The organism is Streptomyces sp. NPDC021562 (assembly GCF_040640875.1).
GTDB lineage: Bacteria > Actinomycetota > Actinomycetes > Streptomycetales > Streptomycetaceae > Streptomyces.
In genome coordinates this window covers 145,145-255,331 of record NZ_JBFACN010000013.1, presented here as the reverse complement: position 1 = coordinate 255,331, position 110,187 = coordinate 145,145, and the positions used below count along the sequence as shown (strand labels likewise).

The 110,187-nt window shown below is 72.2% G+C and carries 107 protein-coding genes and 1 pseudogene (2 of these 108 only partly in view); 50 read left to right on the top strand and 58 right to left on the bottom strand.

Features of this window, described 5'->3' with window-relative positions:
• The 4 genes from AB0G52_RS22245 to AB0G52_RS22230 all read left to right on the top strand — a co-directional run.
• A protein-coding gene (locus AB0G52_RS22245; RefSeq protein WP_132887596.1) for an ABC transporter ATP-binding protein crosses the window boundary here: on the top strand, window positions 1–514 show its 3' portion. The gene continues 404 nt to the left of window position 1, outside the view; 514 of the gene's 918 nt are visible here — the last part of the coding sequence; its start codon lies off the left edge, out of view; its stop codon occupies window positions 512–514.
• Entirely contained in the window at window positions 511–1,467 is a 957-nt protein-coding gene (locus tag AB0G52_RS22240; protein ID WP_132887595.1) for a transporter, read from the top strand. Before AB0G52_RS22245 ends, AB0G52_RS22240 begins: the two co-directional genes overlap by 4 nt.
• Window positions 1,468–1,544: 77 nt before the next feature.
• The gene (locus tag AB0G52_RS22235) at window positions 1,545–2,711 is read left to right on the top strand and encodes an acyltransferase (protein ID WP_132887594.1); all 1,167 of its coding nucleotides are present in this window, start codon (window positions 1,545–1,547) and stop codon (window positions 2,709–2,711) included.
• A 29-nt stretch (window positions 2,712–2,740) separates the two neighbouring features.
• Window positions 2,741–3,514, top strand: a complete 774-nt coding sequence (locus AB0G52_RS22230; protein WP_132887593.1) for a polysaccharide deacetylase family protein — start codon at window positions 2,741–2,743, stop codon at window positions 3,512–3,514.
• Here the strand turns inward: AB0G52_RS22230 and AB0G52_RS22225 are convergent.
• Window positions 3,502–4,464 carry an NAD(P)-dependent oxidoreductase gene (locus AB0G52_RS22225; protein WP_361338073.1) on the bottom strand — a complete coding sequence of 321 codons (963 nt, stop codon included), beginning with the start codon at window positions 4,462–4,464 and terminating at the stop codon, window positions 3,502–3,504. The genes AB0G52_RS22230 and AB0G52_RS22225 overlap by 13 nt on opposite strands.
• A 342-nt stretch (window positions 4,465–4,806) precedes the next feature.
• On the opposite strand from AB0G52_RS22225, the gene AB0G52_RS22220 reads away from it, so the two are divergent.
• From AB0G52_RS22220 to AB0G52_RS22190, 7 genes are all read left to right on the top strand, one after another.
• Complete coding sequence (locus AB0G52_RS22220) at window positions 4,807–5,610, top strand: methyltransferase domain-containing protein (RefSeq protein WP_361338071.1); 804 nt, start codon at window positions 4,807–4,809, stop codon at window positions 5,608–5,610.
• A gap of 133 nt (window positions 5,611–5,743) precedes the next feature.
• Entirely contained in the window at window positions 5,744–6,811 is a 1,068-nt protein-coding gene (locus tag AB0G52_RS22215; RefSeq protein ID WP_132887591.1) for a LacI family DNA-binding transcriptional regulator, read from the top strand.
• Between the two features lie 186 nt (window positions 6,812–6,997).
• Window positions 6,998–7,861: a hypothetical protein gene (locus AB0G52_RS22210; RefSeq protein WP_165939281.1), complete on the top strand. Its 864-nt coding sequence runs from the start codon at window positions 6,998–7,000 to the stop codon at window positions 7,859–7,861.
• Between the two features lie 181 nt (window positions 7,862–8,042).
• Window positions 8,043–10,262: an MMPL family transporter gene (locus tag AB0G52_RS22205; RefSeq protein ID WP_361338068.1), complete on the top strand. Its 2,220-nt coding sequence runs from the start codon at window positions 8,043–8,045 to the stop codon at window positions 10,260–10,262.
• A gap of 53 nt (window positions 10,263–10,315) precedes the next feature.
• Window positions 10,316–11,533 (top strand): sensor histidine kinase, encoded by a 1,218-nt coding sequence (locus AB0G52_RS22200; protein ID WP_361338066.1) that lies wholly within the window; start codon window positions 10,316–10,318, stop codon window positions 11,531–11,533.
• Window positions 11,530–12,207, top strand: coding sequence for a response regulator transcription factor (locus tag AB0G52_RS22195; protein WP_361338064.1), 678 nt, complete (start codon window positions 11,530–11,532; stop codon window positions 12,205–12,207). The genes AB0G52_RS22200 and AB0G52_RS22195 overlap by 4 nt, the downstream gene beginning before the upstream one ends.
• Window positions 12,208–12,286: 79 nt before the next feature.
• Window positions 12,287–12,880 (top strand): YdeI/OmpD-associated family protein, encoded by a 594-nt coding sequence (locus AB0G52_RS22190; protein WP_132887706.1) that lies wholly within the window; start codon window positions 12,287–12,289, stop codon window positions 12,878–12,880.
• Window positions 12,881–12,974: 94 nt separating this feature from the next.
• Here AB0G52_RS22190 and AB0G52_RS22185 read toward each other — a convergent pair whose 3' ends face one another.
• Complete coding sequence (locus AB0G52_RS22185) at window positions 12,975–13,694, bottom strand: tectonin domain-containing protein (RefSeq protein WP_132887585.1); 720 nt, start codon at window positions 13,692–13,694, stop codon at window positions 12,975–12,977.
• 267 nt (window positions 13,695–13,961) lie between these two features.
• Window positions 13,962–15,125 carry an epoxide hydrolase family protein gene (locus AB0G52_RS22180; RefSeq protein ID WP_361338061.1) on the bottom strand — a complete coding sequence of 388 codons (1,164 nt, stop codon included), beginning with the start codon at window positions 15,123–15,125 and terminating at the stop codon, window positions 13,962–13,964.
• A 102-nt stretch (window positions 15,126–15,227) separates the two neighbouring features.
• Between AB0G52_RS22180 and AB0G52_RS22175 the strand changes: the two genes are divergently transcribed.
• Entirely contained in the window at window positions 15,228–15,827 is a 600-nt protein-coding gene (locus AB0G52_RS22175) for a TetR/AcrR family transcriptional regulator (protein ID WP_132887583.1), read from the top strand.
• A 163-nt stretch (window positions 15,828–15,990) separates the two neighbouring features.
• Here the strand turns inward: AB0G52_RS22175 and AB0G52_RS22170 are convergent, their stop codons facing one another.
• Window positions 15,991–16,140: a hypothetical protein gene (locus tag AB0G52_RS22170; RefSeq protein ID WP_207921650.1), complete on the bottom strand. Its 150-nt coding sequence runs from the start codon at window positions 16,138–16,140 to the stop codon at window positions 15,991–15,993.
• 104 nt (window positions 16,141–16,244) lie between these two features.
• Window positions 16,245–17,387, bottom strand: a complete 1,143-nt coding sequence (locus tag AB0G52_RS22165; protein ID WP_132887582.1) for an NAD(P)/FAD-dependent oxidoreductase — start codon at window positions 17,385–17,387, stop codon at window positions 16,245–16,247.
• A 112-nt stretch (window positions 17,388–17,499) separates the two neighbouring features.
• Between AB0G52_RS22165 and AB0G52_RS22160 the strand changes: the two genes are divergently transcribed.
• Entirely contained in the window at window positions 17,500–18,198 is a 699-nt protein-coding gene (locus tag AB0G52_RS22160) for a TetR/AcrR family transcriptional regulator C-terminal domain-containing protein (RefSeq protein ID WP_165939280.1), read from the top strand.
• A gap of 37 nt (window positions 18,199–18,235) precedes the next feature.
• Here the strand turns inward: AB0G52_RS22160 and AB0G52_RS22155 are convergent, their stop codons facing one another.
• The 3 genes from AB0G52_RS22155 to AB0G52_RS22145 form a co-directional block, all read right to left on the bottom strand.
• On the bottom strand, window positions 18,236–18,973 hold the full coding sequence (locus AB0G52_RS22155; protein ID WP_361338058.1) for a phosphotransferase: 738 nt from the start codon (window positions 18,971–18,973) through the stop codon (window positions 18,236–18,238).
• A gap of 237 nt (window positions 18,974–19,210) precedes the next feature.
• On the bottom strand, window positions 19,211–19,405 hold the full coding sequence (locus AB0G52_RS22150; RefSeq protein WP_132887579.1) for a hypothetical protein: 195 nt from the start codon (window positions 19,403–19,405) through the stop codon (window positions 19,211–19,213).
• Between the two features lie 162 nt (window positions 19,406–19,567).
• Window positions 19,568–20,473: a LysR family transcriptional regulator gene (locus AB0G52_RS22145; protein WP_361338056.1), complete on the bottom strand. Its 906-nt coding sequence runs from the start codon at window positions 20,471–20,473 to the stop codon at window positions 19,568–19,570.
• A 138-nt stretch (window positions 20,474–20,611) separates the two neighbouring features.
• On the opposite strand from AB0G52_RS22145, the gene AB0G52_RS22140 reads away from it, so the two are divergent.
• Window positions 20,612–21,430 (top strand): inositol monophosphatase family protein, encoded by an 819-nt coding sequence (locus AB0G52_RS22140; protein WP_361338054.1) that lies wholly within the window; start codon window positions 20,612–20,614, stop codon window positions 21,428–21,430.
• A 41-nt stretch (window positions 21,431–21,471) separates the two neighbouring features.
• The gene (locus tag AB0G52_RS22135; RefSeq protein WP_361338052.1) at window positions 21,472–22,068 is read left to right on the top strand and encodes an NAD(P)-binding domain-containing protein; all 597 of its coding nucleotides are present in this window, start codon (window positions 21,472–21,474) and stop codon (window positions 22,066–22,068) included.
• Between the two features lie 44 nt (window positions 22,069–22,112).
• Here the strand turns inward: AB0G52_RS22135 and AB0G52_RS22130 are convergent, their stop codons facing one another.
• Complete coding sequence (locus AB0G52_RS22130) at window positions 22,113–23,555, bottom strand: aldehyde dehydrogenase (RefSeq protein WP_361338051.1); 1,443 nt, start codon at window positions 23,553–23,555, stop codon at window positions 22,113–22,115.
• A gap of 216 nt (window positions 23,556–23,771) precedes the next feature.
• Between AB0G52_RS22130 and AB0G52_RS22125 the strand changes: the two genes are divergently transcribed.
• Window positions 23,772–24,839 carry an alpha/beta hydrolase gene (locus AB0G52_RS22125; protein ID WP_361338049.1) on the top strand — a complete coding sequence of 356 codons (1,068 nt, stop codon included), beginning with the start codon at window positions 23,772–23,774 and terminating at the stop codon, window positions 24,837–24,839.
• A 276-nt stretch (window positions 24,840–25,115) separates the two neighbouring features.
• Here AB0G52_RS22125 and AB0G52_RS22120 read toward each other — a convergent pair whose 3' ends face one another.
• Together AB0G52_RS22120 and AB0G52_RS22115 are read right to left on the bottom strand one after the other, a co-directional pair.
• On the bottom strand, window positions 25,116–25,463 hold the full coding sequence (locus tag AB0G52_RS22120) for a type II toxin-antitoxin system PemK/MazF family toxin (protein WP_361338047.1): 348 nt from the start codon (window positions 25,461–25,463) through the stop codon (window positions 25,116–25,118).
• Window positions 25,464–25,491: 28 nt separating this feature from the next.
• Window positions 25,492–26,028: a GNAT family N-acetyltransferase gene (locus AB0G52_RS22115; RefSeq protein ID WP_361338045.1), complete on the bottom strand. Its 537-nt coding sequence runs from the start codon at window positions 26,026–26,028 to the stop codon at window positions 25,492–25,494.
• Window positions 26,029–26,463: 435 nt separating this feature from the next.
• Here AB0G52_RS22115 and AB0G52_RS22110 point away from each other — a divergent pair, with 435 nt between their 5' ends.
• The 3 genes from AB0G52_RS22110 (at window position 26,464) to AB0G52_RS22100 (ending at window position 29,064) form a co-directional block, all read left to right on the top strand.
• Window positions 26,464–27,315: an alpha/beta hydrolase gene (locus AB0G52_RS22110; RefSeq protein ID WP_361338043.1), complete on the top strand. Its 852-nt coding sequence runs from the start codon at window positions 26,464–26,466 to the stop codon at window positions 27,313–27,315.
• A 104-nt stretch (window positions 27,316–27,419) separates the two neighbouring features.
• Window positions 27,420–28,298, top strand: coding sequence for a helix-turn-helix domain-containing protein (locus AB0G52_RS22105; protein ID WP_361338041.1), 879 nt, complete (start codon window positions 27,420–27,422; stop codon window positions 28,296–28,298).
• 277 nt (window positions 28,299–28,575) lie between these two features.
• On the top strand, window positions 28,576–29,064 hold the full coding sequence (locus AB0G52_RS22100; protein ID WP_361338095.1) for a TetR/AcrR family transcriptional regulator: 489 nt from the start codon (window positions 28,576–28,578) through the stop codon (window positions 29,062–29,064).
• 26 nt (window positions 29,065–29,090) lie between these two features.
• Here the strand turns inward: AB0G52_RS22100 and AB0G52_RS22095 are convergent, their stop codons facing one another.
• Complete coding sequence (locus tag AB0G52_RS22095; RefSeq protein ID WP_361338039.1) at window positions 29,091–30,098, bottom strand: helix-turn-helix domain-containing protein; 1,008 nt, start codon at window positions 30,096–30,098, stop codon at window positions 29,091–29,093.
• Between the two features lie 56 nt (window positions 30,099–30,154).
• Between AB0G52_RS22095 and AB0G52_RS22090 the strand changes: the two genes are divergently transcribed.
• Entirely contained in the window at window positions 30,155–30,640 is a 486-nt protein-coding gene (locus AB0G52_RS22090) for a hypothetical protein (RefSeq protein ID WP_361338037.1), read from the top strand.
• Window positions 30,637–31,860, top strand: a complete 1,224-nt coding sequence (locus tag AB0G52_RS22085) for an MFS transporter (protein ID WP_361338035.1) — start codon at window positions 30,637–30,639, stop codon at window positions 31,858–31,860. The genes AB0G52_RS22090 and AB0G52_RS22085 overlap by 4 nt, the downstream gene beginning before the upstream one ends.
• A 61-nt stretch (window positions 31,861–31,921) precedes the next feature.
• Here the strand turns inward: AB0G52_RS22085 and AB0G52_RS22080 are convergent, their stop codons facing one another.
• The gene (locus AB0G52_RS22080; protein ID WP_361338033.1) at window positions 31,922–32,395 is read right to left on the bottom strand and encodes a nuclear transport factor 2 family protein; all 474 of its coding nucleotides are present in this window, start codon (window positions 32,393–32,395) and stop codon (window positions 31,922–31,924) included.
• A gap of 195 nt (window positions 32,396–32,590) precedes the next feature.
• Here AB0G52_RS22080 and AB0G52_RS22075 point away from each other — a divergent pair, with 195 nt between their 5' ends.
• Window positions 32,591–33,019: a hypothetical protein gene (locus AB0G52_RS22075; protein WP_361338031.1), complete on the top strand. Its 429-nt coding sequence runs from the start codon at window positions 32,591–32,593 to the stop codon at window positions 33,017–33,019.
• Window positions 33,020–33,067: 48 nt separating this feature from the next.
• On the opposite strand, the gene AB0G52_RS22070 is transcribed toward AB0G52_RS22075, so the two are convergent.
• Window positions 33,068–33,991: an alpha/beta hydrolase gene (locus AB0G52_RS22070; RefSeq protein WP_361338029.1), complete on the bottom strand. Its 924-nt coding sequence runs from the start codon at window positions 33,989–33,991 to the stop codon at window positions 33,068–33,070.
• 297 nt (window positions 33,992–34,288) lie between these two features.
• Window positions 34,289–35,902, bottom strand: a complete 1,614-nt coding sequence (locus tag AB0G52_RS22065) for a tannase/feruloyl esterase family alpha/beta hydrolase (protein ID WP_361338027.1) — start codon at window positions 35,900–35,902, stop codon at window positions 34,289–34,291.
• Window positions 35,903–36,335: 433 nt separating this feature from the next.
• On the opposite strand from AB0G52_RS22065, the gene abc-f reads away from it, so the two are divergent.
• The 6 genes from abc-f (at window position 36,336) to AB0G52_RS22035 (ending at window position 42,757) form a co-directional block, all read left to right on the top strand.
• On the top strand, window positions 36,336–37,970 hold the full coding sequence (abc-f, locus tag AB0G52_RS22060) for a ribosomal protection-like ABC-F family protein (RefSeq protein ID WP_361338025.1): 1,635 nt from the start codon (window positions 36,336–36,338) through the stop codon (window positions 37,968–37,970).
• 102 nt (window positions 37,971–38,072) lie between these two features.
• Entirely contained in the window at window positions 38,073–39,722 is a 1,650-nt protein-coding gene (locus AB0G52_RS22055) for an ABC-F family ATP-binding cassette domain-containing protein (RefSeq protein WP_361338023.1), read from the top strand.
• A 42-nt stretch (window positions 39,723–39,764) separates the two neighbouring features.
• Entirely contained in the window at window positions 39,765–40,325 is a 561-nt protein-coding gene (locus AB0G52_RS22050) for an ABATE domain-containing protein (protein ID WP_132887561.1), read from the top strand.
• A 374-nt stretch (window positions 40,326–40,699) separates the two neighbouring features.
• Window positions 40,700–41,692, top strand: coding sequence for a dihydroxyacetone kinase subunit DhaK (dhaK, locus tag AB0G52_RS22045; protein WP_361338021.1), 993 nt, complete (start codon window positions 40,700–40,702; stop codon window positions 41,690–41,692).
• Window positions 41,693–41,754: 62 nt separating this feature from the next.
• Complete coding sequence (gene dhaL / locus AB0G52_RS22040; RefSeq protein WP_361338019.1) at window positions 41,755–42,354, top strand: dihydroxyacetone kinase subunit DhaL; 600 nt, start codon at window positions 41,755–41,757, stop codon at window positions 42,352–42,354.
• Entirely contained in the window at window positions 42,347–42,757 is a 411-nt protein-coding gene (locus AB0G52_RS22035) for a PTS fructose transporter subunit IIA (RefSeq protein ID WP_132887558.1), read from the top strand. Before dhaL ends, AB0G52_RS22035 begins: the two co-directional genes overlap by 8 nt.
• A gap of 123 nt (window positions 42,758–42,880) precedes the next feature.
• Here AB0G52_RS22035 and AB0G52_RS22030 read toward each other — a convergent pair whose 3' ends face one another.
• Window positions 42,881–43,519, bottom strand: coding sequence for a TetR/AcrR family transcriptional regulator (locus AB0G52_RS22030; RefSeq protein WP_132887557.1), 639 nt, complete (start codon window positions 43,517–43,519; stop codon window positions 42,881–42,883).
• Between the two features lie 161 nt (window positions 43,520–43,680).
• On the opposite strand from AB0G52_RS22030, the gene AB0G52_RS22025 reads away from it, so the two are divergent.
• On the top strand, window positions 43,681–44,442 hold the full coding sequence (locus tag AB0G52_RS22025) for an SDR family NAD(P)-dependent oxidoreductase (RefSeq protein WP_132887556.1): 762 nt from the start codon (window positions 43,681–43,683) through the stop codon (window positions 44,440–44,442).
• 45 nt (window positions 44,443–44,487) lie between these two features.
• Here the strand turns inward: AB0G52_RS22025 and AB0G52_RS22020 are convergent, their stop codons facing one another.
• Window positions 44,488–45,174, bottom strand: coding sequence for a glycoside hydrolase family 75 protein (locus AB0G52_RS22020; protein WP_132887555.1), 687 nt, complete (start codon window positions 45,172–45,174; stop codon window positions 44,488–44,490).
• A 385-nt stretch (window positions 45,175–45,559) separates the two neighbouring features.
• On the opposite strand from AB0G52_RS22020, the gene AB0G52_RS22015 reads away from it, so the two are divergent.
• Window positions 45,560–46,522, top strand: coding sequence for a fibronectin type III domain-containing protein (locus tag AB0G52_RS22015; RefSeq protein WP_361338016.1), 963 nt, complete (start codon window positions 45,560–45,562; stop codon window positions 46,520–46,522).
• Window positions 46,523–46,690: 168 nt separating this feature from the next.
• Window positions 46,691–47,233 (top strand): hypothetical protein, encoded by a 543-nt coding sequence (locus tag AB0G52_RS22010; protein WP_132887554.1) that lies wholly within the window; start codon window positions 46,691–46,693, stop codon window positions 47,231–47,233.
• Window positions 47,234–47,239: 6 nt separating this feature from the next.
• Here AB0G52_RS22010 and AB0G52_RS22005 read toward each other — a convergent pair whose 3' ends face one another.
• The 3 genes from AB0G52_RS22005 to AB0G52_RS21995 form a co-directional block, all read right to left on the bottom strand.
• Entirely contained in the window at window positions 47,240–47,782 is a 543-nt protein-coding gene (locus AB0G52_RS22005; RefSeq protein ID WP_132887553.1) for a PadR family transcriptional regulator, read from the bottom strand.
• Window positions 47,783–47,803: 21 nt separating this feature from the next.
• Entirely contained in the window at window positions 47,804–49,819 is a 2,016-nt protein-coding gene (locus tag AB0G52_RS22000; protein ID WP_132887552.1) for an NADPH-dependent 2,4-dienoyl-CoA reductase, read from the bottom strand.
• Window positions 49,820–49,924: 105 nt separating this feature from the next.
• Window positions 49,925–50,293 (bottom strand): hypothetical protein, encoded by a 369-nt coding sequence (locus AB0G52_RS21995; RefSeq protein ID WP_132887551.1) that lies wholly within the window; start codon window positions 50,291–50,293, stop codon window positions 49,925–49,927.
• Between the two features lie 286 nt (window positions 50,294–50,579).
• Between AB0G52_RS21995 and AB0G52_RS21990 the strand changes: the two genes are divergently transcribed.
• Entirely contained in the window at window positions 50,580–52,658 is a 2,079-nt protein-coding gene (locus AB0G52_RS21990; RefSeq protein WP_132887550.1) for a SpoIIE family protein phosphatase, read from the top strand.
• A gap of 37 nt (window positions 52,659–52,695) precedes the next feature.
• Here the strand turns inward: AB0G52_RS21990 and AB0G52_RS21985 are convergent, their stop codons facing one another.
• Window positions 52,696–53,496, bottom strand: a complete 801-nt coding sequence (locus AB0G52_RS21985) for a putative protein N(5)-glutamine methyltransferase (RefSeq protein ID WP_132887549.1) — start codon at window positions 53,494–53,496, stop codon at window positions 52,696–52,698.
• 85 nt (window positions 53,497–53,581) lie between these two features.
• Here AB0G52_RS21985 and AB0G52_RS21980 point away from each other — a divergent pair, with 85 nt between their 5' ends.
• On the top strand, window positions 53,582–54,025 hold the full coding sequence (locus AB0G52_RS21980) for a MarR family winged helix-turn-helix transcriptional regulator (RefSeq protein WP_132887548.1): 444 nt from the start codon (window positions 53,582–53,584) through the stop codon (window positions 54,023–54,025).
• Here AB0G52_RS21980 and AB0G52_RS21975 read toward each other — a convergent pair.
• The gene (locus AB0G52_RS21975) at window positions 53,986–54,735 is read right to left on the bottom strand and encodes a GNAT family N-acetyltransferase (protein ID WP_132887547.1); all 750 of its coding nucleotides are present in this window, start codon (window positions 54,733–54,735) and stop codon (window positions 53,986–53,988) included. The two genes, AB0G52_RS21980 and AB0G52_RS21975, sit on opposite strands and share 40 nt — an antisense overlap.
• Window positions 54,732–55,652 (bottom strand): NADP-dependent oxidoreductase, encoded by a 921-nt coding sequence (locus AB0G52_RS21970; protein ID WP_361338013.1) that lies wholly within the window; start codon window positions 55,650–55,652, stop codon window positions 54,732–54,734. Before AB0G52_RS21970 ends, AB0G52_RS21975 begins: the two co-directional genes overlap by 4 nt.
• A gap of 381 nt (window positions 55,653–56,033) precedes the next feature.
• On the opposite strand from AB0G52_RS21970, the gene AB0G52_RS21965 reads away from it, so the two are divergent.
• The 4 genes from AB0G52_RS21965 to AB0G52_RS21950 all read left to right on the top strand — a co-directional run bounded on the left by AB0G52_RS21965 (window position 56,034) and on the right by AB0G52_RS21950 (window position 59,995).
• Window positions 56,034–56,621, top strand: a complete 588-nt coding sequence (locus AB0G52_RS21965) for a hypothetical protein (RefSeq protein ID WP_361338011.1) — start codon at window positions 56,034–56,036, stop codon at window positions 56,619–56,621.
• Between the two features lie 168 nt (window positions 56,622–56,789).
• The gene (locus AB0G52_RS21960; RefSeq protein ID WP_361338009.1) at window positions 56,790–57,758 is read left to right on the top strand and encodes an acetylxylan esterase; all 969 of its coding nucleotides are present in this window, start codon (window positions 56,790–56,792) and stop codon (window positions 57,756–57,758) included.
• 122 nt (window positions 57,759–57,880) lie between these two features.
• Window positions 57,881–59,047, top strand: coding sequence for a serine hydrolase domain-containing protein (locus AB0G52_RS21955; RefSeq protein WP_361338007.1), 1,167 nt, complete (start codon window positions 57,881–57,883; stop codon window positions 59,045–59,047).
• A gap of 159 nt (window positions 59,048–59,206) precedes the next feature.
• Window positions 59,207–59,995 (top strand): GntR family transcriptional regulator, encoded by a 789-nt coding sequence (locus AB0G52_RS21950; RefSeq protein WP_361338005.1) that lies wholly within the window; start codon window positions 59,207–59,209, stop codon window positions 59,993–59,995.
• On the opposite strand, the gene AB0G52_RS21945 is transcribed toward AB0G52_RS21950, so the two are convergent.
• Window positions 59,965–60,714, bottom strand: a complete 750-nt coding sequence (locus tag AB0G52_RS21945) for a class I SAM-dependent methyltransferase (protein WP_361338003.1) — start codon at window positions 60,712–60,714, stop codon at window positions 59,965–59,967. The genes AB0G52_RS21950 and AB0G52_RS21945 overlap by 31 nt on opposite strands.
• Before the next feature lie 108 nt (window positions 60,715–60,822).
• Window positions 60,823–61,749 carry a hypothetical protein gene (locus AB0G52_RS21940; protein ID WP_361338001.1) on the bottom strand — a complete coding sequence of 309 codons (927 nt, stop codon included), beginning with the start codon at window positions 61,747–61,749 and terminating at the stop codon, window positions 60,823–60,825.
• A 495-nt stretch (window positions 61,750–62,244) separates the two neighbouring features.
• Between AB0G52_RS21940 and rho the strand changes: the two genes are divergently transcribed.
• Together rho and AB0G52_RS21930 are read left to right on the top strand one after the other, a co-directional pair.
• Window positions 62,245–63,393 (top strand): transcription termination factor Rho, encoded by a 1,149-nt coding sequence (gene rho / locus AB0G52_RS21935; RefSeq protein WP_361338000.1) that lies wholly within the window; start codon window positions 62,245–62,247, stop codon window positions 63,391–63,393.
• Between the two features lie 131 nt (window positions 63,394–63,524).
• Window positions 63,525–64,517 (top strand): annotated as a pseudogene (locus AB0G52_RS21930) (serine hydrolase); the annotation flags it as partial.
• Here the strand turns inward: AB0G52_RS21930 and AB0G52_RS21925 are convergent.
• From AB0G52_RS21925 to AB0G52_RS21855, 15 genes are all read right to left on the bottom strand, one after another.
• A complete protein-coding gene (locus AB0G52_RS21925; RefSeq protein WP_361337998.1) occupies window positions 64,448–65,848 on the bottom strand; it encodes a glycosyltransferase 87 family protein in 1,401 nt (466 codons plus the stop codon). The pseudogene AB0G52_RS21930 and the gene AB0G52_RS21925 sit on opposite strands and share 70 nt — an antisense overlap.
• On the bottom strand, window positions 65,845–67,239 hold the full coding sequence (gene mptB / locus AB0G52_RS21920) for a polyprenol phosphomannose-dependent alpha 1,6 mannosyltransferase MptB (protein WP_132887538.1): 1,395 nt from the start codon (window positions 67,237–67,239) through the stop codon (window positions 65,845–65,847). Before mptB ends, AB0G52_RS21925 begins: the two co-directional genes overlap by 4 nt.
• A gap of 135 nt (window positions 67,240–67,374) precedes the next feature.
• Complete coding sequence (locus tag AB0G52_RS21915) at window positions 67,375–68,313, bottom strand: glutaminase (protein ID WP_132887537.1); 939 nt, start codon at window positions 68,311–68,313, stop codon at window positions 67,375–67,377.
• A gap of 36 nt (window positions 68,314–68,349) precedes the next feature.
• Complete coding sequence (gene aspA / locus AB0G52_RS21910) at window positions 68,350–69,753, bottom strand: aspartate ammonia-lyase (protein WP_132887536.1); 1,404 nt, start codon at window positions 69,751–69,753, stop codon at window positions 68,350–68,352.
• Window positions 69,754–69,890: 137 nt separating this feature from the next.
• Window positions 69,891–70,901, bottom strand: coding sequence for an asparaginase (locus tag AB0G52_RS21905; protein ID WP_361337995.1), 1,011 nt, complete (start codon window positions 70,899–70,901; stop codon window positions 69,891–69,893).
• 43 nt (window positions 70,902–70,944) lie between these two features.
• Window positions 70,945–72,384 (bottom strand): amino acid permease, encoded by a 1,440-nt coding sequence (locus AB0G52_RS21900; RefSeq protein WP_132887534.1) that lies wholly within the window; start codon window positions 72,382–72,384, stop codon window positions 70,945–70,947.
• A complete protein-coding gene (locus AB0G52_RS21895; RefSeq protein WP_361338093.1) occupies window positions 72,381–73,061 on the bottom strand; it encodes a FadR/GntR family transcriptional regulator in 681 nt (226 codons plus the stop codon). The genes AB0G52_RS21900 and AB0G52_RS21895 overlap by 4 nt, the downstream gene beginning before the upstream one ends.
• A gap of 197 nt (window positions 73,062–73,258) precedes the next feature.
• Window positions 73,259–74,095, bottom strand: coding sequence for an undecaprenyl-diphosphate phosphatase (locus AB0G52_RS21890; RefSeq protein WP_132887533.1), 837 nt, complete (start codon window positions 74,093–74,095; stop codon window positions 73,259–73,261).
• 72 nt (window positions 74,096–74,167) lie between these two features.
• Window positions 74,168–74,542, bottom strand: coding sequence for a fluoride efflux transporter CrcB (gene crcB / locus AB0G52_RS21885; RefSeq protein ID WP_132887532.1), 375 nt, complete (start codon window positions 74,540–74,542; stop codon window positions 74,168–74,170).
• Window positions 74,539–74,919: a DUF190 domain-containing protein gene (locus AB0G52_RS21880; RefSeq protein ID WP_132887531.1), complete on the bottom strand. Its 381-nt coding sequence runs from the start codon at window positions 74,917–74,919 to the stop codon at window positions 74,539–74,541. The genes crcB (AB0G52_RS21885) and AB0G52_RS21880 overlap by 4 nt, the downstream gene beginning before the upstream one ends.
• Window positions 74,916–75,377, bottom strand: coding sequence for a fluoride efflux transporter CrcB (gene crcB, locus AB0G52_RS21875; RefSeq protein WP_361337992.1), 462 nt, complete (start codon window positions 75,375–75,377; stop codon window positions 74,916–74,918). Before crcB (AB0G52_RS21875) ends, AB0G52_RS21880 begins: the two co-directional genes overlap by 4 nt.
• A gap of 70 nt (window positions 75,378–75,447) precedes the next feature.
• Entirely contained in the window at window positions 75,448–76,401 is a 954-nt protein-coding gene (locus AB0G52_RS21870) for an SMP-30/gluconolactonase/LRE family protein (RefSeq protein WP_132887529.1), read from the bottom strand.
• A gap of 56 nt (window positions 76,402–76,457) precedes the next feature.
• Window positions 76,458–76,715, bottom strand: a complete 258-nt coding sequence (locus tag AB0G52_RS21865) for an ArsR family transcriptional regulator (protein ID WP_132887702.1) — start codon at window positions 76,713–76,715, stop codon at window positions 76,458–76,460.
• 370 nt (window positions 76,716–77,085) lie between these two features.
• Entirely contained in the window at window positions 77,086–78,645 is a 1,560-nt protein-coding gene (locus tag AB0G52_RS21860) for a glycosyl hydrolase 53 family protein (RefSeq protein ID WP_361338090.1), read from the bottom strand.
• 147 nt (window positions 78,646–78,792) lie between these two features.
• Entirely contained in the window at window positions 78,793–80,814 is a 2,022-nt protein-coding gene (locus tag AB0G52_RS21855) for a beta-galactosidase (protein WP_361337990.1), read from the bottom strand.
• 238 nt (window positions 80,815–81,052) lie between these two features.
• On the opposite strand from AB0G52_RS21855, the gene AB0G52_RS21850 reads away from it, so the two are divergent.
• From AB0G52_RS21850 to AB0G52_RS21825, 6 genes are all read left to right on the top strand, one after another.
• A complete protein-coding gene (locus AB0G52_RS21850; protein WP_132887527.1) occupies window positions 81,053–82,369 on the top strand; it encodes an extracellular solute-binding protein in 1,317 nt (438 codons plus the stop codon).
• Entirely contained in the window at window positions 82,366–83,292 is a 927-nt protein-coding gene (locus AB0G52_RS21845) for a sugar ABC transporter permease (protein ID WP_132887526.1), read from the top strand. Before AB0G52_RS21850 ends, AB0G52_RS21845 begins: the two co-directional genes overlap by 4 nt.
• Entirely contained in the window at window positions 83,289–84,194 is a 906-nt protein-coding gene (locus AB0G52_RS21840; protein WP_132887525.1) for a carbohydrate ABC transporter permease, read from the top strand. Before AB0G52_RS21845 ends, AB0G52_RS21840 begins: the two co-directional genes overlap by 4 nt.
• Window positions 84,191–85,225 (top strand): LacI family DNA-binding transcriptional regulator, encoded by a 1,035-nt coding sequence (locus AB0G52_RS21835; RefSeq protein ID WP_132887524.1) that lies wholly within the window; start codon window positions 84,191–84,193, stop codon window positions 85,223–85,225. The genes AB0G52_RS21840 and AB0G52_RS21835 overlap by 4 nt, the downstream gene beginning before the upstream one ends.
• 223 nt (window positions 85,226–85,448) lie before the next feature.
• Complete coding sequence (locus tag AB0G52_RS21830; RefSeq protein ID WP_132887523.1) at window positions 85,449–85,799, top strand: VOC family protein; 351 nt, start codon at window positions 85,449–85,451, stop codon at window positions 85,797–85,799.
• 70 nt (window positions 85,800–85,869) lie between these two features.
• Window positions 85,870–86,271: a MarR family transcriptional regulator gene (locus AB0G52_RS21825; protein WP_132887522.1), complete on the top strand. Its 402-nt coding sequence runs from the start codon at window positions 85,870–85,872 to the stop codon at window positions 86,269–86,271.
• A 24-nt stretch (window positions 86,272–86,295) separates the two neighbouring features.
• On the opposite strand, the gene AB0G52_RS21820 is transcribed toward AB0G52_RS21825, so the two are convergent.
• The 3 genes from AB0G52_RS21820 to AB0G52_RS21810 all read right to left on the bottom strand — a co-directional run bounded on the left by AB0G52_RS21820 (window position 86,296) and on the right by AB0G52_RS21810 (window position 88,817).
• The gene (locus AB0G52_RS21820; RefSeq protein WP_361337986.1) at window positions 86,296–87,186 is read right to left on the bottom strand and encodes an MBL fold metallo-hydrolase; all 891 of its coding nucleotides are present in this window, start codon (window positions 87,184–87,186) and stop codon (window positions 86,296–86,298) included.
• Between the two features lie 62 nt (window positions 87,187–87,248).
• Entirely contained in the window at window positions 87,249–88,361 is a 1,113-nt protein-coding gene (locus AB0G52_RS21815; RefSeq protein WP_132887520.1) for a hypothetical protein, read from the bottom strand.
• A 54-nt stretch (window positions 88,362–88,415) separates the two neighbouring features.
• Window positions 88,416–88,817, bottom strand: coding sequence for an SseB family protein (locus AB0G52_RS21810; protein ID WP_132887519.1), 402 nt, complete (start codon window positions 88,815–88,817; stop codon window positions 88,416–88,418).
• Between the two features lie 377 nt (window positions 88,818–89,194).
• Here AB0G52_RS21810 and AB0G52_RS21805 point away from each other — a divergent pair, with 377 nt between their 5' ends.
• Window positions 89,195–90,610: a family 2B encapsulin nanocompartment shell protein gene (locus AB0G52_RS21805; RefSeq protein WP_361337983.1), complete on the top strand. Its 1,416-nt coding sequence runs from the start codon at window positions 89,195–89,197 to the stop codon at window positions 90,608–90,610.
• Window positions 90,611–90,729: 119 nt separating this feature from the next.
• Here AB0G52_RS21805 and AB0G52_RS21800 read toward each other — a convergent pair whose 3' ends face one another.
• A complete protein-coding gene (locus tag AB0G52_RS21800) occupies window positions 90,730–91,707 on the bottom strand; it encodes a threo-3-hydroxy-L-aspartate ammonia-lyase (RefSeq protein ID WP_132887517.1) in 978 nt (325 codons plus the stop codon).
• 90 nt (window positions 91,708–91,797) lie between these two features.
• Between AB0G52_RS21800 and AB0G52_RS21795 the strand changes: the two genes are divergently transcribed.
• A complete protein-coding gene (locus AB0G52_RS21795; RefSeq protein WP_132887516.1) occupies window positions 91,798–92,481 on the top strand; it encodes a PAS domain-containing protein in 684 nt (227 codons plus the stop codon).
• 12 nt (window positions 92,482–92,493) lie between these two features.
• Here AB0G52_RS21795 and AB0G52_RS21790 read toward each other — a convergent pair whose 3' ends face one another.
• From AB0G52_RS21790 to AB0G52_RS21775, 4 genes are all read right to left on the bottom strand, one after another.
• Window positions 92,494–93,945, bottom strand: coding sequence for a VWA-like domain-containing protein (locus AB0G52_RS21790; RefSeq protein WP_361337981.1), 1,452 nt, complete (start codon window positions 93,943–93,945; stop codon window positions 92,494–92,496).
• A complete protein-coding gene (locus tag AB0G52_RS21785) occupies window positions 93,942–95,159 on the bottom strand; it encodes a MoxR family ATPase (protein WP_132887515.1) in 1,218 nt (405 codons plus the stop codon). The genes AB0G52_RS21790 and AB0G52_RS21785 overlap by 4 nt, the downstream gene beginning before the upstream one ends.
• A 60-nt stretch (window positions 95,160–95,219) precedes the next feature.
• Entirely contained in the window at window positions 95,220–96,530 is a 1,311-nt protein-coding gene (locus tag AB0G52_RS21780) for a hypothetical protein (RefSeq protein WP_361337979.1), read from the bottom strand.
• A 125-nt stretch (window positions 96,531–96,655) separates the two neighbouring features.
• Window positions 96,656–97,453, bottom strand: coding sequence for an SAM-dependent methyltransferase (locus AB0G52_RS21775; RefSeq protein WP_132887513.1), 798 nt, complete (start codon window positions 97,451–97,453; stop codon window positions 96,656–96,658).
• Window positions 97,454–97,679: 226 nt separating this feature from the next.
• Between AB0G52_RS21775 and AB0G52_RS21770 the strand changes: the two genes are divergently transcribed.
• Window positions 97,680–98,069, top strand: a complete 390-nt coding sequence (locus tag AB0G52_RS21770) for a cold shock domain-containing protein (RefSeq protein ID WP_358973666.1) — start codon at window positions 97,680–97,682, stop codon at window positions 98,067–98,069.
• A gap of 37 nt (window positions 98,070–98,106) precedes the next feature.
• Here the strand turns inward: AB0G52_RS21770 and AB0G52_RS21765 are convergent, their stop codons facing one another.
• From AB0G52_RS21765 to AB0G52_RS21740, 6 genes are all read right to left on the bottom strand, one after another.
• Window positions 98,107–99,249 (bottom strand): LLM class flavin-dependent oxidoreductase, encoded by a 1,143-nt coding sequence (locus tag AB0G52_RS21765; protein WP_361337977.1) that lies wholly within the window; start codon window positions 99,247–99,249, stop codon window positions 98,107–98,109.
• Window positions 99,250–99,275: 26 nt separating this feature from the next.
• Entirely contained in the window at window positions 99,276–100,460 is a 1,185-nt protein-coding gene (locus AB0G52_RS21760) for an SfnB family sulfur acquisition oxidoreductase (protein WP_361337975.1), read from the bottom strand.
• Window positions 100,461–100,463: 3 nt separating this feature from the next.
• Entirely contained in the window at window positions 100,464–101,021 is a 558-nt protein-coding gene (ssuE, locus tag AB0G52_RS21755; RefSeq protein WP_132887509.1) for an NADPH-dependent FMN reductase, read from the bottom strand.
• 61 nt (window positions 101,022–101,082) lie between these two features.
• Entirely contained in the window at window positions 101,083–102,300 is a 1,218-nt protein-coding gene (locus AB0G52_RS21750; protein WP_361337973.1) for an acyl-CoA dehydrogenase family protein, read from the bottom strand.
• A gap of 30 nt (window positions 102,301–102,330) precedes the next feature.
• On the bottom strand, window positions 102,331–103,446 hold the full coding sequence (gene sfnG / locus AB0G52_RS21745) for a dimethylsulfone monooxygenase SfnG (RefSeq protein WP_132887507.1): 1,116 nt from the start codon (window positions 103,444–103,446) through the stop codon (window positions 102,331–102,333).
• A gap of 135 nt (window positions 103,447–103,581) precedes the next feature.
• The gene (locus tag AB0G52_RS21740) at window positions 103,582–103,659 is read right to left on the bottom strand and encodes a putative leader peptide (RefSeq protein WP_350786652.1); all 78 of its coding nucleotides are present in this window, start codon (window positions 103,657–103,659) and stop codon (window positions 103,582–103,584) included.
• Between the two features lie 143 nt (window positions 103,660–103,802).
• Here AB0G52_RS21740 and AB0G52_RS21735 point away from each other — a divergent pair, with 143 nt between their 5' ends.
• Window positions 103,803–104,729, top strand: coding sequence for a LysR family transcriptional regulator (locus AB0G52_RS21735; protein ID WP_361337971.1), 927 nt, complete (start codon window positions 103,803–103,805; stop codon window positions 104,727–104,729).
• Window positions 104,730–105,660: 931 nt separating this feature from the next.
• On the opposite strand, the gene AB0G52_RS21730 is transcribed toward AB0G52_RS21735, so the two are convergent.
• From AB0G52_RS21730 to AB0G52_RS21715, 4 genes are all read right to left on the bottom strand, one after another.
• Window positions 105,661–106,584, bottom strand: coding sequence for an RNA polymerase sigma-70 factor (locus AB0G52_RS21730; protein WP_132887505.1), 924 nt, complete (start codon window positions 106,582–106,584; stop codon window positions 105,661–105,663).
• Window positions 106,585–106,730: 146 nt separating this feature from the next.
• Entirely contained in the window at window positions 106,731–107,204 is a 474-nt protein-coding gene (locus AB0G52_RS21725; RefSeq protein ID WP_132887504.1) for a carboxymuconolactone decarboxylase family protein, read from the bottom strand.
• Between the two features lie 132 nt (window positions 107,205–107,336).
• Window positions 107,337–108,854 carry a glycerol kinase GlpK gene (gene glpK, locus AB0G52_RS21720; RefSeq protein WP_132887502.1) on the bottom strand — a complete coding sequence of 506 codons (1,518 nt, stop codon included), beginning with the start codon at window positions 108,852–108,854 and terminating at the stop codon, window positions 107,337–107,339.
• Window positions 108,855–108,920: 66 nt separating this feature from the next.
• The gene (locus AB0G52_RS21715; RefSeq protein ID WP_361337969.1) at window positions 108,921–109,688 is read right to left on the bottom strand and encodes an IclR family transcriptional regulator; all 768 of its coding nucleotides are present in this window, start codon (window positions 109,686–109,688) and stop codon (window positions 108,921–108,923) included.
• A gap of 190 nt (window positions 109,689–109,878) precedes the next feature.
• On the opposite strand from AB0G52_RS21715, the gene AB0G52_RS21710 reads away from it, so the two are divergent.
• Window positions 109,879–110,187: the 5' portion of an ATP-binding protein gene (locus AB0G52_RS21710; protein ID WP_132887500.1), read on the top strand. Its footprint extends 117 nt past the window's final position; only the first 309 of its 426 coding nucleotides appear in the window; it begins with the start codon at window positions 109,879–109,881; its stop codon lies beyond the right edge, outside the window.

The following is a 110,187-nucleotide window of genomic DNA, read 5'->3' as shown; positions in this document are numbered from 1 at the left end:
ACTGTCCCCCGGCCGTCGCACGCGCGTCGCGCTCGCCCTGGCCCTGGGCAAACGGCCCCGGCTCCTGCTTCTCGACGAGCCGTTGGCCGACCTCGACCCGGTGGCACGCGGCGAGATCATGGCCGAGCTGATGGTCGAGGCCGCCGAGCACGCCACGGACATCGTGCTGTCCTCGCACGTCCTGCCGGAACTGGAGGAGACCTGCGACTGGGTCCTGGTCCTGCGGGACGGTCGCGTCGGGGTGTGCGAGGACGCCGACGCGCTGCGCCACAGCCACGCCGTGCTGACCGGGCCCGCCGGCCAGGCCGACGCCCTGGCCGCACAGCACACCGTCGTGCACAGCCGTACCGCCGGCAGACAACTGACCACCCTGATACGGCAGCACGGACCGGTGCACGGTGACTGGCACGTCGCACGCCCCGCTCTGGCGGACGTCCTGGTCGGCTACCTCCGGTCCGGCGCACCGGGGTTCCCCGCCGCCGCTTCCGCCGCACGGACGGGGGCGGCCGCGTGAAGGGCTCCCTCTGGCTCGCATGGCGCCAGCACCGCGTGCCGGCCGGCATCGGCGCGGCAGCGCTGGTGGTCGCCGCGGCGATCGCCTCGTACTACCGCTCGGGCATGCTGGACGCCCTGCACAGCGGCCTGTTCGACCACTGCCCCACCGGGCCGCTGTACTGCACCCGCTCCGGCACCGGCCTGCCCCTGCTGCTGGACATCGAGCCGCTGCAGTACCTCGGGGCGCTGAACATCGCGCTGCCCGTCGTCATCGGCGTCTTCTGGGGCGCCCCCTTGCTGGGCCGCGACCGGGAACTCGGCACCCACCGCATGATCCTCGCCCAGGGCGTGAGCCGGGGCCAGTGGTTCACCTCCCGGTTCACGCTGGCCGCGGTGACCACGACGGCCCTGTCCGGCCTGCTGGCGGGGGTGTTCGCCTGGTGGTGGCGGCCGGCCGCCGACCGGAGCTACGGACTGTTCTGGTACGACGACACGGCCCTGAGCGGTTCGGGCCCCCGCGTCGTGGCGGCCGCCCTGTTCGGCCTGGCGGCCGGCACCCTGCTCGGCCTGCTGGCCCGCCGGGTACTGGCGGCGATGGGCCTGACCCTGCTGGTGACGGGCGCGACGACGCTCCTGCTGGAGTGGACGCACCGGACCCGGCTGCTGGTCCCGCCGCACACCTACGTCAGCACCGGCAGCGTCCCCAAGGCGCCGATGGGCGAGAAGTGGTCGACCGGCACCTACGGCCTGATCACCGCCTCCGGCCGCCACGACGACGTGCTGAACTGCCCCTATCCGTCGGGCTCCCAGCTCAGGGAGTGCATGGCCGCGCACGGGTACGTCGCCCGCTTCTACGAGGCCAATCCGGCCGGTGACTACTGGGCGTTCCAGTGGACCGACACCGCCGTCCTGGGCGGCCTGGCCGTGCTGCTCACGGTCGCCACCGTGCTGCTCCTGCGCCGCCGCGTCTGACCGCGGCGCCGGCCGGCCGCTTCTTCCCTTCACTTCCCCCCGACGGGGGTCACCTTGCGCACGGAGGTCGCTTCGCCATGCCGTCCGACATACCCGCCGGAGGACCGTCCGCCGAACCGCGGCCGAACGGGCCGGCCCGGCTGGCCGCGGTGGACGGGCTCCGCCTGGTCGCGGCCCTCATGGTGGCCGCGTACCACTTCCTCGGAACGCCCACACCGCGCTTCTGGGGACGCACCGAACTCCGTGACCTCGCTCCGTTCCTGCACGAGATCAGCCGCTACGGCTGGCTCGGGGTCGAGTTCTTCTTCGCCATCAGCGGGTTCGTCATCTGCATGAGCTGCTGGGGACGGACTCCGGGACAGTTCGCCGTCTCCCGCGTGGCACGGCTCTTCCCGGCCTACTGGTGCGCGGTGCTCCTCGTCGTCGGGCTCGTCCTCGTCTCACGGCTGGGTCACTGGCCCGCCGCCACCCGGGTCGACCCCCGCACCGTCGTCGGAAACCTGACGATGGCTCCGGGGCCCCTGGGGCTCGACCTGGTCGACGGGGTCAGCTGGACGCTGTGGGTGGAGGCCCGCTTCTACCTGCTGATGGCCGTGCTGCTCGTCTTCGGGCTCTCGTACCGGCGGGTGGTGGCCTGCTGCGCGGCCTGGCTCATGGCCGGTGTCGTCGCTCTCGAACTGCACTCACCGCTGCTCGACGAATTCGTCCTGCCCCGCTACACCGGCCTGTTCGTCGCCGGAATCGTGCTGTACCTCATGCACAGGTTCGGGCAGAGCCTCCTGCTCTGGCTGCTGCTGGGCTTCGCCTGGGCCTACGAACTCACCGTGCTCGACATCCGGGTGGCCGACCACGCCACCGTGCCCGCGGGTGAGAGCCGCCCCTCCTGGGCCGTGTGCGCGGCCGTGCTCACGGTCTGCCTCGGGCTGCTGGCACTGGCCGGTGTCCAAGGCCCCCTGGCGAGACTGCGATGGCGTCCGCTGGTCACCGCGGGCGGACTCACCTACCCCTTCTACCTCGTCCACCAGAGCATCGGAATTCCCTTGGCCAAAGGCCTGATCCGGGCTTTTCCGAAGCTGGGGCCGCTGCCTTCGATGGCGGTGTCGGTCGTGTGCGTGCTGGGGCTGTCCCTGCTCGTCCACACCGTGGTGGAGCGCCCGCTCGGGCGCCTGCTGAGGCATCGTCTGACGCTCGACGCACGGGTACGGGACCTGGGCGCGCAGCCGGTCCTGACCCGCGCCCGGTAACGCCGCAACTCACCGCGAGAAAGGTTCCCATGCCCGTCACCACCCGCAAGAGACGCATGATCGTCGCCGCCGTGACGGCGGTGGCCACCGCCCTGGCCGTCGCGCTGACCCTGGCCCTCACGGTCACGACCTACGACCACACCTCACCGCGCGCCGCCCGCGACAAGGCGAGGGGAACGGTGCGGGGCGCCGTCGACTGCCGCAAGGCGAAGTGCGTGGCCCTCAGCTTCGACGGCGGTCCCAGCCCGACTACCCCGGGGCTGCTGGACATCCTCGCAAAGGACCACCTGCACGCGACGTTCTTCGTGCAGGGCAGGGGCCACATCGCGAAGTACCCGGGCATCCTGCGCCGGATGGCGGCCGAGGGGCACGAGATCGGCAACCACACCTGGACCCATCCGAGGCTCACGGAGATCACCGAGGCCGACGCCCGCCGGGAGCTGACCCGCACCCAGGACGCCATCCAGCGGATCACCGGCACCAGGCCCGTGCTCATGCGTCCCCCGCAGGGCCGCACCAACCGCAAGGTGGCGAAGGTCTGCCGGGAGCTGGGACTGGCGCAGGTGCTGTGGAGCGTCACGGCCAAGGACTACGAGACGACCGACTCGGCCCTGATCACCAGAAGGGTGCTGGACCAGACCCACCGCGACGGCATCATCCTGCTGCACGACCTGCACAAGGGGACCGTGCCCGCCGTCCCGGGGATCATCGAGGCGCTCGAAGCACGCGGCTACACCATCGTCACGGTGTCACAGCTGCTGGCCCCCGCCGAGCCGCAGCCGGGCATGGTCTACCGGCCCTGAGGAGGACGGGCCGGTGCTCGGCCCGTCCCGTCGGCCGACCGCGCCGCCTCGGCGTCCGTGCGGGCCTCGATCGCGGTGAGCACCGAGGACATGTCGAGGCGGCCGTTGCCCAGCCGTACGCTCTCGCCGTACAGGTCGCTGCTCAGGTCGAGCAGCGGCGTGGCGAGGCCGGCCGCACGGGCGGCGTCGGCGATGAGCCGGGTGCTGGCGTGGGCGTCGGCGGTGGCCGCCTGCACGGTGAAGTCGTGGGCGGCGAGCATCGGCACCTTGACCCGGGTCACCCCGCTGCCCAGCTGGCCTGAGTCGACCACGGACCGGAAGGTCTCCAGGTCCAGGCCCTGCCGCTGGGCGAAGTGCACGGACTCCGCCAGCGCCGCGATCGTCGTGGTCAGGTACAGGTTGACGGCCAGTTTCATCAGCACCCCGGAGCCGGCCGGGCCGCAGTGGACGACCTCCCGGCACATCGGCGCGAGCAGCGGCCGCACCTGCGCCACGGTGTCCGGGTCGCCGCCGAGCATCGCGACCAGTTCGCCCGCCTCGGCGGGCTTGCGCGATCCGGACACCGGCGCCTCGACGAACCGGCCGCCCGCGGCCCGGACGTCGGCGGCGAGGCCGCGCGCGTACTCGGGGGACGTCGATCCCGTCGACACCACGACCCGGTCGGCGACGAGTTTCCCGAACCCCGGTCCGCCCCGGCCCAGAACCGTGTCCGTCACCGCCTCGTCGAGGAGCATGACGATCACGGCATGCGCCCGGGCGAAGACCTCCTCGACGCTCGCCGCGACCAGCGCCCCGGCCGCCCGCAGCGGCTCCGCCCGTTCCGGCGTCCGGTTCCAGACGACGAGCGGGGTTCCGGCCCGGGCGAGGTTGAGCGCCATGGGCTGCCCCATCACCCCGAGCCCGACGAAGCCGTACATCGGGGCGTCGGGGCTGTCGGCGACGTGCGTCATCGTCGTGACTCCTGCTCTCTCGGCGAAAGATGCGGACACGCGGTACGGGAACCCTCCGCACTGTACGGCGCGAGAACGACGGCCCCACCCCGCCCACCGCCACACACGGCCACGGCTCCCCACGCCGCGGTCGCCTCGTCCCTCGACCGTTGCCCCGTTCGGCTCAGGTGCGGCGCGCCTGAGGCGGCTGGGAGGCTGGCGGTGCAGGATCCAGGGAACGGCGGCGGTCCCGGGACGGGCCGCCCGGCACCGCCCCACCGTGTGAAGAGGTCCGGCCATGCAACGCTTCGACGACCCGCTCCTCCCCCTCCCCCACTCCCTCCGTGTCACGCCGGCGGCGGCATGACCGGCGGCCCGGGCGGCGGACGCTACGGCGAGGCGGTCTTCCGGCCCGAGCAGGCGGGTGAGGGCGAGCGCATCGACTTCGGGGCCCTCGCCTACGACGACATCACCATGGCACGGCTGCGAGCGCTCGGGGCCGGCCCCGGGTGGCGCTGCCTCGACGTGGGCGCCGGCACCGGCACGGTCGCCCGCCGGCTGCTCGACGAGGCCGGGGTGGAGAGCGTGCTCGCCGTCGACCGCGACGTGCGGTTCCTTCCCGAGCGGCCCGGGCTCGACGTGCTGGAGACCGACATCACCGCCGCACACGCCGTTCGCGGCCGGTTCCGGCTGGTGCACGCCAGGTTCGTCCTGATGCACCTGGGCGAGCACGAACGTCTGGTCACGACGCTGGCCGAACTGGTCGAGCCCGGCGGCGTACTGGTGCTCAGCGACGCCGTCGACGTGACGAACGACCGGACGCCGGACACGACGTACACCGTCGCGATGCGGGCGATGTGGCAGGGGCTGCGGGCGACCATCGGCACCGACGTCTCGTGGGTGCCGTCGTACCCACGGCTGCTGCGCGGGGCCGGGCTGCTGCCGGTCGCCGCCGAACTGCACGTGCCGCCGCTGCTGCCGGGCAGTCCCCTCAGCCGCTTCTGGGCGGACACCTGGGAGCGGAGCCGGTCGGCGATGGTGGCCACCGGCCTGGTGGACGACGCGGCCGTCGACACGGCGATCCGCTACCTGGCCTCCGACGAGTGCGCCGCGCTCTCCGCAGGCATGCTCACCGCCTGGGGCTGGAAGCGCTCACCCCTGTCGTGACGCGGGGCGTACCAGGCCGCCGCAGGGCGGGCGCCATCGCCGCCGTTCCCGCGGACGGCTGCATGACAGCGCAGTCAGTGGGTGGCCGCCTGTGACATGATTGCCGTCGACCGAGCGCCCACCGGGAGAAGTCATGCCACCAGAGACGGGACGCGGCAGGGGCGGTGCCGCTCCGCGCAGTGTCGACGTGGCCCGGCTCGCCGGTGTCTCGCAGAAGACCGTGTCCCGGGTCTTCAACGACGAGCCGTACGTCTCCGACGACGTACGCCGTCGTGTTCTCCACGCCGCCGGACAACTCGGCTACCGGCGCAACAACGCCGCCCGGGCACTGGCGTCCGGACGCACCCGCTCCATCGGCGTGGTGACGCTCGGCACCGCCCTGTTCGGACCCGCCTCGCTGCTCATGGGCGTCGAGCGGGTCGTCCGCGACACCGGCTACGCGCTGCGCGTGGTCAACACGGTGGAGGGCGACCCGGCGGGCCTCTCCGGCGCCGTGGACTCGCTTCTGGACCAGGGCGTGGACGGCATCGTCATCTCCGAACCCATCGACGAGCGGCGGGACGGCGAGGACACCTCGCTGCGGGTCGACGTCCCGGTGCTCGTGATCGGCGCGCCGCCGCCGGTCACCGCGCCCACCGTGCTGACCGCGGGCGACGGCGCCGACCTGATGGCCCGCACGGCCACCGAACACCTGCTGTCCCTGGGGCACCTGACGGTCCACCACCTCGCCGGTCCGCGGCGCTGGTACGCGGCGCGGTACCGGCTGGAGGGGTGGCGGGCCGCCCTGACCGCACAGGGCAGGACCGTGCCCCCGGTCGTCACGGGCGACTGGTCGGCCGCGTCCGGGTACGCGGCGGGCCGGACGCTCGCCGCGGACGACACCGTCACCGCTGTCTTCGCCGCCAACGACGACATGGCGATCGGCCTGATCCGGGCCCTGGCGGAGGCGGGGCGGCGGGTGCCGGAGGACGTCAGCGTGGTCGGCTTCGACGACATCCCGGTCGCCGCCTATGTGACTCCCCCGCTCACCACGGTGCGTCAGCCCTTCGACGCGGTGGCGCAGGAAGGCCTGAAACGTCTGGTGCACGCCATCGAGAACCCGGCGGCGGACCCCCTGCCGGCGAGCGGGCCACCGGTCGAGCTAGTGGTCCGCGCCTCGACCGCGCCACCGCCGGACGACGCCGCCGTCCCCTCGAACTGAGCTCCCGGCAGGCCGCGAAACGTCTGTGTCCGCACAGTCCGGACGGCATCTGCGCAGAAGCACCACACAGGCTGCACACTGCCTGGCCAAAGGCTCGCTAGCGTTCTGGCCGTTCGATCCCACGTGCGAACGAGACCAGGCCACGGCCCACACGCCGTCGGCGCAGTCGAGTCAGGAAGACCGCGGATGGACTACTGCACCTTGTGCCGTCGGCACCTCAACGGCGCCCTGGTGTGCCCCGGATGCGGCGCGTACGCCCCGGACATCGCTCCCCGCGGCACCGCGGCGGCTCCGGTGGCCGCCGGTACGGCGGCCTGGCAGTCGCGTGCCGAGGACACCTGGCACGACAGCGAGGACACGCACGTCGAGGAGACGACCGAGAGGACGACCGGCGAGACGACGGAGGAACCGTACGACGGTCCGGACGCCGCCTCCTCCGCTGCGAACGCGTCGCTCGGCCGGGCGGCGCGGCGCCGTCAGCGGGCCCGCTGGAAGAAGAACCAGCGCCGGGCCGTGGTGGCCACCGCGGTCGCCCTGGTCGGCGGCGGTCTCACGGTCGCCTCCATGAACGGGCACACCACGAGCCGCGCGCAGGCGGCCACCGCCCCCGACAACTCGCCCATGGGAGCCGTGGACGGCCAGGCCGCCGAGCCCACCGAGCCCCCCGCCGCGACACCGGCCCCGACCGGCAGGCACCGTGCCCCGGACCGCACGACGGACGCCCGTCCGGTCACGGCGAACACACCGCGGGAGCAGACCACGGGCGTGCCGCGGGCCGCGGGAGCACACCGTCAGGACAGCGCCGTCTCAGCGCGGCCCACGACGGCGTCCGCCGCACAGGCGCAGTCCGCCACCACGTCCGGCACATCGGGCACGTCCACCGCGTCCGGCACGTCCACGTCCGGCTCCTCCGCCGCTTCCTCGGCGCCGGCGGCCACCTCGACCCCGGCCGCGCCCGCCGCCGGCAGCACACCGGCGTCGCCGGCGAACCCCGCCCCGGCCGCGACCTCATCCTCACAGCTCTGCCTGCTCGTCCTCTGCGTCGGCTGACGAGAAGGCCGCCGGGGAGGCGGGAAGGGCGTCGCCGGCGCCTGGCGGGCGCCCCTCTCGCGGGCCGACACGTTCCCCGTGTCGGTCTGCTGCGAGCGCAGTAGGCGCAAGTGTCTGCGGTCGGCCGACGACGAGAGTTCCGGGGATTGGGAGCGTGGAGGGGTGCCGGGACGCCCGGCCCGTGAAGCTCCTCGGAAAGGCCCCGTCGATGTCCCCTCTCGCCCGCTGGTGCCACCGGCACCGGCTCGCCGTCGTCCTGGCCTGGGTGGGCCTGCTGTTCGCCCTCGGCCTCGGGGTCGGCATGGCCGGCAGCGCCTTCGGCAACAGCAGCACGTCACAGAACACCGACTCGGCCAGGGCGGCGGCTCTGCTCCAGAAGGCGTCGAACAGCGCGGCCGGCAAGAGCGGCCGGATCGTCTGGCAGACGCGGCAGGGCAAGGTCACCGACGCCGCCGCCGAACGAGCGATGACCGACGCCGTCGAGCGCGTGGCAGCCGCGCCGGGCGTGGCCTCGGTGTCCAGCCCCTACTCCCCGGACGGCGCGCGCCAGATCAGCGCGGACCGCACCACGGCCTTCGCCACCGTCACCTTCGACCAGGACGTCGGCGACTCCCAGATCGACCGCGTGAGGCAACTCGCCACCGGCCCCGGAACGGCGCGGCTGCACATCGCCCTGAACGGGCAGGCGTTCTCGGTCAGCCCCGCGCCGAACGCGGCCGCCGACGCCATGGGGATCGCGCTCGCCTTCGCCGTGCTGCTGTTCGTGTTCCGGGCGGTGTGGGTGGCGGTGCTGCCCATCGTCACGGCGGTCGTCGGTGTCGGCACCTCCGCGGTCGCGGTGATGCTGCTCAGCCATGTCGTCACGCTCTCCAGCACCACGCTGACCCTCGGCTCACTGATCGGACTGGGCGTGGGCATCGACTACGCCCTGCTCATCGTCAATCGGCATCGCACCAACCTCCTTGGAGGCACCGGCATCGCCGAATCAATCGCCAAATCCCTCAACACCTCCGGCCGTGCGGTGATCTTCGCCGGACTGACCGTCGTCATCGCCCTGCTCGGCATGCTCACCCTGAACGTCGGCATCCTCGACGGCATGGCCGTCGGCGCGGCCGTCACCGTCGTCCTGACCGTGCTGGCCGCCGTCACCCTGCTGCCGGCGCTGCTCGGTCTGATCGGCTCCCGGGTCCTCAGCCGCCGGGAGCGCCGCGCCCTGGCCGACGTGGGTCCGCGGAGCACGATCGAGGCGGGCCCCTGGTCGCGGTGGGCCGGACATGTGCAGGCCCGCCCGAAGACCCTGGGTCTGCTCGGCCTCGTCGTGGTGACGGCGCTCGCCCTGCCGACGCTCAGCCTCCGCCTCGGTGCGGCCGACGACGGCAACCTGCCCGCGTCATCCACCAACCGCCAAGCGTACGACATGATCGCGCACGGGTTCGGGCCCGGCGTCAACGGCCCGCTCGTTCTCGCCGTCCAGGCACCCGCCGCCGCCGACAGGGCGGCCGCGGCGAAGCTGGTCACCACCCTTCGGCAGGTGGACGGCGTCGCCAGTGCGAACGCGGCGCCCATGCGGGAGGGCCAGACGGTCGGGGCGATCTCCGTCGTCCCGACGACCTCCCCGCAGTCGGCGGCCACCTCCGACCTGATCGACCACCTGCGCGCCGAGGTCGTCCCGCGCGCGGAACAGGGCACGTCGATGAAGGTCTACGTGGGCGGTGTCACCGCGAGCAACGACGACTTCGCCTCCGTACTGACAGCCAAACTCCCCCTGTTCGTGCTGGTCATCGCCGCGCTCGGCTTCCTGCTGCTGACCGTCGCCTTCCGCAGCCTGCTCATCCCCGCCGTGGGCGCCGTACTGAACATCCTGAGCATCGGGGTGGCCTTCGGCGCGATCGTCGTCGTCTTCCAGTACGGCTTCGGTGCCTCGCTCCTCGGACTCGGTGCCGCCGGACCGATCGAGTCGTTCGTACCCATCCTGGTCGTCGGGATCATGTTCGGCCTCTCCATGGACTACCAGGTCTTCCTGGTCAGCCGGATGCGCGAGGAGTGGGCCCACACCGGGGACAGTCACCGGGCGGTGCGGGTCGGCCAGGCCGAGACGGGCCAGGTGATCGCGGTCGCCGCCACCATCATGTTCTGCGTCTTCGGCTCCTTCGTCTTCGGCGGCCTGCGGGTGATCTCCGAGTTCGGCGTGAGCCTCGCGGTGGCGGTCGCCCTCGACGCGCTGCTGATCCGGATGGTCGTCGTGCCGGCGCTCATGCACCTGTGCGGACGCGCCAACTGGTGGCTGCCCCGCCGCCTGGACCGCGCGCTGCCCCGGTTCTCGGTGGAAGGGCCGTCCGAGGAGCCTGCGTCCCGTCCCGGGCCGGGACGGGAGCCGCAGACCGCGGGTCTGCCGCGCTGACGTCGGCCCACCGGCGGCACGGCCCCGCCGGGGCCGTGCCGCATAGTGAAGGGATGCAGGTGCAAGACGTGTGTCGGCAGTGGTTCGCCCGTCATGAACGCGCGCGGGACGCGCTCCCGGCCGTCCTGGTCGTGCTCGTCGCCGCGGCGGCGAGCGCCGCCGGGGACGGCGGTTCCGGCTGGCACACGCCCCGGGCAGGTCTGGTGGCCTGGACGGCTCTGGCCTGTCTGCCGCTGGTCGTCCGCAGTCGGTGGCCGCTGCCGGTCGTCCTTGTCACCCTGGCCGTCGACCTCACGCACCTGGTCCTGGTCCCGGACTTCTCCATGGCCCCGGCGGCGAGTCTGGTGGCCCTGTACACCTTCGCCACCAGAACCGGCCGGCGTGCCGCCTGGGCCGCCGGCCTGACCGCTTCCCTCGTGATCACGGTGGTCTACGCGCTCGGCCGGTCCGTGTCGCCGCTCGCCGGGGACAGTCTGCTCCGGTTCGATCTCGCCGTCGCGGCCACCGCGCTCGGCGACGCCGTCCGCAGTCGCCGTCTGCGGCTCGCCGAGGCCGAGGCGCGGGCGGAACGCGCCGAACGCACCCGGGAGGCGGAAGCCCGCCGTCGGGTCACCGACGAGCGCGTCCGCATCGCCCGTGAGCTCCATGACGTGGTCGCCCACCACATCACCCTGGTCAACGCCCAGGCGGGGGTGGCGCACCATCTGATGCGCACCGATCCCGACCGGGCCTACCAGGCGCTCGCCCACATCAAGGACAACAGCCGCAGCGCACTCGACGAGCTGCGGGCCACCGTCGGACTGCTGCGCCAGCCCGACGACGCGCCCGACTCCCGGGTCCCGCTCCCCGGCCTCGACGACCTCGACACCCTCGTCGGCGGTCTTCGGGCAGGCGGCATGCCGGTGCGGATCGAACGGACCGGGCTGCCCAGGCCGGTGGCGCCGACCACCGAACTGACGGCCTACCGGATCGTCCAGGAAGCCCTCACCAACACCCACAAGCACGCCGGGGCCGCGCAGGCGCTGGTGGCCCTGGACTACGGGGCCGACACCCTGCGCGTCACCGTCACTGACGACGGGCGCCCCGGCCGGGCCAAGGGGCCGGGCACCGGGCACGGCCTGATGGGCATGCACGAACGGGCCGCCGCCATCGGCGGCAGCGTCACCACCGGGCCCCGGCCCGAGGGCGGCTTCCGGGTCCATGCGGAACTCCCCCTCACCCTCGTCTCCGACCACCGGTCGGAGCCGCTCGTCCCGAAAGGCCCCCGATGACCATCCGCGTCCTGCTCGCCGACGACCAGGCGCTGCTGCGCGGCACCTTCCGGCTGCTCATCGACGCGCAGCCGGACATGGAGGTCGTCGCGGAGGCGTCGAACGGACGCGAGGCGGTGGAGCTGGCCCGGTCCGAGCGGGCCGACGTGGTGGTGATGGACATCCGGATGCCCGAGGTCGACGGCATCGAGGCCACCCGGCGCATCGGCCAGGACGAGGACCTGGCCGGGGTGAAGGTGCTCGTCCTCACCACCTTCGAGGTGGACGAGTTCGTCGTGCAGGCGCTGCGGGCCGGGGCGAGCGGCTTCCTCGGCAAGGGCGTCGAGCCGGCCCAGCTCCTCGACGCCGTCCGCCTCGTCGTGGCCGGTGAGGCCCTGCTCTCTCCGGCGGCGACCAGAGGGCTGATCGCCAAGTTCCTCTCCCAGCCCTCCCCCGGGGCCCTCGCCGACCCGAACCGGCTCGCCGCCCTCACGCCCCGGGAACGCGAGGTCATGACGCTGGTGGCCACGGGCCTGTCCAACGACCAGATCGCCGAACGCCTGTTCGTCGCGCCGGTGACCGTCAAGACCCACGCCAACCGGGCCATGGCCAAACTCGGCGCCCGCGACCGCGCCCAACTCGTCGTCATCGCCTACGAGACCGGCCTGGTCCGCGCCGGGGAGAGCCAGGCCTGAGCAGCCCGGTCACTCCTGCGCGGTCGTGAGGAAACCGAGGGTGCTGCGTTATGTCTTACGGCGAACAACCGCCAGGCAGATGTGGTTCGCTGCTGGGGTGACTCAGGACTTGGAGATCGTCGCGTTCGCATCCGCCGAGGCGTTCCAGGAATGGCTCGGCGAGAACCACGCCGTCTCGCCCGGCGTGTGGCTCAAGCTTCGCAAGAAGGGCCCCGGAATCGTCGCGCTGGACTATGCCCAGGCGCTCGACGTGGCCCTCTGCTACGGCTGGATCGACGGCCAGAAGGCCGGGCTCGACGACCAGTGGTGGCTCCAGCGGTTCACCCCGCGCAAGCCGCGCAGCAAGTGGTCGAAGATCAACCGGGACAAGGCCACCTCCCTGATCGAGCAGGGCCGGATGCGTCCGCCGGGGCAGGCCGAGGTCGACCGCGCCAAGGCGGACGGCCGATGGGAGGCCGCCTACGACGGGGCGAGGACCGCCACGGTGCCGGACGACCTCGCGGCGGCCCTGACCGCCGACCCGGCCGCCGCGGGGTTCTTCGAGACACTCGACCGGCAGAACCGCTACGCGATCCTGTACCGGATCCAGGACGCCAAGAAGGCCGAGACCCGGGCACGCCGGATCGAGACGTACGTGGCGATGCTGGCGAAGGGCGAGAAGCTCCACCCGTAACCGCCCGGCGTGGCCGAGCGCGTCCGCACGAAGCTGTGCCACGCGGCGCCCGAGGGCTTTGCGTGGCACAGCACGTTTCGTCTCAGGAGGCGGGTCAGCCGGGCAGGTCGCCGATGTACCGGTAGATGGCGTTGGCGGCGTTGACGCCCCAGACCGTGCCGTCGGCGCCTACGCCGATGTCGGACAGCGCTCCGGGGATCTGGAGCCAGGGGTTGGCGGGGGTGGTGTCGCTGTAGGTGTAGTGGTAGATCGAGTCGGCGGGGTCGCAGCCCCACACAGCGGTGCGGGAGCCGACGTCGATTGCCTTGAGGGAGCCGCTGAGGCCCTTCCAGTTGTTGGCGTCCCGGTCGCCGGTGTAGCGGTAGATCTGGTTGGCGGCGTTGCAGCCCCAGACGGTGCCGTCGGCGGCCGCGCCGATGTCGGACAGCGTCCCGGGGATGTTGATCCAGGGGTTGGCGGGGTTGGCGTCGCTGTTGCTGTAGCGGTAGACCGCGCCGGCGGGGTCGACGCCCCAGACGTTGGTCCGGGAGCCCACGGTGATCCGCACGAGCGAGCCGTTGATCTTCTTCCAGTTGGTGCTGTCCTGGTCGCCGGTGTAGCGGAAGATCTCGTGTGCTGCGTTGACGCCCCAGACCGTGCCGTCGGCGGCCGCGCCGATGTCGGACAGTGACTCCCCCGGGATGTAGAGCCAGGGGCTTGCGTCGTTGTTGGTGTAGCGGTAGACCGCGCCGGCGGCGTTGACGCCCCAGACGTTGGTCCGGGAGCCCACTGCGATCCGCGCCAATGCCCCGTCGATGTGCTTCCAGTCGGCCATGCTGACGGTCCCTTTCCAGCTCGGGTGCTGTTCGCCTGCACGCTGCCCGAGCCGGAACGATTCACCCTTAAACCATATTTAAAGGCCAATCAGGTGAATTGGCCCGATATGAAGGTTTGCCTGAGAGTTGGCCGCTCCACGCTGGTCTCACCCGGCTGGCCCAACCATCGAGATGACGCGATCGCGGTCACCCGTGCGGCTGCTTGACTTGCCATCATCCCATCGGCGGCCTGCGGCTCGCCACGCCGCCGGGCCTGCGCGTCGGCGTCAGGAACGAAGGGGGCGCAGGCCGGTGCGGATTTCGCCGACCAGGATCTCGGGCTGTTCCAAGGCCGCGAAGTGCCCGCCCTTGTCGGCCTCGCCGTAGTGGATCAGATTGCTGTAGGTGTCTTCGATCCAGCTGCGGGGCACGCGGGGGATGTCCCTCGGGAAGACGGTCACCGCGACCGGAAGCGTCACCTTGGGGCCGGCGAAAGTGAGCGACCTGTTCTCCCAGTAGATGCGGCCGGACGACGCCGCACTGTTGGTGAACCAGTAGAGGGATATCGCGTCGAGCATGTCGTCGATGCCGAGAGCGTCCTCGGCGAGGCCGTGGTTGTCGGTCTTGGACTGGAACTTCTCGTAGATCCAGGCCGCCTGGCCGGCGGGAGAGTCCGCCAGGGCGAATCCGACGGTCTGCGGCTTCGTGCCCTGAAGGTGGTTCGACCCACCGAGATCGCCGGTGTAGAGGGCGAGGGTCTCCACGGCGTAGCGCTGTTCGGGCGACAGGGTGTCGGGTATCTGCGCGGGAAAGGCGTACTGGGTGTTCAGATGAATTCCGAGCAGCCCTTCAGGTTGCATGGCCCCGAGGACGGTGGTGACGACGGCACCCCAGTCGCCGCCCTGCGCGGCCCATCTCGTGTAGCCGAGTCGCTTCATCAGCTCCGCCCATGCGCTTGCGATGCGCGATACGGTCCATCCGGTCTCCGTGGGTTTCTGGGAGAACCCGAACCCGGGGAGCGACGGGACGACGACGTCGAATGAATCGGCGGCGTCTCCTCCGAACGAAGCCGGATCGGTCAGCGGACCGATCAGCTTCAGGAACTCGACGATCGAGCCCGGCCAGCCGTGGGTGAGTATCAGCGGCATCGCGTGGGGGTTCTTGGATTTGACGTGGATGAAGTGGATGTCCAGCCCGTCGATCTCGGTCAGGAACTGCGGGAAGCGGTTGAGCTCGGACTCGAAGCGCCGCCAGTCGTAGCCGCGCTCCCAGTACTCGACCAGAGATCTGGCGTTCTCCACGCGAACCCCTTGCGACCAGTCGCCCGCAGTCTCCGGATCCGGCCATCGAGTTCTGGACAGTCGTTGCTTGAGGTCGTCGATCGCCGAATCCGGGACCGAGACGGTGAACGGGCGGACGGGGGCCGAGGCCTGTGGCGTCGGTGCGGTCATGGCCTTCTTCTCTTCTCGTGAGCTTCGAAGGGCAGCGCAACTCTTCACTGCACACTGCTGTACAGCCAATCTCACTGTACACCGATGTGCAATACTGGCGCCGTGCCCGCCAAGTCCTCCCGTGCGCGCTCGACGATCGAGACGCGCGATCGCATCCTCGACGTCGCCCTCGACGTGCTGGGAGAGAACCCCGACGCCGGGATGGGCGAGATCGCCTCCGTCGCCGGCGTCGTCCGTCGCACGGTCTACGACCATTTCCCCTCGCGCCTCGACCTGATCCGGACACTCACGGAACGGGCCGTCGCCGAGATGACAGCCGTACTCACCGAAGTCAACGCCTCCGAGGCGGACGCGGACGCGACGTGGGTCGCTTTCGTCGCCCGCCTCTGGCCGGTGGCACACCGGTACCGAGTGCTGCTGGCGCTGCGCCGAGGCGAGTACGGCGAGGCGATCCACGGCCTGCTCGGACCAGTCGACGACCTCCTCGCCGACCTCGTGCAACGGGGCCAGGACACCGAGGTGTTCGCAGAGCACCTGCCGGCGGGCATGCTGAGCCAGGTCGCCTACGGCGTCGTGTTCGCCATCGCGGACAGCGACCTGTCGAACGGCACCCTCGGCGCCCGAGCAGCGACGATCACAAGCCTGATGATGCTGGGAGTTCCCGAGACGCGTGCCCTCGCTCTCGTGGGCGACCAGCCCTGACCAGAGCTTGAGCCATCACCTGCGCGAGGCGCTTCGACCCGTTGACATGGGGATGGGCGCGGTCGGGGGCGGCGTACTCGTCTTCGGGTTCGCCGACGTGCAGGGCGTGAACTCGGGCAGATGCAGATCGACGACGATCTCGTCGCCGTGGCTGACGTTCAGGTCAGCTTCGCGCGACCCGGACGGCGCCGTCCCCGAAGACATCGGCCAGCTCCACCCGGACGCGGCTGCCGCCGATGCTCGCGGGCACGGTCATGCGGACGGTGACATCGTCGAAGGGCGGCTCGTCATCCTCGCCGCGGAAGTCGGTCATGGCCTGGATCCACGTCGGCGCCCAGCCCACGCCGTCCTCGGTCCCGTATGTGCTCTAGCTGAGCTCTTCCTCGTCTGCTGCGGGTCGGCTGCCGGGTGTCGATGTCACTCGGCCCGGTCGGCGGCGGTGAAGAGGTCGAGGAATCCGGACGGCGCGTTGTCGCCGATCATGAGGTTCAGGATGTCGTGCGCCTCGGCGTAGAAGGGTTCGGTTCGGGGGAACAGCGCCTCCTCGTAGGCGGTGAGAGCCGCCTCGACGTCGTCGGGGTGAGCGGCGATCGCCTTGCCGAGTTCGGCGCCGTCGAACATCGCCAGGTTTGCGCCGTCCCCGGACGGCGGCATCAGGTGTGCGGCATCGCCGAGCAGGGTCACTCCGGGCATGCGCTCCCACCGGTGCCCGTCCGGGAGTGCGTGAATCGGGCGGGCGACGGGAGCGGTCTCGCCGTCGGTGATCAGCGCGGTGAGCTCCGGGGCCCAGCCGTCGAACTCGGCCGCGATCCGGGCGGTCGCGGCGGCGGCGTCGGTGAAGTCGACGGCGGCGATCCACTCGGCGGAGCGGTTCAGCTCGACGTACGTGTGCAGGATGTTCCCCGCCTCGCGGTGCGCGATGATCCCCTTGCCCGGGGAGAGTGCGTACATCGCACCGGCACCGACGGCCTCGGCCGCCGCGGGGTGCCGCTCGTCGGCGTCGTGCAGGTAGATGTCGATGAATGTCGTGCCGGTGTACCGGGGTTCGGCGTCGGAGAGCAGTGGGCGGACCTTCGACCAGGCGCCGTCGGCGCCGACGAGGAGACCGGTGGTCACGGCCGTACCGTCGGTGAAGGTCAGCTCGTGTCGGCCGTCGCCGAGGGGCCGGACGCCGGTGACCTTGTGTCCCCACCGGACCGTCCCGTCGGGCAGGGAGTCGAGCAGGATCCGGCGCAGGTCTCCGCGGAGCACCTCGGGACGCCGGCCCGTGCCGTCGTCGGGAGCGTCGAACAGCAGCTTGCCGTCCTGGTCGAGCACGCGCGACGCCTCGGCGCCCTCGTGGATGATCGCGCGGAACTCGTCCGTGAGGCCGGCCTCGGCGAGCGCGCGCTGCCCGTCGGACTCGTGGATGTCGAGCTGGCCGCCCTGCGTGCGGGACCTCTCCGAGGGATCGGCCTCGTAGACCGTCGCCGGGATGCCGTGGACGTGCAGGACCCGGGCGAGGGTCAGGCCGCCGAGGCCGGCGCCGACGATGGCGATCGGATGGTGGCTGGTGTTCATGGGCTTCCTCGTTTCCGCAGGGCGCAGCGTCGGGCACGTGTCCGACATCTATTTGGACCGGCGTTCCATTAGGAATATGGAACACCGGTCCAGCGTGTGTCAAAATGAGGTCATGCAGCGGACGCGAGGAAGAGCACCCACCGGGGGTCGGGCCGGCGCCCTCTCACAAGAGCTGATCGTCGGCGCGGCCGTCTCACTGCTGGACGAGCTGGGCGAGCGGGGGCTCACCTTCAGGCTGCTGGCCAAAGAGCTGAACACCGGGCCCGGCGCGCTGTACTGGCACGTGTCGAACAAGGACGAGCTGGTCGCCCTGGCCGCCGATCAGGTGCTCGGCCTCGCCTTCGCCGGGCACCCGGGTCCCGAGGAAGAGGCCGGCTCCGGGCTGCGCTCGCTTGCCGTCGCCGTCTTCGACGCCCTTGACCGGCACCCCTGGGCGGCGTCCCACGTCTCCGCACCGCCCACGCTGGCGAACGCACTGCGCCTGCTCGACCGCATCGGCACCCTGGTCGCACGCACCGGGCTGCCGGCCGAACGGCATTTCGCGGTCTCCACCGCGATCTCCTACTACATCACCGGCGTCAGCGCCCAGATCATCACCCCGCGCATCACCCACGACCCGGCCGTCAGCCGCGACGACTTCCTCGCCCGGACCGCCCAACGCTGGGAAGCACTCGACCCGGCCGACTATCCCTTCCTGACGCGCACCACCCAGCACCTGCGCGACCATGCCGATCGTGACCAGTTCATCGCCGGCCTCGACATGCTCCTGAAGGGCTTGAACACGACCGCGGACCCGCGACCGCCCGCATGACGCCGCGGCCGACCGACTGCGGCCCTTGCCCGCGCGCTCACCGCACGGAGCGCTCCAAAACAGCCCGGTGGTCGGAAACCCACCGACCGGCCGCCTGAACGTGCCGCACCGCCCCCGCGTCACGGAGCCGGGCCATGGCGACGTCACCCGCGTCGGCCTGCCTCTCGATGCCCCGCCAGCACCGGTCCTGCCACCACAAGATCGTGGACACGAGACGGTGCCGGTCCGGCAACGCGTAGCTGTCGGCGATCAGCCTCATGCGCCGGGCCGCCTCGCCGACGTCGGTGACCGAAGGGCCCAGATCGAGGTACTGCCAGCAGACGTGAGCGACGTCGTGGATCCGCGCGCCAGGCGCAGCAAGGTCCCAGTCGATGAACGCCGTGGGGCGAAGCTCGCCCCTGGACGGGCGGTAGACGGTGTTCCTGGGCGACAGGTCGTTGTGACACACGACCTCTTGGTCGCCGGCCAGCGGGGTGCCGGCCGTCAGGTCGTGGAACTCACGCACGAGGCGGGCGACCGTCACCAGACTCTCGTCGGATGTCACAGCGGCGGGTTGTTGCGGCTCCCACGCCACATGGCCATCGAGGTAGCCGAGGACTTCACGGCCCTCGTCATCCACACCGAGATACCGCGGGGCACCACTCCAGCCATTGGCTTCGAGCAACCTCAGCAGATCACCCACGAACGTCGTGCGGGCCGAGGCCGGACGGCGCACCGTCTCCCCGACACGAACGACCGCATTGACGAAACCCCCGGGCAAGGACGACTCAGTCATCCGTCCACCCTGCCTGATCACCCGCACCTGACGACCTGCCATCGCAGTCGGCGTCGAGTCGGGTCCGCAGGGCACAGAGCTTCGGCGAGCGCGGCGGCGGATCAAGGTGCTGGAGCAGGCGAGCGAGGTCCAGCGGCGGGCCGCGGCCTGTCTGCCGCGGCGCATCCAGCGCGCGAGGCGCACCCGTCATACGGACAGCGCATCGCCGTTCGCCGGTTCAGCGGCCGACCCGGGAGGCTACAGGCCCAGGTCGAGGGCCAGGCACGAGTAGTGCTTCCAGCTGCCTTCGGGGGTGTACGAGTCCTTGGGGCCGCCGGGGGTGACCTCCACCTCCTCGGTCATCTGGTCGAAGCGGATGCGCTCGGGGAGCCGGCCGAACCGGGCGTGACGCAGCTCCGCCGCGGCGGCGTCCGTGGTGAGTTCCTTCTTCATGACCATTCTCCACTTCGTGGATCGCGTCCCTGCTCGTCGCCTGGACGGCTATCAGCATGCCCCTCCCTGCGTCACCAGTCAAGGCGGTGACGTAAGCGTGAGGCCCGGCCCCACGGGCGTCTGGCCGACTCCACGGCCAGCACAGCGGCCGGACGGCGCCGATTACGGCGCTCCGCACGTGGCCAGCGCGGTTCGCGCCAGCCCGCGCAGCCAGGCGTGGGCGCGGTCCGTGTCGTAACGCTGATGCCACGACAGGTACACCGGTGCCGACGGCAGTTCGAGCGGGAGAGGGAGCACGACCAGGCCGAGGTCGGCGACCGCTGACCTCGTGGTGGCCTCCGGGACGCTGATCAGGAGGTCGGAGCCGCGCGCGAACTCCAGCGCGGCCGCTTCCGTGGGCGCGGTCGCCACCACGCGGCGGGCGAGGCCGAGCCGCTCGAGGGCGTCGTCGATGGCATTGGCGAGGTTTCCACGACGCGAGACGGTGACGTGCTCGGCGGCGGCGTACCGCTGTGCGGTGACGCTCCTGACGCGGGTGAGGGGGTGCCCCTGCCTCACGACGATGACGAGGTGGGTCTCACCCACGTGCTCGGCACGGATGTCCGGTGCGCTCGGGCGGTTGGCGTTCGCCTCCAGGTCGACCTCGCCGCGCCGCAACTCGGGGGTGTCGATGCTCGATTCCGCGACGAAGCGCAATCGCACGCCCGGGGCCTGTCCGCGCACGGCCGCGAGCAGTGCGGGACCGCTCATGGCGACCAGGGAATCGTGCCAGCGGAGTGTGAAGGTGCGCTCCAGCGTTGCCAGATCGAGTTCACGGCTCGGTGCCAGCACCCCCTGGACCTGGTGCAGCAGCTCATGCACCTGTTCCCGGACGGCGATCGCGTACGGCGTCGGGGTCATCGTGCGACCGGTGCGCACCAGGATCTGATCCCCGGTCGTGCGCCGGATTCGGCCCAGACTCCGGCTCATCGCGGGGGCGGTGACGTGCAGGCGCGCGGCCGCTCCGGCCACACTGCCCTCCTCCAGCAGCGCGTCGAGTGCGGCCAGCAGATTCAAATCCAATTGCATGTGAGTAATCCTAGCCTTGCCTGACATGCATTTGAAGTTAATCGTAGGGCTGCATACCGTGAGGCGAAAGCTCAAGCAGCAACGTGCAGTTCGGCCCTCGACCGGCCTCAGCACCCCTCCTCTGACGGGAATACCCCCATGTTCGAAACGCTTCAGACCACCGACGTCGTCGCCTCCGACGCCGACCTGCTCGTCCAGACCGCGATCGCCGTGCGGGAGGCGGGTTCGGCACTGCGCGACCGCTTCGGCGATGTGGTCCGTCACCAGACCCGCGAAGAGCTCATGCGGGCGCTCGCCGCCAACGACGCCACGGCCCTCGATCTCCTGCGCCCCCGCCTCACGCGCCTGCGCCCGGACGCCGGCTGGGTGGCGGACGAACTGGACGGCGGGGCGCTGCCGCCCGGCGAATGGTGGGTCGTGGATCCGGCCGAAGGCAACGTCAACCACCTGCACGCCCTGCCGGAGTGGGCGGTGACCGCCACCCTCGTGCGTGAGAACCAGCCGGTGCTCACCGCGGTCCACCTGCCGTTGACCGGCGAGACCTACACCGCGCTCACCGGCGCCGGCGCCCACCTCGACGGCCGGCCGCTGCACGTCTCCGGGACCGCGGACCTCGGCCTGAGCATCGTGGCCACCAGCCAGGCCCGGCCGGACGAGGAGGAAAAGGTCGTGCGGCGCGTCGGCTCCTCGATCACCGCGATGCTCTTCGACGCGCTCGTCGTCCGCGCCGCCGTGCCCGCGACCCTGCACCTGCTGAACGTGGCCGCCGGCCGGATCGACGTCTTCTGGCAGTTCGCCGGTGCCCGCGCGGACCTGCTTCCGGGAGCGCTGCTCGTCACCGAGGCCGGCGGACGGATCTCCGACGCCGAGGGCCGCCCCTGGACCCCACAGAGCCTGAGCTTCCTGGCTGCCGCGCCCGGCGTCCACGCCGAGGCCGTAGCCACACTCTCGCGCTGACCGCGCACCACGACCCGCACGCACGGAAGGACGGGATCATCATGACCACGATCGCAGTTCTCGGAAACGGCCGCGTCGGCGGCAACCTGGCCGCGGCCCTCGCCCGGGCAGGACACGAAGTGACCGTGGCGGACCGCACGCCGGGCGTCGCCGCCGACGCCGCCAGGACTGCCCGGATCGTCATCAACGCCACCCCGGGTGCCGGCTCGCTGGACCGGCTGGCCGCTCTGCGCGAGGAACTCCGGGACAAGATCCTCGTCGACGTCTCCAACGCCACGACCGACGGACCGGACGGACTGCCCGCCGATCTGCTCTACCCCGGCTCGAGCCTCGCCGAACGACTCCAGGAAGCGCTCCCGGGAACGCGCGTCGTCAAGACCCTCAACACCATGCTTTTCCCGGTGATGGCCTCGCCGGCAACGCTCTCCCGGACGCCGACCGCGTTCCTCTCCGGCGAGGACCCGCAGGCCAAGGGGGCCGTCCGCGAACTGCTCACCGACCTCGGCTGGCAGAAGGAATGGATCACCGACCTCGGCGGGATCCGAACCGCCCGCGCCACGGAGGCCGCGGTCCTGTTCGTACCGCACATCATCCGGTCCGCCGGATTCACACCCTTCGCGATCTCCATCGCCCGCTGACTGTCGGGCCGCGCGGGCACGGCCGGCTGCGCCGCCCGGCGGGTTCAGACGGTGATGGTCTTGTACTCGGTGTAGGTGCCGAGGCCGACCGCACCGTACTCGCGGCCCACGCCGCTGGCCTTGAAGCCGCCGAAGGGACCGTCGAAGGCGACGGAGGCGCCGTTGACCGTGACGGTGCCGGTGCGGACGCGGCGGGCGACGGCCAGGGCGTGTTCCTCGTCGGCGGACCAGACGCCGCCGGAAAGGCCGTACTCGGAGTCGTTGGCGATGCGGACGGCGTCGTCCTCGTCGTCGTACGCGATGACGACCAGGACCGGGCCGAAGATCTCCTCCTGGGCGATCCGCATGGAGTTGTCGACGTCGGCGAAGACGGTGGGCGTGACGTAGTTGCCCTTCTCCAGCCCCTCGGGGACCTGCGGGCCGCCGGTGACGAGGCGGGCGCCCTCGTCGATGCCGAGCCGGATGTAGTCGCGTACGCGCTGCTGCTGGTCGGGGCGGATCATCGGGCCGATGAAGGTGTCGGGGTCGTTCGGGTCGCCCACCTTCAGCGACTCGACCAGCTCCTTCAGCGCCGTCACCACCTCCTCGTACCGCTCGCGCGGGGCCAGGATGCGGGTCTGCGCGATGCAGGACTCGCCGTTGTTGAGCAGGGAGCCGAACTTCAGGCCCGTGACCGCCTTCTCGATGTCGGCGTCCGGCAGGATGATCGCCGCGGACTTGCCGCCCAGCTCCAGACTGACCCGCTTCAGCTGCTCGCCCGCGATGGCGGCGATACGGCGGCCGGCCCGCGTCGACCCGGTGAAGGCGATCTTGTCGACCTGTGGGTGCGAGATCAGGTGCTCGCTGGTCTCCCGGTCGGCGGGCAGCACGCTGATCACCCCCTCGGGCAGGCCGACCCGCTCCAGCAGCTCGGCCAGGAAGCCCATGCTCAGCGAATTCTCCGGGGACACCTTGAGGACCACGGAGTTGCCCGCGACCAGGGCGGGGATGATCTTCGAGGTGGCGGAGGAGAACGGCGAGTTCCACGGGATCACCGCGGCCACGACGCCGATCGCCTCCCGGCGCACCACGCTGCGCACCGGGGACGCCGGGTCAGAGGGCGCCAGGGTCTCCTCCCAGCCGAACTCCTCCGCCGCCTTGAGATAGGCGTTGGCCTGCCGGGTCAGGCCGGGCTGTCCGGCGCGGGTGAACCAGCAGGCCGAGCCGTTCTCCAGGGAGATCAGGTGCGCGATCTTCTCGGCGTTCTCCTCACGGAGCGCGTTGAACCCGCGCAGGGCCGCGATCCGCTGTGCGGGCGGGGTGAGACGCCACTCACCGGCCTCGAAAGAGGCCCGTGCCGCGGCCACCGCGCGGTCGATGTCCGCGGGCCGGGCCTGGGCGGCGCGGCCGACCACCGACCTGTCGTGCGGCGAGGTGATGTCGAGCAGTTGTGGAGCGCTCGGCTGGACCCAGGAGCCTCCGATGAAAAGCCGGTCGTAGATGGTCACGTGCGTTCCTCTTCATTCCTGCAGGCAAAGTGTCACTTCAATGTAGCATTTATATATGCTAGAGGCACACAATCGAAGCACTACAACACCCATGAGCCTCACCGAGGCTTGGGCCCTCGTGCGGCCGTCGCCGTCACCGGTTTGACAGGTGACGAACGTTGTGCGAAGGTCGTCACATCATTGAGCCGCGCGGTGAAACGCACGAGAGGGATCCACATGATCAACAGGCGCACCTTCAGCAAGGCTGTCGGCCTGAGCACCGGCGCCACCGCGGTCTCGCTGTCCGGCCTCCAGAGCAGCGCGTCGGCCGCGGCCCCGAAGCCCACGGCGGGCGGTCCTCCCGCTCCCACGGTGCCCACCATCCCGCCCGGCACCCACACGGAGTTCAGCTCGCTCAAGCACGTGAAGGCGGGCGTCCTGGACATCGGGTACGCCGAGGCGGGCCCCGCGCACGGTCCGGTGGTCCTCCTGCTGCACGGCTGGCCCTATGACATCCACAGCTTCGTCGACGTCGCCCCACTCCTCGCCGACCAGGGCTACCGCGTTGTCGTCCCGTACCTGCGCGGCCACGGCAGCACCCGCTTCCTGTCCGGGCACACCCCGCGCAACGCCGAGCAGTCGGCCATCGCGCTGGACATCATCGCCTTCATGGACGCCCTCAAGATCCACCAGGCGGTCCTCGCCGGCTTCGACTGGGGCTCGCGCACCGCGGACATCATCGCCGCCCTGTGGCCGGAGCGGGTCAAGGCGCTCGTCTCCACCAGCGGCTACCTGATCACCAATGTGAAGGCCCAGCTGGAACCCGCCGCCCCGGCCGTGGAGCACAACTGGTGGTACCAGTGGTACTTCGCCAGCGACCGCGGCAAGAAGGCGATGGAGAACGAGGACCAGCGCATCGCGCTGTGCCGCTACGTGTGGACGCTCGTCTCGCCGAACTGGAACTTCGACGACGCCACCTTCGCGCGCACCGCCCAGGCCTTCAAGAACCCCGACTACGCCGCCATCGTCCTCTACAACTACCGCTGGCGCATCGGCCTGATCGAGGGCGACCGCCGCTACGACCGCTACGAGAAGCAGCTCGCGGCCCAGCCCCCGATCCACGTCCCCACGGTCACCCTCGACGCGGCCCTCGACCCCTTCACCCCGCCCGGCGACGGCGCCGCCTACCGCGACCACTTCACCGGCCCGTACCAGCACCGGACCATCGCGAACATCGGCCACAACCTGCCGCAGGAGGCACCCACCACCTTCGCCCAGGCCGTGGTCGACGCCGACCGTCTCTGAGTCCCGGTGGAGATCCGGTGGGGCGAAGTCACGTGGTGGAGTCGGCCGACAACGGCGGAACCGTGCACCCTGGCATGCGACGCGGTGGTGCTGCTGCCCGCCGGGGCCACCTGGCTCCGTAACCGAGAGCCGACGCCGTTGGCCGCACTGCGCGGCTCTTGCCAATACTCCAGCCGTAGATCGTGATCCTGCTCGTGTGGACGCCGCGGAAATGGCCGGCGTTGATCATCTGGACGAGATCGCCCACACCATCCGCGGCATCCGTCCCTTGCCCGCTTACTCCGGTCCCCCGAGGCGGAGGGCGTCCTCAATCTCCCTGAGCTTCTCAGAGGACAGCACGCCTGCCCGCTCGACCAGGTCGTCCCGGGACACGATGGTCAGCCACGTGCAAGGGGTGAAGCCTGGACGCGGGAGCGCGAACCGCAGCACGCCTTCAAAGGGCAGTCCCTCCGTGGCGCCCACCGTCACTTCGACGCCCAGACCGCTGATGTCGACGCCCGCCGGAGGGACGACCTGCATCGCCCGGAACCCGGACGCCTCGTCTCCCGGCAGCGGCACGACCGGCCGTCGCTCATCAAACTCGACCCACCAGACTTCGAAAACTGGTGCACCACCGTTGGTCATCGGGTGGCTGGAGTTCCGAAGGGGCCCGTCACATAGGGAGTGAGAACAGCCGTACTGACCCTGAGGGCCACCGGGCATCGTCGCGCAGGGGCGTCACCATGGTCCGCAGCGGCATGGTGACCAGGCGGCCTTCGGGTTGTTCGACGAGTACGTCCTTGTCGAGCGGGTGCCAGCCGAGGCGCTGGTAGAGCGACACGAGGGGAGGCCGGCAGAAGAGGAGTGCGTGGTGAGGACCCATCGTTCGGGCGTGTTCCAGGGCAGCCGTGACGACGAGGCGAGCGAGGCCCTGACCTTGCATGGCGGGTGAGACGGCCACCCCGCCGACGCCCACCACCTCTGTCTCGGCGTCGCCGATCGCAACAAGTAGTCGCAGCAGGCCGGTGTGTGCCACGAGGCGGCCATCGTGCCGGATGCCGAAGTGCTCCTCTTTCGGCAGCCAGGTCAGACCGGTCCAGGCGACACCGAAGGGGTCATCGCCGGTGCCAAGGATCTCCTCCTGGTCCGCCTTCGTGTACTGGGCGAGCCGCACCACAGTCGGTGCCACAGTGGATCGGTTCTCGGACATTTCCACATGATGATCTCTCCGCCGAGCACTGGCCAAGCGATTCCCCAGCCGATCTGCGCCGTCCAAAGCAGGTGGGCCGGGCGCCGTTCGGTCAGGAACGTCACACTCGCCCTTCCAGGGCGACCGCGTCCGCGGTCACGGCCCCTGCCCGGAGGGCGGCGGCGAGCCCGGTCACCGGTCGAACCGGGAAAGGCGCCGGGCTTGCGGACCAGGGCCTCCAGGTAGTGGACCAGTTGGGCAGCGGCTGCGGCAACGGGCGTTCGGGGCACACGTGACTCCGGCTCCACGGCATGCGGCCGGGAGGGCGCCGTCCCTCCCGGCCGCGTCGGCGTTCGGCTCACGCCACCACCTTTCGTCACCACCTTGACAGGTGACGAGAGGCATGACAGGTTGATCACCTGCCAGGACGGTGACGCAACAGTGAGGGGTTTGGTCATGGCCAGCATCAAGAGTGGGCGCAAGCGCCTGGTGACGGGCGCGGTCGCCACGGTCGCCGCGGGTCTGGCCCTGGGCGCGTTCGCCGTCGGCGGGAGCGCCAGCGGCGCGACGAACAACGCCCGGGCGAACAGCCACACCAAGCCCACGATCGTCCTGGAGCACGGCGCCTTCGCCGACGGCTCCAGCTGGAACGGCGTCATCACCGCGCTGCGCGCCGACGGATTCCCGGTCGTCGCCGCGGCCAACCCGCTGCGCGGCCCGTCCTCCGACGCCGCGGCCCTGCGCACGGTCCTCGACCACGTCAAGGGCCCGAAGATCCTCGTCGGCCACTCCTACGGCGGCAACGTCATCACCGAGGCCGCCACCGGCGACCCCGACGTCAAGGCCCTGGTCTACGTCGCGGCCTTCCTGCCGGCCCCCGGGGAAAGCGCCCTGGAACTCACCGGCAAGTACCCCGGCTCCACCCTCCCGGACGCCCTCGACCCGGTCACCTATCGGCAGGCCGACGGCTCCACCGCCACCGACCTGTACATTCAGCAGGACAAGTTCCGCCACCAGTTCGCCGCCGACGTGCCCGCCGACCAGGCCGCGCTGATGGCCGCCGAGCAGCGGCCCATCGCCCAGTCCGCCCTGGCGGAGAAGGCCACCAGCGCCGCCTGGAAGACCATCCCCAGCTGGGACATCGTCACCACCCGCGACCTCAACATCCCCGCGGCCGTGCAGCGTTTCATGGCCAAGCGGGCCCACGCCCACACCACCGAGGTCGCCGCGTCCCACTCGGTCGCCGTCTCCCACCCCCGCCTGGTGGCCGGTGTGATCGAGCGGGCCGCCCACGCCACCGTGCGCTGACCCACCCGGAGGGCGGCGGGGCGGACGCCCCGCCGCCCCGGGAGCTGCCACGGACACCGCACGGCACACCTCACGGGTGCGCGGAGCACGGGAGAATGGACGCCATGACCTCACACACCGACCCCCGTGCGCTCGGGAAGTTCCTCAAGGCGCGCCGGGCTCAACTGGATCCCGAGGACTGCGGTCTGCCCGAGGCGGACGCCCCGCGCCGGGTCGCCGGTCTGCGCCGCGAGGAGGTCGCCCAGCTCGCCGCGATCAGCGTGGACTACTACATCCGGCTCGAACAGGGCCGGGTACGCGCCTCCGCGCCCGTGCTCGCCACCCTGGTCCGCGCCCTGCGCCTCGACGGCGACCAGCAGAGCTACCTCTACGAACTCGCGGGACGCACAGACGACCGCCCGCGCCGCCGCCCGCCCGTCCAGCAGGTGCGGCCCGCCATGCGCCGCCTGCTCGACCAGCTCGACGGGACGCCCGCGCTGGTCCTCGGCCGGCGCCTGGACATCCTGGCCTGGAACCAGGCCGCCGCCGCCCTCTACACCGACTTCGCCGGGATCCCGGCCGACCGGCGCAACTACCTGCGCCTGATGTTCACCGACCCGGAGATCCGGAAGATGCACCGGGAGTGGAGCCACGACGCCCGGGACGCCGTCGCCGCCCTGCGCATGGCGGCCGCCGCCGACCCGGACGACCCGGAGCTGGACGGCCTGGTCGCCGAACTGTCCGCGCGGGACGCGGACTTCCGCACCTGGTGGGCCGAGCACCGCGTCAACAGCGCGACCTACGGGACCAAGCAGTACCGGCACCCCTTGGTCGGCGACCTCACCCTCGACTGCGACACCTGGAACGGTGCCGACGGTTCCGGACAGCGGCTGATGGTCCTCACCGCCGAGACCGGCACCCCCTCCCACGACGCCCTGCGCATCCTCACCTCCTGGACCCCCGATCGGGCGGAACCGCACCGGGCACGCGCGCCGCGCGGCTGAACCCGCGCTCCGGCATATCCCCCTGCCGCCCCCTGCCGAAGCGGCGACGGAAGCGCTCGCCCTTCCCGGCGACACCTCGCTCACGTCACGGCCGCCATCGCCTCACCCGGTTGACCATGTCGGCTGCAACTGTCACTTCGATGTAGTAGTTGATTCCTCGTATTGCACCTCGAAGAGGCACTATCTGTCTCAGGTTGCACATCCGGCCATTACAATCGGGCCGGTGAGAGCCGACGCAGCACGCAATCTGCAAGCCGTCCTGACCACCGGGGCGCGCATGCTCGCAGCCGACCCGGGCGCGAGCATCGCGAGCATCGCCGCCGAGGCGGGAGTGGACCGGCGCACGGTCTACCGGCGCTTCGCCTCCCGCGAGGACCTCCTCGCCGCGATCTACGAAGCCAGGCTGAAGGCGGTCGAGGACGCCGTCGAGGACGCCCGGCTGCGGGAGGCGCCCGTGGCCGTCGCACTGCACCGCTACGTGGAGAACGTCATCGGCGTGAACCGCACCTGGCCGGTCGACCTGAGCCGGATGCTCGCCGACGACACCGTCCGCGCCCGCCGTGACGCCTCGGTGCGCGAGGTCGACTCCTTCCTCGAACGGGCCACCGACGAAGACCTGTTGCGCCGGGATCTGCCGCGGGGATGGGCGAGCGCGCTGCTGCCGCAGCTGATGCACCTGGTGAACCGCCAACTGCCGGAGCTGACCCCCGGGCAGGCCGCGGACGTCGTCGTCGACACCCTGCTGAACGGCCTCGGGACCCCCTGACACACCGCGCGGCGGACTGCTGATGCTCAGCCGTCGCGGGTTCGCGGACTGGCGGCGGTGCTCGTGAGTCGGTCGCCGAGCGCGCTTCTCCGGTACAGCACGTGCCGTCCGTCGCGTGTCCGGGTGACCAGTCCTGTGGAGTGCAGGACACGCAGATGTTGCGAGACGGCGCTTGGGGTGACCTTGAGCCGCCGGGCGAGCTCCACGGTGGGCAGCGGCTCCTCCAGGAGGCCGAGCAGTCTCGCTCGGGGTGAACCGAGCAGAGACACCAGGGCGGTTGTATCGACGGTCGGCATCTCCGAGCCCCACAGCGTGGCCACCCCCCGGCTGGGATAGACGAGGCTCGGCGGCTCGTCCGGGCTGACGGGGGGCGCGGGCTGGTGCGCGAACACGGACGGCAGGAGCAACAGCCCCCGGCCGGATGCCACGACCCGGTGCCTGCTGATCATCTTGTGGATGTACAGCTCGCCGCTTTGCCAGCGCAGGTTCGGGTGCATGTCGGCGAACAGCAGTCGGGCGCCCCCCAGAGCGAGCTGGCGGGCGCGGTAGGTCATGTCGGCTTCCAGCACCAGTCGCATCTGCGGCCACATCGGCTCGATGGCCACCTCCCAGTACTGCCGCAGGAGATCGCAGATGGCATCGCGGAGTCTGGTGACAGGTGCGTCCTCGGCGGCGGTGGCGTCGCGGAGCGCTTCGGGAACAGGGTCCGGCGCGTGCGCAAGCAGCAGGTCGTGCCGGACCCGAGCGCAGGACGCCTGACGGACGACGGAGAGTTCTTCTTCGAAGGCCGGTGCGAAGCTCGTGGGATTCGGGGTCAGGAAGTCGGGGAGGGTGCGCCGCTGGGCGACCAGGGACATCAGTAGACCGGTGTCGAGCCTGCCGAGTCGTCCGAGTACGGACCTGCGCCAGGGCAGATGCAGCGCCGACAGGCCCGGATCCTGCAGCACGCGCAGGCTGAACAAGGTTTCGTTCAGGGGTGAGAGGGCGAAGCGGGTGTCCGCGAGGTCGTCGACCCCGAGCACGAAGCTGATCATTAAGCTCTACGCTACATCGATTGGCGGCGCCGCGTCGATGCCGTGGACTTCCTCTCATGACAGACACAACTCAGGTGCAGCGCACGGCGGTTGTCACCGGCGCGGCACGGGGAGTCGGCACCGCTGCGGCCAGGCGTCCGGCCGGCGGCGGCCTGACGGTCGGCGTGATCGACCTGGTCGAGCCGGACTGCGCCGAGACTGTGGAGGCCGTCACCGGTATCGGCGGAGCAGCTCTGGCTGTCGCCGCTGACGCGGGCATCGCCGGGGCCGGACCTCGCGCCGACCCCGCGAAGGCGGGTCCGATCGCATCCACCCCGTCGCCCGCTCTCCGGCTCCGACCGTATGGCATGACGGCGAACGCCATCGCGCCGGGATCCGTCGTGAGCGGCATGAGCAGGGCCTCGGCCCGGCGGCTCGGCCTGCGCTTCGAGGAGTTCCGGCGCGGGGCGGCGCAGTCCCTCCCGGTCGGCCGGGTGGGACTGCGTGAGTTGGTCTCCGGCCGGGTCATCTGCGTCGCGGCGGCCCGGCGGGCTGAAGGATGAGCCGCCGGACGGTCCTGATCCTGGCTGTCACCTGCGCCGTGGCAGTGGGCAACATCTACTTTCCGCAGGCCGTCGGTCCACTGGTCGCCGCCGGACTGCATGTGCCGCCCGATTCGGCCGCCGCGGTGGTGACCGCCACTCAGGCCGGCTACACGGCCGGGACGGTCTTGCTGGTGCCGCTCGGCGACCGGCTCCCGCACCGCTCGTTCCTCGTCGTCCTCCTCGCCCTGACCGGCCTGGCTCTGCTCGCAGGGGGTTGCGCACCGACTCTGCCGGCCCTCATCGCCGCCAGCACCCTTGTCGGCCTGACCACCGTGGGCGCGCAGATCGTAGGCCCCCTGGCGGCCGGTCTCGTGGCCGCCGACCGCCAAGGAGCGGTGATCGGCACCCTGCTGAGCGGATCGACCGGCGGCATGCTGCTGGCTCGGACCTTCAGCGGCACGCTCGGAGAGTGGCTGGGCTGGCGGGCCCCCTATCTGGTCGCCGCGGTCCTGGCCCTGCTCCTCGCCACCGTCCTGGCGTTCGCGGTGCCGACCACAACACCGTCCTCCCGCCAGCCGTACACAGCGCTCCTGGCCGAGCCGCTGCGCCTGCTGCGCACCGAGCCGGACCTGCGCCGCTCGTGCCTCTACCAGGCAACCGTCTTCGCCGGGTTCTCCGCGGTCTGGACCTGCCTGGCTCTCCTGCTCAACGGACCGGCCTACGGGCTGGGTGCCCAGGCGGCAGGAATGATCGCCCTGGTCGGCGCGGCGACCATGGTCTGCACCCCGCTCGCCGGCCGTCTGACGGACCGCTACGGCCCCGATCCGGTGAACCTGGTCTGCCTGCTCGGCGTCCTCGTCTCCGCCGTGATTCTCACTGCCGGCGCCCGTGGCGGCACGCTGGGCCTGACCTTCCTGACAGTCGGCACACTGCTGCTCGACACCTCGATGCAGTCCGGCATGGTCGCCAATCAGGTCCGCGTCCACGCCCTGCGCGTCGACGCGCGCAGCAGGCTCAACACCGCCTACATGACCTGCGCCTACGTCGGCGGCAGCGCAGGTTCCTGGCTCGGGATACGCGTCTGGAGCCGGGCCGGCTGGTGGGGCGTGTGCGTGCTCGTCGCGCTGCTTGCCGCACTGGCCCTGGCCCGCCACCTACTGGCGCTGTACAAGTTCGGGGAAGACCCGACCGGGGACCGCGCGGCGCACGCGGACGGCCGCAGCCGCCTGTCCCGGTGAGGAGGTACGCCGGGACGGGAAGCAGCACGGGCGCGGGGTGTCCGCTCGCTCCACCGTTGTTCTACTCCGGCCCGGCCGCCTGGCGAAGGTGCCTGCTCACGTCGCCGACCAGGTTGATGCGAACCCGGCGCTGCACGAACCGCCACCGACCGTCCCGGCGCTCGAAGCGGTCGTGGTACCGGCCGCCGGCGATGGCTTGAAGGGGCAGGCCGGGCAGGGCCTGAAGCACGGTGACGTACGAGCGGGCCGCCGCCGTGTCCGCTTCCTCGTCGACCTCTACGGCGACGTTGGTGGTGACGTGCTGGGTCCGCGGGGTGCCGTCGGGGTAGACGATCACGGTGTCGCGGAACATCTTCGCGATCGCGTCGCGTCCGCTCACCGGCTCGCCGCTGCCCGTGAAGACCGCGTCGGCGAGGAGTTCGCCGACTCCGTCGAAGTCCCCGTCGTCCACCAGTTCGGCGTACCGGGCGATCAGGTTCTCGACGGCGCGGTGGCTCGGTGTCCGGTCTGCGGGCGTACGGGGGGATGCGGACATGGTCGCCTCCAGGCGGGACGGGCCGGGGGTACGCGCGCCGCCTCTGGCCCCGGAGCTGCGGGGCGGCCGGTCGAGTCACACCCCCGGCGGGTGACTGAACATCCTTCAGGAGTAACCGTCTTGACGGGTGACGGAAGCGCATGCAAGCCTTTCGTTACCGGTCAGACCGGTTACTTCTCAGTGAGGACACATCCCATGGCAGTCGTACGCTTCCACCTCGTCTCCACGCTCGCCCCCAAGGACGTGCTGGGGGTGCTGACCGACTTCGGCCCCTCCCGCCCCGAGACCTGGCCCACCATCGACGCGGACCACTTCGAGGTCCACGACCTCGGCGACACCTGGGCCGAGGTCACCGAGGGCACCGCCGCCGCCTGGGAGCGGGCCCGCTACGCATGGCGGCCCGGCGGCGACACCGTCACCGTCAGCACCCTCGACTCCAAGCTCTTCGGCGCCGGCGGCGGCTGGGTGTTCAGGTTGACCCCCGAGGGCGACGGCACCCGCGTCGACGTCGAGCTCACCCGGCAGCCGGCCACCCTCAAGGGCAAGGTGCTCGCCTCCCTGCTCCCCCTCGCCGCCCCCGGCTCCCTGCGCAAGTCCTTCGCGGGCCCCCTCCAGGCCAAGTGACCCCGGCACGAAGGGGCCGGCCCCTTCGTCATGCCTTCGTGGGCGGGGTCACTTTCCGGCACCGAGGCCCGCGGTGAAGAAATCAGTGAGCTCCGCGACGGCCGGGTCGACGTACTCCTTCTTGTCATAGAGGTCGACGTGGCTCGCGCCCCCGATCCAGTGCAGTTCCTTCGGGCCGGTGGCACGCTGGTGGACGTCGACGGCCATCCACGAGGTGACGGCACGGGTGCCGACGATCTGCAACAGCGGACGGTCGCCGAGCAGCGGTACGGCCTGGAAGGCGTCGAAGGCGGCCATCTTGTCTACGCTCTCCCAGACGAAGAACTTCGCGGACCGCTCGTGCGCCCCGCGGGGCGTGCAGTAGTAGTCGAAGCCGTCGGCACCGTGCTCACCGGCGAGCGCGGCCTGTTCGGCCGTCTCCGGGAAGATCGGCAGGACCGCCGGCTCCGCGCCGCGGGCGGCAGCGGTACGGGCCTGGGCGGCGGCGTCCAGCATGCCCTGGAAGACGGCGGGGTCCTGGGTGCCGTCGGCACCGAGGCGGAACTGGCGGGCGATGTCGACACCGCTGACGGTGGCCACCGCCTTGATCCGGTGGTCGCCTCCGGTGGCGGTGAGCACGTAGCCGCCGGAGGCGCAGATGCCCAGGGCGCCGATGCGGTCGGCGTCGACCTCGTCGCGTGTGGTGAGGAAGGAGACGGCGGCCTTGAGGTCCTCGACCCGGTGGGCGGGGTCCTCCAGACCGCGCGGCAGACCGCCGGACTCTCCCTGGAAGGCGGAGTCGAAGGCGAGCGCGACGAAGCCCTGTTCGGCCAGCCGGCCGGCGTACAGACCGGCCGTCTGCTCCTTGACCCCGCTGCCGGGGTGACCGACCACGATCGCGGGCCGTGGGCCCCGTGCCGCGGTGTCAGGGATGTAGAGGTGACCGAGGATCTCGATCCCGGCGCTGTCGAAGGTGACACGGGTCCTGGGCATGGGGGAACTCTCCTTAGGGTGACGCTGAAGTCCGGGGGCCGCCGCACCGGTCGGTCGGCTCGGTGTCCGCACCGTCCGGGCCGGGCACACACCCACCATGCGTCCGGCCGGCCCCGGCCGGGAGAGCCAGGTTTCTGCCTGGGAAGGATCCTGCCCCCTCACCCCTGCGTCGCGCCGAGGTCGCCCGGCTGGACCAGCTCGGCCACACCGTCACCGTCAACCCGGTCGAAGGCGTGGCCCGACCGGTCAGGGACCAAGTGCCCGGCGGACCGGACGACCACCGGGCACCCAGTTCGGTCAGTGCGGGGACGGGGAGGCGCACCGGAAGCTGGACGCGAGGGTCGGGTCTCCGTGGCCCTTGTAGCGGGACACCGCGGGGTAGCTGCACAGGTCGTGCTCGACCTGCCTGCCGTCGGCGTTGATCAGCGTGGCGGGCAGCGTCCGGGGCGCCTTGCCGTGCTCGACCCAGGAGGTCAGCGCGGCCAGGCCGTCGGTCGAACCGTCAGCGCCGTCGAGGCCGCAGTGGGCGGTGCTCGGCGCGATGAACAGACGGTAGAAGTCGGCGGTCTTCCTGGCGCTCCCGATCTCCCGCACGACCTGGTCGCGGTACCGCACCGTGCCGTCGGCGGGGATGAACTGGTCGGCGCCCCCGTGCCAGGTGAGCAGCTTGCCACCGGACTTGCGGAAGGCGGACAGGTCCGGGTCGTCGGTGCCGATGACCTTGTCGTACTCGGTCTCGGACTGCCTGAACAGCCGGGTGAAGTCGCTGTAGGTGATCTTCGAGACGTCGAAGGACGGGTCCTTCTTCAGGAACAGCTGGACCCAGAGGGCGGGCACCGGGAAGGGCACGCCCTTGACCGTGCCGTCGGTGTCGGTCGTGCTGCCGGCCAGGCCGCTCAGGTCGGCGCCCACCGGGACGCCGGCCCACAGCTTCTTGCCCGAGGCGGTGCGCGGGCCGTCCCAGATCTTGCGGACCACGTTCGCGTCGGCCGCCGTGATGGTCAGCTCCTTGCCGTCGCACACGACCTTGGTGCCGATCAGCCGGCGGGGGTCGAAGTCGCAGCGGGACGCGTCGTCGACCAGGCCGTCCTGGACACCGTCGAGCTTGTCGCAGGCCTTTACGGCGGCCTTGGTGAAGGCCTTGAACTCGCAGTCGGTCGGGAAGGTCCTCTCGTTGTTCATGACCACCTGCGGCCACAGGGTGGCGACCTCGAACTCGTCCCAGCTGACTGCGGGCGCGTCCGCGAGGATGCCGTCGTAGTCGTCGGGGTAGCGCTGGGCCTCCATGTAGCCCTCGCGTCCGCCGGTGGAACAGCCGGTGAAGTAGGAGAAGGCGGCGCGCTTGCCGTACACCCCGTGCACGACCTCCTTGCCGACGACCGCGGCCTCGTGCTGGGAGCGGGAGGCGAAGTTCTCCAACAGCGCGGCGTTCACCCGGCCCTTGCTCTTCAGCACCCAGCCGGTGTCGAGGACGTCGCCGATGCCCGCGTCCGTGGTGGTGGCCGCGTAGCCGTTCTTCACGGCGGTGGCCAGTCCGACGCCGTTGTCACCGGCGCTGTAGGCGCTGCCGCCGATGGCCTGGAAACGGCCGTTCCACATGGTCAGGGGCAGCCAGGTCTGCACCTTGGCGTGGTCGTCGTCCCCCGGGTGGGTGAGGGTGACCGTCACCTGGCAGAAGGCGGGGACGCCGGAGACGTCCCCGCCGAGCAGGCCGGTGCCGTGGATGGTGCCACCGGCCTGGCGGACCGCCGTCACGGACTCCACCTTCGTGCCGGACGGGGTCTGCACCGACGGCGCCGTACAGGCCGGGGCCGTGGAGAGTGAGGTCAGGGGCTCCGCCGAGGCGGTCGGCAGGTACACCGCCGCAGCCAGCGGCACGCCGGCCGCGAGGACAGTGAGAGCTTTCTTCATGGCTTTCCCATCAGAGAAGTAGGTGTGCACCCGGCTGCGGCGACACATGTGCGCGACATATCGAGAGCGACAGTGGGCGGGCCGCGGGACTCACCGCGGACGGCGTCCGCGGGTCACCGGAACAGGCTCGGGCTCGCCGAAACCGAGCCAGACGCTATCACCGGTTAAGGCGGTGACGAAAGAGTGTGCGTCGAAGCGAGGGGCGGGTTGTCACGCGCACCGGCTGCTAGGCTTCAGCGGACTTGGACCATGTATCGAGGAGTCGCAGTCGTGGTGGGTGAAGACGACATCTCCGGGTGAGACCCGGTCCTGACGGTCACCGGCAGGCGCACAGGAGCGCCGCCGACGTGGCCCGTCTCGTCGTACCCCTGATCCCACGTCTGCCCTGGGCAGAGGCCTCTTCCCTGCCCTCACGCCCTTCGAGGTCATCACCATGTCCGGCGCTTCCGTCGTCTGCTCGAACCTGTCCTTCGCCTGGCCCGACGACACCCCCGTCTTCCACGACCTGTCGTTCACCGTGTCCCCCGGCCGCACGGGCCTGGTCGCCCCCAACGGCTCCGGCAAGAGCACCCTGCTCAAGCTGATCGCCGGTGAACTCAAGCCCGCCACCGGCTCGGTGTCGGTCGGCGGCACCCTCGGCCACCTCCCGCAGAGCCTCCCGCTGACCGGCAACCTCACCGTCGCCGAGGTACTCGGCGTCGACGCGGTGATCCGCGCCATCGACGCCGTGGAGTCCGGCGACGTCGACGAGGAGCACTTCACCACCATCGGCGACGACTGGGACATCGAGGAGCGCACCCGCGCCCAGCTCGACCGCCTCGGGCTCACCGACCTCACCCTGGACCGCAGCCTGCGCACCCTCAGCGGCGGCCAGGTTGTCTCCCTCGGCCTCGCCGCCCAGCTGCTGAGGCGTCCCGACGTCCTGCTGCTCGACGAACCCACCAACAACCTCGACGTCGAGGCCCGGCACAGGCTCTACGACGTGCTCTCCGACTTCTCCGGCTGCCTGCTGCTGGTCAGCCACGACCGCGCGCTGCTCGACCGCATGGAGCGCATCGCCGAACTCGGCAGCGACGAACTGCGCCTGTACGGGGGCAACTTCACGGAGTACGAGGAGGCGGTGCGCGCCGAGCAGGAGGTCGCCGAGAAGAACGTCCGCAACGCCGAGGCGGACCTCAAGCGCGAGAAGCGGGAGATGCAGCAGGCCCGCGAACGCGCCGAACGCCGCGCGAGCAACGCTGCCAGGAACCTCAAGAACGCCGGCCTGCCCAAGATCTTCGCCGGCACCATGAAGCGCGGCGCGCAGGAGGCCGCGGGCAGGTCCGGCACGATGCACGCCTCCCGGGTCAGCGACGCCAAGTCCCGCCTCGACGAGGCCGGACGCGCGCTGCGCGACGAGCAGCGCCTCACCCTGGAACTGCCCGACACCCGGGTACCGGCCGGGCGCAACCTCTTCCTCGGCGAGGGCATGCAGGTCCGCCTCGGAGACCGGCTCATGTTCTCGGCGGGCGGGGTCGACCTGACCGTCCGCGGCCCGGAGCGGATCGCGCTCACCGGTCCCAACGGCGCGGGCAAGACCACCCTGATGCGACTGATCACCGGCGAACTCGCCCCGGACAGCGGGGAGATCAAGCGCAACGACGGCCGGATCGCCTGTCTCTCACAACGGCTGGACCTGCTGGACCCGGACCGCACCGTGGCGGAGAACTTCGCCGCGTTCGCACCCGAGCGGCCCGAGGCGGAACGGATGAACCTGCTCGCCCGCTTCCTCTTCCGGGGCGCACGGGCGCACCTGCCGGTCAGGGTGCTCTCCGGCGGGGAGCGGCTGCGCGCCACCCTGGCGTGCGTGCTCTGTGCCGAACCCGCCCCGCACCTGCTGTTGCTCGACGAGCCCACCAACAACCTCGACCTGGTCAGCGTGGGCCAGCTGGAGAGCGCGCTCAACTCCTACCAGGGCGCCTTCCTGGTGGTCAGCCACGACGAGCGGTTCCTCGCGGAGATCGGCGTGAACCGCTGGCTGCGGCTGGCCGACGGGGCGCTCAAGGAGACGGGGGCTCCCACCGTGTGAGCCCCCGGTGTGTGACGCGGCCCGCGTCCGAGGCCTTGTGCCCGGCGGGCCGCCCACCCCTCACCGCCGACCACCCCTCACCGATCACATGGGACGGTTCCCGTGCCTCAGCCCGCTCTGCTCGCCCGCGACCTCGTCCGCAGTCTGGGCGGCCGTCGTGTCCTCGACGGCGTCTCCCTGACCGCCTCCCCCGGCCGGCGCATCGGCCTGATCGGGGAGAACGGCGTCGGCAAGTCCACCCTGCTGCGGGTACTCGCCGGCGTCGACGAACCCGACGAGGGCCGTGTCACCCGCCCCGCCGACCTCGGTTTCCTGCACCAGGAGATGCGGTTCGACGCCTCGTCGACCATCGCCGCGGTGCTGGCCGAGGCCCTGCGGGAGGCCCGCGAGGACCTCGCCGAGCTGGACCGGCTCGGCGAACGGCTGGCGCTCGTCCCGCAGGACGGCCCCGGTCACCGGGAACTCCTCGACGCCTACGGGCGCCGCCTGGAGCTGGCCCAGGACCGGGAGTCCTGGGACGCCGACCGCCGCGCCGCCCTGGTCCTGGACGGCCTGGGCCTCGGCGCCTTCGGGCACGACCGCTCACTCGGCTCACTCTCCGGCGGCCAGCGCGGCCGTCTCGCCCTGGCCGCACTGCTGGTACGGCGCCCGTCCGCACTGCTCCTGGACGAACCGACCAACCACCTGGACGACGAGGCGGCCGCCTTCCTGGAGGAGCAGGTCCGCGGCCTGCCCGGCGCCGTGGTGATCGCCAGTCACGACCGGGCGTTCCTCGATGCGGTCTGCACCGACCTGGTCGACCTCGACCCGGCGGTGGACGGCCCGGTCCACCACGGCGGCAACTACAGCGCCTACCTGTCCGAGAAGCAGGCGGAGCGGGAGCGCTGGGAGCGGCGGTACGCCGAGGAGCAGGAGGAACTGCGGGCGCTTCGGGAGTCGGCGGGCGTGACCGCGCACCGGGTGGCGCCGGACCGAGGTCGTACCGACAACGAGAAGATGGGCTACGGCCACCGGGCGGGCCGCGTGCAGAGCTCGGTGTCCCGACGGGTGCGCAATGCCACGCGGCGGCTGGCGGAACTGGAGCGGAACCGGGTCGCCGAACCGCCGAGGCCGCTGCGCTTCACCGGCGGCGAACTCGCGGCACGTGCCGCGGAGGGCCCCGAGCCGCTGACGGCGCTGCACGGGGTGCGGGTGCCCGGCCGGCTGGCGCTGGACGCGCTGGAGGTGTCACCGACCGACCGGCTGCTGGTCACAGGCGGCAACGGAGCGGGCAAGTCGACGCTGCTCGCCGTGCTCGCCGGGCGGCTCACCGCCGAGGGCGAGGTCCACCGGCGGCGCGGGCTGACGGTGGGGCTGCTCAGCCAGGACACCGTTTTCGGACGGCCCGACCGTACGGTCAGGGACACCTACGAGTTGTCCCTGGGAGCGCAGCGGGCAGAAAAGGTGCCGTTGAACTCCCTCGGTCTGCTGCACGACGCGGACCTCGGCAAGCCGGTCGGGCAGCTGTCGGTGGGGCAGCGCAGGCGCCTGGCGCTGGCCCTGCTGGTGGCCCGGCCGCCCCAGCTGCTCCTGCTCGACGAGCCCACCAACCACCTCTCCCCCGCCCTGTGCGACGAACTGGAGGCCGCGCTGGGTCCCGGCCCCGGCGCGATCGTCGTGGCGAGCCACGACCGCTGGCTGCGCCGACGACGGCAGGGCCGCGAACTGCGGCTGGCGCCTCTGCAAGACCCCGCGCACCACCTGGAGCGGTGACGAACGCTTGCCTGGACTGGAGTCACCTGTCAAGATGGTGATGTGAATCTCAACCATGTGTTCGTCTGCGGCCACCCTGCGCTCGACTTCGCCGCCACGCTCCGCGCCCGGCGCTCGACCCGGTTCGAGATGTTCGTGACCCCGGAGCGGCTGAACGCCTGGTACCTGGAGTCCGGGCTGGTCGACACGATCACGCCCGCCGAGGGGGACGACGTCCGGGAGGCGACCGCCGTACGCGAGGCGGTCTACCGGCTCGTCACCGACCGCCGCCTCGGCGAGGGCTTCGATCCCGAGGCGCTCGAGACGGTCAACGCCGCCGCCCGCAAGAGCCCGGTGACGCCCCAGCTCACCGAGAACGGCCGGCTCACCGAGGCGACCCCGGAGCAGGCGCTGGCGACCGTCGCCCGGCAGGCCGTCGAACTGCTCAGCGGCCCGGACGTCCCCCTGATGAAGGAGTGCGGCAACCCCGAGTGCACGCGCGTCTACATCGACCGCTCCCGCGGAATGCGGCGCCAGTGGTGCGGCATGGAGTCCTGCGGCAACAAGATCAAGGCCGCCGCCTACCGCGCCCGCAAGAAGACCGAGCCCGCCGCCGGGCACTGACCGTCCGGGTCCCCGCCGCGCCGCGAACCCGCCGGCCCCTGAGGCTGACGGGTCCCGCATCCGCCTCAAGATCACTCGCGGTGCCGACCCCGGGCTGCGACCGGTCGACGACCTCGGAAGTCATTCGCGGGCCATCCGCTCCACTCGGCGTGACCTTCGCTGCCGCAAGGTCGATACTGCCCACAGCAGGATTTTGACCGCGCCGCCACCGATCACCAACGTATACCCGACACCCCACCAGGGCAGTCAGCACCAGGACCGCCAGGACCCGCTTCCAGCCGCGCTGGACCGCGGGGTCGAAAATCGGCTGCACCCGTCCTGACCAGCAAGGACTTACACCAGAGGGCCACTGTCAACATCGCCGGGAGGAACCCGTGAAGATGCTCATCAACGTTCCGGAGACCGTGGTGGCGGACGCGCTGCGGGGTATCGCGGCGGCACATCCCGATCTCGCCGTGGACGTGGAGAACCGGGTGATCGTGCGGCGGGACGCGCCCGTCGCCGGGCAGGTGGCGCTGGTGTCGGGCGGGGGATCCGGGCACGAGCCCCTGCACGGTGGGTTCGTCGGTCCCGGCATGCTGTCGGCGGCCTGCCCCGGTGAGGTGTTCACGTCCCCGGTCCCGGACCAGATGGCCCGGGCCGCCGCGGCCGTGGACAGCGGGGCCGGGGTGCTGTTCATCGTGAAGAACTACACGGGTGACGTGCTCAACTTCGACATGGCCGCCGAGCTCGCCGAGGACGAGGGCATCCAGGTCGCGAAGGTGCTCGTCAACGACGACGTGGCGGTCACCGACAGCCTCTACACCGCCGGCCGGCGGGGCACCGGCGCGACCCTGTTCGTGGAGAAGATCGCCGGTGCCGCCGCCGCCGAGGGACAGCCGCTGGAGCGGGTGGAGTCCATCGCGCGCCAGGTGAACGAGAACTCCCGCAGTTTCGGCGTCGCGCTGAGCGCCTGCACCACCCCGGCCAAGGGCACCCCGACCTTCGACCTGCCGCCGGGCGAGCTGGAGTTGGGCATCGGCATCCACGGCGAACCGGGCCGGGAGCGGCGGGCCATGATGACCTCGGGCGAGATCGCCGACTTCGCGGTCAACGCCATCCTGGAGGACATGACCCCGCGCCGGCCGGTGCTCGTACTGGTCAACGGCATGGGCGCCACCCCGCTCCTGGAGCTGTACGGGTTCAACGCCGAGGTGCAGCGGGTGCTCGCCGAGCGCGGTGTGAGCGTGGCGCACACCCTCGTCGGCAACTACGTCACCTCCCTGGACATGGCCGGTGCGTCGATCACCCTCTGCCAGGTCGACGAGGACCTGCTGCGCCTGTGGGAGGCGCCGGTGCGCACGCCGGCCCTGCGCTGGGGGATGTGAGCGAGCACCGGAACCGACCCCGCACCCGTATCGCACGCACGTACCGCACGCAAGGAGATCCCGTGCTCGACGCCGATTTCTTCCGCCACTGGATGGCGGCGACCGCCACGTCCGTCGACCGTGAGGCCGAGCGGCTCACCGCCCTCGACTCGCCGATCGGGGACGCCGACCACGGCAGCAACCTCCAGCGCGGGTTCAGGGCGGTGGTGGCCGCGCTGGAGAAGGACTCGCCCGGCACTCCGGGTGCCGTGCTCACGCTCGCCGGGCGGCAGCTGATCTCGACGGTGGGCGGCGCGTCCGGACCGCTGTACGGCACGCTGCTGCGCAGCACCGGCAAGGCGCTCGGCGACGCGGCCGAGGTCAGTGAGGCGCAGTTCGGCGATGCCCTGCGGGCGGGGGTGGACAAGGTGATGGCGCTGGGCGGGGCCGCTCCCGGGGACAAGACGATGATCGACGCCCTGGTCCCGGCCGTCGACGCGCTCGCGGACGGCTTCGGTGCGGCGCGGGCCGCGGCCGAGGAGGGTGCGGTGGCGACGACTCCGCTGCAGGCGCGCAAGGGCCGGGCCAGTTATCTCGGGGAGCGCAGCATCGGTCACCAGGACCCGGGTGCCACCTCGTCGGCACTGCTCGTCGCCGCGCTCGAGGAGGCGTCCGGTGAGTGACGGCAGGCTGGTGGGGATCGTGCTGGTGTCGCACAGCGCCGAGGTGGCGGCTTCCGTGGCGGAACTGGCCAAGGGGCTGGCGGGCGGTGCCGTCGAGGTGCCGGTCGCCGCGGCCGGTGGCACCGAGGGCGGCGGGCTCGGCACCAGTGCCGAGCTGATCGCGGCCTCCGCCCTGTCGGTGGACAGAGGTGCGGGGGTGGCCGTCCTGACCGATCTGGGCAGCGCGGTGCTGACCGTGAAGGCGCTGCTCGCCGAGGGCGACGAACTCCCGGACGGCGCCCGCCTGGTGGACGCCCCGTTCGTGGAGGGCGCGGTCGCCGCGGTCGTCACGGCGGCCACCGGGGCCGACCTCGACGCCGTGGAGGCCGCGGCCGCCGAGGCGTACACCTACCGCAAGGTCTGAGCACCCCGCGAAGGCGGGCGGGCCGCCCGCGGCTTGCGCAGCCGGCCCCAGCGCCCTGCTGCCGGGCGGCACGACGCCGCGGAGGTCCACCAGAAGGGCCCGCGGGGGTCCGCCAGAAGGGGTCTAGGACAGGCCGTCCGCCACGACGGCGAGGGCCGAGCGCATGGTCTCCATGAGTTCGGCCTCCGCCGTGGCCGGGTCGGCCGTCCCGTCGGCCGCGCGCCACGCGTGGTGTTCGACGGCCGCGCGCAGGGCCGCGTTGAACATGGCGGCCTGGATGGCGGGCCGCAGATCGTCGGCGGGCAGCCCGGCGCGCGCGGCGAGGGCCCGGGCGAACGCCGGTTCGGCCTCGTCGTAGGTCTGGAGCCATTCCGCGCGCAGGCCCGGCTCGGTCCGGGTCAGCCGGACCAGGGCGCCGACGGTGGCGCGGTCGGGGCCCCGCACCAGCCGGTTGTCGCCGCCCACGGCGCTCTCGAAGGCCTCCGTCAGCGGGCGGCCGGGCCGCCAGGCGCGCAGGCCGTCGGCGACCACCTCGATACCGGCCGCGAACAGCGGTCGTACGCAGGCCTCCTTGCTCGGGAAGTAGCGCCACACCGTGCGCGCCGAGACCCCGACCGCCTGACCGATCTGCTCGCCCGTGGTCGCGGTCACGCCCTGGGCGACGAACAGGTCCACCGCGGCGCGGGCGATCTCCAGCCGGATCTCGGCCTTGCGCTCCTCGGTCAGGGGCGGCCGTCCCGTGCGTCCCCCTGCTGTGGTCATCTGCCCCTCCGGTTCCGGTGCCTGGTCCCCGGAATTCTCTCCGAGGAACGGGAGCGGCGGAAATTCTCGGCCATGATTTTATGTCACTGGACGACATTAAGTCGTAGGGTGGTGCGGCACCGGGCGCCGAGCGCCCTTGACACAGCTGAGAGGGGCATCACATGGCCGACGGACTCGACGGGCGCTGCGTCGTCGTCACCGGCGCGGGATCGGGGATCGGCCGGGCCACCGCCCTGGCCTTCGCGAGGGAGGGCGCCCGGGTCCTGGTCGCCGACCTGAACGCCGAGGGCGCGTTCGCGGCGGTCCGGGAGATCGAGGAGGCGGGCGGCACGGCGGTGGCCGTCACCGGCGACCTCAGCGAGCAGTCCGTGGTGGACGAGGTGGTCACGACCGCCGTGGCGCGCTTCGGCGGCGTGGACGTGCTGGTGAACAACGCCGGGATCATGGACCGCATGTCGGCCCTGGCGGACGTCGGCGACGCCGAGTGGGAGCGGGTGATACGGGTCAACCTCACCGCACCCTTCCTGCTCACCCGGGCCGTGCTGCCGCACATGCTGGCGGCGGGCCGGGGTGCGATCGTCAACACCGCCTCCGAGGCCGGCCTGCGGGGCAGCGCGGCGGGCGCCGCCTACACGGCCTCGAAGCACGGCGTCGTCGGTCTCACCAAGAACCTGGCCGTCATGTACCGCAACCAGGGCATCCGGGCCAACGCGATCGCGCCGGGCGGCACCAGGACCGGGATCCGGCTGGACTTGGAGGAGGGCGCCCACGGTCCGGCCGCCCTCGGGCCCTACTTCGGCAACGTGGGCGACGTCTCCGAGCCCGAGGAGCAGGCGGCGGCGATCGTCTTCCTCGCTTCGGACGCGGCGAGCAGCATCAACGGCGCGATCCTGCCGGTGGACAACGGCTGGGCGGCCGTCTGACCCCGGCACCTGAGCACCGGGCGGGAGGCGCCGGCGCCCGGCGGCTCAGCCGCCGTCGGTGAACTGAGCGGCCAGGCGCTCCCCCTCCGCCTCCGCCGTCTCGCGGTTCTCGATGGGGCTGATCTCCGAGTCCCGGAAGACGATGTACGTCACGCCGGAGGAGACCCCGCCGGACCGCGGGTCGGCGTCCATGTCCAGCCCCTTGGCGGTGGCGTACGACGCCTCACCGATGATGTCACGCGGTCCCGTGTCGCCGACGACGGCGTACTGCACCCGTCCCTTGTAGATGACCGCCGCGACCGCCCCGCCCCGGATGCCGTACGCCCGGGGGTCCCAGCGGCGGCTGGGGCCGGGCACGACGACATAGGGGAGTTTCTCCGCGTTCAGATGGCGGCCGTCGGACTGCTGGAAGGCGGTGGCGGCGGAGAACGCGGGATCGGCGGCACGGTTGCAGTGGGCGGTGACCCGGCCGTCGCAGTCGATGTCCAGATCGGCCTTCCAGAAGACGGCCCGGTCGGTGCCGCACACGGGGACGGTGGCGGCGGTACCGGCGTCGGTGCGGTAGCGGCCCCTGGACACCTGGGTGCAGTCGCGCACCCGGGCCAGCAGATCGGTGGCGGTGATCCGGTGCCGGTCGCCGTGGGCGGCGAGCGAGGCGGCGGGGGTGGGCAGCGTGGTCGGGGTGAGCAGGGCGGCGCCGGCCGCGGCCAGCGTCAGCGTCTGGACACGCACGATGAGGGACCCTCTCCGTGGGGGACATGGAGTCAACCGGTCCAATCTGAGGGGGTCCCGGCGCCCGGGCCAGCAGGTGCGGGCCTTACAGGGCCGTACGGAGCAACGAACTGACACCCCGTGAGAATCCGTCAGGGGCCGGGGCCGCCTGAACCGGTGTCGGCCCAGGCGGCCCCGGCCACCCGCGTCGGCGCGGCATCAGCGACGACAGCGTTCCGCGCCAGGGGCGCGAACTCACCTGCTCACGCGGGAAGTTCGGCCGCAGTGTGTTCAGCATACGTAACCCCTCCCGCCCGTGGGCCATGCGGGCCCCTTGCCGACGGCGTCCCGGGCGGGCCATATTGGTCCGGACCATTGCCGTGCTGCCGTCCTGGGAGGCGGAACCGTGCGCCGTGTCGTCGTCGTGGTCTGCGCCATGCTGTGGATGACGTCCTGCGGCCGGGGCGGGGCCGCCGACGGGGACAGCGGCAGGCTGCCCGGCGCCCCGGGCGGGGTGACGGCGGTGGCCGGGAGCGCCACCAGCGTGCACGTCATGTGGAACGCGCTCCCGGACGGTTCGGGGGTCCGCGCCTACCGGGTGTACCGCGGCACCACCGAGGTGGCGGAGGTACCGGGGTCGCAGCACATGGTGGACGTCACCAGGCTCAGGCCGTCCACCGGGTACGCGTTCACCGTGCGGGCCCGGGGCGCCGACGGCAGCCTCGGCCCGCGCAGCCGCGAGGTGCGGGCGACCACTCCGGCGTCGGTCGCGGCGGACCGCTCGGCGCCGACCCGCCCGGTGCGGCCGGGCGGACGCGCCGTGGGCAGCCGAGCGGCGCAGCTGTCCTGGGGCGCCTCGACGGACGACCGGAGGGTGTCGTCGTACGACGTCTACCAGGGCGATGCGAAGATCCACAGCGTGGGCGGGAACCAGACCGCGACCGTGGTCACGGGACTGCGTCCGGGCACCCGCTATGTGTTCACGGTCCGGGCCCGGGACGCGGCCGACAACGTCTCGCCCGCGAGCGCCGCGGTGCGCCTGACCATGCCGGGCGGCGACGACGGCCGGGACACCGCGCCGACCGGGTTCACCGCCGGGACACACGAGGAGGGCGGGGCGTACTACCTCGATCTGGCCTGGGACCCGCCGCAGGTCGGCGGGGTGGTCACGGAGTACCAGGTACTTCTCGACGCGGGGACGACCACCTCGCTGGTGTGGGGCGGGACCCCGCCGAAGGGCCGCTCGGCCTACAGTTTCTGCGTGGGACGGGAGCGCGGGGCCGGGCACCGGGTGCGGTTGCGGGCGCGGCTCCCGGACGGCACCTGGGGCGGCTGGTCGGCGGTGCGGTCGGTGACGACGGGGGCCTGACCCGCATTCCGGCCTGGGCCGGTCGGATGAAGAGATCACCTGACCGGGCGTCTGCGCGTGCGGGGCGGACCGGGGCGGCTTTCGCTGAGTCCGAGGCAGCACGGGAGTTCCCCGACCCTCGGCGGCGCACAGGGACGTTCCGCCAACCGTGCCGCCGGAGGGCAGCCCATGCGCACTACCCGACTTCTCCTCCGTTCCGGCCTGACCCTGGCGGCCGCCGCCGCGCTCCCGGCCTGGCTCGCGGGGCCGTCCGCCGCCGTCTCGGGCATCTCGGTGAGCACCAGCGGCACCACGGTCTCGGTGGTCACCAGCGCCTGTACCCAGAACAACGGCAGCTGGGGCAACGCCTCGCTGCTCAACAGCAGCCAGAGTTCGTTCGCCCAGGGTCGCCAGGTGGCCCTGGCGGGGACCACGGTGAGCCAGTCGGCCGCCTGGTCCGGCGTGTCGCCGGGCACCTACACGGTGGTCGTCGTCTGCTCCAACGGCGGTACGGCGGGCAACCAGTCGGTGATCGTGTCGGCCCCCGCCGCGCCCACGACCTCCTCCACCACCAGGTCGGCCGCGCCCCCGCGGGGCGTGATGGGCGGTCTGGGCGGCGCGGCGCGCGACTACGGCCCGCTGACGCTGGGCGTCGGAGCGGCACTGGTCGGCTCGGGGGTCATCGCCACGGGCTGGTACCTGCGCAAGCGCTCGAAGCCGTACCGGCTCTGACGCGGCTCAGCGGTCGGGGAGTTCGGCGAACTCCCCGACCGCGCGGGTGAGCCACTGCGTCCAGAAGGTCTCCAGGTCGATGCCGGCCCGCAGCACCAGGTGCCGCAGCCGGTCCTCCGGACTGTCCTTGCCCGGCGGGAAGTCGCGCCGCTCGATCTTCTGGTACTCCGCCAACTGCCGCTGATGCAGGGCCAGATGACGACGCAGGTCGGTTTCGAGGCCGGCCGTGCCGACCACCGCCGCCGCGCGCAGGCGCAGCAGCATGACGTCCCGGACCGGCTTGGGGTCCTGGGCCGCGGCGGTCCACCGGGCCAGTTCGGCGCGGCCCGCGGGCAGGACCTCGTAGCTCTTCTTCTGCCCGCGGGCCGGCTGCTCGGCCGGCAGGGTGCGGATGTGACCCTCGGCCTCCAGTCTTCCCAGTTCGCGATAGATCTGCTGGTGCGTGGCCGACCAGAAGTACCCGATCGACTTGTCGAACCTGCGGGTCAGCTCAAGCCCCGACGACGGCTTTTCGAGCAGGGCGGTGAGGATCGCGTGCGGGAGTGACATGAGCTCATCCTAGGGACGGGGCTACAGAGCGGCCGCCAGCTCGGTGCCCTGCTTGACGGCCCGCTTGGCGTCCAGTTCGGCGGCGACGTCGGCACCGCCGACAAGGTGCGCCCGGACGCCCGCGGCGACCAGCTCCTCGTAGAGGTCGCGGCGTGGTTCCTGCCCGGTGCAGAGCACGACGGTGTCGACCTCCAGGACGGTGCGCTCCCCGGCGACGGTGACATGCAGCCCGGCGTCGTCGATCAGGTCGTACTGCACGCCCGGGACCATGGTGACGCCCCGGTGCCTGAGTTCGGTGCGGTGGATCCAGCCGGTGGTCTTGCCGAGGCCCGCGCCGACCTTGTCGGCCTTGCGCTGGAGCAGGTGGACGGTGCGCGGCGGCGCGGGCCGCTCGGGCACGGCGAGACCGCCGGGCTCCCGGTACTCCATGTCGACGCCCCAGAGCCTGAAGTACGTCGCCGGGTCCTCGCTCGCCTTGTCGCCGCCGTCGGTCAGGTACTCGGCGACGTCGAAGCCGATGCCGCCGGCGCCGAGGATCGCGACCCGGTCGCCGACGGGGGCGCCGTCGCGCAGCACGTCGAGGTAGCCGACGACGCTGGGGTGGTCGACGCCGGGGATGTCGGGGGTGCGCGGGCGGACGCCGGTGGCGACCACGACCTCGTCGTAGCCGGTGACGTCCTCGGGTGCGACGGTGGTGTTCAGGCGTACGTCGACGCCGTGGGCGTCGAGCTGGTGGCGGAAGTAGCGCAGGGTCTCGTCGAACTCCTGCTTGCCCGGGACCTTGCGGGCCACGTTCAGCTGGCCGCCGATCTCCGCGGCCGCGTCGAACAGGGTGACCCGGTGGCCGCGTTCGGCGGCGGACACGGCGCAGGCGAGTCCCGCCGGGCCGGCGCCGACCACCGCGACCCGCTTCTTCGTCCGGGTGGGGGCGAGCACCAGCTCGGTCTCGTGGCAGGCGCGCGGGTTCACCAGGCAGGAGGTGATCTTCCCGCTGAAGGTGTGGTCGAGGCAGGCCTGGTTGCAGCCGATGCAGGTGTTGATGGCCTCCGGGGTGCCGGCGGCGGCCTTGGCGACGAAGTCGGGGTCGGCGAGCATCGGGCGGGCCATGGAGACCATGTCCGCGCAGCCCCCGGCGAGCAGCTCCTCGGCGACCTCCGGGGTGTTGATGCGGTTCGTGGTCACCAACGGGACGGACACCTCGCCCATCAGCTTCTTGGTGACCCAGGTGTAGGCGCCGCGCGGCACCGAGGTGGCGATGGTGGGGATGCGGGCCTCGTGCCAGCCGATGCCGGTGTTGATGATGGTCGCGCCGGCCGCCTCGACCGCCCTGGCGAGGGTGATCACCTCGTCGAGGGAGGAGCCGCCGGGCACCAGGTCCAGCATCGAGAGCCGGTAGATGACGATGAAGTCGTCGCCGACCGCCTCGCGCACCCGGCGGACGATCTCGACGGGGAACCGCATCCGGTTCTCGTACGAGCCGCCCCAGCGGTCGGTGCGCCGGTTGGTCCGGGCGGCGATGAACTCGTTGATGAGGTAGCCCTCGGAGCCCATGATCTCGACGCCGTCGTAGCCGGCCCACCGGGCGAGGCGGGCGGCGCGGGCGTAGTCGTCGATGGTCCGCTCGACGTCCTCGTCGGTCAGCTCGCGGGGCGGGAAGGGGCTGATCGGCGCCTGCAGCGGGCTGGGGGCGACCAGGTCCGGGTGGTAGGCGTAGCGGCCGAAGTGCAGGATCTGCATCGCGATCCGGCCGCCCTCGCGGTGTACGGCCTCGGTGACGGTGCGGTGCTGCTCGGCCTCCGCCTCGGTGGTGAGCCTGGCGCCGCCCTCGCCCGGGCGCCCCTCGTCGTTGGGGGCGATGCCGCCGGTGACGATCAGCCCCACTCCCCCGCGGGCCCGGGCCGCGTAGAACGCCGCCATCCGCTCGAAGCCGCGCTCGGCCTCCTCCAGGCCCACGTGCATGGAGCCCATGAGCACGCGGTTGGGCAGGGTGGTGAATCCCAGGTCGAGGGGTTCCAGCAGATGGGGGTAACGGCTCATCGGGCCCTCCGTGCACGGTGTCGTCCCCGTAGTTCTAGAGGACCGCACACGGTTTATGCAACTAGTTGCACAAAGGCTCCGGGGTGACGTGTCTCAGATCACCGGTCACCTGCTTTCGAGCAGGACGTGCAGCTCCCGCTCCTGGTCGCCCGAGGCGGTGGAGAGGTCGCGCACCGCGAACAGGGAGTCGAGGGTGGCGCGGAGCCGGTCGATCGCCCAGTAGCCGCCCTGCGCGTCCGCCTCGACCGAGGCGGAGAGCCGCGGCGGCGGGGTGCACCCGTGGGCGTCGGTGACCTCGAACGTGCCGAGCCACACCATCGGGCGGCTCTCGTGCAACTGCTGCGGCACGTCCTCGGCGTCCCGGTCGGACTCGAAGCACTGGCACAGCGCGTCGAAGACGATCCGGGCGTCCTCCTTGCTGCATCCGCTGATCTCAAGGGAGACGGCTTCCTCGTGCAGTCGCTCAGGGCCCATCGTGAACGCTCCTCTCATGACAATGGCGCGGTGTCACGGGTTCCCCCGCGAACCGCGCCATGCCAACAGAAAAGCACCGATTTTCGGGGACCGCACCATCCGCCGCATCCGCTGAACGCGCGGCCCTGTCGCCCCGGTGGTCACCTCGCCGTGACGTCGACGGGATGTCGGGAGAAGGTGGAAGAGTCGGTGGTGACGTCGGGGAGTCGGGTGTGAGCGGGACAGAACAGGGGGAGTCGGCACGGGGGACTACGTACCGTGCGAAGGTGCGAAGGCGGTGCGTGCGATGAGTCCAGCCGAAGCCCCGGCTGCCGGGGGCGCGGAGTCCGCGCGCGGTCCCGTGCGGCCGGGCGGGCTCCTGGACGTCCTGGGCGTGGCCTCGGTGGTGCTGGACGCCACGGGCCGCATCGTGCTGTGGAGCCCGCAGGCGGAGGAGCTGTTCGGCTATCCGGCCGCCGAGGCGCTCGGGCAGTACGCGGCCCGCCTGATGGTGCACGAGCGTCACATCGAACTGGTCGGCAAGCTGTTCGCCGAAGTGATGCGCACCGGGCAGAGCTGGGCCGGCGGCTTCCCCATCCGGCACAAGGACGGCACCACCCATGTGGTGGAGTTCCGCAACATGCGTCTCATGGACGACCACGGAGACGTCTTCGCGCTGGGGCTGGCCGCCGACCAGTCGACGGTGCGCCGGCTGGAGCAGGACGTCGCGCTGTCCGAACGGATCGTGAAGCAGTCGCCGATCGGGCTGGCCGTCCTCGACACGAACCTGCGGTTCGTGTCGGTCAACCCGGCGATGGAACGGATGAACGGCGTCCCGGCCGGGGACCACGTGGGGCGGTCGATCCGCGAGGTGCTGCCCTCCCTGGACGCCGACGAGCTGGAGGCGGCCTACCTGCGGGTGCTGCGGACCGGCGACCCGGTCGTCGACGAAGCGACGGTCGGGCGCACTCCGGCCGACCCCGACGAGGAGCACATCTGGTCGGTCTCGGTCTACCGGCTGGACGACGCGCTGGGCAACGTGCTGGGCGTGGCGACGTCGGTGGTGGACATCACCCAGCCGTACCGGGCCGGGGTGGAGGCCGAGAACGCGCGCCGGCGGCTGGCCGTGATCGCGGACGCCTCGGCCCGCATCGGCACCACCCTGGACCTCGAGCGCACCGCGCGGGAACTGGCCGACGTGGCCGTGCCGGAGCTGGCCGACGTGGCGGCGGTGGATCTGCTGGACATGGTCGTCGAGGGGCGGCGCAGCACGCTCGGCCCCGCCGAGCCCGCGGTGCTCCGCTCGCTCGCCGTGCGCGCGGAGCGGGAGACCGAGGCGGTACGGGCCACCGAGACGCCGGGCACCGTCGCCCGGTACGCGCCGGACCGGCTGATCACCGAATGCGTACGGACCGGGGAGGCCGTGGTCGTGCCGCGGGTCGGGGACGAGGACCTGCCGCGGATCGCCCGCTCCGCCGAGGCGGCCGACCTGCTGCGCCGGGCCGGGGTGCACTCGTACCTGGCGGTGCCGCTGATCGCCCGGGGCGAGGTGCTGGGCGCCCTCGACCTGCGGCGGACCCGCAATCCGGCGCCCTTCGACGACGACGACCTGCTGCTGGCCCGGGAGCTGGCGGCGCGGGCGGCGGTGCAGATCGACAACGCCCGCTGGTACCAGAACGCCCGCACCACCGCGCTGACCCTCCAGCGCAGCCTGCTGCCCACCCATCCCCGGGTCACCACCGGCCTGGAGGTCGCCTCCCGCTACCAGCCGGCCGGCGAGACCGTCGAGGTGGGCGGCGACTGGTTCGACGTGATCCCGCTGGAGGGCGGCCGGACGGCGCTCGTGGTGGGGGACGTCATGGGCAGCGGCATCAACGCGGCCGCGACCATGGGCCGGCTGCGTACCGCGACCACCACCCTGGCCTCGCTCGGCCTGGATCCGGCGGTGCTCCTGGAGCACCTGGACAAGACCACCTCGGGCCTGGACCACTCCATCGCGACCTGCGTGTACGCCGTGCACGACCCCCGGCGGCGGCAGGTCCGCATCGCCAACGCCGGTCACCTGCCCCCCGCCCGGGTCCGCCCCGGCCGGCCACCGGAACTGCTGGACCTGCCCACCGGGGTTCCGCTGGGCGTGGGCGGGATCCCCTTCGCCGCCACCACCGTGGACTTCGAGCCCGGCGACGAGCTGGTGCTCTACACCGACGGCCTGGTGGAGACCCGCAGCCATGCGCTGGACGAACGGCTGGACGCGCTGCTCGCCCTGCTGGACGATCCCGGCCGCCCACTGGAGGAGGCCTGCGACCTGCTGCTGCGGGAGCTGCACCACCAGGACAACCACGACGACGTGGCGCTCCTCATCGCACGGGCGCAGGAGCTGGGGTAGGCGCCGAGCAGCCGCCGGGACATGCTCGCGCCCCGCGTCACCGCGCGTTCTGCCGGGGCTGGTCGCGGACGCCGATCACGACGTTGGCGTACAGCTCCTCCGACACCGCGAGGCGGGTGGTCAGGCCGGCGCGGGTGAAGGCGTCGACAGCGGTGCCGGCCTGGCGTTCGCTCGTCTCGACGAGGACGCAGCCGCCCGGCGCCAGCCACTCGGCGGCCCCCGCGACGACCCTGCGCAGCACGTCGAGGCCGTCGTCGCCGCCGTCGAGGGCGACCAGCGGCTCGTGGTCGCGGGCCTCGGCGGGCAGCAGCCCGACCTCCGCGCTGGGGACGTAGGGCACGTTGGCCGCGAGGATGCCGATCCGGCCGCGCAGGCCGGTGGGCAGGGCGTCGTACAGGTCACCGGGGTGGGCGTGGCCGCCGTAGGGGGCGATGTTGCGGCGGGCGCAGCGGACCGCGGCCGGGTCGATGTCGGCGGCGTGCAGTTCGACGTCGCCGAGGGCGGCGGCGAGGGCCGCGCCGACGGCGCCGGAGCCACAGCACAGATCCACCACGACGGTGGCGCCGGGGGCCTGTGCCAGGGCCTGGTCGACCAGGAACTCGGTACGGCGGCGGGGCACGAACACGCCCGGCTCCACCTGGACGCGCAGTCCGTGGAACCCGGCCCAGCCGAGGACGTGTTCGAGCGGCTCTCCGGCGGCCCGCCGCGCCACCATCGCGGCGAGCTCCTGCGGGGTGCGGGCGGTGGCGAGGATCAGGTCCGCCTCGTCCTCGGCGAAGACACAGCCGGCGGCGCGCAGCGTGGCGGCCACGGTGGTCGGGTCGGTGAGTGAAGTCATCGCCGCGAGCCTATCGGGAGACCGCGGCGGTACTCCCCGGCCATCAAGTTGTATTGTGCAACTAGACCGGTGAGGAGGTATTCCCATGACAGCGGCGGAGACGGCCGTCGAGACCATCCAGCGCGAGATGACCGCCTTCGCGCGCCGGGCGCGGGCCTCGGCCGGGCGGATGCACCCCGAGTTGTCGCTGGTGTCGTACACCCTCCTCGGGCACCTGGAGGAGAGCGGCGGCTGCCGGGCGACCGATCTGGCCGCGCACTACGCGCTGGACAAGTCGACCGTCAGCCGGCAGGTGGCGGCGCTGGAACGGACCGGGCTGATCGAGCGCCGCCTGGACCCGGAGGACCACCGGGTCCAGGTGCTGCACCTCACGCGGGCCGGGCAGGACATCCTCGCCCAGGTCACGCACAGCCGCCGGACCGCGTTCCGGGAGCGGCTGGCGGACTGGCCCGAGGAGGACCTGGTCAGGTTCGCCGGGTACCTGGAGCGCTACAACGCGGGCGCGTCCGCGGGCACCGGCGCCGGCTGACCCAGCGTCTCGGGCACCCGGACGGCGATGAAGGCGGTACGGCGGCGCAGGCGGAAGCCCAGCGACTCGTACAGCCGCACGGCCGTGGTGTTCTCGGCGCCGGTGTGCAGGAAGGGGGTCTCGCCGCGCTCCCTGATGCCGTGCGCGACGGCACGGATCAGCCGGGTCGCGAGACCCTCGCCGCGGTGGGCGGGGTCGGTGCAGACCGCGCTGATCTCCGTCCAGCCCGGCGGGTGCAGCCGCTCCCCCGCCATGGCTATCAGCCGGCCCTCGCGGCGGATGCCCAGGTAGGTGCCCATCTCTATGGTGCGGGGCAGGAACGGACCGGGCCGGGTGCGGGCGATCAGGTCGAGTATCTCCGGCACGTCGGCGGGGCCGAGGCGGACGGCCGCCGGCTCCGGGGCGGTCTCCATCCCCTCGTCCACCAGCTGCACTCCGGCGATGTTCATGGTCAGCTCCCAGCCGTCCGGCAGTTCGCCGCGGTAGCCGGGCACACCGACCTCCGCGCCGGGACCGGCGAGGGCGGCGAGATCGGCCCAGTCGGCGGCCTCGGGCCGGTCGGGCAGCGCCAGCCACGGGGAGACGTCGACCGGGTAGCGCAGGACGCGGCCGCGCCGTTCGGCGAAGTGCGCGTGCGGGCCGGTGAGCGAGGCGAGGGCGGGGTTGTCGAGGACGTGCGGGGCGTTGTCGCGGGGGCCGGGGACGCTCATCGGGCGACCTCGATCACGATCTTGCCGCGGACGTGCCCGTCCTCGACGGCGCGCAGCGCCCGGTCGGCCTGGTCCAGCGGGAAGGCCGCCGACACGTGCGGGTCGAGTTCCCCGCCCACGACGAGTTCGGCCACCTCGTCCAGGACGGCGGCGGTACGGGCGCGTTCGACGCGGGCGCCGCCCAGGGCGGCGACGGTCTCGGGCGCGGCGGCGGTGATCAGTTTGGTGCGGTCGGCGAGCAGGCGGGCCGCCTCGGCGAACACCTCGCCGCCGACCAGGTCGTAGACGCCGTCCACGCCGTCGGGTGCGGCGGCCCGCACCCGCTCGACCAGGCCGGGCCCCGAGGGCACGTGCACGGCACCCAGCGACTCGACGAACTCCTTCTTCGCCTCGCTCGCCAGGCCCACGACCCGCAGACCCCACGCGCGGGCGATCTGCACGGCCGCCGCGCCGACCCCGCCGCCCGCCCCGGTGACCAGCAGGGTGGCGCCCTCGGGCAGGCCGAGCTGGCGCACACCGTCGTAGGCAGTGGCCGCGGCGACCGGAAGGGTGGCGGCGTCGGTGAACGACAGGGCGGCGGGCTTGCGGGCGGTCACGGCCGCCGGCAGCAGGGCGTGCTCGGCGAACGCGCCGCCGACCGTGTTGCCGAAGACCTCGTCGCCGACGGCGAACCCGGTCACGCCCTCGCCGAGTTCCTCGACCACACCGGCGGCCTCGCTCCCGAAGACGGCCGGGAACACGGGCTCGGCGGCGCCGGGCCGTCGCAGACCTTCACGCAGCTTCCAGTCGACGGGGTTCACCCCCGCCGCGCGCACCGCGATCAGCAGCTCGCCGGGGCCGGGGCCGGGCCGGTCCACGTCGGCGAAGGCCTCGGTCTCGGGGCCGCCGTGCCTGGTGTAGACGTACGCCTTGGGCATCGTGTTTCCTCGCTCTCTGGTGCAGTCACCGGTGTCCCGGTAGCGGCACTCGCGCCAAGGATGTGCGCGGGGCGGCTATTCCCGCGCGCGAGGATCGTTCATACGGCCGCAATGAATCGGGGGGATGACCTGGGCCGCAGCGGCGCGGAAGGGCCTTCGGCCACGCGGTCGCCCGCCGCGGCGCGGTGGCGTGGCGAACGGCAGCGGCGCGCGCCCGCGGGCGTGCTCCGGCCCGGTTCCGCCTCCGTGGCTGCGCGGGGTGCGCGGCGTGTGCCGTACGGGGTACCAGGCCCCTGTGGACGCTCACGGGCGGGCGGGGCACGCTGGGAGCTGCGGACCGGTGGTGAGGCCCGTCGGCTCCTGTGGCGCGAGGAGGTCGGCATGCGTACCCGGGTGCACGGCTGGTGTTGGCGGCAGAACCCGCTGCGGCGCAGGTCGGACAGGGTGGAGGCGTGGATAGCGCTGGTCGTCGCGGTCCTGCTGTGCGCGGGCGCGCCCCTCGCGGGAGCGGTGGCGGGACTGTGGGCGCACGGCCAGGCGCGAGCGGTGGCGCTGGCGGAGCGCGCCGAGCGGCACCGGGTCCGCGCGGTGGTGGTCGGCAACGTCCCCGAGCAGCTGCCCTCGGCGCAGGGCGGCGACGCGGACCACGCCTACCAGGCGGACGTCCGCTGGACCGTGCCCGGGAAGGGCGCCCGTACCGCCCTGGCCCGGGTGCCCGCCGGGGCCAGGGGCGGCGACGTGGTGGACGTCTGGTTCGACCGGCGGGGGCACGGGGTCGCCCCGCCGCCGAGTGAGGTCGCCGTCTGGCAGCACACGGTGACGGTGGGCCTGTGCGGGGCGGGCGGCGCGGCGGCCGTGGTGCTGCTCGGTCACGGCATCGTCCGCCGGGTGGCGCTGCGGCACCGCCTCGCCGAGTGGGAGCAGGAGTGGGCACGCACCGGCCCGGACTGGACCCGCGGGCGCGCCTGACCCGCGCGCCGTCCCTCGGATCTCCTCGCCGCCGTGCGCGACGCGCGCCGCGGGCCCTCGACCGGCGGGTCGGCCGCGGCCCGTGGCGTACCCGCGCTCTGGCGAGCCCTCGGACCGCCCACGTACGGTGTGATCACCCGCATCTTCCCTTCCCCAAGGCGGTTGTTGATGGCCCTGTTCGACCTTCCTCTCGACGAGTTGCGCGACCACCGCAGTGCGTCGGTGGCACCCGACGACTTCGACGCCTTCTGGTCCAAGACGCTCCAGGAGGCCCGTGAGCACGATCTCGACGCCCGCTTCGAGCCGGTCGACACCGGGCTGTCCACGGTCGACGTCTACGACGTGACGTTCGCCGGGTTCGGCGGTCACCCGGTCAAGGGCTGGCTGCGGCTGCCGGCCGGTGCCGGCGAACCGCTGCCGCTGGTCGTGGAGTTCATCGGCTACGGCGGCGGACGCGGGCTGCCGCACGAGAACCTGCTGTGGGCCTCGACCGGCCGGGCGCACTTCGTGATGGACACCCGGGGCCAGGGCAGCGCCTGGGGCGGCGGGGGCGGCACCGCCGACCCGGTGGGCGGTGCGCCCGCGTACCCGGGGTTCATGACCCGTGGTGTCGACGCGCCCGAGAACTACTACTACCGGCGGGTGTACACGGACGCCGTCCGGGCGGTGGAGGCGGCGCGCTCGCACCCGCTGACCGACGCGACGCGGACCGTGGCGCTCGGCGCGAGCCAGGGCGGCGGGATCACCATCGCGGTCGGCGGTCTGGTCCCGGACCTCGCCGCAGTCGCCCCGGACGTGCCGTTCCTGTGCGACTTCCCGCGGGCCACCACACTGACGGACCGTCACCCGTACCGGGAGATCGGCCTGTTCCTGAAGACCCACCGCGGCCGCTCGGCCGACGTCCAGCGGACCCTCTCCTACTTCGACGGTGTGCACTTCGCGGCGCGCGGCCGGGCCCCGGCGCTGTTCTCGGCGGCCCTGGAGGACCAGACCTGCCCGCCGTCCACGGTCTTCGCGGCGTTCAACGCGTGGGCGCACGAGGACAAGGCCATCGAGGTGTACGACTTCAACGACCACGAGGGCGGCGGCCCGTACCACGAGGCGGCGAAGGTGCGCTGGCTCCGTTCGTACGCCTGAACGCCAGGACCGGGAGGGCCTGGCCCGCCCTCGGTCTTCCCTCCGGTCCGACCAGTCGGTACGTTCTGGTCGCCCGGGCCGCAGGGTCGCGGCCCGGGGTCACGGCGTACGACGGAGGGCGCATGTCCGAGCACGAGACACAGGTCCAGGGTCACTGCGCACCGCGCTTCACGGCGGTGCGCAAGGCGTTCGAGGAGAACTTCCGGGACCGGGAGGAGCTGGGCGCCGCCGTCGCGGTGACGGTCGGTGGCGAGACGGTGGTGGACCTGTGGGGCGGCTGGGCCGATCCGGCGCGCACCCGGCCGTGGGAGCGGGACACCCTGGTCAACGTCTGGTCCACGACCAAGGGGCCGGTGGCCCTGTGCGCGCACATCCTGGTCGACCGGGGGCTGCTGGACCTCGACGCGCCGGTGGCCGCGTACTGGCCCGAGTTCGCGGCGGCGGGCAAGGAGCGGATCCTCGTCCGCCATCTGCTGTCACACCGCGCCGGCCTGTCCGGCCTGCGCGAGCCGCACTCCCTCCAGCAGCTCTACGACTGGGAGTTGACGACCGCGCGGCTGGCGGCGACGGAGCCCTGGTGGGAGCCGGGGACCAGGTCCGGGTACCACGCGCTGACCTACGGCTTCCTGGTCGGCGAGGTGGTGCGGCGGGTGTCGGGGCTGCTGCCGGGGGCGTTCCTGGCGCGGGAGGTGACCGGGCCGCTGGGGATCGACTTCACCGTCGGGCTGCCGGAGACGGAGTCCGGGCGGGCGGCCGAGCTGACCCATCCACGGGTCGTTTCGGACAGTGAACAGGCCGCTGTCTTCAGCCAGTTGGCACCCGCCGCGGTGGCGGCCCTCGCCAACCCGGGGGTGGGGGCGTCGGCGGCGAACACCCCCGAGTGGCGGGCGGCCGAGATCCCGGCGGCCAACGGGCACGGCACCGCACGGGCGGTCGCCGCGCTGTACGGCGTGTTCGCGGGCCGGGGCGAGTACGGCGGTCTGCGCCTGCTGTCGCCCGAGGCCGCCGAACGGGTGCGTGAGGGGCAGGGCAGCTGCCGCGACCTGGTGCTCGGAGCCGGTTTCGAGCACGAGACCGAGGTCGCGCTCGGGCTGTGGCTGAGCGGTGCGAACGGCTCGTACGGGCCGAACCCGCGGGCCGTCGGACACGACGGCTTCGGCGGCTCCTGCGGGCTGGCCGACCCGGAGGCGGGTGTCTCGCTCGGGTACGTCATGAACCGCATGGGGCCGCGGATCGCGGACGACCCGCGCAAGACGGCCCTGGTGGCCGCCGTGTACGCGAGCCTGTGAGGCCGGTGCTCGGCGAGGCCGCGCCCGGCACTCGGCGAGGTCGCGCGGTTTCGGCCGAATCCGGTGGGAGGCCCTTCCCTGATGGTTTAGACCAATGCTAGATGTGGTCGCGCACCGAATCCGCACGGCTACGTCTTGTCATCCACAGGAGGCCGCGGCATGGCCCGCACCGGCGTGACCCGCACCATCCCGCACGACCGTCCCGAGATCGACCCCGGTGGCGACCCCAGCAGCGAAGGACAGCCCCTGTACTGGCGGATCGCGACACGGCTCCTCGGCGAACTGCACGACGGCACCGTCCCCCCGGGCGAACGGCTGCCGTCGGAGCGGGAGTTGGCCCGGCACTTCGGAGTCAGCCGGGAGACCGTGCGGCAGGCGCTGGAGGTACTGCGGCGCAGCGGACTGGTCGCCACCGACCGGCGGGGCAGTCACGCCACGCTGCCCGGGCGTCCGGTGGAGAGGCCGGTGTGCCTGGCCTTCCCGGTGGGCGCCGGGACCGTCGACCACGGCGCGGTGGACCGGACCACCGTGACCTGGGAGGAGCCGCCGCCCGAGCACGCGGCGGCGCTCGGGCTGGCCCCGCACCGGCCGACCCTGGTGCACCGCTACGAGTCCGCGGCACCCGACGGCCGGTCCCTGCGCACCGCCGTCACCTCCTTCTCGGCGGTGGCCCTCACCGAGGTCGAGGAGCTGGGCCGGTACCGGGACCGGGCCGACGGCACCTCCGCCACCACCGCGCAACTGCGCCGCGCCTACGACTGGATGCGCAAGGCGGGCCTGGCCCTGCACCACCGGGACTCGATCACCCAGGTCGCCGACGCGGCCACGGTCCGGGTGACCCGCCGGGTGCACGACCAGTACGCCCGCCCGCTGGAGATCACCGACCTGGTGGTGGACGCCCAGCAGGACATGCTGGTCTACGAGTTCACGGTGCCCGCCCTGGACTGACCCCGGCGGCCCACGACCAGCCGGGCGCGCGGGCTGCCGTCGTCGCGGGCGCCCAACCCGGGCAGCGCGTACAGGTCGGTCTCGAACCCCGCCCGCGCCAGCTCGCCCAGCACGTCGCCGAGCCGGAAGGCCCGGTAGTACATGACGAACGGCGGCCGCCACAGGGCGTTGCGCACCCGCATCACGGCGTCGAAGCCGAGCAGCGTCCAGAACGCGGGGCTGCCGGGGCGGGGCGGCGCCACCACCGGGAAGGCGAAGGTGCCGCCCGGTCGCAGCACCGAGTGGACCTGGCCGAAGAGGCCGGGCAGCTCCCGGGGCAGGAAGTGCCCGAACGCCCCGAAGCTGACGACCAGGTCGAAGGCCGGCCCGAACGGCAGGGCCCGGGCGTCGGCCTGCACCCAGGTGACGTCGGGACCGTCGGGCGGGGGCAGCCGCCGGGCGACGTCGAGCATGCCGGCGCTGAAGTCGACGCCCGTGACACTCCTGCGGCACACCTGGGCCAGCACGTCCAGACCGGCGCCGGTGCCGCAGCACAGGTCGAGACCGTCCGCGAACGGACCGAGCGGGGTGAGCACCTGCGCGACCGACTCCAGGACCGTGTCCGGCGTCCGGAAGGGGGTGTGGTCGAACTTCGAGGCCAGCAGGTCGTAGCCGTGCTCGACCGAGGACAGTGCCTGCACGGCGAGTTCTCGGAGACTCGGTCCCTCGGGGCTGAACATCCGGCCAGCCTACGGGAGCGCGGTCACCGCGGCGTCGCCGACGAGGTGGCCCCGCCGGTCGTTCACCTCCTGTCCGACGGAGCGACGTACATCGACCAGGTCTGCGCGTCAGCCCTTGAGCTGTTCCAGCGTGGACTTGGTGTCGGTCTTCAGCCAGCCCGTCACGTCGCCCAGCGCCGGCGGGTTCTTGTCGCTCTCGTACGACGAGAGGTACACGCTGTAGCTCATCGTGTACGTCATCCAGCCGTCCCGCACCGCGAGGGTCGCGTACCGCGAGCCGCTGGTGGTGGAGCCGCTGCTGGTGTCCTGGGTCACCAGGTACGCCTCGTCGCCCATACCCCGCACCGGCGTCACGTCGTAATCGGTGTGGCTGTCGCCGTAGTTCTTCCAGGTTGCGGTGAACTCCGGTCCCGGGTCGGTCTTCTTGTGCAGGTCGACCTGCATGGACAGATAGGCGTCCGCGTACGTGGACCCGGTCTTCTTCAGACTGAGACTGCAGGAACTCTCGTCCAGGGCCGGGTCCTTCAGCGTGTTCTTGGTCGGGGCCGAGTCGTCGACCGGGTACTCGTCCTTGAACGACGAGTAGTCCGCGCCCGAGCACAGGTTCGCGGGCGCCTGGTAGCCGCGCAGGTCGGCGGCGGTCCCGAAGCCGCCGGTCAGGAAGAGGCCGCCCGCCCAGGCGGCGGAGGCGGCCACCGCGCCCACGACGGCCCACAGCACCGCTCTCCCGGCGGCGCCGCCCCGGCCGGACGGCGGTGCGGCCGGCGGCGGGTAGCCGTAACCGGGCGGTCCCGCATAGGGGTTGGCCGGTGTCGGCTGGGCGGGCTGGTTGACGAGGGTCGGCTGAGCGTAGGGGTTCGGCGGGGGCGGCGACTGCGGGTTCGGATACGGGTAGGCGGTCGGCTGCGGTGGCGCCACGGGCGGCTGGGGGGCAGCGGAGTCGGACTGCTGCGGAGCGGCGGACCCGGGTTGCTGCGGGGCGGCGGGTTCGGGCTGCTGAGGTGAGGCAGGCGGCTGTTGCGGTGGCGTGGACATGTCGTGAAGATAAGGCATAACCCGACATCAAGTCCCGTGCGCAGCAGAACTGTTGTCGCATCATGACCGCGGGCCCGCCGCACGGACCGCGCGGCGGACGCCGCGCCCACGGCTGCCAGTGAGCGCGTCACTCCGCCGGCGTCGTTGTCGCGGCCGAACACGGTGGCACCCTCTGCCGCGAGCACCTGCGCCGCGGCCCGGCCGGGAATATCGGTGCCCGGCATCATGTTGACGCTGCCGGAACCGTGGGTATAGTGCGATCAGCACGTACGGTCGCCCGGCATCGGGCGCCGCGTGCGGTTCCCCCTTCCTCCGGACGTGCCGTCCGTCGCTCAGCGACCGGCCGCCGGCTTCTCCGCACCACCTCGTGACCAGGGCTCCCATGCCGTTCCCGAGGTGCCGTTCCCGCCGCACGGAGGCCTGCGTGTACGCCCTCCCGCTCGCGGCCCACTCCCCCTTCCTGCCCTGTCCTCCGTCCTCGAAAGGACCCCTCTCATGACCACCACACTCGAACCTCCCGTACAGCAGCAGGCGCAGCCCGCCACCCGTCCCGTCACCGGTGTCCTCGACATCGACGCGGCCGGCAAGGGGCAGCTGCGGGCCCCGAGCTGCCTGCCCTCCCCCGGCGACCCGCAGGTCTCCCCCGCGCTGATCCGCCGTCACGGCCTGCGCCGGGGCGACCTCGTCGAGGGCGTCCGGGGTGACCGGCGCACGCTGACCGAGGTCACGCGCGTCAACGGCCGTACCCCTGGGGAACTGCGCGACCGGCGCCACTTCCGCGACCTGACCCCGCTGCACCCGAACGAGCGAATCCGCCTGGAGCACCCGGCGGCCGGGCTCGCCGGACGGGTCGCCGACCTGTTCACGCCCGTCGGCAAGGGGCAGCGCGGGCTGATCGTGGCCCCTCCGAAGACCGGCAAGACCGTGCTGCTCCAGCAGTTCGCGGCCGCCGTCGCCGGCAACCACCCCGAGGCCCATCTGATGGTGCTGCTGCTCGACGAGCGCCCCGAGGAAGTCACCGACATGCGGCGCTCGGTGCGCGGCGAGGTGTACGCCTCCACCTTCGACCGGCCCGCGAAGGAGCACATCGCCCTCGCCGAACTCGTCGTCGAGCGCGCCAAGCGGCTCGTCGAGGACGGCAGGGACGTCGTCATCCTGCTCGACTCGCTGACGCGGCTGTGCCGGGCCCACAACAACGCGGCCGCCTCCCACGGCCGTACGCTCAGCGGCGGTGTCGACGCCGGTGCGCTGCTCGGCCCCAAGCGGTTCTTCGGCGCCGCCCGCAAGGCCGAGGAGGGCGGCTCGCTGACCATCCTCGCCACCGTCCTGGTGGACACCGGCTCCCGGGCCGACGGCTACTTCTTCGAGGAGCTGAAGAGCACCGGCAACATGGAGCTGCGCCTGGACCGCGAGCTTGCCTCCCGGCGGGTCTTCCCCGCCGTGGACATCGCCCCCTCCGGTACCCGCCGCGAGGAACTCCTCCTCGCTCCGGCCGAGTTGGCCGTCGTCCAGGGACTGCGCCGGGCGTTGCAGAGCCGGGAGAGCACGCCGGGCGGCCCGGAGACGCTCCTGCAGCGGATGCGGGAGACCCCGGACAACGCCGCCTTCCTGCGCCGGGTCCAGCCGACCCTGCCGACGGGCTGACGCCTCGCGCCGGGCCGACGCCTCGCGCGGGACCGACGCGGGACGCCCCGTGTGCGGCATCCGGGTTGCTCAGCGCGTCCATCCGGCCCTGGCCACGCGCCGTAGGACGCGACCCTTCCTACGTTGATCGTATGACGATCGGATTGACTGACCGATTTCCGCGCCGGGCGACGGTGTCCACCTGCGCCCTCTGCCTGGCCGGGCTGCTGGCACTGGCACCCGCCACGGCCGCCGCGGAGGCCACCGCGCCCGCCCCGGCGTCGGCGGTGCCCGGGCCGGCGCTGCTCTACCGCTCCGGCGTCCAGGTCCGGCCGCACGCCGGGGCGCCCGCGGTCCCGGACGTCTCCGCGCTCTCCTGGCTGGTGGCCGACGCGGACAGCGGCCAGGTGCTGGCGGCGCACGAGGCACACCGCAGGCTGCCGCCGGCCAGCACGCTGAAGACCCTGTTCGCGCTCACCGTGCTGCCGGTGCTGCCCGCCGGCCTGGAGCACCGGGTGACCTCCGCGGAACTCGCGGACGTCGAGGAGGGCAGCAGCCTGGTCGGCGTCGAGGAGGGGCACACCTACCGGGTGGCGGACCTGTGGCGGGGCGTCTTCCTCAGCTCGGGCAACGACGCCGTGCACGTCCTGGCCGCGCTCGACGGCGGCTGGGACCGCACCGTCACCCTGATGCAGAGCAAGGCCCGCTCCCTGGGCGCCCTGGACACGCAGGTGGAGTCCCCCGACGGCTACGACGCACCGGGCCAGGTCTCCTCGGCCTACGACCTGGCGGTGTTCGGCCGGGCCGGGCTGCGCAATCCCGACTTCGCCCGCTACTGCTCCACCGCCGAGGCCCGGTTCCCGGCCGGCCGCGGCTGGTCGTTCGGCATCGAGAACACCAACCGGCTGCTGACCGGTGAGGACGGCGTCGAGCGGTACCCCGGCATGATCGGGATCAAGAACGGCTACACCAGCAACGCCGGCAACACCCTGGTCGCCGCCGCCCGACGGGGCGGCCGGACCCTGGTGGTGACCGTGCTGAACCCCCAGGACGGCGGGGTGTACGACGAGGCCCGTCAGCTGCTCGACTGGGGCTTCGGCGCGGCCGGACGGGTCGATCCGGTGGGCTCGCTGGACGCGCTGCGCCCCGCCCCGCGGCCGGGTCCGAGCACCGTGCCGATGGCGGCGGACACGGCATCGGGGAACGGCTCCGGCTGGCCGGACACGGCCGTCGTCCTGGCGTGCGCGGCACTCGGCGCGGGGGCGGTGACCCTGGCGACGCGGCTCAGGGGCGACCGCGCCGGCCGGTCCGAGGGCACCGGTGGGTCCGAGGGCTCCGGCCGGACCGAGGGCTCCGGTCCGGCCGGCCGCGGCTGACCCGTCGGCAGGCCGCACAGCAGGCCCAGCGTGACCCACGTGTAGAGGTTGCTGCCGAGCAAGCCGTCGATGCCGGACGCGTCGTCGACCCACAGCCACACCACGCTGGTGCACATCACGGCGTACAGGGCGCCCGCGATCCGCGGGTACCCGGCGCGGGCCAGGACCACGAACGACGGCAGCACCCACACCAGGTGGTGCACCCAGGTGATGGGGCTGACCAGGCAGGCGGCGAGACCGGTGAGCGCGAAGGCCGCCGTCCAGTCTCCGGCGGCCACCGCCCTGCGGGTCCGCCACCCCCACACGGCCAGCGTCAGCAGGACGACGGTCGCCCACAGCGGCTTGTCCGGATGACCGAGCCGGGCCAGCACCCCCTGGAGCGACTGGTTGGACACGTAGTCGAGCCGGCCGACCCGGCCGGTGTCCCACAGCGCCCGCGTCCAGTAGAAGCGGGACGCCCCCGGGTCGGCCCAGGCGGCGAGCCCGGTGGCCGCGAGCGTCACGGCCGTGGCCGTCGCCGCCGCCCGCCATCTGCGGGCGAGCAGCAGCATGCCGATGAACAGCGCGGGCGTCAGCTTGACCGCGGCGGCGAGCCCGATCCCGGCACCCGCCCAGCGGCCCCGGCCGCTGCGCAGCAGACAGCAGTCGGCGAGGACCAGGGCGAGCAGCACCAGGTTCACCTGGCCGAAGCTGAAGGTGTCCCGCAGCGGCTCGAACAGCGCCAGCGCGCACAGCGCCAGCGCCCAGCGGTACCAGCCCAGGCGCCGCCAGCCGGGCCCGGCCAGGACGCGCAGCACGAACGCCAGCGCGGCCAGGTTGAGCAGCAGCGAGGCCGCGATGGCCAGCCGCAGCCCGACCAGTGCCATGGGCAGCATGCCGAGCGCGGCGAACGGCGGATAGGTGAAGCCGTACTCCGTGCCGGGCACCCGGTAGTCGTAGATCCGGCCGCCGTGGTGCACCCAGGTGTGCACGGTGCCGTAGTAGACGCGCAGGTCGAACCAGTCGCGCAGCAGCGGCACGGTGGCCGTGAACACGGTCACGGCGGCGACGAGCACCACGACCAGGAGCAGCCTGCCCCGCTCGGTCCCCGGCCCCCTCATGCCGTACGTCCCAGGGCCGGGGCCTGCGCCGCCTGGTGGGCCTGCCAGAGCACGACCACGCCGAGCACCCCGCCCAGGACGGCGAGGACCAGCTGGCCGGCGTCGGCGGGACCGCCGCTGGGCAGGACGGCGAGGGCGAGCACGCCGGTGACGGCGGCGACCCGGTGCCGTACCGAGGTGGTGGGTGCCGCCGCGGCTATGAGGAAGAGGCCCCACAGGGCGTACCAGGGGCGGATCGCAGGGCCGAAGGCCGCGACCGCGGCGAGGCTGAGGCCGAGGGCGTAGACCGGGCGGGGCCGCAGGCGGACCCAGATCAGCAGGACGGTCAGCGCGGTCAGCGCCAGCCCGAGCAGGTGCCAGGCCGGCACGGCCAGCGGCGCCAGGGAGCTGCCGAAGTGCGCGAGGACCCGGCCCGTGGCCCGGCCGAGCAGGCTGCTGAGTGCCCAGTTGTGCGGGGAGACAGGGGTGTCGAGGGCCCTGATCCAGCCGTAGCCCGTCCCGGCGACGGCGGTCGCGACCACGGTCGTGGCCCCGGAGGCGGCGGCCGTCAGCAGGGTGGCCCGTGCCGGGCTGCGGCCCCTGCGGGCCTGTACGACGACGATCGCGAGCAGCCCCAGCGCGGCGGGCGCCTTGACCAGCGCCGCGAGCGTGACCAGCACGGCTCCCAGGACCGGCCACCGGCCGAGCGCCGCGACCAGGCCGAGGCCGAGCAGACCGAGCATGATCGCGTCGTTGTGGGCGCCCGCCACCAGGTGCAGCAGCACCAGCGGGTTGAGGGCGCCGAGCCAGAGGGCGGCGGCCGGGTCGGCGCCGCTGTGCCGGGCGAGCCGGGGCAGGGCGGCCGCCATCAGTCCGACGCCGAGCAGCGCCACCAGCCGCATCCCGAAGAGCCCGGCGGGAAGCTGGCCGCGGGTCAGTCCGGACAGCAGCGAGGCCACGCCCATGAACGCGGGGCCGTACGGGGCGGCGGTGTTCTGCCACACCGGGGCGACCTCGTCGGCGAGGGGGCCGCCGAGCTGCGCGGGGCCCGAGGTGTAGACGTCCATGTGGGCGTCGACCATCGCGCCCTGGGCGAGGTAGCTGTACACGTCCCGGCTGAAGAGCGGCGGTGCGAGCAGCAGGGGGGTCGCCCAGACGGCGAGCACCAGCAGCAGCCGGCGCGGAGTGGGCGGGTCGGCGCTGCGCACCAGGCGGCCGAGGAGCAGCCAGGCCGCGATCAGCAGGACGACGCCGAAGTAGACGCCGACCAGGCCGAACGCCGCCTGTACGGAGCCCGGTGCGAGCAGGTCCGCCACGGGCAGGGCGCCGGCCGTCTCACCTCCCAGGGCGAGGAAGGCGGTGCCGGCCAGGCCGAGTACCTGGCAGCGGCGGAGATCGACGGGGAAAGCCATGGCCAACACTGGGTCAGCGTGGCAAGGGTGGGTGGCCGTGGGGCGACGGCATGTTTGCCTGGGGGCGGCCCCGCTGTTACCGGTGGGTGGTGCGTCGTCGGGGCGCTCCGCAGCAGGGCGACGAAAGTTCTGGCTTCAGAACACCGACAGGCCCGTGAGTGTCGTGAATCTGTCCAGCGCCGCCACTCCCGCCACCGAGTTGCCGCGTTCGTCCAGACCGGGGCTCCACACGCACAGCGTGCAGCGGCCCGGCACCACCGCGATGATCCCGCCCCCGACCCCGCTCTTGCCGGGCAGCCCGACCCGGTAGGCGAAGTCGCCGGCCGCGTCGTACGTGCCGCAGGTCAGCATCACCGCGTTGACCTGCTTGGCCTGGCTCCTGGTGAGGAGGCGGGTGCCGTCGGCGCGGATGCCGTGGCGGGCCAGGAAGGTGGTGGCCAGCGCGAGGTCGGCGCAGGACGCGGCGACGGAACACTGCCGGAAGTACTGGTCGAGGAGGACCGGGATCTCGTTGTCGATGTTGCCGTAGGAGGCCATGAAGTGGGCGAGTGCGGCGTTGCGGTCGCCGTGCTGGGACTCGGAGGCGGCGACCTCCTTGTCGAAGTCCAGCGAGGGGTTGCCGCTCTCCGCCCGCAGGAAGCCCAGGAGCTCGCCGGCCGCGTCGCCGGTACGGGTCTGGAGGCGGTCGGTGACGACCAGGGCGCCCGCGTTGATGAAGGGGTTGCGCGGGATGCCGTTCTCGTACTCCAGCTGGACCAGGGAGTTGAAGGGGTTGCCGGAGGGTTCGCGGCCGACGTGTTCCCAGAGTTCGTCGCCCTCGCGGGCCAGGTCGAGGGCGAGGGTGAAGACCTTGGTGATGGACTGCGTGGAGAACGGCTGCCGCCAGTCGCCCACGCCGTAGACCGTGCCGTCCAGCTCGGCCACGGCCATGCCGAAGCTGCGGGGGTCGCAGGCCGCGAGCGCCGGGATGTAGTCGGCGGTACGGCCGCGCCCCGGGGTGCGGCCTATGTCCTCGGCTATGCGCTCCAGGACCGGCAGGAAGGCGGGGGACGACGTCGTTGTCATGATCACCATTGTGCCTCCGGGCCGGTCCTGGTGCGTACGCGCAGGTCAGGCGAGCGGCGACCCGGTGCCGGCGACGACCTCGGGCCGCAGCAGGTCGGCAAGCCGCTCGGCCGGCAACAGGCCCTTCTCCAGTACCAGTTCGGCGACACCGCGGCCGGTGGCGAGGGCCTCCTTGGCGATGTCGGTGGCCGCCGTGTATCCGATGTGCGGGTTGAGGGCGGTGACCAGGCCGATGGAGTTCTCGACGGTCGCGCGCAGCACCTCGGTGTTGGCGGTGATGCCGTCGACGCAGCGTTCGGCCAGCGTGAGGCAGGCGTTGCGCAGGTGCGTGATGCTCTCCGACAGGGAGTGCAGGATGATCGGCTCGAACGCGTTGAGCTGGAGCTGCCCCGCCTCGGCGGCCATGGTGATGGCCACGTCGTTGCCGATGACCTCGAAGGCGACCTGGTTGACGACCTCCGGGATCACCGGGTTGACCTTGCCGGGCATGATCGACGAGCCGGCCTGCACCGGCGGCAGGTTGATCTCCCCGAGTCCGGCCCGCGGCCCGGAGGACAGCAGCCGCAGGTCGTTGCAGCCCTTGCTGAGCTTGACCGCGATCCGCTTGAGCACGCCGGACATCTGGACGAAGGCACCGCAGTCCTGGGTCGCCTCGACCAGGTTGGCGGCGGTGACCAGGGGCAGTCCGGTGATCTCGGCGAGGTGACGGCGGGCCGACTCGGCGTATCCGGGGGGCGCGTTCAGCCCCGTGCCGATGGCGGTGGCGCCGAGGTTGATCTCATGAATGAGCTCGACGGCCTCGGCGAGCCGGCTGCGGTCCTCGTCGAGCATCACGGCGAAGGTGGAGAACTCCTGCCCGAGCGTCATGGGCACCGCGTCCTGCAACTGCGTACGGCCCATCTTCAGCACGTCACGGAACTCGACGGCCTTGCGTCCGAAGGAGTCCTGCAGCACGGCCATCGCCCGCAGCAGCCCACGCACCGCGAACACGGTCGCTATCTTGACGGCGGTCGGGTAGACGTCGTTGGTCGACTGCCCCAGGTTGACGTCCTCGTTGGGGTGCAGGTACCGGTACTCCCCCTTCTGATGCCCCATCAACTCCAGTGCCCGGTTGGCGACGACCTCGTTGGCATTCATGTTCGTCGACGTACCGGCACCGCCCTGGATGACGTCGACGACGAACTGGTCGTGCAGCTTGCCGCCGCGGATCTCCCGGCAGGCGGCGACGATGGCGGCCGCCTTCTCGGGCGCCAGCAGCCCCAGTTCCTCGTTGGCGAGGGCGGCGGCCTCCTTGACGGCGGCGAGGGCGTCGATCAGGTGCGGGTAGGCGGAGATCGGCGTACCGGTGATCGGGAAGTTCTCGGTCGCCCGCAGGGTGTGCACACCCCAGTACGCGTCGACGGGCACATCCCGGTCACCGAGCAGATCGTGTTCGCTGCGACTGGTCATGGGTTCCTGTTCCAAAAGAGTGAGGGTAAAGCGCCCCGTAAGGGGCGCGGGGCGTTATTGATATGCGGCTGCCGCCGCGCGGGCGCGACCAGCCACACCCGGCCCGCAGCCGCAGAACGACAAGTCCACGCAGACGACTAGGCGCAAACCGCAACCGGCTCCAGCGAACGCACGGGCCGCACACACCCGACCGGCCGCCCACCGCCGAGGAGCGCCTCCCCGGCGAACTCCGTGAGCAGCGACGGGTCCACCCCGGCCCTGGCCAGAGCGGCCGCAGCCACCGGCACCCGCGCCCGGTCCGCCCCGTCGGCGATCTTCACGGCCACCGCACGGCCGTCCGCCAGCGCGGCGACCTGCACGCCCTCGAAGCCGTCCTTGGCGAGCAGCCCCGGCACGGCCGCCATCAGCGCGGCCACGTCACGCCCGGCGCCGGACGCCATCTCGGCGTGCTCCCGCATCGCGTCGGCGACCTTCGCCTCGGGCGTGCCCGGCGCGGCGGCGGCGATCCGCGACACCGCGCGGGCCAGCCCGTGCAGGGAGATGGAGAACAGCGGCGCCCCGCAACCGTCCACGGTCGTCGCCGCCACCCGCTGCCCGGTCAGGTCCTCGACGATCTCGGCGATCGCCTGCTGGAGCGGGTGCGCCGGATCCAGGTAGTCGTCCAGCGACCAGCCGTTCAGCTTCGCGGTCCACAGCATCGCCGCGTGCTTGCCGGAGCAGTTCTGCGCGAGCCGCGAGGGCTGCCGGCCCTCGCGGATCCAGGTCTCCCGGACGGCGGCGCCGTACGGCATGTCGGGGACGTTGCGCAGGTCGTCCTCGGTCAGACCGGCGAGGCCGAGGATGCGCCGGGTCCCGGCGAGGTGGCGTTCCTCGCCGGAGTGGCTGGCGGCGGCCAGCGAGAGCAGGTCGCCGTCGAGGGGCAGCCCGGCCCGCAGCATCGCCACGGCCTGCACCGGCTTGAGGGCCGAGCGCGGGTAGAACGCGGCCTCGATGTCGCCGAGCTGGAACTGGACCCTGCCGTCGGCGTCCAGGACGACGACGGATCCGTAGTGGATGCCCTCGACGACCCCGCCGCGGATGAGGTGGGCGACGGGGGCGTGGAGGGGTTCACGGACGATGGGTGCGGCCGCGGGGGAACTGCTGTGCATCACTGCCTGGTCTCGGGTGAGGTGGGACGGACCGGTGCGCGGTTCACGCGTCGGATCCGGCGGACGAGCGCGCGAGACGGCCGCGGATGGCGTACCAGCCGGCGACCAGCGCGGCGACGATCAGCGGCAGGCACAGCACGGTGGTGCGTCCGGCGCCGCCGTCGGCGTACATGAGGACCAGGACGGAGGCGAGGAACGCCAGCGTCACGATCTCGGTCCAGGGGGAGCCCGGCAGTCGGTAGCCGGGGCGGGTGAGTTCGCCGCTCTGGGTCTTACGCCAGAAGAGCAGGTGACAGAGCATGATCATGCCCCAGGTGGCGAGGATGCCGATGGCCGCGAAGTTGAGGACGATCTCGAAGGCGTCGGCGGGGACCACGAAGTTGAGGCCCACACCGAGGACACAGATACCGCTGGTGAGCAGGATGCCGCCGTACGGGACCTGGCTGCGGCTCATCTTCGCGGTGAACTTGGGGGCGGAGCCGTTGACGGCCATGGAGCGCAGGATGCGGCCGGTCGAGTAGAGGCCGGAGTTGAGCGAGGACATGGCCGCGGTGAGGACGACGAGGTTCATCACGCCGCCGGCCGCCGGGACGCCGATGTGGGAGAGCACGGTGACGAAGGGGCTCTGGCCCGCCGAGTACTTGTTCCAGGGCAGCAGCATCGACAGCAGGACCACCGAGCCGACGTAGAACAGGCCGACCCGCCACATGATCGAGTTGATCGCCTTCGGCATGATCTGCTCGGGGTTCTCGGTCTCGCCGGCGGCGACGCCGACCAGTTCCACCGAGGCGTAGGCGAAGACGACGCCCTGGATGATCAGCAGCATCGGGAGCAGGCCGTTGGGGAAGACGCCGCCGTTGTCGGTGATCAGGGACGGGCCGGGGGTCGCGCCGTCCACGGGGTGCCGGGTGACCAGCAGGAAGATGCCGATGACCATGAAGACGACCAGGGCGCTGACCTTGACGATGGCGAACCAGAACTCCAGTTCGCCGAAGATCTTCACCGAGATCAGGTTCACGGTGAGGACCACGGCCAGGGCTATCAGGGCGATCACCCACTGCGGGATGTCGGAGAACATGCCCCAGTAGTGGGTGTAGGTGGCGACCGCGGTGATGTCGGCGATACCGGTGGTGGCCCAGTTCAGGAAGTACATCCAGCCGGCCGTGTAGGCGCCCTTCTCGCCCAGGAACTCCCGGGCGTACGACACGAAGGCGCCGGAGGACGGGCGGTACAGGACGAGTTCGCCGAGGGCGCGTACGACGAGGAAGGCGAAGACTCCGCAGACCGCGTACGCGACGAAGAGGGAGGGGCCCGCGTCGGCGAGGCGGCCGCCGGCGCCGAGGAAGAGGCCGGTGCCGATGGCGCCGCCGATGGCGATCATGTTGACGTGCCGGTGCTTCAGCGACTTGCTGTAGCCGTGGTCCCCGGCGTCGACGTGACGGGACGAGGGGCGCGTCTCGTCTTTGAGGTGCTGTTCGCTCACGCCTCGGTTCCGCCTTCCTTGTGCTGGACCGTGCGCGCGGGGCGCACGATGTGGGTGAGGGTGGTCTCGACGCGGTCCAGGTGGTGGCTCATGGCGTCCACGGCGTCGGGTTCGGAACCGTCCATCAGCGCTTCGACGATGGCCCGGTGCTCCCGGTTGGACTGCTCGCGGCGGAATCCGCCCAGTTCGTTGAGGAAGGCCGACTGACGCGCCAGTGCGTCCCGGATCTCCTCGATGACCCGGCGGAACACCGGGTTCTGGGCGGCCTCCGCCACGGCCAGGTGGAAGAGGGTGTCCATCGCGACCCACGCGGTGGTGTCCGTCTCCCGTTCCATGCGGTCGAGCAGATGGGTCAGGTGGTCCAGGTTCTCCGGGGTGCGGCGCAGCGCCGCGTACCCGGCGACCGGGATCTCGATGTGCCGGCGCACCTCCAGCAGGTCGCTGGCCGCGTAGTCGCCGAAGGTGGGGTCCTCGACGGCGTTCGCGACGACGAAGGTGCCCTTGCCGGTCTTGGAGACGGTCAGGCCCATCGTCTGCAGGGCCCGCAGGGCCTCGCGCAGGACGGGCCTGCTGATCTCCAGGGTGCGGCAGAGCTCCGCCTCCGAGGGGAGCTTGTCGCCGATGGCGTACTCGCCGCGCTCGATGGCGCCGCGCAGATGCCCCAGCACCGCCTCCATGGCGCTGATCCGCCGCGGAGGCTGCTGTCCGGCTGTCCGGCTGTCTGACAGGTTCACGGGTGAGATGTTCCGGGTTGCGGGACGAGGCTGTCAAGGTGTCGCGAAAGGAAACATTCACGGGGTGCGACACCTGAATGCGCAGGCGTCACACCCCGTGGCGGAGCGGTGACCGGGCGGGCGCCGGGGCGCCCGGCCGGTCAGGCGTTGACGGTCCCGGTGGCGAGCAGGCCGAAGACCACCAGGCCGATGACGATCCGGTAGATCACGAACGCGTTGAAGGAGTGCTTGGCGACGAACTTCAGCAGCCAGGCGATGGAGCCGTAGGCGACCACGAAGGAGACGATCGTGCCGACGGCCAGCGGTGCGGCGCCGACACCCGCGCCGAGGGCGTCCTTGAGCTCGTAGATGCCGGCGCCGGTCAGGGCCGGGATGCCGAGGAAGAAGGAGAGCCGGGTGGCGGCGACGCGGTCCAGGTCCAGGACGAGCGCGGTGGACATGGTGGCGCCGGACCGGGAGAAGCCGGGGAAGAGCAGGGCGAGGATCTGCGAGCAGCCGACCAGCATCGCGTCCTTGAAGGAGGTGTCGTCCTCACCGCGCTTGTGGCGGCCCATCTGGTCCGCGCACCACATCACACCGGACCCGACGATGAGCGAGCCGCCGACCACCCAGAGGGACCCGAGCGCACCGTCGATCAGCGGCTTGGCGGCGAGGCCCACCAGGACGATCGGGATGGTCGCGTAGATGACCCACCAGGCGAACTTGTAGTCGTGGTGGTAACGCTCCTGCTTGTTGGTCAGACCACGGAACCAGGCGGAGACGATCCGCTTGATGTCCTTGAAGAAGTAGACCAGCACGGCGGCGATGGCACCCACCTGGATGACGGCGGAGAACCCGACGACGGACTTGTCGTCGACGGGGATGTTCATGAGCCCCTCGGTGATCTTGAGGTGACCGGTGGAGGACACCGGGAGGAACTCCGTCACCCCCTCGACGACACCGAGGACGACGGCTTGACCGACGGAGATGGCGCTCATGGGATCCAGTTCTGCAGAGTTTGGTCGACAGTGCTGTAGACAGTCCTACAGCGCGCGGGTGTGAAGCAAGTTCTACGCCCACAGGGCCTGGGCGATCGCCGCCCCGGCGAAGGCCGCCCCGAGCCCGGCGACGAGACTCGCGACGACGTTGGCCGCAGCGTAGAGCCCCGCGCCGGTCTCGGTCAGCCGCAGTGTCTCGTAAGAGAACGTCGAGTACGTGGTCAGCGCCCCGCACAGGCCGGTGCCCAGCAGGAGCTGGAGGTGCGGGCTCGCGGCGCCCGCCGCGGCCGCGCCGGTCAGGAGGCCCAGGATCAGGCAGCCGGCGACGTTCACGACGAACGTACCCCAGGGGAAGACGGAGTCGTGCCGGGTCTGGACGGCACGGTCGGTGAGGTAGCGGAGCGGGGCACCGGCGGCGGCACCGAGGACGACCAGCAGCCAGTTCACAACGAGTTCTTACCTTCCGCGTCCGGTTCGCCCGGGTTGTCCGTCCGGCCGACATACCTGATGACCTCGCAGTCGTCCAAGGTCACCAGGCCTTCGGTCACCAGTTCGTCGAGCTGCGGCAGGAACGCCCGGATCCGCTCCTCGGTGTCCACGACCACCACCGCCACCGGCAGGTCCTCGCTGAGCGACAGCAGCCGGGAGGTGTGGATGCGGGAGGAGGCGCCGAAGCCCTCGACCCCCCGGAAGACGCTGGCGCCCGCGAGGCCGGCCGTGTGGGCGCGGTGCACGATCTCGCTGTAGAGGGGCCTGTGGTGCCAGGTGTCGTCCTCGCCGACGTAGACGGTCAGGCGCAGGGCGCGGCCGGTCAGTCTCGTCATCGCTGCCTCCGGGTGAGGACACGGCGGGTCGCGGTGGCCGCGCACCACACCGCCGCGAGGGCCGCGCACAGGGTCGCGGCGAGATAGGCGAGGCCGGTGGCGGGCCTGCCGTGGTCGACCAGCTTCTGGACGTCGACGGCGTAGGTGGAGAAGGTGGTGAAGCCGCCGAGGACACCGGTGCCGAAGAAGGGCCGGACCAGGCGGTGCGCGGGCAGTGCCTCGGTGATCAGGACCAGGAAGGCGCCGATCACCGCGCAGCCGGTGACGTTCGTCCAGAAGGTCGCCCAGGGGAACCCGCCCGTAGCGGTCGGCAGGGCCAGGGCGAGGGCGTAACGGGCCACCGCGCCGATCGCGCCGCCCGCCGCGACCACCGCGACGACCGGGGCCTGGGTACGCCATTCGGACCGACGCCGGGGCGTCGGCCGGGCATGGAGGCTCTCGGCTTCCGGGGCTGTCATGGGTCGTACGTCTCCTGTTCGGGCACCGCCCCGACGGGTGCAACAGGTTACCGCCGGGCGTACCCGCAGGTCACTTCGCGGTGGGCGCCGTGCAGACGGCGACACCGGGCTCCCAGACGCTGCCGAGGACCAGGAGGCGGCCGGTCACGCAGACACTGGTGGCCATCCGGAAGCCGGAGCGCTGCCGGGCGAGGTGGTGGACGACGCGGCCGTCGTCGTCGAGGGCCATGACGGCGATGGTTCCCACCGGGCGGTAGGGGGCGTGCACGGCGGCACGGGCGGCCGCCCGTCGCACGGCGGACGGGGTGCGGTGCAGGAGGTCGAGCGGGGGGTTGCGCGGCCCGGCGAGGGCCACCCAGGTGAGATCGCCGTCCCGCCACATGTTGTCGGGCATGCCGGGCAGTTCGGCGAAGAACTCGGCGCGGCCGGCGCGCGGGCCGGTGAGCCAGTACCGGGTCAGCCGGTACGCGCCGGTCTCGGCGACGATCAGAAAGGTGCCGTCGCCGCTCACCGCCAGCCCGTTGGCGAACTGCAACCCCTCGCAGACCACTTCGGGGGCCCGGGCGCCGGGGGCGAGGCGCAGCAGACGGCCGGTGCCGCTGTGCTCGACGATGTCGCCGACCCACTGGTGCAGGGGGAAGCGGCGGCTGGCGACCGTGAAGTACGCGGTGCCGTCGGGCAGGGCGACCACGTTGCTCGCGAACCGCAGCGGCTCCCCCTCGACCGCGTCGGCGAGGACGCGCACCACGCCGTCGGCGAGTCCGACGCGCAGCAGGCCGCGCTCCGCGTCGCACACCAGCAGGTCGCCGTCCGGGAGGAGTTCGAGTCCCAGGGGGCGGCCGCCGGTCTCCGCCAGCACCCGCACCCGGACGGTGTCCGGGTCGCCGAGGCCGTCCAGGCGCAGGATGCGGCCGTCCTCGACGCCGGTCAGGACCCGCCCGTCCGGATCCGTGACCACGTCCTCCGGTCCTCGGCCGCCGACGGCGACGTAGTGGAGGGGGACGAGGCGCGTGGGTCGGTCCATGGGCCCCATGGTGGCAGCCGGCGGCGCTGCCCGGCGACCCGCGAACCGGCCCCGTTTCACCAGCCCTTCTCGAACAGCCGGGCCACCTCGGCGATCCGGATGTCGTCACGCCGGTAGTAGACCCGGTGCCGGATGCGCTTGGTGCGCAGCAGGCCCAGCCGGGTCAGCAGGTCCAGATGGGCGCCGGCGACCCGGCGGGAGACGCCGAGCTTCGCGGCGACGGCCCGGACACTGACGCCGTCCTCGGCGAGGTCCGCGTGGCGCTGGGGAGGGAAGTGGGCCGCCGGGTCCTTGAGCCAGTCCAGAATGTCCAGGCGGCCAGGGCGTGTTGCGAAAGTCCCGCCTGCCTCGCGACGCCATGCACGCCCTCTCGCCGCACCGGGCGAAAGCCGAAGTACATCCAGTACGAAGGCTTCCGCCCGGCGCGCCGAGAGCACGCACCTGACGCCGCGAGGGCCGCCCTTCGGGCGAACGACGGGACTTTCGCAACACGCCCTGGTGCTCTTGGCGTTCCTCAGCATCCGACCGGCCTCCGTCCCTGCCTCCCCGTAGTTCGTGATGCCCACCTTCGCGCAGCCGAAGCCACCACGTCCGGGGCTCGGTGCGCGATGTCCGAGAAGGGACGTCCGGACAGGGCGGAGGGGCCCGGCCGTCCCCTTACGGCCGGGCCCCGTCAGTGGTGGTTCAGCGGTGGCCGAACCACGCCATGGAGGACAGCGCCCTGTCGTCGTAGCCGAACAGGGCCTGGTTCTCCCAGCCGTTGCCCGAGGTGGCGTCGGTCGGGTCCCAGCCGTTGCCGGTGACGGCGGTCCAGGTCGCCTCCCAGTAGAAGACGCCGAGTCCGCGGCCGTTCGGGACGGCCTCCACGATGTTCGCGACGGCGTTCATCCAGGCCAGCTGACCGGCCGCGCTGGCCGGGTAGCCGGTGACCAGTTCGCCGCTGGTGTCTATCTGGTTCTCCAGCGAGTCGTCCTGGGCGAGGGTGAACGGGTAGGCGGTCTCGGCGATGAACACCGGCTTGGCGTAGCGGGAGGCCACGCCGTCCAGGGTGGCCTGGGCGGCGGCCAGCGAGCCGTGCCAGTAGCCGTAGTACGACAGCCCGATCACGTCGTAGTTGATGCCGTAGGTCTTGGCGTTGTCGAACCACCAGCGGACCGTGGCGTCGTCGCCCGCGTTGGCCAGGTGCAGGGCGACCCGGGTGGCGGAGGAGACCGCCTTGGCGGCGCTGTAGCCGGAGTTGATGAGGCCGGCGAGCTGGGACCAGTTGTCGGTGGAGCCCTCGGACCAGAGCATGCCGCCGTTGATCTCGTTGCCGATCTGCACCATGTCGGCGGTGGTGCCCTGCGCCTTCAGCGCGCCCAGGACGTCGTACGTGTGGTTGTACACGTCGGTCTTCAGCTGGCTGTAGGAGTGCCCGGACCAGGCGGCGGGCTTGGTCTGCTTGCCCGGGTCGGCCCAGGTGTCCGAGTAGTGGAAGTCGACCAGCAGCTTCATGCCGGCCGCCTTGACGCGCTTGGCCATCGCCAGCACGTGCGCCTTGTCGTTGTAGCCGTCGGCCGGGTTGACCCAGACCTTCAGGCGGGCGTAGTTCATGCCGGCGTTCCTGAGGATGGTGACCGCGTCCCCGGTGGTGCCGGAACCGGTCTTGTAGACCCCGCCCTTGGCCTCGCTCTTGGCCAGTGACGAGATGTCGGCGCCCTTGACGGCCAGGCCCGTCGAGCCGGCGGCGAACGTCACGTCGTCGACGTTGATCCAGTTGCCCGCGTTGGCGTCGGAGAAGAAGCTGATCGTGCACTGGTTGTCGGTGACCGCGATCGAGGTGACGATCCGGACCCAGCCGGCGGTGGAGACCGGCAGGTCGGTCCGCTGCTCCGCACTGCCGCAGTTCTTCAGGGACATGTAGGCGGCGTTCTGCCCGCCGCTGGAGCGGACCCAGGCGGTGAGCGTGTAGTTCCCGTCGGTCAGCCCCGACAGGTACTGGTACGTCTCCACCTTGTAGGCGGAGGCCGAGTACTGGCTCAGGCGGTAACCGCCGCTGTGGCCGCCGGACTCGGTGTACGAGGCGCCCGTGTCGCCGTACTCCGACCAGCCGGTGGGCGTGGCCACGCCCGTACCGTCGGATTCGAAGCCGCCGTTGGTGAGGGTGGCGGCCGCCTGCGCGGTTCCGGCGGGAAGGGCGGTGAGGGCGAGCCCGGCCAGGAGCGGCAGCAGCAGGGCCCTGATGGTGCGTCTGGGATGGAACATCATCGTCCGTCGTCCCTTCGACGTGACTGGGGAGGGGGTGTCCTCCGGCGGACCGGAGGAGGGCCCCTCCGCCCGCGGCTCTCGTGGCACACGCGGACGGAGGGGAGTCTCGGCGGACCGGGCGCGGCGGCCCGGTCCGCGGCCGGGTCAGCCGTCGAGCCGTACGACCCTGACGCCGCCCGCGGGGACCGCGAGCCGGCCCGCGGCGCGTTCGCCCGTGAGCAGTTCGGTGCCGTGCGCCTCCAGGGGCACCTTGGCGTCGGTGTCGGTGTGGTTGATCGCGAACACGAAGGTGCCGGACTCGCCGGTGCGGCGGACCACCTCGACGTCGCGGGGCAGTTCGGCCCGGGGAGTGATCCGGGCGTCCTCGGCGGCCCAGCCGAGCAGCGCGTCCAGGCCGTGTGCGTCCAGGCGGGTCGACACGTACCAGGCGACGCCCTCCCCCAGCCGGTGCCGGGTGACCGCCGGCCGGCCGGCGGTGAGACCGTCGGTGTAGGTCCAGACGGTCTCGGCACCGCGCGGGACGACGAACTCGGTCCACACGTCGCCGGTGAGCTCGGAGCCTTCGGGGCCGGCCAGCCGTACCCGCTGGGCCTTCAGCAGCGGGGAGAACTCCTCCACGGTGAGGCCCAGGGTCTCGCGCAGGGCGCCCGGGTAGGCGCCTTCGTGGACGGCGTCGTGCTCGTCGACGATCCCGGAGAAGTACGAGACGACGAGGGTGCCGCCGTTCTCGACGTACTCCCTGAGGTTGTTCCCGGCCGCCTCCGTCATGAGGTACAGGGCCGGTACGACGACAAGGGGATAGGCCGACAAGTCGCTTTCCGGGTGGGCGAAGTCGACGGTGAGGTGACGGTCGTAGAGGGCCTCGTAGAAGGCGTCGGCGCGCTCGCGGGGGTCGTGGTCCTCGCTGGGGCGCCACTGGAGGTTCTGCGCCCACCAGGACTGCCAGTCCCACAGGACCGCCACGTCGGCCCGGGTGCGGGTGCCCTTGATCGGGGTCAGGGAGTCGAGGGACGCGCCGAGTTCGACCACCTCACGCCAGACCCGGGTCTCGGTGCCGCCGTGCGGGAGCATCGCGGAGTGGAACTTCTCGGCTCCGCGCCGGGACTGCCGCCACTGGAAGAACATCGCGCCGTCCGAGCCGCGGGCCACGTGGGCCAGGGAGTTGCGGGCCATCTGGCCGGGCGCCTTGGCCGGATTGCGCGGCTGCCAGTTGACGCCCGACGTGGAGTGCTCCAGGAGCAGCCAGGGGGCGCCGGCGGCGACGGACCGGGTGAGGTCGGCGGCCATGGCGAGGTTGACGTGGGTACGGCGGCCGTCGGTGATCAGGTAGTGGTCGTTGGTGACCAGGTCGACCTCGCGGCCCCAGGCCCAGTAGTCCATGGAGTCGCACTGGCTCAGGGCGGTCATGAAGTTGGTGGTCACCGGGACGCCGGGCGAGAGGCGGTGCAGGATGTCCCGCTCCATCCGGAAGTTCTCGCGGATGGTGGCGTCGGCGAACCGCTTGTAGTCGAGGGCCTGGCCCGGGTTGCCGACGGTCGGGGTGGCGCGCGGGGGGTTGATCTGCCCGAGGTCCGTGTAGTGCTGGCCCCAGAAGGCCGTGCCCCAGGCCGCGTTGACCGCGTCGACCGTGCCGTAGGTGTCCGCGAGCCAGCGGCGGAAGTGCGCGGCGCAGGAGTCGCAGTAGCAGGCCGAGACGGGGACGCCGTACTCGTTGTGGACGTGCCAGAGCGCGAGGGCCGGGTGGTCGCCGTAGCGCTCGGCGAGCTTCGTGGTGATGGCGGCGGCGGCCGTGCGGTAGTGGGCGTTGGAGTGGCAGACGGCGCCGCGGGAGCCGAACTCGTGGCGCATGCCCTCGGCGGTGACCGGCAGGGCCTCGGGGTGCGCCCGGTAGAACCAGGCGGGCGGCACCACGGTGGGGGTGCCGAGGTCGACGCGGATGCCGCTCTCGTGCAGCAGGCCGAGGACCCGGTCGAGCCACGCGAAGTCGTACTCCCCCGGCGCCGGCTCCAGCAGGGCCCAGGAGAAGATCCCGACGCTCACCATCGTGACCCCGGCCTCGCGCATCAGCCGGACGTCCTCCTGCCAGACGCTTTCCGGCCACTGCTCGGGGTTGTAGTCCCCACCGAAGGCGAGCCTGGTGAGGCCCCTGGGGCTGGTGTCCGGCATGGATCTCTCCCGTTTAATCGATCATTTGGGAACGTGCACACACATCGTCGGCGGCGTGGGCCCAACATAACCGCACAGCAACAACCATTGACAAGTGTCCGGGATGTTTCTCTACTGTGAACGCTCACAGAGCAGGGCACGGACTCGCGAGGGGCGCGGATCCGGGTCCGAGAACGCTCACAGCATCTGCAGGGCAGGTTCCCGCGACGGGCGGGGACCCAGGTCAGGGGAGAGATCCATGCCGCACACGAAGCGCCGCCGCCTCGTGACAACCGCCGTCGCCGTCTCGCTCGGCGCCACCGCCCTCGCCGCCTGCGGCTCGTCCGACGACAGCAAGGCCGACTCGGGACCGGTCTCGCTGACGTACTGGGCCTGGGCGCCCGGTATGGACAAGGTCGTCGACCTCTGGAACAAGGGCGAGGGCAAGAAGGACCAGATCACCGTCACGGTGAAGAAGCAGGCGTCCGGCGACACCCTGGTCACCAAGATCCTCACCGCGCACAAGGCGAAGAACGGCCCCGACCTGGTGCAGGCCGAGTACCAGGCGCTGCCGACGCTGGTCAGCAACAACGCGGTCGCCGACATATCCAAGTCGGTCGGGGACGCCAAGTCGAAGTTCGCCGACGGCGTCTGGCAGCAGGTCACGCTGGGTACGGACGCGGTGTACGCGGTGCCGCAGGACATCGGCCCGATGATGTTCTACTACCGCGCGGACCTCTTCAAGAAGTACGGCCTGAAGGTCCCCACCACCTGGGACGAGTTCGCCCGGACCGCCCGCGCCCTGAAGAAGAAGGCGCCGGACGTCGACCTCACCACCTTCTCCGCCAACGACTCCGGTCTCTTCGCGGGCCTCGCCCAGCAGGCCGGCGCCAAGTGGTGGACCACCTCCGGTGACAAGTGGAAGGTCGCCATCAACGACGCGGCCACCCAGAAGGTCGCGAAGTTCTGGGGCGGCCTGGTCAAGGAGGGCGCGATCGACAACCAGCCGATGTACACCCCGGCCTGGAACAAGGCGCTGGACACCGGCAAGCAGATCGCCTGGGTCTCCGCGGTGTGGGCACCGGGCACGCTGACCACGGCCGCGCCGGACACCAAGGGGAAGTGGGCGATGGCCCCGCTCCCCCAGTGGTCCGCGGACCAGGACGTCACCGGCAGCTGGGGCGGCTCCTCCACCGCCGTCACCACCGACTCCCGGCACCAGGAGGCCGCCGCCAAGTTCGCCGCCTGGCTGAACACGAACGGCGACGCGCTCAACGCGCTGGCCAAGGAGAGCGGCATCTACCCGGCGTCCAGCTCGGCCCAGCTCAGCGGCGCCTTCTCGAACCCGCCGGAGTACTTCTCGAACCAGGCCGACTTCTACACCGAGGCCGCCAAGATCGCAGGGACCACGGCTCCCTCCGCCTGGGGCCCGAACGTGAACGTCGCCTACACGACCTTCAACGACGCGTTCGGCGCCGCCGCCAAGAACAAGTCGGACTTCGTGACCGCCCTGAACACCATGCAGGACGCCACGGTCGCCGACATGAAGAAGCAGGGCTTCGAGGTCTCTCAGTGACCAGCGCCACCAGCCGGAGGTCTTACGGGGCCAAGGGGGCCCCGTACGCCTTCCTCATCCCCGCGACGGTCCTGTTCGCCCTCTTCTTCGCGCTGCCCATCGGGTACGCGGTCTGGCTCAGCTTCCGCAAGGTGCACGTCTCCGGCCTCGGCCTGGGCGCGGGCGCCCGCAGCGAGGTCTGGGCCGGCCTGGAGAACTACCGCGACGCCCTCACCGACAACGAGTTCTACGCGGGCGCCCTGCGCGTCCTCGGCTACGGCTGCATCGTCGTCCCGGTGATGCTGGGCCTCGCCCTCCTGTTCGCCCTGATGCTCGACTCCGAGCGGGTCCGCCTCGCCCCCTTCACCCGGCTCGCGATCTTCCTGCCCTACGCCATCCCCGGTGTGGTGGCCGCGCTGCTGTGGGGCTTCCTCTACCTGCCGGACGTCAGCCCCTTCTACTACGTCCTCGGCAAGCTGCACCTGCCACAGCCCGGCCTGCTGGACGGCGGCCCGCTGTTCCTGGCCCTGTCCAACATCGCGGTCTGGGGCGGCACCGGCTTCAACATGATCGTCATCTACACCTCGCTCAGGTCCATTCCGGTCGAGGTGTACGAGGCGGCGAAGCTGGACGGCGCCACGCCGCGGCAGATCGCCCTGCGGATCAAGATCCCGATGGTGGCGCCCTCGCTGGTGCTGACCTTCTTCTTCTCGATCATCGCCACGCTGCAGGTGTTCAACGAGCCGATGACCCTCAAGCCCCTGACCAACTCGGTCAGCACGACCTGGAGCCCGCTGATGAAGGTGTACACCGACGCATTCGGCAAGGGGGACATCTACTCGGCGGCGGCCGAGGCGACCCTGATCGCCCTCGCCACGCTGGCCCTGTCCTTCGGGTTCCTGCGGGCCGCGAACCGCCGCAACAAGCAGGAGGCAGCACCGTGAGTTCTCTTGCCGTCCGCAAGGCCGCACCGGCGGCCGGCACGACGCCCGGCACCGCCCAGGGACCGCCGCTGCGCCGCCGCGTCGCCCTGATCCCGACGGCGGTCCTGCTGCTGGGCGCGGTCTACACGCTGCTGCCGGTCGCCTGGGTGGTGATCGCGTCCACCAAGTCCGGCAGCGAGCTGTTCTCCACGTTCACGTTCCTGCCCGGCAGCGGCTTCGCCCAGAACCTCAAGGACCTGGACGGCTACCGGGACGGCATCTACTGGCAGTGGATGGCCAACTCCGCCCTGTACGCCGGTCTCGGTGCCGTGGTCTCGACGTGCGTGTCGGCGGTCAGCGGCTACGCCCTCGCCGTCTACCGGTTCCGGGGCCGCGAGACGATCTTCAACGTGCTGCTCGCGGGCGTCCTGATGCCCCCGGTCATCCTCGCCGTCCCGCAGTACCTGCTGCTGGCCAAGGTGAACCTCACGGACTCCTACCTTTCCGTGCTGCTCCCCCAGATCCTCGCCCCGTACGGGGTCTACCTCGCGCGGATCTACGCCGCTGCGGCCGTCCCCGCCGACGTGGTGGAGGCCGGACGGATGGACGGCGCCGGCGAGTGGCGGATCTTCACCCGGATCGCGCTGCCGATGATGATCCCGGGCATGGTGACGGTGTTCCTGTTCCAGTTCGTGGCCATCTGGAACAACTTCCTGCTGCCGTACATCATGCTGAGCAACGACGAGCGGTTCCCGCTCACGCTCGGGCTGTACACGCTCCTGATGCAGGGCGCGAACACCCCGGCCCTGTACACCCTGGTGATCACCGGCGCGTTCCTGGCCGTGCTGCCGCTGATCGCGCTCTTCCTCGTCATTCAGCGGTTCTGGAGCCTTGACCTGCTGTCCGGGGCCGTAAAGTCATGACCATGAGCAGTAGTGCGGGGGGCCGCCGCAGACCGCCGACGATCCACGACGTGGCCCGTGAGGCCGGTGTCTCACGGGGCACGGTCTCGCGGGTGCTCAACGGCGGGCACTACGTCAGTCCCGCCGCGCAGGAGGCGGTCAACGACGCCATCCGCAGGACGGGTTACGTCGTGAACCGGCACGCCCGTTCGCTGATCACCGGGCGGTCGGACTCGGTGGGCTTCCTGCTGACCGAACCCCAGGAACGGTTCTTCGAGGACCCCAACTTCAATGTGCTGCTGAGCGGTTGCACGAAGGCGCTGGCCGGGCACGACATCCCGTTGCTGCTCATGCTGGCGGGCACGAAGGACGAACGGCGGCGGATCACGCGGTACATCACGGCCGGGCACGTCGACGGGGTGCTGCTGGTCTCCAGCCACTCCGGCGATCCGGTCGCGGAGGAACTGCGCCAGGCGGGGGTGCCGCTGGTCGCCTGCGGCAAGCCGATCGGGCTCGGCTCGAAGGTCGGTTACGTGGCCGCCGACGACCGGGACGGCGCCCGGGACATGGTCCGGCACCTGCTGGCCGTGGGCCGCCGCAGGATCGGCATGATCACCGGCCCGCTGGACACCCCCGGCGGTGTCGAGCGGCTCGCCGGGTACCAGGAGGTCCTCACCGAGGCGGGCGTCGGGATCGACGAGGCGCTCGTCGTGTCCGGGGACTACAGCCGGGCCAGCGGTGCGGCCGGGGCCGAGCGGCTGCTCGCCCGGGCACCGGACCTGGACGCGGTGTTCGTGGCCTCCGACCTGATGGCGCAGGGCGTGCTGACGGTGCTGGAGCGGGCCGGGAAGCGGGTGCCGGACGACATCGCCGTCGGCGGCTTCGACGACTCTCCGGTGGCGACCGAGGTGAGCCCGGCGCTCACCACGATCCGGCAGCCCTGGGACCGGATCAGCACCGAGATGGTGCGGGTGCTGCTCGCGCAGATCGGCGGGGAGGACCCGGCGGCGGTGATCCTGCCGACGGAGCTGGTGGTGCGCGACTCCGCGTGAGCCGGGTCGGTCGGGCGTCGCAAGGGGGTGCCGGGAAAGGCCGTCGGGCGTCTGCCGCGCCGTCGTGGCCGGTCGCGCAGTTCCCCGCGCCCCTGACGGGGCGCGTCGCCGGGGGCCGACAACCGGTCAGGATCGGACAAGCCGCCATGGGCGTCGCCCGCTTAGCGTGGTCCCACCGGCCGAGAACGCGTCGGGACTCGCAGCGCGACAAGGAGAAGGTCTCATGACCGCAGGCATCCAGACGATCGTCTACCCGGTGAAGGACACGGAGCGTGCCAAGGCCGTGTTCGGTGCGCTGCTGGGCGTCGAGCCGTACGCCGACACGCCGTACTACATCGGGTACAAGGCCGCCGGGCAGGACGTCGGCCTCGACCCCAACGGGCACGCCCAGGGGCTCACCGGGCCCACGCCGTTCTGGCACGTCACCGACCTGCGCGAGCGGCTCGCGGCGCTGCTGGCGGCGGGGGCCGAGCTGGTGCAGGACGCTCGGGACGTCGGCAACGGGCGGCTGATCGCCTCGGTGAAGGACGCCGACGGCAACATGGTGGGGCTGCTCCAGGACCCGGTCGCCTGAGCGCAGGACCGTATGCGCCCGCACTAGTTGCACACTCAACGATTGGCTGGATCAGTGCTACCGTGCGGGTATGGCAGTCAAGACGGCGGAGGCCCGGCTCGAAGACCGGTGGCGGGACATCCTGTCGGTGCACGCGCGCACGATGTGCGAGATCGACCGGGTGCTGCATCCGCACGGGCTGGGCGCGAGCGACTTCGAGGTGCTCGACCTGCTGGCCACCGAGACGCCCGCCGAGGGTGACCACTGCCGGGTGCAGAACCTGGTCGGGCGGGTGCATCTGAGCCAGAGCGCGCTGTCCCGGCTGATCGGACGGCTGGAGAAGGACGGCCTGGTGGAGCGGTCGGTCTGTGTCGAGGACCGGCGGGGCGTGTGGGTCGCGCTCACCGCCAGGGGCCGCGCCCTGCACGCGGAGGTACGGCCGTTGCAGCGGGCGGTGCTGGAGCGGATGCTGGAGCCCCCCGCGGACCAGTAGTGCCGCGTCGGACGCTGTCGCTCTTCAGAGGGCGAACTCGATTCCGTCCGGGAGGACTTCGACGCCTTCCGCAGCCACCTGGGCGCGGGCCCCGGAGGCCGGGTCGAGCAGCGGGTTCGTGTCGTCGAGGTGGGTGTAGATCCGGCGGGCGCGCGGGTGGCGGGCCAGGGCGGCGAGGCTGCCGTGCCGGCCGGAGACGGGCAGATGGTCCCTGGCCGCCCGCCGGGGGCCGGAGCGGGCCTTGGCGCCCGCCTCGCCCGCGCTGAAGAAGGTGCCGTCCAGCAGGACGCAGTCCGCCTCCGCGCACAGTTCGTCGGGGCTCTCGCTCCAGGCACCGACGCGGGGCGCGTAGAGCAGCACTCCCCCGGTGGCCAGGTCCTCGATCCGGTACGCCGTGACCCAGCGTCCGTCGCCCTCGGCGAGGCCGGGCGGCACGTACGTCGGGGCCCCGGCGCCCATCGGGTGGGCGGTGACCACCAGCCCGCCGGCCAGCACGAACCCGCCGTCGGCCAGGCTGTCGGCCCACTCCCAGGGGGCGTGGCGGTCGAGGGCGGCACGGGCGGGAGCCAGCACCGTGCGTACCGGCGGGGCCGCGTACACCTTCAGGTCCGGCGCGCCGCGCAGCGCGCTCAGCCCGGTGACGTGGTCGGCCTCCGCGTCGGTGAGCAGCACCCCGCGCACCGGGGTGTCCCGGGCGCCGGGTCCCGGCCACAGCGCGGTGGTGGCGGTGAGCTGGGCGCGGATGTCCGGGGAGGCGTTGAGCAGCCACCAGTCCCGGCCGTTGCCGGTCAGGGCGGCGCACTCCTGGGTGCGGGAGGGCAGCTTGCCGTCCCGGGCGGCGGCGCACAGCGCGCAGGCGCAGTTCCACCGCGGGAACCCGCCGTCGGCCGCGGTGCCCAGCAGGACGACCCTCACGACGATCCGCCCCTCTCGCTCTCCCCGGCCCCTGGTGGGATCTTCCCTCGGGACGGGCCCCGCTACCCGTGGGCGGGGGGAACTTCCGGCCGACCTTCACCGGGCCGCCGGTCCACCGGGCGGCGGGGCGGGATCGGCTCCGACGGGAAGTCGCGCGGGCCGGTCCACAGGGCGGGTACGGCGTCGCAGCGGCGGCACAGCTCGTAGGCGACGGCCTCGTAGTTGACCCGCCAGCCGTGGAAGTGCGGCCAGGCCTCCGCGGTGGAGCGCTCGGCCCGGAAGCCGGTCCTCTCCAGCATGGCCACGGCCGCCTCGAACTCCGCGTAGGTCAGGTGGATGGGGGCGTCCGGGGCCGGGTCGGCCTCGAAGGTCGCCCGCACCGAGGCGGCGATGTCCCGCAGCGCGGTGAAACCGGCGCGCAGCACCAGACGGGCCGCCGGCGGCGCGCTGCCGGGAGCGAGGGCGAGCTGCATGGCCGCCGCGTCCATGACGGCGATCAGGCCGACCAGCCAGCTGCGATAGGGGCGGGGCGAGCGGAACGCCAGCAGGACCGGATAGGTGGCGTGGCTCTCCCCCATGTCCGCTGCCAGCCGCTCCCAGGCCCGGTACAGCTCGGGCAGCGCGGTCTCGGTGTCGACCAGCCACTGCCGGGCGAGGATCTCCGGGCCCCAGGCGGGCTCGCCGGCCCGGGACTGGAGCAGGGTGACCTCCAGTTCGCGGCGGTTGTAGGCCGCGTACAGCGTGGGGAGGTAGGCGATCTGCAGGGCGATGACGACGGGGCCGGTGGCGGCGGCGACGAAGTCCAGCGCGGACAGCCGCAGCCGGGCGCCGCTGGCGAACCCGAGGGTGAACAGGCTGGAGCCCGCCTCCCGGAACGCGGTGCTCCAGGACAGCGGGGAGAACGCGTACAGCAGCATCCCGAAGCCGAGGAACGCCCCGCCCAGCCAGGCGGCGAGCATGCCGACCAGCATCAGGGGGGCGAGCCAGGTCTGGGCGCGGTCGATGGCGCGGTAGCCGCCCCGGTGGGCGAGGAGGCACAGCACCCGCCGCAGGGTCGACCAGAGCCGGTACACCAGCACGGAGTACAGGCCTCTGGGGACCACGAGCGTGCGCAGGATGCTGCGCAGGACCAGGACGAGTACCAGGCCCCCGGCCACCCCGGAGATCCATTCCATGGCGCCATTCTGGCCCGCACGGCGGCCTCCCGGTGACCGGGGCCCTGCGTCGGGTCAGCCCGCCAAGGGGGCGAGCAGGGTCCGCACTCCCTCCGAGGTGAGGGTCAGGGCGTGCGCGGAGCTGCCGTCGATCGCGAGCGAGAGGTTGTCCTCCGGCCACTGCGAGGCGAGCGCGCCCAGCGGCACCACGCGGTAGCGGGAGACGGTCGGCAGCAGACCGGTCAGTTCTCCTTCCGAGGTGAACACGGGGACGACAGGGTCGCCGTCGGGACGTTCCAGGACCGGCAGCGCGATCACCGCGGGGTCGGCCGCCTCACCGGCGTCGTCCGGCACCGGGACGAGCACGTCGCTGTGGGCGAGCGTGTCCAGGGCGGTGCGGTCCTCGGCGTTCGCGGCCAGCGTGTCGAGCGCCCGCTGGGCCGGCGTCGGGAAGTCGTCGTGTGCGGGTGTCTCCATGGCAGATCCCCAGATAGGTGGTGGTACCGGCCGTCTCCGGCAGGTCGCCGGGCGGCCACGGCTCGCGTACCCGATCGACGCCGGGGCATGCGCCCGTGGTCCCGTGCGCCGGGACCGGCGGCGCTGCCGCGCACGCGACGCGTCCGTCCTGCGGGTCCTGGGCCGTCCTGCGGGTCCTGGGCCGTGCGGGGCGGAAACCACCGTCCGGGGTGGCAGGGGCGGAACGGGGGGTGGTGCGGAGGCAGTTCCCGGGGGCACGTGCCTCGCGCTCCCTCACCTGGCATCACTCACCGCCGGTGAGCAGGGGTAGGGCTAGCCGCGGAAGGTGACGCTCCGCATGCGGGCCGTCACTGCCGCGACAGGAGGGAAGGAACGTCATGTCGGTGGAGACCGGTACGGTGCCCGGGGCGGGCGCCGATGGGCGGGAGCAGCAGAGCCTCGGTACCGCGGCGGCACGGAACCTCACGACGACGACCAAGTCCGCACCGCAGATGCAGGAGATCAGCTCGCGGTGGCTGACCCGGACGCTGCCGTGGGTGGAGGTGCCCGGCGGGACGTACCGTGTCAACCGCCGGCTGTCCTACCGGGTCGGGGACGGCCGGGTGGCCTTCGTGCAGACCGGCTCCCGGGTCGCCGTGATCCCCGACGGGCTGGCGGAACTGCCGCTGCTGCGCGGCTTCGGGGACGGCACCGCGCTCCAGGCCCTGGCGGCGCGGTTCGAGCAGCGGGACTACGCGCCGGGACAGGTGATCGTGACGGCGGGGCGGCCCTCCGACCACGTCTACCTGATCGCGCACGGCAAGGTGGAACGGATCACCGAGGGCCCCTACGGCGAGGAGGCGGTCGTCGGGCTGCTGACGGACGGTGACCACTTCGGCGGCCGGGTGCTCGCCGGTCCGGACGGCGCCTGGGAGTTCACGGCCCGCGCCGCGACCTCGACCACCGTGCTGAAACTGCCGTACCGGGCGTACGCGGAGGTGACGGACCAGCACGCCGGCCTGCGGGCGCACGTGGAGTTGGCGAGACACGACGGGCACCGGGACACCAACGCCTTCGGCGAGGCCGCGGTCGCGCTCAGCGCGGGCCATGTCGGCGAGCCGGACATCCCGCACACCTTCGTCGACTACGAGCCTGCGCCGCGCGAGTACGAACTGAGCGTCGCCCAGACGGTGCTGCGCGTCCACTCCCGGGTGGCCGACCTCTACAACCAGCCGATGAACCAGACGGAGCAGCAGCTCAGGCTCACCGTGCAGGTGTTGCGGGAGCGTCAGGAGCACGAGCTGGTCAACAACCGGGACTTCGGCCTGCTCCACAACGCCGACCACGGGCAGCGGATCTCCACCCACGCGGGCCCGCCGACCCCGGACGACCTCGACGAGCTGCTCGGCATGCGGCGCGAGACGACCCACCTGTTCGCACACCCCAGGGCGATCGCCGCGTTCGGCCGCGAGTGCAACAAACGAGGCCTGTACTTCGGCAGTGTCGAGGTGGGCGGCCACCAGCTGCCGGCCTGGCGCGGTGTCCCGCTGCTTCCCTGCGGCAAGATCCCGGTCTCACAGTCCCGCACCTCCTCCATCATCGCGATGCGCGTCGGCGAACAGAACCAGGGTGTGGTCGGCCTCTTCCAGACCGGCCTCCCCGACGAGGTGGAACCGGGCCTGAACGTCCGCTTCATGGGCATCAACGAACAGGCCGTCGCCTCCTACCTGGTCAGCACCTACTACTCGGCCGCCGTCCTGGTCCCCGACGCCCTAGGCGTCCTGGAGAACGTGGAGGTGTCGCGCCGGGACTGAGGCGTCCGTTCGTCGTCGCCGTACGGGTACGACCTGATCGCCGAGCTCTCCGCCGACTGCGTGGCGGGCGGCGGCCGGTCCAGGAGCCGTGGCGACGCGTGCTCCCGGGCCCGGGCCGGCTACTCGGGCCGGGCGGTGAAGAGTTCGGCGAACCGCTCCGCGCCCACGTTGCCGCCGGAGAGGATGACGCCGATCCGACGCGGCAGCGGCGCCACCCGGTGGGCCAGCAGCGCGGCGAGACCGCTGGCACCGCTCGGCTCCACGACGGTCTTCAGCCGCTCGAAGGCGAACCGCATCGCGTCCCGGATCTGATCGTCGCTCACCAGCGAGATGTCGTCCACCAGACGCCGGTTGACGGAGAACGTGAGCTCGCCGGGGATGTCCGCGGCCTGGCCGTCGGCGATGGTCCTGGGCACCGGGACGGAGACCCGCCGGCCCGCCTCCAGGGACCGCTTGGTGTCGTCCCCGGCCTCCGGCTCGACCCCGACGATCCGGATCGCGGGCAGCAGCCCCTTGGCCGCCGTGGCGCTGCCGGCGATCAGCCCGCCGCCCCCGACCGGCACCACCAGGGCGTCCAGCTCGCCTACCTCCTCGATGAGTTCGAGGGCGGCCGTGCCCTGCCCCGCGATCACGTGCGGATGCTCGTACGGCGGGACCAGGGCGAGCCCGCGGTCGGCGGCCAGGGCTTCGCCGATCGCGACCCGGTCGCCGGTGTAGCGGTCGTAGGTCACGATCTCCGCGCCGTATCCGGCCGTCGCCGCCAGCTTCGCGCGCGGGGTGTCCTCGGGCATCACGATGACGGCGGTGGTGCCGAGTTCGCGGGCGGCGAGGGCGACGGCCTGGGCGTGGTTGCCGGAGGAGTAGGCGGCGACCCCCTTGGCCAGCTGTCCGGCGGACAGCCGTGACACCGCGTTGTAGGCACCCCGGAACTTGAACGCGCCGATGCGCTGGAGGTTCTCGCACTTCAGGAAGACCTCGGCGCCGACCAGCTCGTCCAGGGTGCGCGAGCGCAGCACGGGGGTGCGGTGCGCGACCCCCTCGATCCGCGCGGCCGCGTCGCGCACGTCCCGGAGGGTCACGGGCGGGGTGTCGGGCATGTTCGTCCTCCGTTCGACGCCGGTCGTCGTCTAGAATTATTGTCTATCATTTGGACGTAAAGTCCAGACCCGACCGGAGCGGGGGCACCGATGCCACACGGATCGGCACGAGAGGCGGGCGACGAGGCCGGGGCGCGGGCCGAGCAGGACGCGATCATCGCGGCGCTGGCCCCGGTCGTCGACGGCATCGCGGCGACCTTCGGAACCTTCTGCGAGGCCGTCGTCCACGACTTCCGCCGCCCGGAGCGGTCCGTCGTCGCCATCGCCGGGTCGGTCACCGGCCGGGGGGTCGGCGGGTCGATGAGCGAGATCGGCATGAAGCTGCTGGCCGCCGGGGACGAGGCGGCCGACGAGCTGAACTACCTGACCCGTACCCGGGACGGAAAGCTGGTCAAGTCCTCCACGATGGTGCTGCGCGACTCGGCCGGCACCGTGTTCGGGGCACTGTGCGTCAACCTCGACGTCACGGTCGTCAACCAGATGCACGCCCTGGTCGGCGGCCTCGCCGGGGTCTCCCCCGAGCCCGGGACGGCGCCGACCACCACGTTCGGCGACGACATCACCGCCGTACTGGACTCCGTCGTCGACGCCCGCCAGCTCCACCGGAACAAGCCGTGGCACCAGCTCAGCCGGGCGGAACGGATCGAGCTGTTCCAGGACCTGGACCGGCAGGGCGTCTTCGCGGTGCGCGGCGCGGTGCGGCAGGTCGCGACGCGGCTCGGCATCTCCCGGGCCTCCGCCTACAACTACCTGGCCGCGGCCCGCTCCGGCTGAGCTGCCGTCCGGTCACCCGATCTCGACCACGCGTGCCCAGCCGGGCGGTTCGTCCGGTATGTAGCCGTCCTCGCTCCAGGTCCTGCCGTACCGCCTCGGGAACAGGCCCACCACCGTCCGGCACGGCGGCTGCGCCTCGGGCCAGGGCGTCTGCCCGTCGGTCAGGGCCACCACGACGTCCGGCGCCGGGCGGGACCGCAGCGCTCTGGCGAAGCCGGCGCGCAGGTCCGTACCGCCGCCGCCCACCAGGGGGATGCCCTCCGCCCGGCACAGCGGGTGCGCGGTCCGGGCGGCCGCGTCGCAGGACACCACGGACACCAGGTCGCGGCGGCCGCCGACGGCACGGGAGATGGCGGCCACCTCCAGCAGGGCACCGCCCAGTTCGGCGTCGCTGACCGAAGCGGAGGTGTCGATGACGACGCAGACCCGGGGCGGCCGGCGGCGCAGGGCGGGCAGCACCACCCCGGGCAGGGCGGCCGAGCGGCGCGCGGGGCGTCCGAAGCTGTAGTCGTCGCCGGCCCCCGCGGCCGAGACCGCCGAGCGGACCGCCGCTCCCAGCAGCTCCCGCCAGGGCTGCGGTGGGTGGAAGGCCTCCTCCGCCCAGCGCCGCCAGCCGTCGGGGGTGGTGCCGGGGCGGCCGGTGATGGCCTGCGCGACCCGGAACCGGACCCCGTCCCGCTCCTGCTCGCTGAGACCGTGCGCGCCGTCGGGCCCCAGGTCCCACTCCCGCTCCCGGCCGTCGGCGCCGCTGCCGCAGTCCAGCCAGGTCAGGTCCTGGGTCAGCGGTCCCAGCCGGAACTGCCGCAGGTACTCCTCCATCAGCAGGCCCTCGTCCAGCCTCAGCGTCCGCGGCCGGACCGCGCCCCGGGGACGGGCCAGGCCGTCGCCGTAGGCGTCGTCGTTGATCTCCAGGTCCGCCGCGATGTTCATCCGCAGCCGCTCACCCGGCCCGGTCAGCCCGCGCTCCCGCGCGACCCGGTCACTGCGGGTGTGGTGGTCGCGCAGCAGGTGGGACACCTCGTGCACCCATACCCCGGCCAGGTCCTCCACCGGCATCCGGGCCACGAACGCGGGCGAGACGTAACAGCGCCAGTGCCGGTCGACGGCCATGGTCGGCACCCGCCGGGAGACCACGACGTGCAGGGCGAACAGGGCGGTGGCGAGGTACGGACGAGCCCGTACGGCCTGCAACCGGGCCGCGTACAACTTGTCCAGGTCCAGGTCCAGGTCCGGGGCCACGTCCCGGTCCGGGGCCGGGTCCGGGGCCACGTCCGGGTCCGGGGCCCGGGCCGGGGCCACGTCCCGGTCCGGGACCGGGTCCGGGTCCGGGACCGGGACCGGGGTCGGGGTCGGGGTCGGGGCTGGGGCCGGGGCTGGGGCCACGTCCCGGGCCGGGATCGGGGTCGGGGCCACGTCCCGGGTCGGGGTCGGGGTCGGGGTGTCGGGTGTTGTGGGTGGGGTCATCGGGTCGCCTGGGCCGCGACGCGGGCGGCGGCCCGGTCGGCTCGCCGGGAGACGCTCACCGCTCCGGCGAGCCGCTCGACGGCCGCCGGTACGTCCCAGTCGTCCCGGCGCAGTGAGGCGAGGGTGGTGGCCGGGACCACCACCAGGTCGGGGGCGCCGGTGTCCAGGGCCCGCACCAGCAACGCCCAGGCGGCGTCCCAGCGGGCCCGGTCCGGTCGCTCGCGGACCGCGGCGACCACCCCGTCCAGCACGGCCTGGCGCAGGTCACCGCGTTCGGGCAGGTCGGCGGCGGCCGGGTCGGCGAGCAGCAGCTCGGGGTCGGGGAGCTCCAACCGGTCGACGGTCGCCAGCAGTTCGAGCCCGGGACCGTCCCCGACCGTCCCCCTGACCAGCAGGGAGAGCACATCCCGTGAGGAGCCGGCGGCGTACGCGAACGCGACCAGACGCAGTGTCATGTCCCAGCTCCGGGGCGACGGCCAGGCACCGCCACGCCGCACCTCTCCGCTGGGCAGGCGGTGGACGAGCGTGGGGCGGGTGGCGAGCAGCCCGCACACCGCGCGGCGCGCGAAGTCCACGGCGGCGGGCAGCCGGCCGGGGTCGAGCCGGGGCAGGGTCGCCCGCGGCCAGGTGCCGCCGAGGCCGCGTACGACGACCTCGTGGTCGTGGGCCCACTGGAGGTGCACGAACCGGTTGGCCAGCGGCGGGCTGAGCTCCCAGCCGTCGGCCGCCGAGGACCGGGGGTTGGCGGCGGCCACGATCCGTACGCCGGGCGGGAGCCGCAGGGCGCCGACGCGACGCTCCAGGACCAGCCGCAGGAGGGCGGCCTGCACGGCGGGCGGCGCGGTGGACAGTTCGTCGAGGAACAGCAGGCCGCGGCCCGCCGCCACCAGTCGTACGGCCCAGTCCGGCGGAGCCATGGGGACGCCCTGGACGGCGGGATCATCCCCCACGACGGGCAGCCCGGAGAAGTCGGACGGCTCGTGCACGCTGGCGATCACCGTGGTCAGGGGCAGGTCGAGGGCGGCGGCCAGCTGGTGGAGGGCGGCGGTCTTGCCGATGCCGGGCTCGCCCCACAGCAGGACGGGCAGATCCGCGGCGACGGCGAGGGTGAGCGCCTCCAGCTGGGTGTCCGGGCGGGGTTCGGTGGTGAAGGTGCCGAGCAGGTTCAACAGGTGGTCGGCGGTGTCGAGTTGGTCGGATACGTGGGTGGGCATGTCTGAATCACCTCGGGGTGTGGGAGGGCAAGGGGCAGGGTTCGGCCCCCGGACGGCGTTTCAGCGCCAGGCGGCGGGGCGTGGGCCGAGGCGCGGATCGTGCGGGGACCGGTGGCGCCGGGTGCGGACCGGTGCGGGGCGGGATCCGGTGAGACCCGCCCGGTAGAGGCCGTACGCGATCCGGCGGCGCGCCGCCGACTCCAGGGCCTCCTTCAACGGGCCGTCGCGCAGGGCGGCTTCGGGTCCCAGCAGCCCTTCGACGACGGCGAGCGCACCGGCGATGTCCCCGTGGTCGAGGCGGTCACGCACACCGGTGAGGCAGTCGGGGCGGCGGTGCGCCTCGTCGATGGCCCGCAGACAGGGCAGCGGCGGTCCGCCGAGTGCCACCAGCAGTTCCTCGCGCCGCAGTTCGTCCGGGGAGTGGTCCAGCGCGGACAGCACCCCGTCGACCAGCCCGATCCGGTGCCGGACGCCCCGGCACTCCACGAGACGCGGCTGCCCGCCCGGTTCCCGCTCCGGGGTCCGGACGGCCGGCACCTGACCGGGTACGAGCGCGGTGGCGACCAGCGGATGCAGCCGTCCGGCGTCGATCAGCCCGGCGCGCAGCAGCTCCAGGTCCGGGAGCAGCCGGGTGGCCGCGTCCGGCAGCACGGCGACCGCGCCGCCGCCGGTGCCCGGGCCGGTGGTCACCGTCCCGTCGGGCGCGAGGTGCAGTGCGAGCCACCGCCGGCCGCCCGGGCGCACCGCCACGGTGCCGCTGTCCTGCCCCTCGGCACGCAGTACGACCCTCGCCTCGTCCGGCCAGCGGTGCGCGGCGCACAGCGTGAGCCGGTCGGCGCCCGCGCGGGTGCGCAGTTCGCCGGCGACGCCGGCGTCCCACAGGTGGCGGTGCAGATCGAACCGGTACCGACGGCTGGGACGCGGATGGGGGTGCCCGCGGGCCGCGGGCTCGCCGAGCCTGCCGTCCCAGACCGCGAGGCTGACGCGTTGCCCGGCATCGGCCCAGGCGGGCGGTGTCCGCACCACCAGGTGCAGGGGCCTTCGTCCGGTGTCGTAGCGGGCGAGCGGCATGGTCAGCCCGGGGCGCAGCAGGCCTTGGGGGGCGATCCTCGGCAGGTGCCAGCGCAGCAGGTCGGGGGCGAGCCGGCGCAGGTCGGCGCGGATCCGGTCGCGGACGTCCCGGCCCCGGTCGCGGGCCAGGGTGCGGAGGTCGAGGTCGATGTCGAAACCGGCGGCGGCGCAGGCCCCGGCCCAGTCGCCGGTCTCCCGGCGGGCGGTCGCGGTCTCGATCATGGCGGGCGGCACGGCGAACTCTCGCACGCGCCGCCAGAGGGTGAGGCGGGTGTTCCCGTCCGTGAGGTGAGTGGCCATCAGCACTCACCTTGCGTGGACGGGACCCCCAATCTGTCAACAGAGTGAGTGGTCATCGCCGGGAGCATACGACGAGCCGATCCCGGCGGGCCAGACATTTACGCGACCGCCGTCCTGGCGGCTGCTCAGTCCTTCTTGACCGCCACCCCGCCGTAGAAGCCGATCTGTTCCGAGCCGGCCGGCGGAGTGGTCTCCGGTCGCCAGAACGGGACCTGCGCGACGCCGGGCTCGACCAGGTCGAAGCCCTCGAAGAACCGCTCGACCCGGTCCCGGGGGCGCAGGGTCATGGTGGCGGTGGCGTTGTTGTAGACGGCCTGGGCGTCACTGCGGTCGGCGAAGTCGGCCGTGGCGTGCGAGAGGACCAGGAAGCTGCCGGGCGGGAGGGCGTCGCGCAGGGTGGCGACGATCCGCTCGGGCTCCTCGTCGTCGCGCACGAAGTGCAGGATGGCGACGAGGAAGAGGGCCACCGGCCGGCCGAAGTCGATGACGCGCCGGACCTCGGGGTGGTCCACGACGGACCGCGGGTCGCGCAGGTCGGCGAGGACGATACTGGTGGAGCCGGAACGGCTGAGCAGTGCGTCGCCGTGCGCCTTCACGATCGGGTCGTTGTCGACGTAGGCCACGCGCACGTCCGGCGCCAGTTGCTGGGCGACCTCGTGGATGTTCGGCGAGGTGGGCAGCCCGGTGCCGACGTCGAGGATCTGGCGGACGCCGCTGTCGACGACGTGGCGGACCGCCCGCTGGAGGAACGCCCGGTTGGCCCGCACCCCGATGAAGACCTCGGGCGCGACGGCGGCGAGCCGGTCGGCGGCCTGGCGGTCCACGTCGTAGTTGTCCTTGCCGCCCAGCAGGTAGTCGTAGATCCGCGCGGGATGCGGTTTGCTGGTGTCGATCTCCACGGGCCGTATGCCGTCCTGCGTCACGTGCGCTCCTCTCGACGGCCGCCGGGCCCCCCTTGGCACACCGACGGCAGGCGACAGCTTTCCACACCAACTCCACTGCTCGCGCACCGAGTTCCGCAGCCCCACAGGTCACAGGGGGCACAACCGTCGCTCCGACCGGTGGGCGGAGTCGCCCGAGCCGGACCGACCTGACTACCATCGGGTCCAGGTGTCCGGGCAGGTGTCCCGGTTTGGTTGGGGGTTTCGTATGGTTACCGGTCGTGTGGTGCGGTTCGACAGCTCGCGCGGATACGGGTTCATCGCTCCGGACGGCGGCGGCGAGGACGTCTTCCTGCACGTGAACGACATGCAGATGCCGGAGTCCTACGTCCGCCCGGGGGTGGCCGTGGAGTTCGAGATCGAGAGCGGCGAGCGCGGGCCGAAGGCGTCCGGCGTCCGGCTCGCCCGGGGAGCCGACGTCAGGACGCTCGGCCCGGACGACGACTCACTGTGCGACCTGCTCAGCGCCGAGGAGTTCACCCGCGAGGTGACCGAGACGCTGCTGGCGTCGGCGCCCACCCTGACCGCCGAGGAGATCGTACGGGTCCGCGGCGCCCTGGCCCAGTTCGCGAAGAACCACGGCTGGATCGAGGGCTGACCCGCCCGGGCGGCTCCGGGGAGGAAGCGGGTCGCGGTCAGGACGCGAACGGTACCTGGGGCTTCGGGGTCTCGGTGCGTCCGGCGGGGTGCCGCCACAGACCGTCCGCGGCCAGCCGGGGCAGTACCCCCTCCCCGAACCAGTACGCCTCCTCCAGGTGCGGATAGCCGGACAGCACGAACTCCTCGATCCCCAGCGCCGCGTACTCCCTGATCCGCGTGGCGACCTCGTCGTGCGAGCCGACCAGCGCGGTGCCGGCGCCACCGCGGACCAGCCCGATGCCCGCCCAGAGGTTGGGGTGGATCTCCAGTGCGTCCCGGCGGCCTCCGTGCAGGGCCAGCATCCGCTGCTGGCCCTCGGACTCGCTGCGGGCGAGCCCGGTCTGCACCGACCGCACCGTCTCCGCGTCGAACCCGGCCAGCAGCCGGTCGGCCTCCGCCCAGGCCTGCGCGGACGTGTCCCGGGTGATGACGTGCAGCCGGATTCCGAAGCGCAGCCTGCGCCCCCGGCGCTCCGCGAGCCCCCGGATCCAGGCGATCTTCTCGGCGACCTGGGCCGGTGGCTCGCCCCAGGTCAGATACACGTCGACGTGGCGGGCCGCGACCTCGCCCGCGAGCGGCGAGGACCCGCCGAAGTACACCTCCGGCACCGGATCGGGCACCCGGGCCAGCCTCGCGTCCTCGACCCGGAGGTGCTCCCCCGCCAGATCGACCGTCTTGCCCTCCCACAGCCCCCGTACGATCTCCAGGAACTCCCCGGTGCGGCGGTACCGGTCGTCCTTGCCGAGGAAGTCGCCGTAGGCCCGCTGCTCATGGCTCTCGCCGCCGGTGACCACGTTGAGCAGCAGGCGTCCGCCGGTCCCCCGTTGGAAGGTGGCGGCCATCTGCGCGGCCAGCGTCGGCGAGACGAAGCCCGGCCGGAAGGCGACCAGGAACTTCAGCCGCTCGGTGTGCCGGCTGACCATCGCCGTGGTCAGCCAGGCGTCCTCGCACCAGGCGCCGGTGGGGGTGAGCGCGCCCACGAAGCCGAGGTCCTCCGCGGCCTGGGCGATCTGGCTCAGGTAGGCGACCGTCGGCGGCCGGTCCCGGCCGGACGCCGTCGCCGGGGTGCCGTGGCCGCCGCCGACGACATGGCGGCTGTCACCGTTGGTGGGCAGGAACCAGTGGAAGGTGAGGGACACGGGAGGTCTCCGTTCGTCGGTGGCCGTCAGAGCAGGCCGTGGCGGGGCGGCGGCGTGCCGTTCAGCACGTACCGGCCGATGTGCTGGATCTTCCAGCGGGCCGGATCGTGCAGCGTGTGGGTGCGCGCGTCGCGCCAGTGCCGGTGCAGGTTGAGGGAGTCGAGGGCGGAGCGGGTGCCGGACACCTCGAACAGCGCTCCGGCGACCTCGACGGCGGCACCGGCCGCCGTGACCTTCGCGGCGGCCACGGCGATGGACGCCTCGGCGGCCGAGGCGTCGGTGAGGTCGGCGCCGGCCGCGTCGACCGCGCGGGCGGCCTCCCGGAGCAGTGCCTCGGACGCCCTTACCCGTACGGCGAGTTCGCCGAACCGCTGGATCAGCAGCGGGTCCTCGGCGGCGGTCTCCACTCCGCTCTCGAACCAGGGCCGGCTCCTGGTGCGGACGAACTCGACGGCCTCGGCCAGGGCTCCCCCGGCGATCCCCACGTCGATGGCGGCATGCAGCAACTGAGCAACCGCGCCGTGGAGTTGCGGACCCCGGAAGGTCAGGTGGTGGGGCAGTACCCGGTCCCCCGGCACGGCGATGCCGTCCAGCCGGACCGTCCCGCTGGCGGTCGTGCGCTGCCCCATGCCGTCCCAGTCGTCGACGACGGTGACACCGGGAGCGTCCCGGGGGACGTAGGCCACGTGCAGGTCGTCGTCCTCGGCACGGGCCAGGACGGGGATCCAGTCGGCGAAGAGCGCGCCGGTGGAGTAGTGCTTGACTCCGGTGAGCAGGTAGGAGCCGTCGCCGCGGGGCTCCAGCCGGGTCCGGATGTCCTGGACGTGTTGCGTACCGGCCTCGGACTGGGCGTTGCCTAGGCGACTGCCCGCCAGCAGCTCGGCGAAGAAGAACTTCCGCTGCTCCTCGGTGCCCTGACGGCGGATCACGTTGACGTAGACGAAGTGGCTCTGCGGGATCTGGGCGAGGCTGGCATCGGCCGACGCGAGGATCCGGAAGATCTCCGCGAGGGTGCCGGCCCCGACGTCGGCGCCGCCGTGCTCGGCAGGCACCGTCACCCCGAGCAGGCCGGAGGCGGAGAGCCGGTCCAACTCGGCGCGTGGCAGCTGGCGTTCGGCGTCCCGCTGGGCGGCCCCGGCGCGGAACTCCGCGGCCAGGGCCGTCGCGACGGCGAGCGCCTCCGTGTCGTCGGCGATGATGTGCGCGGTCACCGGTCAGCCCGCCACGGCGAGGACGGGCGTCCGTCCGGCGAGCGCGGTGGAGAACTGGTCGACGACCGGCGTGAGGGCCGCGGCGGCGGCCGGCGCGAGGGCGAGGGTGCCGTCCTCGCGGACGGTGATGTCCTTGTCGAGGGTGAACCAGCCCTGCACGATGTGGGCGGCGCCCATCGAGTTCAGGACCGGGCGCAGCGCGTAGTCGATGGCGAGGACGTGCGCGACCGAGCCACCGGTGGCCAGCGGCAGCACGGTCTTGCCGGTGAGCGCGTACTGCGGGAGCAGGTCGAGCAGCGCCTTGAGGACACCGGAGTAGGACGCCTTGTAGACGGGGGTGCCGACCACGACCCCGTCGGCGCGGGCGAACAGTTCGGTCGCCTCGACGATCGCGGGGTGCCGGAAGTCGGCGCCGAGCAGCGCCTCGGCGGGGATGGTGCGGACGTCGAGCGGGATCACCTCGTGGCCCTGGGCGGTGAGCCGCTGGTCGAGGTGGCGCAGCAGCCGTCCGGTGCGGGAGGAGGCGGAGGGACTGCCGGAGACGGACAGGACGGTGGCCATGGAGCTGCCTCTTTCTGGTGGTCCGGGCGCCCGTGCGAGGCGGGCGCCCGGCGGGGAAGGGTCAGGAGTACCAGGTGGGTTCGGGCAGTTCGCCTTCGAGGACCCAGCGGCCCACCTCGCGCCGCTTGTAGGCGACCGGGTCGTGCAGGGTGTGGGTGCGGACGTTGCGCCAGAAGCGGTCCAGGCCCTCGGCGGTGGCCGTGGCACGGGCGCCGGTGACCTCGAAGATCCGGTTGCCGATCTCCAGGGCGACGTCGGTGGCGCGGGCCTTGATCGCGGCGACCCGGACCTCGAAGGCGCCCCGCGCCTCGGGGGTGACGGCGTCCGGGTCGTCGTGCAGCTGCCGGCCCTCGGCGGCGACGGCGTCGGCGAGGGCCTCGGCCGCCCAGAGCTTCGCGGTCAGGTCGCCGTACGTGTCGATGACGTACGGCTCGTCGACGGCGCGTTCGTAGCCGCCGTGCAGCCAGGCGCGGGACCTGGTACGGGTGTAGGTGGCGGCGGTCTCCAGGGCGCCGGCCGCGATACCGAGGTAGAAGTTGACGAACACCAACTGGATGGTGGGGACGTTGAGGGTGTTGTAGACCCGCGGCCGGAACTCCTTGCCGACGTATCCGGCGGCCGACGACCAGGGGGCGCGTACGCCGTCGAGGGTGACGCCGCCGCTCTCGGTGAGCCGCTGGCCGATGTTGTCCCAGTCGTCGTGGAAGGTCAGGCCCTCGCTGTCGGAGGGGACGATGGCGAAGACGTGCTTGTCGGTGCCTTCGAAGACGCCTTCGAGGACGGTGACGTCGGAGACCCTGCTGCCGGTGGAGAAGGACTTGCGGCCGGTGAAGACCAGGTCGTCGCCGTCCTCGGTGACGACCACGTCCTGGTCGCGGGGGTTGACGGCGCCGCCGAAGAACCAGCGGTTGCGGGCGGCCTCGGCCTCGACGTGCTCCCACTGCTCGCGGGTGCCGACCAGCCGGGCGGCCCAGTTCCAGAGGTAGTGGTAGCCGAGGAGCTGGCCGATGGAGCCGTCGGCCTTGGCGACCTCGCGCACGACCCGGTAGGCGGTGGTCCAGTCCTGGCCCGCGCCGCCGTGCTCGACGGGGCCCAGCAGGGTGACCAGGCCGGAGTCCTTGAGGAGCCGGACCTCGGCGTGCGGGGTGGCGCCGGCCCGGTCGCGGGCGGCGGCGTCGGTGGCGAGGACGGCGGCGACCTCGGCGGCGCGGGCGATCCACTCGTCGGCGGTGGCGGGGGTCGGGCGGGTCTCCCAGTCGACGGGCGTGACAGTGCTCATGGGGTTTCCTCTTTCGCGGCGTGGGGGGGGTCAGACGTGGGCGGGCTCGGACTGTGGGTCCGCGAGAGCGGCTTCACGTTCGCGTACGAGGGGCAGCACCCGCTTGCCGAAGTACTCGACCTCCTCGTGGTAGTGCAGGAAGCCGAGCAGGAAGAGGTCGACGCCGAGCCGCTTGTAGGCCACGATCCGTTCGGCGATCTGCTCGGGGGTGCCGATCAGTCCGGTGCGGAAGCCGTCGTTGTACTGGACGAGGTCCTCGAAGGTGGAGTCCTGCCACATGCCCTTGCCGTCGGCGGCGGACTGCCCGGCCTGCTTGACGGCCGCGCCGAACCCCGCGACGGCCTCGCGGTCGGCCTTGGCGATGATCTCGCGGAGGGTGTCGCGGGCCTCGGCCTCGGTGTCACGGGCGATGAGGAAGCCGTTGAGGCCGAACTTCGGTGCCGTGCGGCCCGCTTCGGCCGCGGCCTTGCGGACGTCGTTGATCTGCTCGGTCACCCCGTCGAAGTCCTTGCCGTTGGAGAAGTACCAGTCGGAGACCCGCCCGGCCATCGCGCGGGCGGCGGTGGAGTTGCCGCCCTGGAAGATCTCCGGATGCGGGCGCTCGGGGGTGTTGAGCGGCTTGGGCTTCAGGGAGAAGTCCCGCAGCCGGTAGAAGTCGCCGGCGAGTTCGGTGTGGTCCTCGGTCCAGATCTGGCGCAGCGCCCGGATGAACTCCTCGGCACGGCGGTAGCGTTCGTCGTGCTCCAGCCAGGGTTCGCCGAGCGCGGTGAACTCGCCCTTGAACCAGCCGGAGACGACGTTGACCGCGAAGCGGCCGTTCGAGAGGTGGTCGGCGGTGGCGCCGAACTTGGCGAGGACACCCGGATGCCAGAGGCCGGGGTGGACGGCGGCGATCACCTTCAGGCGTTCGGTGGCGAGCAGCAGCGCGAGGCTGAAGCCGGTCGACTCGTGCTGGTACTCGGCGCCGTAACTGGCCATGTAGCGGACTTGGCTGAGCGCGTACTCGAAGCCGTTGTTCTCGGCGAGGACGGCGAGTTCGCGGTTGTAGTCGTAACCCCAGTCGGTGCGTTGCTCGATGGTGCTGGTGACGAGTCCTCCGCTGACGTTGGGGACCCAGTAGGCGAATTTCAGGGGCGCGGCGGCCATGCGGAACTCCTGTTGCGGGTTTTCGGGCACGCCGGAATTCGGGCGGTGCACGGCGCGGAGAGGTGCTGGGCGCGGTGCGGTGAATTCGGGCGGGAAAAGGTGATGCGGAGAGCGCGGCGGATCTTGGTGGGTCGATCAGGCCGCGGCGCAACAGGAGGCGCTGGAGACGCGCGCGAGGTCGACGTGGCGTCGCCGCGTGAGGTCCAGTCGCATCTTCATGTCGTCGATGGTCGCAGTGGCCGCCGAGACCAGTCAAGGAAAACCCGACCGTTCTCGTATCGCGGACCATTGAATTTCACGAACGTGTGACAGGGAAACCCTTGAACCCGTCCCGGCCGGCCGCGCATTCTGCCGGTATGCGGACCGAACAGCTGGAATACATAGCGGCCGTGACCCGGCTCGGCTCGCTGCGCCGGGCGGCCGACGAACTGCGCCTTTCCCAGCCCGCGTTGAGCGAGACGGTGCGGAACCTGGAGCGGGAACTGGGCGTCGATCTGCTGGAGCGCAAGCGCACCGGGGCGACGATGAGCGCGGCGGGGCAGGAGCTGCTGCCCCGGATCGTCGATGTGCTGGAGGCGGTGGACCGGCTGCGGCTGGCGGCGGGCGAGCAGCACCGCATCAGCCGGATGGTGCGCGTGGGCACGGTCAACGCGGCGACCGTGCCGTTGCTCATCCCGGTGCTGCGGGACTTCCGCACCACGCATCCGGTGACCCAGGTCGAGGTGGTGGGCGCCCAGCAGACGGAGATCCACCGCGGCCTCGCCGAGGGCGGGTTCGACCTGGGTCTCGTGAACCACCTGGACGGTGACGACGTGCCGGCCGGTTTCGAGGTCACCGAACTGCTGCGCGGGCGACCGGTGGTGTGCGTACGGCCGGACAGTCCGCTGGCCGGCCGGCCCGAGTTGACGGCCGACGAGTTGCTCTCCGTGCCGTTGATCGCCATGCGCACCGGTTATGTGATGCACCGTTACGTGCACCGGCTGCTGGCGGGCCGCGCGCCCGCGTTCTCCTACTCGACCGACGGGGCGGAGATGGGCAAGCTGATGGTCGCGGAGGGGCTCGGCGCCACCGTGCTGCCGGACTTCAGCGTGGTCGGGGACCCGCTGGAGCGCGAGGGGACGATCGTGTGCCGGCCGCTGGCCGGGGACGCCACCCGGGTGCTGCTGACACTGCGGCGCCGGCGGGCCGACTCGGTGCCGCGGGCGGCGCGGGACCTGCACGAGACGTTCGTGCGCCGGGCGGCCGAACTGGGCGGGACGGTGGCCCCGCGGCACCGTCCCTGACGGCACGTGGACGTGCGGCGCGACACCCCCGATCGTGTGGTGCGGGGATGTTCCACCGTCTTCGCCGGTGGTGTCGGCCGCTCCCTGGAGATCGTCGCGGGCTCGCAGGACCCCTTCGCCGAGCCCGTGGCCGCGCCGGTCACGGTGACCGAGGACGCCGGGCACCGCCCCCAGCTCAGCCATCCGGTGCCAGTCGCCCGCGTACTGACGGCATGCCGCGACCGGGTCGGCGTCCGCCGGTACCCGTTCGATCCCGTCCCGGCTGGGCCGGGACACCCCGGACCTGGCCCGACAGCAGCGCTGCCCAGCGGGGTGGTCGTGCCGAGGCCGGTCACCAGGACCTCACTGGTCGCGCTCGGCATGACGGATTCCTTCCGCGCGGTGTTCCGGTCCCTGGTCGTGGGCGGCGGGTGCGGGGCTCGGCGTCCACCCGGTTCCCCAGGGGGACCCCGGGGACACCAGCGCCATGATGGCGATCAGTAATTCCCTGGTGGTGAGAACTTCTTCGGTCCTTTCCATGCCCTTCCCGGTATCTCGAACATCGACCGACTGCTGCGAGCAATCTACGCGCAGGAAAGGGCTCGGCGCGGCACCCTTTTTCACGACATCCGGGCGGCTCCCACCGACCACACGAAGGACTACTAGCACTATTAACAGTGAGTCAGCAGTCCTATTTTCCGCAGATAGTCAGGCATGAACCTCCTCAATACGCCCGTTGCAGCGAGCGAAACCCGCAGCGCCCTTCATTGGCCGGTAGAGGTGCAGGAACTGGAGCCGTTGCGGAACGAGCGACTCACGGCTCCCAGCCGATCATGTGCTCGGCGGACGCCCGGACATTGTGGAACACCAGTTCGCCGCCAAGGCACGCGCGTACCCTGCCTGCCGCTGACGTGACTGCTGGTGAACAACCCGGTCTTCACCACGGTGGAGGTCAGTTCATCTGCCGACGGACCTGTTTCACCTCGTGGTCGATGGCCCAGGCGTCGGCGACCGGGCCCAAGTGGCCCAGCTTGTCAGGGTTGATGACCGAGCGGATGGTCTGGATCTGCCCGTCGAGCACGTCGAGGGCCAGGATGTGGAGGACCTTGCCGTCCCGGTCGCGGAAGACCGCGCCCGGCTGGCCGTTGACTTCGTGCGGCTCGAACGTCACGTCGATCCGGGCCATCAGCGGGTAGACGGCGGCGAGCAGTCGGGCCACGTTCTCGGCACCCACGACGGCCCTGGCCAGCTGCGGGGCCTTGCCACCGCCGTCCCCGACCATGTGCACGTCGGCGGCCAGCAGATTCTGTAGCCCGCCCACGTCGCCGCCCTTCAGCGCGTCGAAGAACCGCGCCGCGAGCTCCTGCCGCTCCTTACGGTCCGCCTCAAAGCGTGGCCGCCCGGCCTGCATGTGCCGCCGCGCCCGAACCAACAGCTGCCGGCACGCCGCCTCCGACCGCCCCACCGCCGCGGCGATCTCGTCGAAGCCGAAGGCGAACACCTCCCGCAGCACGAACACCGACCGCTCCAGCGGGCTGAGCCGCTCCAACAGCAACAGCGCAGCCATCGAGACCGAGTCGGCCAGCTCCGCCGAGCGTTCCGGGTCCTGGTACGGGTCGCTGAGCAGCGGCTCCGGGAGCCACGGTCCGACGTACTCCTCCCGCCGCACCCGTGCGGAGCGCAGCACGTCGATCGAAATCCGTGTCACCGTGGCCGACAGAAACGCCTTGGGCGACGCGACCCGGGTCGTCGAGGCATCGAAGCGGAGCCACGTCTCCTGCACCGCGTCCTCAGCCTCGCCCACACTGCCCAGAATCCGATAGGCGATCGAGAACAGCAGCGGCCGCAGCTCCTCGAACTCCTCGACCTTGCTCACGCCCACTCCCCCTTGAAATCCTCTTCGACCCGGCCGTACTGGCCGACTCGGGCGTCTTCAGATGATCATCCGGTCAAGCGGCGGACCGGGGCAACGTCCCGTTTCCGGGTCCGGGGCCCGTCCCGGGCCCCGGAACGTACCGCCGCTCAGTGGAACTGCCCGACCACGTAGTCGCCGGCCGGCTGCTGGGTGATGATATTGAGCCGGTTCACCGTGTTCATGAAGGACACCAGCATCACCAGGGCGGTGAGCTGCTCCTCGTCGTAGTGCTTGGCGGCCCGGGCCCACACCTCGTCGCTGACCCCGTCGGCCGCGTCCGCGACCCGGGTCCCCTGCTCCGCCAGCTCCAGCGCAGCACGCTCGGCCTCGGTGAACACCGTGGCCTCCCGCCACGCCGCGACCAGGTGCAGCCGCAGCGAGGTCTCGCCGGCAGCGGCGGCCTCCTTGGTGTGCATGTCGATGCAGACGGCGCAGCCGTTGATCTGGCTCACGCGCAGCGCCACCAGCTCCTGCGTCACGGCCGGCAGCGGCGAGTCCTTGAGCGCCTTGCCCGCCGACATGAAGTGCTTCAGGGCCTTGCCGGCGGTCGGGCTGGCGAAGTAGTTCAGTCGCGCGTCCATGGTGTGCTCCTCTGTGGTCGCCAGTGGGTACACCCCCTGGGACGAGGTAGCCCGACACCCTGTGACATGGACGAATGTGACCCGCGTCACCGGGGTTCATGCCGAGGCAGGCCGCTTCATGGAAGCGCGAGGCTAGGGTCGCGGCCGTCTGATCCAGCCCAGCGACCGTTCGACGGCGCGCTGCCAGTTCTCGTACTCCGCGTCCCGGTGGCCGGGGTCCATCGCGGGCAGCCAGCGGGCGGCCGGGTGCCAGTTGCGGCGCAGCACCTCCAGGTCCGGCCAGTAGCCGGCGGCGAGCCCGGCGGCGTAGGCGGCTCCCAGGGAGACCGTCTCGGAGACCATGGGCCGTACCACGGGCACGTCGAGGACGTCGGCGACGAACTGCATGAGCAGGTTGTCCGCCGTCATGCCACCGTCCACCTTCAGCTCCTTCAGCCGCACCGAGGAGTCGGCGTTCATGGCGTCGACGACCTCCCGCGTCTGCCAGCCGGTGGCCTCCAGGACCGCCCGGGCCAGGTGCCCGCTGGTGATGTAGGAGGTGAGGCCGACGATCACCCCGCGCGCGTCACTGCGCCAGCGCGGTGCGAACAGGCCAGAGAAGGCGGGGACGATGTAGCAGCCGCCGTTGTCCTCGACGGTCCTCGCGAGCGTCTCGATCTCCGGGGCGCTGTTGATGAGTCCCAGCCGGTCACGGAACCACTGGACCAGGGAACCGGTGACGGCGATCGACCCTTCCAGTGCGTACACGGGCGGCCGGTCCCCGATCCGGTAGGCGACCGTGGTGAGCAGTCCGTGCCGGGACCGTACGACGTCGGTGCCGGTGTTGAGCAGCAGGAAGCTCCCCGTTCCGTAGGTGCACTTGGCTTCGCCCGGGGAGAAGCAGGTCTGGCCGAACAGGGCCGCCTGCTGGTCGCCGAGCGCGGCCGCGATGGGCACGCCGTCGATCGGCGGGCCGGCCTCGCCGTAGATCTCCGCGGAGGGCCTGATCTCGGGGAGCATCGCGCGGGGGACGCCGAAGAACGCCAGGAGTTCCTCGTCCCAGGTCAGCGAGTGGATGTTCATCAGCATGGTGCGGCTGGCGTTGGTGGCGTCGGTGATGTGCAGGCCGCCGTCGGCGCCGCCGGTCAGGTTCCAGATCAGCCAGCTCTCGATCGTGCCGAACAGCACCTCGCCGTCCTCGGCACGCTGTTCCAGGCCCTTGACGTTGTCGAACAGCCAGCGCAGCCGCAGCGCCGAGAAGTAGGTGGAGGGCGGCAGCCCGCACCGGTCGAGGAAGAACTCCTCTCCGGGGTGGCGGGCCAGGTCCTCGACCAGGGGCGCGGTGCGGGTGTCCTGCCAGACGATCGCGCGCCCCACCGGGGTGCCCGTGCGCCGGTCCCAGACCACCGTCGTCTCCCGCTGGTTGGCCAGGCCGACGGCGGCGATCTGTCCGGTGTCGACGGCCGCCCCTGCCCCGGACAGGGCCTCGGACATCACACGGCGCAGGTTGTGCCAGATCTCGGCGGCGTCGTGCTCGACCCAGCCGGGCTTCGGGAAGTGCTGCTGGTGCTCCCTCTGCGCGACGGACACCAGCCGCCCGCCCCGGTCGAAGAGGATGCATCGGGTGGAGTTGGTGCCCTGATCGATGGACATCACATACCGTTCCACCATGATCGGGACCTCCTTCCGATGGTCGCGGGGGGAGCGCCGGGGGCGCCGGGGCAGGGGCCGAGGTGTTCACCAGCGGGCGGCGCCCAGGTCCCGGGAGACCGCGCGGGCGGCCTCGCGGATCAGCGTGATCAGGTGGGGCCGGGGCCGGGCCTGACTGTCACAGATCCTCTCGACGGGCCCGGAGAGCCCGATGGCGCCGACGACGAGACCGCCGTGGCCGCGGATCGGCACGGCCAGCCCGGCCTCGCCCATGCTCATCTCCTGTGTCTCGGCGGCCCAGCCCACCTCCCTGACCTCGGCGAGGGCCCGGGTGAGCTGTTCCTGGGTGACCAGGGTGTGCCGGGTGTACGGCTCCAGGCCCGATTCCACGGCCGCGTCGAGGGGCGCCGCCCCGTAGGCCAAAAGGACCTTGCCGAGCGAGGAGGCGTGCAGGGGGAGCAGCGCGCCCACGTCCAGGGTCTGGAGTGTGTCGTCCGGCCGGAACACGTGGTGGACGACGAGGACCCTGCCCTCCAGGGGGGTGCCCAGGCGTACCGCCTCCCCGCTGCGGGCGGCCAGGGCATCGGCCCAGTTGATGGAACGCGACCGCAGTTCGTTGACGTCGAGATAACTCGTGCCGAGGTGCAGCAAGGCAGCTCCGAGCTGGTACTTTCCGGTCGCCGCGTCCTGCTCGACGAAATCCACGTGCTGGAGTGTGCGCAGGATGCCGTGGGCGGTTCCCTTGGCAAGCCCCAGGGAGGCCGCCACCTCGCCGAGCCCCAGCCGGCGAGGCCCGGCGGCGAGCAGGCGCAGAATCGCGGCCGCCCGTTCGATCGACTGGACCGGACCGGCCATGAAGCGAGCTTATTACCGCCACGGCAGGTCTGCCGTGCGGGCGACGGCCGGGGCACCGCGGCACCGTTCGGTAATGCCGACCGACGTTCATTGACCGACGCGAGCCGGCTCCTTAGCGTGCTACGAGGTTCGGCACATGCGCCGAGGCGTGTGAGGCGGGACCCGATGACCTCACCTCTGGAGACACAAGATGGCGGTACAGCTCAATACCCTGGTGCGGGAGGCAAGCGAACACGTTTTCCCGACGCCTCCCGTTCCCGGTGCCGTCTCCGACGTGCGCCGACGGGCCGGTGCGGTCCTGACCGCCTGGAAGGTGTCCCCGGACGTCATCGAGGACGCGCTGCTGGTGGTGTCGGAACTGCTCACCAACGCACTCGTCCACGCACTGCCCCCGGCGGTGCTGCGGCTTTCCTGGAACCGCGACGCCGGACTGGGGACCCTGCACATCGAAGTGACCGACGCGGGCCCGTGCCGGGCGGAGGGACAGCCGCCCGCGGGG

What these genes read in the sequence shown, in the direction of transcription:
- AB0G52_RS22025 (WP_132887556.1), top strand. Translation starts at nt 43,681, where the DNA reads ATGGCCGACGGACTCGACGGGCGCTGCGTCGTCGTCACCGGCGCGGGA.
- AB0G52_RS21945 (WP_361338003.1), bottom strand. Translation starts at nt 60,714, where the DNA reads ATGTTCAGCCCCGAGGGACCGAGTCTCCGAGAACTCGCCGTGCAGGCA.
- AB0G52_RS22220 (WP_361338071.1), top strand. Translation starts at nt 4,807, where the DNA reads ATGACCGGCGGCCCGGGCGGCGGACGCTACGGCGAGGCGGTCTTCCGG.
- AB0G52_RS22105 (WP_361338041.1), top strand. Translation starts at nt 27,420, where the DNA reads ATGACCTCACACACCGACCCCCGTGCGCTCGGGAAGTTCCTCAAGGCG.
- AB0G52_RS21990 (WP_132887550.1), top strand. Translation starts at nt 50,580, where the DNA reads ATGAGTCCAGCCGAAGCCCCGGCTGCCGGGGGCGCGGAGTCCGCGCGC.
- AB0G52_RS22005 (WP_132887553.1), bottom strand. Translation starts at nt 47,782, where the DNA reads ATGTCACTCCCGCACGCGATCCTCACCGCCCTGCTCGAAAAGCCGTCG.
- AB0G52_RS22000 (WP_132887552.1), bottom strand. Translation starts at nt 49,819, where the DNA reads ATGAGCCGTTACCCCCATCTGCTGGAACCCCTCGACCTGGGATTCACC.
- AB0G52_RS22150 (WP_132887579.1), bottom strand. Translation starts at nt 19,405, where the DNA reads ATGAAGAAGGAACTCACCACGGACGCCGCCGCGGCGGAGCTGCGTCAC.
- aspA (WP_132887536.1), bottom strand. Translation starts at nt 69,753, where the DNA reads ATGACCAGTCGCAGCGAACACGATCTGCTCGGTGACCGGGATGTGCCC.
- AB0G52_RS21855 (WP_361337990.1), bottom strand. Translation starts at nt 80,814, where the DNA reads ATGCCGGACACCAGCCCCAGGGGCCTCACCAGGCTCGCCTTCGGTGGG.
- AB0G52_RS21925 (WP_361337998.1), bottom strand. Translation starts at nt 65,848, where the DNA reads ATGAGGGGGCCGGGGACCGAGCGGGGCAGGCTGCTCCTGGTCGTGGTG.
- AB0G52_RS22180 (WP_361338061.1), bottom strand. Translation starts at nt 15,125, where the DNA reads ATGACCGCACCGACGCCACAGGCCTCGGCCCCCGTCCGCCCGTTCACC.
- AB0G52_RS21980 (WP_132887548.1), top strand. Translation starts at nt 53,582, where the DNA reads ATGACAGCGGCGGAGACGGCCGTCGAGACCATCCAGCGCGAGATGACC.
- AB0G52_RS22110 (WP_361338043.1), top strand. Translation starts at nt 26,464, where the DNA reads ATGGCCAGCATCAAGAGTGGGCGCAAGCGCCTGGTGACGGGCGCGGTC.
- AB0G52_RS21750 (WP_361337973.1), bottom strand. Translation starts at nt 102,300, where the DNA reads ATGAGCACTGTCACGCCCGTCGACTGGGAGACCCGCCCGACCCCCGCC.
- AB0G52_RS21805 (WP_361337983.1), top strand. Translation starts at nt 89,195, where the DNA reads ATGTCGGTGGAGACCGGTACGGTGCCCGGGGCGGGCGCCGATGGGCGG.
- AB0G52_RS22070 (WP_361338029.1), bottom strand. Translation starts at nt 33,991, where the DNA reads ATGCCCAGGACCCGTGTCACCTTCGACAGCGCCGGGATCGAGATCCTC.
- AB0G52_RS22190 (WP_132887706.1), top strand. Translation starts at nt 12,287, where the DNA reads ATGTGGTTCGCTGCTGGGGTGACTCAGGACTTGGAGATCGTCGCGTTC.
- AB0G52_RS21985 (WP_132887549.1), bottom strand. Translation starts at nt 53,496, where the DNA reads ATGACTTCACTCACCGACCCGACCACCGTGGCCGCCACGCTGCGCGCC.
- AB0G52_RS22125 (WP_361338049.1), top strand. Translation starts at nt 23,772, where the DNA reads ATGATCAACAGGCGCACCTTCAGCAAGGCTGTCGGCCTGAGCACCGGC.
- AB0G52_RS21835 (WP_132887524.1), top strand. Translation starts at nt 84,191, where the DNA reads ATGACCATGAGCAGTAGTGCGGGGGGCCGCCGCAGACCGCCGACGATC.
- AB0G52_RS22090 (WP_361338037.1), top strand. Translation starts at nt 30,155, where the DNA reads ATGACAGACACAACTCAGGTGCAGCGCACGGCGGTTGTCACCGGCGCG.
- AB0G52_RS21950 (WP_361338005.1), top strand. Translation starts at nt 59,207, where the DNA reads ATGGCCCGCACCGGCGTGACCCGCACCATCCCGCACGACCGTCCCGAG.
- AB0G52_RS21895 (WP_361338093.1), bottom strand. Translation starts at nt 73,061, where the DNA reads ATGGAGGCGGTGCTGGGGCATCTGCGCGGCGCCATCGAGCGCGGCGAG.
- AB0G52_RS22210 (WP_165939281.1), top strand. Translation starts at nt 6,998, where the DNA reads ATGGACTACTGCACCTTGTGCCGTCGGCACCTCAACGGCGCCCTGGTG.
- AB0G52_RS21995 (WP_132887551.1), bottom strand. Translation starts at nt 50,293, where the DNA reads ATGGGCCCTGAGCGACTGCACGAGGAAGCCGTCTCCCTTGAGATCAGC.
- AB0G52_RS21940 (WP_361338001.1), bottom strand. Translation starts at nt 61,749, where the DNA reads ATGTCCACGCCACCGCAACAGCCGCCTGCCTCACCTCAGCAGCCCGAA.
- AB0G52_RS21810 (WP_132887519.1), bottom strand. Translation starts at nt 88,817, where the DNA reads ATGGAGACACCCGCACACGACGACTTCCCGACGCCGGCCCAGCGGGCG.
- AB0G52_RS21725 (WP_132887504.1), bottom strand. Translation starts at nt 107,204, where the DNA reads ATGGACGCGCGACTGAACTACTTCGCCAGCCCGACCGCCGGCAAGGCC.
- AB0G52_RS21850 (WP_132887527.1), top strand. Translation starts at nt 81,053, where the DNA reads ATGCCGCACACGAAGCGCCGCCGCCTCGTGACAACCGCCGTCGCCGTC.
- AB0G52_RS21965 (WP_361338011.1), top strand. Translation starts at nt 56,034, where the DNA reads ATGCGTACCCGGGTGCACGGCTGGTGTTGGCGGCAGAACCCGCTGCGG.
- AB0G52_RS22120 (WP_361338047.1), bottom strand. Translation starts at nt 25,463, where the DNA reads ATGACCAACGGTGGTGCACCAGTTTTCGAAGTCTGGTGGGTCGAGTTT.
- AB0G52_RS22155 (WP_361338058.1), bottom strand. Translation starts at nt 18,973, where the DNA reads ATGACTGAGTCGTCCTTGCCCGGGGGTTTCGTCAATGCGGTCGTTCGT.
- AB0G52_RS22185 (WP_132887585.1), bottom strand. Translation starts at nt 13,694, where the DNA reads ATGGCCGACTGGAAGCACATCGACGGGGCATTGGCGCGGATCGCAGTG.
- AB0G52_RS22170 (WP_207921650.1), bottom strand. Translation starts at nt 16,140, where the DNA reads ATGACCGACTTCCGCGGCGAGGATGACGAGCCGCCCTTCGACGATGTC.
- abc-f (WP_361338025.1), top strand. Translation starts at nt 36,336, where the DNA reads ATGTCCGGCGCTTCCGTCGTCTGCTCGAACCTGTCCTTCGCCTGGCCC.
- AB0G52_RS22140 (WP_361338054.1), top strand. Translation starts at nt 20,612, where the DNA reads ATGTTCGAAACGCTTCAGACCACCGACGTCGTCGCCTCCGACGCCGAC.
- AB0G52_RS21780 (WP_361337979.1), bottom strand. Translation starts at nt 96,530, where the DNA reads ATGGCCACTCACCTCACGGACGGGAACACCCGCCTCACCCTCTGGCGG.
- AB0G52_RS22230 (WP_132887593.1), top strand. Translation starts at nt 2,741, where the DNA reads ATGCCCGTCACCACCCGCAAGAGACGCATGATCGTCGCCGCCGTGACG.
- AB0G52_RS22065 (WP_361338027.1), bottom strand. Translation starts at nt 35,902, where the DNA reads ATGAAGAAAGCTCTCACTGTCCTCGCGGCCGGCGTGCCGCTGGCTGCG.
- AB0G52_RS22215 (WP_132887591.1), top strand. Translation starts at nt 5,744, where the DNA reads ATGCCACCAGAGACGGGACGCGGCAGGGGCGGTGCCGCTCCGCGCAGT.
- AB0G52_RS22145 (WP_361338056.1), bottom strand. Translation starts at nt 20,473, where the DNA reads ATGCAATTGGATTTGAATCTGCTGGCCGCACTCGACGCGCTGCTGGAG.
- AB0G52_RS22080 (WP_361338033.1), bottom strand. Translation starts at nt 32,395, where the DNA reads ATGTCCGCATCCCCCCGTACGCCCGCAGACCGGACACCGAGCCACCGC.
- AB0G52_RS22135 (WP_361338052.1), top strand. Translation starts at nt 21,472, where the DNA reads ATGACCACGATCGCAGTTCTCGGAAACGGCCGCGTCGGCGGCAACCTG.
- AB0G52_RS21715 (WP_361337969.1), bottom strand. Translation starts at nt 109,688, where the DNA reads ATGGCCGGTCCGGTCCAGTCGATCGAACGGGCGGCCGCGATTCTGCGC.
- AB0G52_RS22195 (WP_361338064.1), top strand. Translation starts at nt 11,530, where the DNA reads ATGACCATCCGCGTCCTGCTCGCCGACGACCAGGCGCTGCTGCGCGGC.
- AB0G52_RS21815 (WP_132887520.1), bottom strand. Translation starts at nt 88,361, where the DNA reads ATGGAATGGATCTCCGGGGTGGCCGGGGGCCTGGTACTCGTCCTGGTC.
- AB0G52_RS21860 (WP_361338090.1), bottom strand. Translation starts at nt 78,645, where the DNA reads ATGTTCCATCCCAGACGCACCATCAGGGCCCTGCTGCTGCCGCTCCTG.
- AB0G52_RS21770 (WP_358973666.1), top strand. Translation starts at nt 97,680, where the DNA reads ATGGTTACCGGTCGTGTGGTGCGGTTCGACAGCTCGCGCGGATACGGG.
- AB0G52_RS22100 (WP_361338095.1), top strand. Translation starts at nt 28,576, where the DNA reads ATGCTCGCAGCCGACCCGGGCGCGAGCATCGCGAGCATCGCCGCCGAG.
- AB0G52_RS21970 (WP_361338013.1), bottom strand. Translation starts at nt 55,652, where the DNA reads ATGCCCAAGGCGTACGTCTACACCAGGCACGGCGGCCCCGAGACCGAG.
- AB0G52_RS21735 (WP_361337971.1), top strand. Translation starts at nt 103,803, where the DNA reads ATGCGGACCGAACAGCTGGAATACATAGCGGCCGTGACCCGGCTCGGC.
- AB0G52_RS21785 (WP_132887515.1), bottom strand. Translation starts at nt 95,159, where the DNA reads ATGCCCACCCACGTATCCGACCAACTCGACACCGCCGACCACCTGTTG.
- ssuE (WP_132887509.1), bottom strand. Translation starts at nt 101,021, where the DNA reads ATGGCCACCGTCCTGTCCGTCTCCGGCAGTCCCTCCGCCTCCTCCCGC.
- AB0G52_RS22160 (WP_165939280.1), top strand. Translation starts at nt 17,500, where the DNA reads ATGCAGCGGACGCGAGGAAGAGCACCCACCGGGGGTCGGGCCGGCGCC.
- AB0G52_RS21905 (WP_361337995.1), bottom strand. Translation starts at nt 70,901, where the DNA reads ATGCACAGCAGTTCCCCCGCGGCCGCACCCATCGTCCGTGAACCCCTC.
- AB0G52_RS21955 (WP_361338007.1), top strand. Translation starts at nt 57,881, where the DNA reads ATGTCCGAGCACGAGACACAGGTCCAGGGTCACTGCGCACCGCGCTTC.
- crcB (WP_361337992.1), bottom strand. Translation starts at nt 75,377, where the DNA reads ATGACAGCCCCGGAAGCCGAGAGCCTCCATGCCCGGCCGACGCCCCGG.
- AB0G52_RS21800 (WP_132887517.1), bottom strand. Translation starts at nt 91,707, where the DNA reads ATGCCCGACACCCCGCCCGTGACCCTCCGGGACGTGCGCGACGCGGCC.
- AB0G52_RS21830 (WP_132887523.1), top strand. Translation starts at nt 85,449, where the DNA reads ATGACCGCAGGCATCCAGACGATCGTCTACCCGGTGAAGGACACGGAG.
- mptB (WP_132887538.1), bottom strand. Translation starts at nt 67,239, where the DNA reads ATGGCTTTCCCCGTCGATCTCCGCCGCTGCCAGGTACTCGGCCTGGCC.
- AB0G52_RS22115 (WP_361338045.1), bottom strand. Translation starts at nt 26,028, where the DNA reads ATGTCCGAGAACCGATCCACTGTGGCACCGACTGTGGTGCGGCTCGCC.
- AB0G52_RS22075 (WP_361338031.1), top strand. Translation starts at nt 32,591, where the DNA reads ATGGCAGTCGTACGCTTCCACCTCGTCTCCACGCTCGCCCCCAAGGAC.
- AB0G52_RS22235 (WP_132887594.1), top strand. Translation starts at nt 1,545, where the DNA reads ATGCCGTCCGACATACCCGCCGGAGGACCGTCCGCCGAACCGCGGCCG.
- AB0G52_RS22010 (WP_132887554.1), top strand. Translation starts at nt 46,691, where the DNA reads ATGCGCACTACCCGACTTCTCCTCCGTTCCGGCCTGACCCTGGCGGCC.
- AB0G52_RS21890 (WP_132887533.1), bottom strand. Translation starts at nt 74,095, where the DNA reads ATGAGCGCCATCTCCGTCGGTCAAGCCGTCGTCCTCGGTGTCGTCGAG.
- glpK (WP_132887502.1), bottom strand. Translation starts at nt 108,854, where the DNA reads ATGGTGGAACGGTATGTGATGTCCATCGATCAGGGCACCAACTCCACC.
- AB0G52_RS22165 (WP_132887582.1), bottom strand. Translation starts at nt 17,387, where the DNA reads ATGAACACCAGCCACCATCCGATCGCCATCGTCGGCGCCGGCCTCGGC.
- AB0G52_RS22095 (WP_361338039.1), bottom strand. Translation starts at nt 30,098, where the DNA reads ATGATCAGCTTCGTGCTCGGGGTCGACGACCTCGCGGACACCCGCTTC.
- AB0G52_RS21915 (WP_132887537.1), bottom strand. Translation starts at nt 68,313, where the DNA reads ATGGTGATCATGACAACGACGTCGTCCCCCGCCTTCCTGCCGGTCCTG.
- AB0G52_RS22200 (WP_361338066.1), top strand. Translation starts at nt 10,316, where the DNA reads ATGCAGGTGCAAGACGTGTGTCGGCAGTGGTTCGCCCGTCATGAACGC.
- AB0G52_RS21740 (WP_350786652.1), bottom strand. Translation starts at nt 103,659, where the DNA reads ATGCGACTGGACCTCACGCGGCGACGCCACGTCGACCTCGCGCGCGTC.
- AB0G52_RS21880 (WP_132887531.1), bottom strand. Translation starts at nt 74,919, where the DNA reads ATGACGAGACTGACCGGCCGCGCCCTGCGCCTGACCGTCTACGTCGGC.
- AB0G52_RS22225 (WP_361338073.1), bottom strand. Translation starts at nt 4,464, where the DNA reads ATGACGCACGTCGCCGACAGCCCCGACGCCCCGATGTACGGCTTCGTC.
- AB0G52_RS21960 (WP_361338009.1), top strand. Translation starts at nt 56,790, where the DNA reads ATGGCCCTGTTCGACCTTCCTCTCGACGAGTTGCGCGACCACCGCAGT.
- AB0G52_RS21825 (WP_132887522.1), top strand. Translation starts at nt 85,870, where the DNA reads ATGGCAGTCAAGACGGCGGAGGCCCGGCTCGAAGACCGGTGGCGGGAC.
- AB0G52_RS22030 (WP_132887557.1), bottom strand. Translation starts at nt 43,519, where the DNA reads ATGACCACAGCAGGGGGACGCACGGGACGGCCGCCCCTGACCGAGGAG.
- rho (WP_361338000.1), top strand. Translation starts at nt 62,245, where the DNA reads ATGACCACCACACTCGAACCTCCCGTACAGCAGCAGGCGCAGCCCGCC.
- AB0G52_RS21795 (WP_132887516.1), top strand. Translation starts at nt 91,798, where the DNA reads ATGCCACACGGATCGGCACGAGAGGCGGGCGACGAGGCCGGGGCGCGG.
- sfnG (WP_132887507.1), bottom strand. Translation starts at nt 103,446, where the DNA reads ATGGCCGCCGCGCCCCTGAAATTCGCCTACTGGGTCCCCAACGTCAGC.
- AB0G52_RS22085 (WP_361338035.1), top strand. Translation starts at nt 30,637, where the DNA reads ATGAGCCGCCGGACGGTCCTGATCCTGGCTGTCACCTGCGCCGTGGCA.
- AB0G52_RS21870 (WP_132887529.1), bottom strand. Translation starts at nt 76,401, where the DNA reads ATGGACCGACCCACGCGCCTCGTCCCCCTCCACTACGTCGCCGTCGGC.
- AB0G52_RS21790 (WP_361337981.1), bottom strand. Translation starts at nt 93,945, where the DNA reads ATGACCCCACCCACAACACCCGACACCCCGACCCCGACCCCGACCCGG.
- AB0G52_RS21975 (WP_132887547.1), bottom strand. Translation starts at nt 54,735, where the DNA reads ATGAGCGTCCCCGGCCCCCGCGACAACGCCCCGCACGTCCTCGACAAC.